The organism is Mobilitalea sibirica, assembly GCF_015999265.1.
GTDB classification, from domain to species: Bacteria; Bacillota; Clostridia; order Lachnospirales; family Lachnospiraceae; genus Mobilitalea; species Mobilitalea sibirica.
Map to the genome: position 1 here is coordinate 1 of NZ_JAEAGR010000015.1, position 115,343 is coordinate 115,343.

Annotated in this window: 99 protein-coding genes, 2 tRNA genes, 1 other RNA gene, 1 riboswitch and 1 other annotated feature (1 of these 104 running past the window's edge); of the genes, 19 read left to right on the forward strand and 83 right to left on the reverse strand. The window is 37.0% G+C overall.

Annotated elements, in window-relative coordinates:
* Nucleotides 1-151 precede the first annotated feature (151 nt).
* The 9 genes from I5677_RS13220 to I5677_RS13260 all read right to left on the reverse strand — a co-directional run bounded on the left by I5677_RS13220 (nt 152) and on the right by I5677_RS13260 (nt 10,888).
* Nucleotides 152-568 carry a protease complex subunit PrcB family protein gene (locus I5677_RS13220; protein ID WP_243456603.1) on the reverse strand — a complete coding sequence of 139 codons (417 nt, stop codon included), beginning with the start codon at nt 566-568 and terminating at the stop codon, nt 152-154.
* A gap of 184 nt (nt 569-752) precedes the next feature.
* Nucleotides 753-1,850 (reverse strand): efflux RND transporter periplasmic adaptor subunit, encoded by a 1,098-nt coding sequence (locus I5677_RS13225; RefSeq protein WP_197662111.1) that lies wholly within the window; start codon nt 1,848-1,850, stop codon nt 753-755.
* Nucleotides 1,851-1,864: 14 nt separating this feature from the next.
* Entirely contained in the window at nt 1,865-2,725 is an 861-nt protein-coding gene (locus I5677_RS13230) for a carbohydrate ABC transporter permease (protein ID WP_197662112.1), read from the reverse strand.
* A gap of 3 nt (nt 2,726-2,728) precedes the next feature.
* Entirely contained in the window at nt 2,729-3,571 is an 843-nt protein-coding gene (locus tag I5677_RS13235) for a carbohydrate ABC transporter permease (protein ID WP_197662113.1), read from the reverse strand.
* A gap of 57 nt (nt 3,572-3,628) precedes the next feature.
* Complete coding sequence (locus tag I5677_RS13240) at nt 3,629-4,993, reverse strand: ABC transporter substrate-binding protein (RefSeq protein ID WP_197662114.1); 1,365 nt, start codon at nt 4,991-4,993, stop codon at nt 3,629-3,631.
* A gap of 216 nt (nt 4,994-5,209) precedes the next feature.
* Nucleotides 5,210-7,792: an ATP-dependent chaperone ClpB gene (gene clpB / locus I5677_RS13245; RefSeq protein ID WP_197662115.1), complete on the reverse strand. Its 2,583-nt coding sequence runs from the start codon at nt 7,790-7,792 to the stop codon at nt 5,210-5,212.
* 235 nt (nt 7,793-8,027) lie between these two features.
* On the reverse strand, nt 8,028-9,311 hold the full coding sequence (locus I5677_RS13250) for a LysM peptidoglycan-binding domain-containing protein (RefSeq protein WP_197662116.1): 1,284 nt from the start codon (nt 9,309-9,311) through the stop codon (nt 8,028-8,030).
* Nucleotides 9,312-9,618: 307 nt separating this feature from the next.
* The gene (locus I5677_RS13255; protein WP_197662117.1) at nt 9,619-10,035 is read right to left on the reverse strand and encodes a CBS domain-containing protein; all 417 of its coding nucleotides are present in this window, start codon (nt 10,033-10,035) and stop codon (nt 9,619-9,621) included.
* Nucleotides 10,036-10,144: 109 nt separating this feature from the next.
* Nucleotides 10,145-10,888 (reverse strand): hypothetical protein, encoded by a 744-nt coding sequence (locus I5677_RS13260; RefSeq protein WP_197662118.1) that lies wholly within the window; start codon nt 10,886-10,888, stop codon nt 10,145-10,147.
* Between the two features lie 356 nt (nt 10,889-11,244).
* Between I5677_RS13260 and I5677_RS13265 the strand changes: the two genes are divergently transcribed.
* The 4 genes from I5677_RS13265 to I5677_RS13280 all read left to right on the forward strand — a co-directional run bounded on the left by I5677_RS13265 (nt 11,245) and on the right by I5677_RS13280 (nt 13,374).
* A complete protein-coding gene (locus tag I5677_RS13265) occupies nt 11,245-11,508 on the forward strand; it encodes a hypothetical protein (RefSeq protein ID WP_197662119.1) in 264 nt (87 codons plus the stop codon).
* Nucleotides 11,509-11,858: 350 nt separating this feature from the next.
* Nucleotides 11,859-12,275, forward strand: coding sequence for a hypothetical protein (locus tag I5677_RS13270; RefSeq protein WP_197662120.1), 417 nt, complete (start codon nt 11,859-11,861; stop codon nt 12,273-12,275).
* A gap of 68 nt (nt 12,276-12,343) precedes the next feature.
* Nucleotides 12,344-13,042 (forward strand): AzlC family ABC transporter permease, encoded by a 699-nt coding sequence (locus I5677_RS13275; protein WP_197662121.1) that lies wholly within the window; start codon nt 12,344-12,346, stop codon nt 13,040-13,042.
* A complete protein-coding gene (locus I5677_RS13280) occupies nt 13,039-13,374 on the forward strand; it encodes a branched-chain amino acid transporter permease (protein WP_197662122.1) in 336 nt (111 codons plus the stop codon). The genes I5677_RS13275 and I5677_RS13280 overlap by 4 nt, the downstream gene beginning before the upstream one ends.
* Before the next feature lie 201 nt (nt 13,375-13,575).
* On the opposite strand, the gene I5677_RS13285 is transcribed toward I5677_RS13280, so the two are convergent.
* The 5 genes from I5677_RS13285 to I5677_RS13305 form a co-directional block, all read right to left on the reverse strand.
* Nucleotides 13,576-14,649 carry an HD-GYP domain-containing protein gene (locus tag I5677_RS13285; RefSeq protein WP_197662123.1) on the reverse strand — a complete coding sequence of 358 codons (1,074 nt, stop codon included), beginning with the start codon at nt 14,647-14,649 and terminating at the stop codon, nt 13,576-13,578.
* 65 nt (nt 14,650-14,714) lie between these two features.
* Nucleotides 14,715-15,308, reverse strand: a complete 594-nt coding sequence (locus I5677_RS13290; RefSeq protein WP_197662124.1) for a cyclase family protein — start codon at nt 15,306-15,308, stop codon at nt 14,715-14,717.
* A gap of 118 nt (nt 15,309-15,426) precedes the next feature.
* Entirely contained in the window at nt 15,427-16,179 is a 753-nt protein-coding gene (locus I5677_RS13295; protein WP_197662125.1) for an exodeoxyribonuclease III, read from the reverse strand.
* Nucleotides 16,180-16,328: 149 nt separating this feature from the next.
* Nucleotides 16,329-16,979 carry an HAD family hydrolase gene (locus I5677_RS13300; RefSeq protein ID WP_197662126.1) on the reverse strand — a complete coding sequence of 217 codons (651 nt, stop codon included), beginning with the start codon at nt 16,977-16,979 and terminating at the stop codon, nt 16,329-16,331.
* A 32-nt stretch (nt 16,980-17,011) separates the two neighbouring features.
* Nucleotides 17,012-17,200 (reverse strand): DUF951 domain-containing protein, encoded by a 189-nt coding sequence (locus I5677_RS13305; protein WP_197662127.1) that lies wholly within the window; start codon nt 17,198-17,200, stop codon nt 17,012-17,014.
* Between the two features lie 375 nt (nt 17,201-17,575).
* Between I5677_RS13305 and trhA the strand changes: the two genes are divergently transcribed.
* Nucleotides 17,576-18,244 (forward strand): PAQR family membrane homeostasis protein TrhA, encoded by a 669-nt coding sequence (gene trhA / locus I5677_RS13310; protein WP_197662128.1) that lies wholly within the window; start codon nt 17,576-17,578, stop codon nt 18,242-18,244.
* A gap of 826 nt (nt 18,245-19,070) precedes the next feature.
* Here the strand turns inward: trhA and I5677_RS13315 are convergent.
* The 17 genes from I5677_RS13315 to metK all read right to left on the reverse strand — a co-directional run bounded on the left by I5677_RS13315 (nt 19,071) and on the right by metK (nt 38,514).
* Entirely contained in the window at nt 19,071-20,420 is a 1,350-nt protein-coding gene (locus tag I5677_RS13315) for a glucose-6-phosphate isomerase (protein ID WP_197662129.1), read from the reverse strand.
* A gap of 82 nt (nt 20,421-20,502) precedes the next feature.
* Nucleotides 20,503-21,633 carry a hypothetical protein gene (locus I5677_RS13320; RefSeq protein WP_197662130.1) on the reverse strand — a complete coding sequence of 377 codons (1,131 nt, stop codon included), beginning with the start codon at nt 21,631-21,633 and terminating at the stop codon, nt 20,503-20,505.
* Between the two features lie 164 nt (nt 21,634-21,797).
* Nucleotides 21,798-23,231: a PEGA domain-containing protein gene (locus tag I5677_RS13325; protein ID WP_197662131.1), complete on the reverse strand. Its 1,434-nt coding sequence runs from the start codon at nt 23,229-23,231 to the stop codon at nt 21,798-21,800.
* 144 nt (nt 23,232-23,375) lie between these two features.
* Nucleotides 23,376-24,464, reverse strand: coding sequence for a protein kinase family protein (locus I5677_RS13330; RefSeq protein ID WP_197662132.1), 1,089 nt, complete (start codon nt 24,462-24,464; stop codon nt 23,376-23,378).
* 177 nt (nt 24,465-24,641) lie between these two features.
* Nucleotides 24,642-26,015 carry a CCA tRNA nucleotidyltransferase gene (locus I5677_RS13335; RefSeq protein WP_197662133.1) on the reverse strand — a complete coding sequence of 458 codons (1,374 nt, stop codon included), beginning with the start codon at nt 26,013-26,015 and terminating at the stop codon, nt 24,642-24,644.
* A gap of 58 nt (nt 26,016-26,073) precedes the next feature.
* A complete protein-coding gene (locus I5677_RS13340; protein WP_197662134.1) occupies nt 26,074-26,574 on the reverse strand; it encodes a GNAT family N-acetyltransferase in 501 nt (166 codons plus the stop codon).
* A gap of 117 nt (nt 26,575-26,691) precedes the next feature.
* On the reverse strand, nt 26,692-28,125 hold the full coding sequence (gene proS / locus I5677_RS13345) for a proline--tRNA ligase (RefSeq protein ID WP_197662135.1): 1,434 nt from the start codon (nt 28,123-28,125) through the stop codon (nt 26,692-26,694).
* Nucleotides 28,126-28,413: 288 nt separating this feature from the next.
* Nucleotides 28,414-28,644: a binding site (T-box leader), on the reverse strand.
* Nucleotides 28,645-28,747: 103 nt separating this feature from the next.
* The gene (gene ytvI / locus I5677_RS13350; protein WP_197662136.1) at nt 28,748-29,830 is read right to left on the reverse strand and encodes a sporulation integral membrane protein YtvI; all 1,083 of its coding nucleotides are present in this window, start codon (nt 29,828-29,830) and stop codon (nt 28,748-28,750) included.
* Nucleotides 29,831-30,178: 348 nt separating this feature from the next.
* Nucleotides 30,179-30,976, reverse strand: a complete 798-nt coding sequence (locus I5677_RS13355) for a cytidylate kinase family protein (RefSeq protein ID WP_197662137.1) — start codon at nt 30,974-30,976, stop codon at nt 30,179-30,181.
* 95 nt (nt 30,977-31,071) lie between these two features.
* The gene (locus tag I5677_RS13360; protein WP_197662138.1) at nt 31,072-31,650 is read right to left on the reverse strand and encodes an ATP-binding cassette domain-containing protein; all 579 of its coding nucleotides are present in this window, start codon (nt 31,648-31,650) and stop codon (nt 31,072-31,074) included.
* Nucleotides 31,651-31,701: 51 nt separating this feature from the next.
* Nucleotides 31,702-32,487 (reverse strand): ABC transporter permease, encoded by a 786-nt coding sequence (locus I5677_RS13365; RefSeq protein ID WP_197662139.1) that lies wholly within the window; start codon nt 32,485-32,487, stop codon nt 31,702-31,704.
* A gap of 109 nt (nt 32,488-32,596) precedes the next feature.
* Complete coding sequence (locus tag I5677_RS13370) at nt 32,597-33,700, reverse strand: ABC transporter substrate-binding protein (protein WP_197662140.1); 1,104 nt, start codon at nt 33,698-33,700, stop codon at nt 32,597-32,599.
* A 27-nt stretch (nt 33,701-33,727) separates the two neighbouring features.
* On the reverse strand, nt 33,728-33,973 hold the full coding sequence (locus I5677_RS13375; RefSeq protein WP_197662141.1) for a TM1266 family iron-only hydrogenase system putative regulator: 246 nt from the start codon (nt 33,971-33,973) through the stop codon (nt 33,728-33,730).
* A gap of 610 nt (nt 33,974-34,583) precedes the next feature.
* Entirely contained in the window at nt 34,584-34,889 is a 306-nt protein-coding gene (locus I5677_RS13380) for an ArsR/SmtB family transcription factor (RefSeq protein WP_197662142.1), read from the reverse strand.
* Between the two features lie 40 nt (nt 34,890-34,929).
* Complete coding sequence (locus I5677_RS13385) at nt 34,930-35,619, reverse strand: response regulator transcription factor (RefSeq protein ID WP_197662206.1); 690 nt, start codon at nt 35,617-35,619, stop codon at nt 34,930-34,932.
* Between the two features lie 10 nt (nt 35,620-35,629).
* Entirely contained in the window at nt 35,630-37,102 is a 1,473-nt protein-coding gene (locus I5677_RS13390) for a sensor histidine kinase (RefSeq protein ID WP_197662143.1), read from the reverse strand.
* Between the two features lie 221 nt (nt 37,103-37,323).
* Nucleotides 37,324-38,514: a methionine adenosyltransferase gene (metK, locus tag I5677_RS13395; protein ID WP_197662144.1), complete on the reverse strand. Its 1,191-nt coding sequence runs from the start codon at nt 38,512-38,514 to the stop codon at nt 37,324-37,326.
* A gap of 70 nt (nt 38,515-38,584) precedes the next feature.
* Nucleotides 38,585-38,682: riboswitch (SAM riboswitch) on the reverse strand.
* 342 nt (nt 38,683-39,024) lie between these two features.
* On the opposite strand from metK, the gene I5677_RS13400 reads away from it, so the two are divergent.
* On the forward strand, nt 39,025-40,107 hold the full coding sequence (locus I5677_RS13400; protein WP_197662145.1) for an HD-GYP domain-containing protein: 1,083 nt from the start codon (nt 39,025-39,027) through the stop codon (nt 40,105-40,107).
* A 133-nt stretch (nt 40,108-40,240) separates the two neighbouring features.
* Here I5677_RS13400 and I5677_RS13405 read toward each other — a convergent pair whose 3' ends face one another.
* The gene (locus tag I5677_RS13405) at nt 40,241-41,542 is read right to left on the reverse strand and encodes a UDP-N-acetylglucosamine 1-carboxyvinyltransferase (protein ID WP_197662146.1); all 1,302 of its coding nucleotides are present in this window, start codon (nt 41,540-41,542) and stop codon (nt 40,241-40,243) included.
* A 449-nt stretch (nt 41,543-41,991) separates the two neighbouring features.
* Between I5677_RS13405 and I5677_RS13410 the strand changes: the two genes are divergently transcribed.
* On the forward strand, nt 41,992-42,333 hold the full coding sequence (locus tag I5677_RS13410) for an Ig-like domain-containing protein (RefSeq protein ID WP_197662147.1): 342 nt from the start codon (nt 41,992-41,994) through the stop codon (nt 42,331-42,333).
* Here the strand turns inward: I5677_RS13410 and I5677_RS13415 are convergent.
* From I5677_RS13415 to tadA, 5 genes are all read right to left on the reverse strand, one after another.
* Nucleotides 42,323-44,110: a hypothetical protein gene (locus I5677_RS13415; RefSeq protein ID WP_197662148.1), complete on the reverse strand. Its 1,788-nt coding sequence runs from the start codon at nt 44,108-44,110 to the stop codon at nt 42,323-42,325. The genes I5677_RS13410 and I5677_RS13415 overlap by 11 nt on opposite strands.
* 148 nt (nt 44,111-44,258) lie before the next feature.
* Nucleotides 44,259-44,981, reverse strand: a complete 723-nt coding sequence (locus tag I5677_RS13420; protein WP_197662149.1) for an ABC transporter ATP-binding protein — start codon at nt 44,979-44,981, stop codon at nt 44,259-44,261.
* Nucleotides 44,982-45,322: 341 nt separating this feature from the next.
* A complete protein-coding gene (locus I5677_RS13425; RefSeq protein WP_197662150.1) occupies nt 45,323-47,656 on the reverse strand; it encodes a cyclic nucleotide-binding domain-containing protein in 2,334 nt (777 codons plus the stop codon).
* 346 nt (nt 47,657-48,002) lie between these two features.
* Nucleotides 48,003-48,264, reverse strand: an RNA gene (gene ffs / locus I5677_RS13430) — signal recognition particle sRNA large type.
* A gap of 104 nt (nt 48,265-48,368) precedes the next feature.
* The gene (gene tadA, locus I5677_RS13435) at nt 48,369-48,842 is read right to left on the reverse strand and encodes a tRNA adenosine(34) deaminase TadA (protein WP_197662151.1); all 474 of its coding nucleotides are present in this window, start codon (nt 48,840-48,842) and stop codon (nt 48,369-48,371) included.
* 81 nt (nt 48,843-48,923) lie between these two features.
* Between tadA and I5677_RS13440 the strand changes: the two genes are divergently transcribed.
* Nucleotides 48,924-49,619: an anaerobic ribonucleoside-triphosphate reductase activating protein gene (locus I5677_RS13440; RefSeq protein ID WP_197662152.1), complete on the forward strand. Its 696-nt coding sequence runs from the start codon at nt 48,924-48,926 to the stop codon at nt 49,617-49,619.
* A 27-nt stretch (nt 49,620-49,646) separates the two neighbouring features.
* On the forward strand, nt 49,647-50,240 hold the full coding sequence (locus I5677_RS13445) for a GNAT family N-acetyltransferase (RefSeq protein ID WP_197662153.1): 594 nt from the start codon (nt 49,647-49,649) through the stop codon (nt 50,238-50,240).
* A 155-nt stretch (nt 50,241-50,395) separates the two neighbouring features.
* Here I5677_RS13445 and I5677_RS13450 read toward each other — a convergent pair whose 3' ends face one another.
* The 10 genes from I5677_RS13450 to I5677_RS13495 form a co-directional block, all read right to left on the reverse strand.
* Nucleotides 50,396-52,024 carry a DUF6128 domain-containing protein gene (locus tag I5677_RS13450; protein WP_197662154.1) on the reverse strand — a complete coding sequence of 543 codons (1,629 nt, stop codon included), beginning with the start codon at nt 52,022-52,024 and terminating at the stop codon, nt 50,396-50,398.
* 554 nt (nt 52,025-52,578) lie between these two features.
* A complete protein-coding gene (gene carB / locus I5677_RS13455; RefSeq protein ID WP_197662155.1) occupies nt 52,579-55,797 on the reverse strand; it encodes a carbamoyl-phosphate synthase large subunit in 3,219 nt (1,072 codons plus the stop codon).
* A 609-nt stretch (nt 55,798-56,406) separates the two neighbouring features.
* Nucleotides 56,407-57,273, reverse strand: coding sequence for a 16S rRNA (adenine(1518)-N(6)/adenine(1519)-N(6))-dimethyltransferase RsmA (gene rsmA, locus I5677_RS13460; protein ID WP_197662156.1), 867 nt, complete (start codon nt 57,271-57,273; stop codon nt 56,407-56,409).
* A 14-nt stretch (nt 57,274-57,287) separates the two neighbouring features.
* The gene (locus I5677_RS13465) at nt 57,288-58,052 is read right to left on the reverse strand and encodes a TatD family hydrolase (protein WP_197662157.1); all 765 of its coding nucleotides are present in this window, start codon (nt 58,050-58,052) and stop codon (nt 57,288-57,290) included.
* Nucleotides 58,053-58,291: 239 nt separating this feature from the next.
* The gene (locus I5677_RS13470; RefSeq protein WP_197662158.1) at nt 58,292-58,447 is read right to left on the reverse strand and encodes a hypothetical protein; all 156 of its coding nucleotides are present in this window, start codon (nt 58,445-58,447) and stop codon (nt 58,292-58,294) included.
* 76 nt (nt 58,448-58,523) lie between these two features.
* A complete protein-coding gene (amrS, locus tag I5677_RS13475) occupies nt 58,524-59,351 on the reverse strand; it encodes an AmmeMemoRadiSam system radical SAM enzyme (RefSeq protein WP_197662159.1) in 828 nt (275 codons plus the stop codon).
* Nucleotides 59,348-60,733, reverse strand: a complete 1,386-nt coding sequence (gene amrA, locus I5677_RS13480; protein ID WP_197662160.1) for an AmmeMemoRadiSam system protein A — start codon at nt 60,731-60,733, stop codon at nt 59,348-59,350. The genes amrS and amrA overlap by 4 nt, the downstream gene beginning before the upstream one ends.
* Before the next feature lie 194 nt (nt 60,734-60,927).
* Nucleotides 60,928-61,734 (reverse strand): FHIPEP family type III secretion protein, encoded by an 807-nt coding sequence (locus tag I5677_RS13485; protein ID WP_197662161.1) that lies wholly within the window; start codon nt 61,732-61,734, stop codon nt 60,928-60,930.
* Between the two features lie 503 nt (nt 61,735-62,237).
* Nucleotides 62,238-62,765, reverse strand: coding sequence for a spore maturation protein (locus I5677_RS13490; protein ID WP_197662162.1), 528 nt, complete (start codon nt 62,763-62,765; stop codon nt 62,238-62,240).
* Between the two features lie 46 nt (nt 62,766-62,811).
* The gene (locus I5677_RS13495; protein WP_197662163.1) at nt 62,812-63,405 is read right to left on the reverse strand and encodes a nucleoside recognition protein; all 594 of its coding nucleotides are present in this window, start codon (nt 63,403-63,405) and stop codon (nt 62,812-62,814) included.
* 359 nt (nt 63,406-63,764) lie between these two features.
* On the opposite strand from I5677_RS13495, the gene I5677_RS13500 reads away from it, so the two are divergent.
* The gene (locus I5677_RS13500) at nt 63,765-64,022 is read left to right on the forward strand and encodes an AbrB/MazE/SpoVT family DNA-binding domain-containing protein (protein ID WP_197662164.1); all 258 of its coding nucleotides are present in this window, start codon (nt 63,765-63,767) and stop codon (nt 64,020-64,022) included.
* Nucleotides 64,023-64,082: 60 nt separating this feature from the next.
* Here the strand turns inward: I5677_RS13500 and I5677_RS13505 are convergent, their stop codons facing one another.
* From I5677_RS13505 to I5677_RS13565, 13 genes are all read right to left on the reverse strand, one after another.
* Nucleotides 64,083-65,621, reverse strand: a complete 1,539-nt coding sequence (locus I5677_RS13505) for a tetratricopeptide repeat protein (protein ID WP_197662165.1) — start codon at nt 65,619-65,621, stop codon at nt 64,083-64,085.
* A gap of 26 nt (nt 65,622-65,647) precedes the next feature.
* Nucleotides 65,648-66,502, reverse strand: coding sequence for a 16S rRNA (cytidine(1402)-2'-O)-methyltransferase (gene rsmI / locus I5677_RS13510; RefSeq protein ID WP_197662207.1), 855 nt, complete (start codon nt 66,500-66,502; stop codon nt 65,648-65,650).
* A 43-nt stretch (nt 66,503-66,545) separates the two neighbouring features.
* On the reverse strand, nt 66,546-67,283 hold the full coding sequence (locus I5677_RS13515) for a tRNA1(Val) (adenine(37)-N6)-methyltransferase (RefSeq protein ID WP_197662208.1): 738 nt from the start codon (nt 67,281-67,283) through the stop codon (nt 66,546-66,548).
* Between the two features lie 10 nt (nt 67,284-67,293).
* The gene (locus tag I5677_RS13520) at nt 67,294-68,211 is read right to left on the reverse strand and encodes a PSP1 domain-containing protein (RefSeq protein ID WP_197662166.1); all 918 of its coding nucleotides are present in this window, start codon (nt 68,209-68,211) and stop codon (nt 67,294-67,296) included.
* Nucleotides 68,204-69,199, reverse strand: a complete 996-nt coding sequence (gene holB, locus I5677_RS13525; protein WP_197662167.1) for a DNA polymerase III subunit delta' — start codon at nt 69,197-69,199, stop codon at nt 68,204-68,206. The genes I5677_RS13520 and holB overlap by 8 nt, the downstream gene beginning before the upstream one ends.
* A gap of 30 nt (nt 69,200-69,229) precedes the next feature.
* Nucleotides 69,230-69,670, reverse strand: coding sequence for a YaaR family protein (locus I5677_RS13530; protein WP_197662168.1), 441 nt, complete (start codon nt 69,668-69,670; stop codon nt 69,230-69,232).
* Nucleotides 69,671-69,820: 150 nt separating this feature from the next.
* Nucleotides 69,821-70,414, reverse strand: coding sequence for a nucleoside/nucleotide kinase family protein (locus I5677_RS13535; protein WP_197662169.1), 594 nt, complete (start codon nt 70,412-70,414; stop codon nt 69,821-69,823).
* 274 nt (nt 70,415-70,688) lie between these two features.
* Nucleotides 70,689-72,110, reverse strand: coding sequence for an aminotransferase class I/II-fold pyridoxal phosphate-dependent enzyme (locus I5677_RS13540; protein WP_197662170.1), 1,422 nt, complete (start codon nt 72,108-72,110; stop codon nt 70,689-70,691).
* Nucleotides 72,111-72,129: 19 nt separating this feature from the next.
* Complete coding sequence (locus I5677_RS13545; protein ID WP_197662171.1) at nt 72,130-74,064, reverse strand: substrate-binding and GGDEF domain-containing protein; 1,935 nt, start codon at nt 74,062-74,064, stop codon at nt 72,130-72,132.
* A 384-nt stretch (nt 74,065-74,448) separates the two neighbouring features.
* A complete protein-coding gene (locus tag I5677_RS13550) occupies nt 74,449-76,362 on the reverse strand; it encodes a substrate-binding and GGDEF domain-containing protein (RefSeq protein WP_197662172.1) in 1,914 nt (637 codons plus the stop codon).
* A 185-nt stretch (nt 76,363-76,547) separates the two neighbouring features.
* Nucleotides 76,548-77,342, reverse strand: a complete 795-nt coding sequence (locus I5677_RS13555) for an ABC transporter ATP-binding protein (RefSeq protein WP_197662173.1) — start codon at nt 77,340-77,342, stop codon at nt 76,548-76,550.
* Between the two features lie 2 nt (nt 77,343-77,344).
* Entirely contained in the window at nt 77,345-78,343 is a 999-nt protein-coding gene (locus I5677_RS13560) for an ABC transporter permease (protein ID WP_197662174.1), read from the reverse strand.
* A gap of 283 nt (nt 78,344-78,626) precedes the next feature.
* A complete protein-coding gene (locus I5677_RS13565) occupies nt 78,627-79,595 on the reverse strand; it encodes an ABC transporter substrate binding protein (RefSeq protein ID WP_197662175.1) in 969 nt (322 codons plus the stop codon).
* A 270-nt stretch (nt 79,596-79,865) separates the two neighbouring features.
* Here I5677_RS13565 and I5677_RS13570 point away from each other — a divergent pair, with 270 nt between their 5' ends.
* Complete coding sequence (locus I5677_RS13570) at nt 79,866-81,317, forward strand: spore germination protein (protein WP_243456604.1); 1,452 nt, start codon at nt 79,866-79,868, stop codon at nt 81,315-81,317.
* A 281-nt stretch (nt 81,318-81,598) separates the two neighbouring features.
* Here the strand turns inward: I5677_RS13570 and murI are convergent, their stop codons facing one another.
* The 3 genes from murI to I5677_RS13585 all read right to left on the reverse strand — a co-directional run bounded on the left by murI (nt 81,599) and on the right by I5677_RS13585 (nt 84,369).
* Nucleotides 81,599-82,381 (reverse strand): glutamate racemase, encoded by a 783-nt coding sequence (gene murI, locus I5677_RS13575; protein ID WP_197662176.1) that lies wholly within the window; start codon nt 82,379-82,381, stop codon nt 81,599-81,601.
* A 374-nt stretch (nt 82,382-82,755) separates the two neighbouring features.
* Entirely contained in the window at nt 82,756-83,712 is a 957-nt protein-coding gene (locus tag I5677_RS13580) for a hypothetical protein (RefSeq protein ID WP_197662177.1), read from the reverse strand.
* A gap of 243 nt (nt 83,713-83,955) precedes the next feature.
* A complete protein-coding gene (locus tag I5677_RS13585) occupies nt 83,956-84,369 on the reverse strand; it encodes a DUF2500 domain-containing protein (RefSeq protein ID WP_243456605.1) in 414 nt (137 codons plus the stop codon).
* A gap of 359 nt (nt 84,370-84,728) precedes the next feature.
* Between I5677_RS13585 and I5677_RS13590 the strand changes: the two genes are divergently transcribed.
* Nucleotides 84,729-84,989, forward strand: a complete 261-nt coding sequence (locus tag I5677_RS13590; RefSeq protein ID WP_197662178.1) for an LbetaH domain-containing protein — start codon at nt 84,729-84,731, stop codon at nt 84,987-84,989.
* An 85-nt stretch (nt 84,990-85,074) separates the two neighbouring features.
* Complete coding sequence (locus I5677_RS17455) at nt 85,075-86,004, forward strand: potassium channel family protein (protein ID WP_197662179.1); 930 nt, start codon at nt 85,075-85,077, stop codon at nt 86,002-86,004.
* A 27-nt stretch (nt 86,005-86,031) separates the two neighbouring features.
* Here I5677_RS17455 and I5677_RS13600 read toward each other — a convergent pair whose 3' ends face one another.
* The 8 genes from I5677_RS13600 to trmB all read right to left on the reverse strand — a co-directional run bounded on the left by I5677_RS13600 (nt 86,032) and on the right by trmB (nt 94,471).
* Nucleotides 86,032-86,856, reverse strand: coding sequence for an alpha/beta fold hydrolase (locus I5677_RS13600; protein ID WP_197662180.1), 825 nt, complete (start codon nt 86,854-86,856; stop codon nt 86,032-86,034).
* Between the two features lie 338 nt (nt 86,857-87,194).
* A complete protein-coding gene (locus tag I5677_RS13605) occupies nt 87,195-89,102 on the reverse strand; it encodes a glycoside hydrolase family 3 protein (RefSeq protein ID WP_197662181.1) in 1,908 nt (635 codons plus the stop codon).
* Nucleotides 89,103-89,476: 374 nt separating this feature from the next.
* Complete coding sequence (locus I5677_RS13610; RefSeq protein ID WP_197662182.1) at nt 89,477-90,838, reverse strand: PQQ-dependent sugar dehydrogenase; 1,362 nt, start codon at nt 90,836-90,838, stop codon at nt 89,477-89,479.
* A gap of 415 nt (nt 90,839-91,253) precedes the next feature.
* Complete coding sequence (locus tag I5677_RS13615) at nt 91,254-92,549, reverse strand: methyl-accepting chemotaxis protein (protein WP_197662183.1); 1,296 nt, start codon at nt 92,547-92,549, stop codon at nt 91,254-91,256.
* Nucleotides 92,550-92,898: 349 nt separating this feature from the next.
* Nucleotides 92,899-92,971 (reverse strand) — tRNA-Lys (locus I5677_RS13620).
* Nucleotides 92,972-93,130: 159 nt separating this feature from the next.
* Nucleotides 93,131-93,448, reverse strand: a complete 318-nt coding sequence (gene trxA / locus I5677_RS13625) for a thioredoxin (protein WP_197662184.1) — start codon at nt 93,446-93,448, stop codon at nt 93,131-93,133.
* A 153-nt stretch (nt 93,449-93,601) separates the two neighbouring features.
* Nucleotides 93,602-93,748, reverse strand: coding sequence for a hypothetical protein (locus tag I5677_RS13630; protein WP_197662185.1), 147 nt, complete (start codon nt 93,746-93,748; stop codon nt 93,602-93,604).
* An 87-nt stretch (nt 93,749-93,835) separates the two neighbouring features.
* Nucleotides 93,836-94,471 carry a tRNA (guanosine(46)-N7)-methyltransferase TrmB gene (trmB, locus tag I5677_RS13635; protein WP_197662186.1) on the reverse strand — a complete coding sequence of 212 codons (636 nt, stop codon included), beginning with the start codon at nt 94,469-94,471 and terminating at the stop codon, nt 93,836-93,838.
* A 446-nt stretch (nt 94,472-94,917) separates the two neighbouring features.
* Here trmB and I5677_RS13640 point away from each other — a divergent pair, with 446 nt between their 5' ends.
* The 5 genes from I5677_RS13640 (at nt 94,918) to I5677_RS13660 (ending at nt 101,364) form a co-directional block, all read left to right on the forward strand.
* Nucleotides 94,918-95,535, forward strand: a complete 618-nt coding sequence (locus I5677_RS13640) for a flavodoxin family protein (protein WP_197662187.1) — start codon at nt 94,918-94,920, stop codon at nt 95,533-95,535.
* Nucleotides 95,536-95,940: 405 nt separating this feature from the next.
* The gene (gene araB, locus I5677_RS13645) at nt 95,941-97,608 is read left to right on the forward strand and encodes a ribulokinase (RefSeq protein ID WP_197662188.1); all 1,668 of its coding nucleotides are present in this window, start codon (nt 95,941-95,943) and stop codon (nt 97,606-97,608) included.
* A 65-nt stretch (nt 97,609-97,673) separates the two neighbouring features.
* Complete coding sequence (araA, locus tag I5677_RS13650) at nt 97,674-99,155, forward strand: L-arabinose isomerase (RefSeq protein WP_197662189.1); 1,482 nt, start codon at nt 97,674-97,676, stop codon at nt 99,153-99,155.
* Between the two features lie 21 nt (nt 99,156-99,176).
* The gene (locus tag I5677_RS13655; protein WP_197662190.1) at nt 99,177-99,905 is read left to right on the forward strand and encodes an L-ribulose-5-phosphate 4-epimerase; all 729 of its coding nucleotides are present in this window, start codon (nt 99,177-99,179) and stop codon (nt 99,903-99,905) included.
* Nucleotides 99,906-99,960: 55 nt separating this feature from the next.
* Complete coding sequence (locus tag I5677_RS13660) at nt 99,961-101,364, forward strand: D-alanyl-D-alanine carboxypeptidase family protein (protein ID WP_197662191.1); 1,404 nt, start codon at nt 99,961-99,963, stop codon at nt 101,362-101,364.
* Nucleotides 101,365-101,386: 22 nt separating this feature from the next.
* On the opposite strand, the gene I5677_RS13665 is transcribed toward I5677_RS13660, so the two are convergent.
* The 11 genes from I5677_RS13665 to I5677_RS13715 all read right to left on the reverse strand — a co-directional run bounded on the left by I5677_RS13665 (nt 101,387) and on the right by I5677_RS13715 (nt 112,123).
* Complete coding sequence (locus I5677_RS13665) at nt 101,387-102,562, reverse strand: hypothetical protein (protein WP_197662192.1); 1,176 nt, start codon at nt 102,560-102,562, stop codon at nt 101,387-101,389.
* Nucleotides 102,563-102,729: 167 nt separating this feature from the next.
* Nucleotides 102,730-104,121: a sensor histidine kinase gene (locus I5677_RS13670; RefSeq protein WP_197662193.1), complete on the reverse strand. Its 1,392-nt coding sequence runs from the start codon at nt 104,119-104,121 to the stop codon at nt 102,730-102,732.
* Nucleotide 104,122: 1 nt separating this feature from the next.
* Complete coding sequence (locus tag I5677_RS13675) at nt 104,123-104,809, reverse strand: response regulator transcription factor (protein WP_197662194.1); 687 nt, start codon at nt 104,807-104,809, stop codon at nt 104,123-104,125.
* A gap of 182 nt (nt 104,810-104,991) precedes the next feature.
* Nucleotides 104,992-105,654 carry a phosphate signaling complex protein PhoU gene (gene phoU, locus I5677_RS13680; RefSeq protein ID WP_197662195.1) on the reverse strand — a complete coding sequence of 221 codons (663 nt, stop codon included), beginning with the start codon at nt 105,652-105,654 and terminating at the stop codon, nt 104,992-104,994.
* A 58-nt stretch (nt 105,655-105,712) separates the two neighbouring features.
* Nucleotides 105,713-106,474 carry a phosphate ABC transporter ATP-binding protein PstB gene (pstB, locus tag I5677_RS13685; RefSeq protein WP_334298804.1) on the reverse strand — a complete coding sequence of 254 codons (762 nt, stop codon included), beginning with the start codon at nt 106,472-106,474 and terminating at the stop codon, nt 105,713-105,715.
* A 16-nt stretch (nt 106,475-106,490) separates the two neighbouring features.
* Nucleotides 106,491-107,378, reverse strand: coding sequence for a phosphate ABC transporter permease PstA (gene pstA, locus I5677_RS13690; RefSeq protein WP_197662197.1), 888 nt, complete (start codon nt 107,376-107,378; stop codon nt 106,491-106,493).
* Complete coding sequence (gene pstC / locus I5677_RS13695) at nt 107,365-108,303, reverse strand: phosphate ABC transporter permease subunit PstC (RefSeq protein WP_197662198.1); 939 nt, start codon at nt 108,301-108,303, stop codon at nt 107,365-107,367. Before pstC ends, pstA begins: the two co-directional genes overlap by 14 nt.
* 100 nt (nt 108,304-108,403) lie before the next feature.
* Complete coding sequence (locus I5677_RS13700; RefSeq protein WP_197662199.1) at nt 108,404-109,282, reverse strand: phosphate ABC transporter substrate-binding protein; 879 nt, start codon at nt 109,280-109,282, stop codon at nt 108,404-108,406.
* A gap of 285 nt (nt 109,283-109,567) precedes the next feature.
* Nucleotides 109,568-109,641, reverse strand: a tRNA-Arg gene (locus tag I5677_RS13705).
* Nucleotides 109,642-109,786: 145 nt separating this feature from the next.
* Nucleotides 109,787-110,680 carry a DUF3881 family protein gene (locus I5677_RS13710; RefSeq protein WP_197662200.1) on the reverse strand — a complete coding sequence of 298 codons (894 nt, stop codon included), beginning with the start codon at nt 110,678-110,680 and terminating at the stop codon, nt 109,787-109,789.
* A 378-nt stretch (nt 110,681-111,058) separates the two neighbouring features.
* Nucleotides 111,059-112,123 carry an HD-GYP domain-containing protein gene (locus tag I5677_RS13715; RefSeq protein ID WP_197662201.1) on the reverse strand — a complete coding sequence of 355 codons (1,065 nt, stop codon included), beginning with the start codon at nt 112,121-112,123 and terminating at the stop codon, nt 111,059-111,061.
* A gap of 325 nt (nt 112,124-112,448) precedes the next feature.
* Here I5677_RS13715 and adhE point away from each other — a divergent pair, with 325 nt between their 5' ends.
* The gene (adhE, locus tag I5677_RS13720) at nt 112,449-115,076 is read left to right on the forward strand and encodes a bifunctional acetaldehyde-CoA/alcohol dehydrogenase (protein WP_197662202.1); all 2,628 of its coding nucleotides are present in this window, start codon (nt 112,449-112,451) and stop codon (nt 115,074-115,076) included.
* A gap of 213 nt (nt 115,077-115,289) precedes the next feature.
* Here the strand turns inward: adhE and I5677_RS13725 are convergent, their stop codons facing one another.
* A protein-coding gene (locus I5677_RS13725) for a DUF4446 family protein (RefSeq protein WP_197662203.1) crosses the window boundary here: on the reverse strand, nt 115,290-115,343 show its 3' end. 459 nt of this gene lie beyond the right edge of the window; only the last 54 of its 513 coding nucleotides appear in the window; its start codon lies beyond the right edge, outside the window — the gene reads right to left on this strand; the stop codon is at nt 115,290-115,292.

The following is a 115,343-nucleotide window of genomic DNA, read 5'->3' on the forward strand; positions in this document are numbered from 1 at the left end:
AAAACAAACGAATTGAAAAATACAAAGAAAAATGGTGTGCATAGAAAAACGGTCACACAAATCGTGTGACCGTTCATCAGCACCTAATTTAGATATTTAACATGTCTACTTGACAGGGGGCTTATCAGCTTAACAGGTGCCTTATACTTTCCTATTCAAAAACTACACTCTTGTCTAAAAACTCCAGCTTCACCACAACGTATGGATAGGTGACTCCCTGCGTAACCATATCATCCGGTGAAGGACCGATTAAATTAGTGTCTATGTAGATTGCGTTGCTGGTCAGATAAAGATCATCCACTGAGATACTATAGCCACCGCTGTTTTGTTTGCCATATCCAACAACGATATATAAGTAATCCTTGTTGGAATAGGATAATTTAAAAGGGTTTTCTTTCTTTTCATCAATAATTTCTTTTAATTCTCCCGGCAGATCCGCATCCTCTACTACAGTAAACTCTAAATCCTTCAATCTCTTTATATCCGTATCCTCTGTTTTACAGCCTGTTATTCCAAGACCTGTAATTACTATCATAAGAAGCAGAACCAATTTTCTAAGCCTGTTCATCATAGCCTCCATAGAATTAATCACTTATTAAATTCTATGACCTGATTTTATAAAAAATTCAAAAATATATGATAATAAATTATACTGCTAATACTTCAAAACAAAAGCCTGTAATAACACCTACTAACTTCGTTTTATTACAGGCTCTGAATATGTTATTTTTTTCTTACTTTTTTCCTTTCGCTTAGTCCTCAATTCTAACCCGCTGTCCGTTCTTTAACGGGCCGTTCGCTGTATATACTATATTATACCCTGTTAATGTCTCTCCAGACACTGCCGTATAATATTCGTTAGAATCCATTACATTCACTTCCAATTTCTCCACATAATGTTCTACGTTAAACAGTCTTCTGACGGTATTTACCACATAAATATAGCTGGAACCCATCTCTCTTTGTATGCTTCCATGAGGAAGTAATCTACTATAGGTTACGGTAGGTAGCGTCATTGATACTTGTAATTGCTGCGGATCAATCCGTTCATTCTTATCGGGAGCTATGTCCGCCTTATAGGTGCAGATACCTGCCTCAATTTTTTTACTTTTAACCTCCAGCTTAAGGGCTTGATTATCCCTGACCCAATCAAGATTTTCTCCTCGTTTGTAGACAATTACTTCTACGGTAATCTTATCTCCCAGTTTGACATATTCCTCCTGAGATGCCGGACTGGTAAAGACCGCTTCCATGGTCTCCGGATCTGCTATTTCAAATAGAACATCACCGGTTGCTACCTGTCTTCCTTCCGCCAGATTTTGTATCGTAAGTTTACCGTCAACTCTTGCTATTAGTTCAAAGTTCTCATTAAAGCTTTGCTTTACTAAATCAAAATCAGCCTGAGCTTCCTCTACGGCTATCTCTTTTAATCGGATCTGAATTTCAAGGGCCCGCTTTTGATCCGGATCCGTTATCCCGGAAAAGCCCTCCTTCAGTACCTTTAATTCATTTTTCATCGTCTGCAGCGCCGATTCCATCTGTAGGATGGATTTCTCTACCTGATAGCCTTCACAGGAGGCCACAACATCGCCTTCCTTGACCAGAGTTCCCGCCGGTAGAAACACTTCATCTATTTCCAGAAAAAACGGGGCCTCGTGAACCGTCTTAACATTAAAATCAATTGCACCACTAAACGTAATATCCTCATAGAAGGTTCCCTTTTGTGAGGTTACCGTTGTTACGGTTACCAATTCGTCACCGGATAGCTGCTCTGAAAACAAGGAAAACAACACCATGATGATTAAGGCATACGCCCCAATATGTAATAATACCTTTTTCTTTCTACTCATCTTTACTACTCCTCCTACATCGTTAAATTGGTAAATCCGATACTTTCAACCAAATCCTCTTCAAATAGCAAAAACAAAATTAACGGAAACAGCATAAATACTGTACCGATTGCAAATGCCGTTCCCAGGCTTGTGAGTGAACTTGAATTTAATATGATGGAAAGCGGGAATAAGCCTTTGTTTTTTAGGAATACCAAAGGAGCCTCCACCATGTTCCAATTCTCCACGAAGGAAAGTAAAACCAGCGCAGATACCGCCCCCTTTGCAGGAGGCAATATAATTTTCAAAAAGATCTTCCATTCTCCGGCTCCGTCAATTCTGGCTGCCTCACTGATACTTGCCGGAATATCCTTCATAAACTGTGTTAACAAAAACACTCCGAAGGTTGAGAATATAGCAGGAACTGTAACCGCCAAAGCACTATCCAACCAGCCTAATTTATTTAATACATAGAAGTTCGGAACTAAGGTTACCTGTTGGGGCATTACCATAATCACAATACTTATGAAATACAGAATGTTTTTAAAACGAAAGTTAAGCTTAGCATAAGCATAAGCAGCCATAGCTGAAACGATCACCTGAAAGAATACAATGACTACCGTATACCTGACAGAATTCCAGAAAGCATAAATCGCGTCGGTCCGATACCAAAGAACTGTCTTAAACTGCTCTAAGGATGATTCTCCGGGAAACATATTAAGAGAAACAAATTCTCCGTACTTTGCTATCGCTTCCTCCCCTCCGCTCATTAGTACTGCCCCGTACATATCAAGAATAGATGTATGATCACTGAAGGAGTTCGTTATGGTAAAAATGATAGGGAACAATACGATGATGCAAAGTAATCCCAATACTATAATTCTTATGTATCTCATCGTCTACTCTCCCTTCTCTATACGGTTTCTGCGCAGATACAGAAACCCTAATATTAACATTACAAAGGTAAACGTCATTAAGGATGCAATCGATAAATTCTGATAATTAAAATTACGGAAATTATTGTTTAAATAATGCTGTAAAAGGTACAGCCTCTCCGACGGATAATCTCCTGTCAACAGATAAACCTCGCGGAAAATCTTAAATGAGTTTATGAGAGACATTATGATGACGAAAAACATGGTTGATTTAATCAACTTAAGTGTAATATAATACATACACTTTATCTTACCTGCCCCATCAATTTTGGCAGCTTCATAATATTCTTTTGGTATCGCATTGATACCGACAATGAATAGCAGCATGTTATAGCCACAATACTTCCAGACATATATAATTACCATAATAAGTAAACTGTATCTACTGTCCAGAAAATCCACGGTATTCATATTGAAAACACGAAGCACGTGATTAATAAAACCCGATTGCTCAAATAAGATCTGGAATACTATAATTGTAGCAGCTGTGGGAATGACCAGCGGCATAAAGAAAGCTGTGCGAAACACTGCATTTGATACCGTCACTCTTAATAAAAGCAATGCCAACAAAAATGATACAATTATAATAGCCGGCATTGCTAAAAGTAAAAACAATGCATTATTTTTTAAAGCCAGCTGGAAGGAATAGCTCGTAAATACATGTCCGATATTTCGAAACAGATTAAGCGGTGTTACAGAATCGTTTTCTGCCAGGGTAAAACAATAGCTTACATTAACCATAAAGGGCATTATGTAAAATATTAAGAGTCCAAGAACGGATGGTGCTATGAATAAATATGGTCTCAAATTCTTTCTCAACATTTCATATCCTTACCTTTCTTTCATTCTTATTTCGCGTACTGCTTATTCATAAATATATACTTTCAGTAAATGATTTGCCTTCTTTAAGGTTTTATCCCAATTCACAGTACCATCCATATAACCTTTAAAGGCTTCTTCCATGATAGAATTGTACCTATTATCATTCACAATGACTCTTCCGGGTTCTTTTAAATATCTGGTATAGGTATTGAGTTCCTTCTCTGTTAGTGGGATAATCGGCACGCTTGTTCCGTCAAAGTTATATTCAAAGGAAGTTTTATTGCTTAGTTCCAGCATCTCATAATCCAGTACGGTATTGCGGACCGGCAGATTGTAATTAACCCCACTTTGTTGCATAAACTTTGATAGAGCACATTTAATTAATTCAAAGGCTTCCTTCTGGTGTTTTGAGTTTTTATTGACTGCACCACATAGTCTTATGGTAGCCACACTACTGCCGGTATTAAGGTCCGACAGGGAATAGAGCCTGGCCTCCTCATCTCCGGATAAGGCTTTCAGTAAGGATAATGTGAACTTAATTCTATTATGATTTGATATATCATAGCCGTTTAGAAACACCATATCTCCTTCCAGAATAGGGCCATATCTGGAATTGGAGTATCCCTCTAAATCCGCCTCGCTTTTTATAAAATGTTTTTGAATTTCCTTATACCAATCCACATAGATCTTCAATTCGTTTTCGTCAAACTCAACTTTTTTTTCTTTAAAATCCACTACTTGTACATTATTAATTTCTAAAAAATAGGATAAACTAAAGGGGTTCGCAAAGTTAAAACGATTGTCATCGCCAAGTCCGGTAAGTATGTAATTTTCGTGGGCAGCCATAAAATCTTCCATGCTATTCATATTCTCAAAGGATATACCGTTTAGAAAACTATCTACAGCCAAGAACATTTCAACATCATAGTTAATCGGCATAAAAATACGTTTATCGTTGTAGACTCCCGCATCAATAACTTTAGAATTAAAACTACTTAAATCATATTCCGTTTCTTCAATGATTGGATTTAAATCAGCAAACATATTGTTCTTAAGCAAATTATAAGAGCTTTCAAACATTAAAGGATTAAAAAACAAAACATCGGGACCGCCTCCACCCATCATTTCTGTGGTGACCGTCTGTATCATGGTATCCACACTTTCAAACCAGGTAATCGTTACTCCTGCTGCCTTAGTCGCGAACATGTCGTATTGAAACCGTTCCAACAGTGCTGCTATATATTCATCCTCCTGTACTGCATATACATTAAGATTAACTTCTCCTTCAAATAAGGTCTCTGCTGAAAGTACACCTATCGGTTCGGCTGTCTTACTGTTTACGCAAGCTGTTAAAGCTAAGACTGCCAGTACGAAAACCGCTGCCAATCCATATCGTTTTGTCCTCATGAACATCCCCCTTTGGTTTCATAAAATGATAGCAAATATACAAATTTAGCTAATTATAACACATCGCAGATACCAAACAAATGTCTTTTCTTTTATTTAATCTGAAATGAGATAGATATACCCATATTTTAATGGAAAATGAGACAAGACCCAGCCACTTTTTGCAATATCGCCAAAACGTGACTGGGTCTTGTTAACTCTATTCCTTATTAAGATTTATAACACTTTAGCTGTTAGTCCCTGCTGACCTTCTTCAATTAGAATCGTTCCACCGGGCTTTACCTGATCGCTTAGAATAAGTCTGGCACTCAAGGTTTCTACATTCTTTTGAAGATATCTCTTTATCGGTCTTGCTCCGTATACCGGGTCATAGGCAGCAGAAGCAATATACTCCTTGGCTTCCTGCGTAAGCTTAATTTGAACCTCCCGATCTGCAAGCCTTTTATTTAAATCTACCACCATTAGTTCAATAATGCTGCTGATATCTTTCTTTGTAAGAGGTTTAAATAAGATGATTTCATCCAGACGATTTAAAAACTCGGGACGAAAATGCACGCGAAGATCATTCATGACCAAAGTCTCACAGGAACTGTTAATTCCACCGCTTTCATCCACCCCTTCTAAAAGATATCTGGAACCGATATTAGAGGTCATGATAATAATTGTATTCTTAAAATCCACGGTTCTCCCCTGTGAATCCGTAATACGTCCGTCATCCAGTACCTGCAACAGCACATTGAACACATCCGGATGTGCTTTCTCTATCTCATCAAATAATATAACTGCGTAAGGTTTTCTTCGAACTGCTTCTGTTAGCTGACCGCCTTCCTCAAAACCGACATATCCCGGAGGCGCACCGATTAGCCTTGCTACCGAATGCTTCTCCATATATTCGCTCATATCAATTCTTACCATGTTTTGCTCATTATCAAATAAGCTTTCCGCTAATGCCTTCGCCAGCTCTGTTTTACCGACACCGGTTGGCCCAAGAAACAAAAAGGATCCTATGGGCTTACTCGGGTCTTTTATTCCTGCCTTAGAGCGAAGGATAGCATCCGATACAAGATCTACCGCTTCGTTTTGTCCAACCACCCTTTTATGAAGCTGTTCGCTTAGCTGCAAGGTTTTACTTCGCTCACTTTCCGTTAGTTTTGTAACAGGTATTCCACTCCACCTGGAAATAATCTTAGCGATTTCCTCTTCGCTAACATTTTCATGAACCAAAGTATGTTCTTCCTCCTTAAGAAGCTCTTCCTCTTCCTTAAGCTGCTTTTGTAACTGTGGAAGCCTTCCGTACTTTAGCTCTGCTGCCTTATTTAGATCATAATTACGTTCTGCAAGTTCTATCTCATTATTTAACTCCTCCAATGCTTCCCTAAGTTTTTGAACTTTCTCAACAGAGGCCTTTTCATTGTCCCATCTGGCCTTTGCCAAGCCAAATTCCTCTCTTAGCTGTGAAAGCTCCTTCTGAAGTTCTGCCAATCTCTCGGCACTTAATCTGTCATGCTCCTTCTTAAGGGCAGCTTCTTCTATCTCCATCTGCATAATTCTTCGCTGCATATCATCCAGCTCTGTCGGCAAGGAATCCAGTTCTGTCTTAATCAATGCACAAGCTTCATCTACCAGGTCTATCGCTTTATCCGGAAGAAAACGGTCGGAGATATAGCGGTTTGATAATACTGCTGCACTTACCAAAGCACCATCGGTAATCTTAACTCCGTGAAATACTTCATACCGCTCCTTAAGACCTCTTAAGATGGATATGGTGTCCTCAACAGAGGGCTGAGCTACCATAACCGGCTGAAATCTTCGCTCTAAAGCTGCATCCTTTTCGACATACTGACGATATTCATTCAGAGTAGTGGCTCCGATACAGTGAAGCTCTCCTCTGGCCAGCATCGGTTTAAGCATATTACCGGCATCCATCGCTCCTTCGGTCTTACCTGCCCCGACGATAGTATGCAGCTCATCGATAAAGAGAATAACCTGTCCTTCACTTTTTTTTACTTCTTCAAGAACTGCTTTCAGTCGTTCTTCAAATTCACCTCGGTACTTAGCTCCAGCAACTAAAGCCCCCATATCCAATGCGAAGATGCGCTTATCCTTTAAAGATTGCGGGACATCTCCCTTCACAATTCTCTGTGCTAAGCCTTCTACTACTGCCGTTTTTCCTACACCGGGTTCTCCGATTAACACCGGATTGTTCTTTGTTTTACGGGAGAGAATTCGCACTACATTTCTTATCTCCCCATCTCGACCGATCACAGGATCCAGCTTCTGCTCCTTTGCCCGTTCTACCAGATCATATCCGTATTTTTCCAAAGTGTCATAGGTTGCCTCCGGATTATCACTGATTACTCTTTGATTTCCCCTGACACTTTGAAGTGCCTGTAGAAAGGCATCTCTGGTAATTCGAAACTCCTCTATCAATCCTTTTACCGCTTTCCCCGGCTGCTTAAGCATACTGAGGAACAGATGCTCCACCGATATATAGGAATCTCCCATCTGCTTGGCTTCGCTTTCCCCATAGATTAAAATTTTATTTAGATCAGTACTGATATAGTTTTGCCCACCGGAAACCTTTGGCCTCTTATTTAAAAGACCTGTAACCTGGGCTAAGAAAACCTGCGTATCAATTCCCATCTTTTCGAACAGCCTTTTAATCAGGCTTTCCTCTATAGTAAGAAGGCTATAGAGCAAATGCTCCACATCGATTTCCTGATGCCCATAGTCATATGCAAGCTTCTCACAATCCTGCACTGCCTGCAGGGACTTTTGCGTAAATTTATTGATATTCATAATGGTTCCTCCTATTTTATTCTTCTCATCTTTATAATATGAGATACGTCAAGTATATTCTAGATTATTTGTTATATCACAACTATAACACATAGAACTTGATTTATCAAGTCGGTTTTTTTAAAGATAAGTTAAATATCCATTCTTATTAGATAACCATTATAGAGTAGCCATAGCTATAAATTAGATGAACTGATACAAGATGATGCTTGAATGCACACTGTTTTAATAAAACTCAGTCTAATACCTTTTTAATTTGATATTGCGAATTAATCAAGAGCCACAATTGCGAGAAATAGTACATAACATTCCAGATTCCTATTCCATCAATACCATAGTCTTGTAAAATCTTTATTGAGGCATCTATGCTTCTTGCATCCTTAAAATACACAATATGGGGCCGATTAAAATTATCAACATACTCAAAGTATGCAGATAACGTGGTTTCATCATACTGAATAACCGCATTATTTTGTCTGGCTAAAGCTAATGCGGAATCATAATTCAGGGCATTCGCCCTTGTCCGACCTTCCACATAGGGTAACTGCCAGTCGTATCCCAATGTCGGCAGCATAATTCTAATTTTATCAAGGGGAACCTGACTTACAATATAATCGAGTAACGGGCCAGATGTCACAATCGATATTGGATTAGGCGGTCTATCAATAGATCCCAAGTCATAGGTTAAAAATAGTAATCCATCCGATTGCTCACTGAAAGCAGTATAATTAATCTTTTCAAACGTAATCTCGTCCTGATGATAGGTTAAACCGGGATTGATGGTTACATATACGGAATACCCCTGTGGATGTAAACTGTCGGTAATATTTGTTAATAAGTCTAAGTAAAGCTGTTGGTTATTTTCATTAATCAATTGCATTGATATATTTACTCCGTTATAACCCTTCGTTTCCAGAATCGTAAGTATAGTGTCAATAACCTTATCCTGAATTTGCTTATCATTTAAAATCTCAGCCACCGCTTCCAAATCAAAAACACCGGTTTGAGAAAATGCGGTTAGTACCAAGGTGGAAGGTACACCATATAACTTTGCCGTCTCAATTACATCAATATCGTTATCACCTCCGGTTATTTCACCACCAGCAGCAATACGGTGATTAAATATTAACAAAAAAGTTAAGTATGGTAATGTCATTCTTAGAATTTCATCTCTTATAAACGGGTAAGTATAACCGACTACCCATAAACTCCCTTTATCGTTATTATAACTGATAACCAAAGTTTCTCCCGGATAGATATATTGTCGGTTGGCAAGAAACGGATTATTCCTTAGTAACTGCATAACCGTAGTATTAAAAGCATCCGCGATACCTTCTAACGTATCGCCTTCTTCCACTGTATAAACCTGTGACGGATACGTAATAATAAGTGCTTGACCCACAACCAGTTGATAAGGTTCTTCTATATCGTTATCGATTATTAATCTCTCAGCAGTTATACCAAACTGACTGGCAATTGAATTAATTGTATCTCCCTGTTGTACCACATATATCTCCATAAGAATCTCTCCATTCAGCCGATGCATCATAAATTAGCTCGTTATCACAATATTTATAAAGCGTATTCATTCGTTCACAGCTCTCTTTACCTCATGGTTTATTATATGTTATATGATACGACATGTTATTGTAATTTCCTTGTAGCATATTATTTTAAAACTAAAACGGGACATTCGCCTCATTCACCCTAGCCGGAGCTCACATAATCCTACTCTCCAAATAATGTATAAATGAAACCCTATATCCCGTTAATTCTAATACCCTTATATGCAAACTAATTTTAAATTCTTCATATTCAATGTTTTATTATTTGATGCTTACTTTCGCTTGACGATCCATAAAATATTTGATAATCGTACTTCTCTTAATAATACCAATAAAAATATTCTGATCATCTACGACCGGTATAAATCCCTGAAGGATTGCTAAGGAAATGATATCTTCTATTTGTGAATTTATTGAAATCGGTTTATTATCTTTATATCTCTTTACTGTATTGATTGAGATTTTACTTGTATCTTTAAATGTTATTTCTAAGCCATTTTTAAAATACCAAAGCAAATCACCTTCCGTGATTGTGCCAATGTATTTACCGGTTTTATTTAAAATAGGGATTGCCGAATATCTGTGATGTTCCATCTTCTCCATCGTCTGCCTTACGGTAAAAGTATTCTCTACCCATACAATCTCGCTTTTCGGTGTCAAGAAAAATGCTATGTTCATTTTGGCCTCCTTTATGTATTCATACTGTTATCTTTATTATACCAGAAATACTGCATAAAAGAAATGGTATACACAGGATACACTAGATCAATACACAGGATACAACAAATTATCGTTCAGTTATTCTAAAATAAGTATATAAGGTCTTACTTTCTCTCTCATTATAGATTACTTTAAGAAACTTAGGTATTTCATCCTCGGATGCATGCTTATATTCCGGATTAATCCGGTCTATCGCAGCAAAAAAAGTCTTAACCTGCAATGGCTCGAGGGTTACTTTCATAGGTGTTCCATCCTCATTTTTTAAGATATATTCGTTTTTGGGGTTCTCAATTTCAACAAATTTAATATAAAAGTCCTGAGTTTCACGGCTACAATTTAGAAAATCAAAATTATAACCATACTCACTATCATTACCCTCTTCTTCACCTGATGCTTTTATATTATTATGAACTCTGTCGCGATCTATCACTGCATCTAATCCCGTTTGATTACTAAGGACTAAAATATGTGCTGATTTAAATCCAACATGTCCGATTAATGTTATTACAATCAGGATCAGCGGCAAAAACCGTACAATTTTATTCTTTTTGCTATAATTTTGTGCTCTTCCATACAAACTTCCAAATCGCAAGGCTGCTATTACGATGATTCCAAGACATATGAGCACATAAGGAGTAGAGTTAATAGAGTCATATAACCCGTTTTTCTCCAATATGCGATAGATTAAGAATTGATTCTCTGCGGTTTTAGCAAATGCAAAGGTAATAAGAAGCCAAAAGGATAAAAACAGGATACTCATAACATAGGCCCGTTTTTCCTTCTTAATCTTCTCCTGATTTTGTATTAACATTGTTTTATCCTCTTTTATCATAGCTATTTCCTGGGTGTCCGGCACAGGGTGATGCGAACTAAACCTTGTACATAATACCCTTTCCTTTCTTTCTATCCTTATTTTTAAATTTCATGTTATTCATCACCAATATATTAACATACTACGTTATTATTTAAAAGAAGGATTTATATCTTCTGTAAATAATATACTTTTCCGGAAGCATTATTAAGAATGATGCTTCTCTAGGAATGAATACTAGTATAAAATTCATAAAAATTGTCAAATCAAATCAGAATAGATTTTCTATATTTGAGTTATGATGTAAACATAGCCGTATTGTGTAATAATAGATTGATATGGAGGAAAAGATTCGCATGAAGGATACCAATTTTGTATGCCCCATATGCAGTAGCAAAGATCTGACACTGCAGCATGAAGCAAGTTATGTCTACTCCTATAAAATAGACTCTGATGCTCCTGGGCTTCAGAATAAGGAGGAATTTCTGTCTTATTTATATGACCGTCGTGAACAGAAGGATTCCCGTTACTATATTCAATGTAACCATTGTGGCACCCAATATCCTTACTCTATATTTAGAGAGTCTTTAAAACAGGGGGAAAACGATTTTATTATTTAGTTTAATTGGATATAGTAACGGGGATGTGCAAAATGGTTGAGTAGGGGTTCGAATTTATTGTAATACATTTTTTGACGGACATGTTATTGACATGTCCGTCAATCTGTGTGTGAGAAAAGTGTACCTGAATGCATTTTCGTCATATACCCTTCAAAATGAAATTTGAACAGTTCCTTATTTATCAAAGAAAGCTGCAACGAGCATAAATAAGAAATGAACAATTGATTCTTACTCTAATCTGTACTATAATTTATCAAAAGTTATATTCTAAAAGTATGTATAACCCAGACTATTCATGAAGCCATACCTCATATATAATCCGGGTATAAGAAAGAAGAGAGGATCACATCATGAGTAAAAAGAAAAGTAATATAGAAAAAAAGGATTCGATTAAACAATATATCGATCTTTTATACATGACACCTTCACAAGTGAGTGCGAAAGAGATTGCAGCACTTCTTTCAAATTATCATGATCTAAAGATAGAGCTTTGGGATGAGATGAACGTATTAGAACTTAACTTATCTAATAATAATAGCGTGGACTTTGAACCGTTAAATCTTCCTTTTCATAATCCTTCCGATGCAGCATTTGCTAAAAACAGAAATATCCAAACAGTTTTCGCGATCGGAGTAGAACAAAATGACCTTACGAACGTGTTACCCTATTTTGAGAAGATAATAGAGATGTATTCCGGTTTTATCTGTGCAGACAGTGAAGATTTTCAACCGGTATATGCAGGCTCTTCTGATAAGACTTTACGTTAAGTACCTCTTTTGAGTTTTGCTAAGCTAAAATATTCTATTAACTATTTACTATAAAGGAGTTTCTATTTATGAACAGTAACAAAGCGGTCCTACGGGCTGCTCTTCCGCTTACAATTCCCGTATTTACAGGTTTTATTGTCCTCGGTGCTGCCTATGGTATTTTAATGGACAGCAAGGGTTTTTCACTTTTTTGGATCCTTTTTACCAGCCTATTTATCTATGCGGGCTCCATGCAGTTTGTAGCCGTTGCTTTAATCAGTGCAGGCTTTGATCCCATTGGTGCGTTTTTTATGACTTTAATGGTAAATGCCAGACATTTATTTTATGGTATCTCAATGCTCGGTAAGTTTAAAGGCATTGGCCGTATAAAACCCTATATGATATTTTCATTAACGGATGAAACTTTTTCGCTTCTGTGCTCCGTAGAACCTCCGGAGGGTATTGATCGAAAACGATTCATGTTTTTTATATCTGTCTTCATACAAGGGTACTGGGTTACAGGTTCCTTACTGGGTGGTGTTTTAGGAAGTATGTTTAAATTTAATACAAAAGGCATCGATTTTGTCTTAACTGCTTTGTTCGTAGTTATTTTTATTAATCAATGGCAATCTACGAAGAACCATATTCCTGCTTTGATCGGTATTCTGGGAGCAATATTGTGTAGAATTATATTCGGACCGGCAGATTTTATAATTCCCTCCATGATTTTTATTTTACTTATGGTAACTATATTAAAACGGCCAATGGAGAGGAGGGGATTTAAATGACCTATTCGTCAGGACAATTGCTTCTCTTCTTTGGACTAATAGCTCTCGGAACCCTAATCACCCGGGCACTCCCTTTTCTTTTATTTCCGGAGAAAAAGGAAATACCAAAATACATAAAATATTTGGCAGATATTTTACCTTTTACCATTATAGGTTTATTGGTGGTATATTGCCTTAAGGATGTTACTCTGAATAGAACGCCCTATGCACTACCTGAATTCATAAGCATTCTGGCAATTATCGTACTTCATTTATGGAAAAAGAATACCCTCCTCAGCATAGGAGGTGGATCCCTACTATATATGCTATTGGTTCAAAATATATTTGTATGATATTCCGCCGCAAATAGAATGAATTATAGACACCAGATTGTATCGTATGTAGCAACTTGTTATGTTGTAAAAAACCCTTTCTAATAGGAATTTATATCCTATATGAAAGGGTTTTATATTATCATTATATATACCTATTATCTCTATCGTAATCTATCTTAATGTGAATTTCTGATACAGTAAACTATTTTGTAATAAGTTTTAGATTATAGCATCGATGGAGAGGCTATGTTCTTTTGATAAATCTACAAATTTGCTCCCCACACGAATTACCGGTCTTGATAAGGCTAGCTTGTTAATCATAATAACTTCACCTTCACGGCCATCACTCAGTCGAACGATATTATGCATATAAGAATTGACAATTCGCTCCATAAAGACCATCAGATATCCCGGATCATATTTTAAGAAACCGTCCCGTTCAAAGTTTTCCACTACATCAAACGGACAGATTGCTTTACGATATCTTCTATTGGAGGTCATAGCATCATAAACATCTGCGATTGCAATTATCTTAGAGAATTCTTCTATCTGATTTGCTTTAAATCCATTGGGATATCCGGAACCGTCACATCTTTCATGGTGCATTAAAGCAGCATATTTCACTCTGATATCAATTGGTTGGTCCTTTAGGACCTGATACCCTTTAATAGAATGGGTTTTTATGATTTCATATTCATCCCCAGACAGTTTGTCTGCTTTGGTTATGATTTCTTTTGGCACTAACATCTTTCCTATATCATGAAGAAGACCTGCCATTGCCAGTACTCTGGAATCCTCTTTGGACAACTTTAGCCATCCTGCAAAGATGCTACAAATTAATGATACATTCAAAGAGTGGACAAAAGTCAGATCGTCATAGTCTCGAATTCCATGAAGCATTTCGAAAATATGTGCACCGTTTCGACCTTCCCTAAGTATCCGATCGGTATCTGCCAGTAAAGTATCTACATCAAATTCGCTTGATCCGTTGATAACCTGATTAAAACTATCTTCTACATTATTCACGGTTTCAACATAAGTTCTGTTAAACTTTTTAAATTCTACGGTACTTCGTAACATTTCTATGTAGGATTCGTCTTTTTGCTCTTCCGTTTCAGAATCGCTCTTATAGACGAACAATCCATATATATTATAAAATCTCAGTCTGGTTATCATTCGTTCATCAAGTTTAGTACCCTTTGGAATAATTAACTGGTTGTTTGGTGTATACACATCCGTAGCAACTACCATACCCGATTCGGCTTGGTCCGTCCTAATTCTAATTGCCTCCATATTTTCCTTCCACCCCTATCCTGAAATCTTTCGTACCATCTCTTATTTGAGTATACAATTTTAATTTAAGAATTACAAGTAGCAGTTTCGTCAAAATCTAACAAAATTGCCCTACAGGGCGCCCCATCACACTTACCAAGTTTTATCGGTGCCGCTGATAAAAAGTAATTACCTGGTACAATTTCATCCAATACCAGCCCCTCTAACAGAACCACTTCTTTTCCTAATAATTCAAGGTGAACCGGTATGGGTGCATCTTCCGGTCCGACACTCTGTCCCTCAACGCCAACCAAGAGGATACCATAATTATTAAATAGCTTTGCATGCTCTAAAGTTACTGTGTCTTTTCCTTTTATCAATAACCTTTTATTACAGACCTTAAGTACTTTCTGAAGCTCCTCCAGTGTATAATCAGATAAGGAAATTACTGTACAGGGTCCAACACACCGAACCAGATCAATCTGCTCCACCGTTATTCCATTCTCATAAAAATGATAAGGCGCATCCAGATGGGTTGCATTATGAGCTCCCATATTAAATTTTGTTAAGTTACAGGGAGCTCCTTCTGTAATTTTTAAAATTCGCTCGTATTCAGGGGCCGGATCACCGGGATACACTCTACCATGAAACAACTCCTGAGATATATCATATAATTTCATTTTGTACTCCTATGCTATTAGTTACAGTTTATTTGACCATAGAAACTATGGTAATCATCATGAAATTTCTATCTTACATAGATATCTGTAGAACAACGGATACAAGTATCCGCGAGGATCACTGTATTATAAGTTCAACCGGACAATGATCACTGCCCATCACATCCATATGAATGATACTGTCGTTTATTTTATCCTTAATTCTATCTGATACAATAAAATAATCAATGCGCCATCCTGCGTTTTTTTCCCTTGCCTTAAACATATAGGACCACCAGGTATAAACCCCTTCTAAATCAGGATATTTATATCGAAAGGTATCTACAAAACCACTATCTAACAGCTTCGTCATTTTTTCTCTCTCTTCTATTGTAAATCCTGCATTTTTAACATTTGTTTTAGGATTTTTCAGATCGATTTCCTTGTGGGCAACATTTAAATCTCCGCAAAGTATTACAGGCTTTTTCTGATCAAGCCCAAGGATATAATCACGAAAATCCTCTTCCCATTCCATTCTGTAATCCAGCCTTGCCAGCTCTCTCTGAGAATTCGGGGTATATACGGTTACCAGATAATACTCCTCAAACTCCAATGTAATTACTCTTCCCTCATCGTTATGCTTGTCCATGCATAGATCAAAACAGACGCTAATTGGTTCTTTTTTTGTAAAAACAGCAGTACCGGAATATCCCTTCTTAACAGCCGAATTAAAATATTGATGATACCCTTCAAAGGAAATCTCTACCTGCTCCGGTTGAAGCTTAGTTTCCTGAATGCAGAATACATCGGCATCTACTTTTTTGAAAAAATCTTCAAATCCTTTATTTAAGCAAGCCCTAAGCCCGTTTACATTCCATGATACAAAATTCATTTTCTTCTTACCTCCTCTTTTCATATAATTACTTTTTAGATAATCAATCCTTCTTCGAAGCTGTATTAATATCCTTAAATTTTTGTAGATAAAATCTAGTGCGACTATTATATTGTCTTTCTGAGGATATGACTTATCATAAGCTATTTTTATAAATGAATAATCACATCATAAAGCTCGTCTACCGTTTCAGCCAACCCGTCTGCTCCTGCCACCATAAGCTCTTCCTTACTTCCAAAACCATATAATACTCCTATGGATGCTATACCCACGGCTTTAGCTCCTTCAATATCATACTTTCGGTCACCTACCATAACCACCTTGTCTAAATCAGCGATTCGGTTTCTTTCCAAAGCATAACGGATAACCTCTTCCTTCTTAGAACGGGTGTCATCTATAGCCGCTCCACAGATATCATCAAAATATACTTCTATGTGAAAATGCTCCAAAATCTTCCTTGCAAATACCTCTGGCTTTGAAGTCGCTACAATGATCATTTTTCCTGCTTCTTTTAGCTTTGATAAAAGCAACTCTATACCCTCATATACTTCATTTTCAAAGATTCCGGTTTCTTCGAAATACTCGCGGAATTTCTTTATCGCTTTCTCTGTTTCTTCTTCGTTAAAGCCATAGCTTTCCATAATCCCCTCTTTTAAGGGTGGTCCAATATGCTTGGTTAAGGTATCTAAATCATCAACTATTATATTTCTTGATTTTAGTGCATACTGCATTGATTTTGTAATTCCAAGCTTCGGATTCGTTAATGTTCCGTCTAAGTCAATTAGAATATATTCCTTCATGTTACTTCCTTCCTTTGTCCTATCCTATGAATCTATCTTTCTTCGGGTTTTCTAACCTGTTTTATACTTTTCTCCACCTGTTTTCTAGGTAGCATTACCTGGTGACCGCAGCCCAAGCATTTTAAACGAAAATCCATCCCTACGCGGAGTATTTCCCACTCGCTGCTTCCACAGGGATGTTGTTTTTTTAATTTAACAATCTCTCCGACTTTCAAATCCATACTTATCACTCCTGCCTTAAAATACTCTTTTCTTCACGGTAACTTATGTCTTATTTATGATCGAATTGGTTTCTACATGAATATTAATTGTAAGTAATTATATCGTACATAATCAAAGTATACCCTTTTTATTACATAACACTATAATAAGTTTTCATAAGGTAGTATACCACAATTTTCTATTATTTAAAATTAATATTTGCTTGCATTCTTTTATAATGTGTTGTAGTATATGTATATACCTTACATAGTTTTCATTACTACATCACATAATACTAACACGTGCCATAAAGTTTCATATACTATGTTGTGTATACAGTGCAGTATCTTAGGTAAAAATATTAATACAATATAACATTAAAGGAGCTGATTATTATGACAATAAAAAAAATGAAAGCAAAAGACCCCGGTAGCGCGATGACGCATTTCATAGGAACAATCATGGCTTTATTTGCTTCTACCCCTTTATTAATTAAGGCCGCTGCCAGCCCCGGTTATATTCACACCGTTTCTCTGGGCGTATTTATGTTAAGCATGATTTTATTATATGTGGCAAGTACTGTCTACCATACCTTAAATATATCGACAACAATTAATCGACGATTAAAAAAGTTTGATCATATGATGATTTACGTCCTAATTGCAGGAACCTATACCCCTATATGTATCATAGCTCTGGATAAAGCAGTGGGCTTACCACTTCTAGCGTTAATCTGGGGATTGGCAATTGTGGGAATCATCGTAACCGGAGTATGGGTCAATTGTCCAAAGTGGTTCTCCTCCGTTGTATATATTGCTATGGGATGGACCTGTGTTCTGGCCTTTACACAGATTATAAACTCACTTCCAAAAGCCGGCTTTTATTGGCTGTTAGCTGGAGGAATTATTTATACGATTGGTGGAGTTATCTATGCCTTAAAGCTTCCCATCTTCAATAGCAAACATAAATACTTCGGGTCCCATGAAATCTTTCACCTATTTGTAATGGGCGGTAGCTTATGCCACTTTATCCTAATGTATAACTATATCTCTGTTATGCCTTAAATCTCAAGGTAGTTAAAGTTTCAGTTTCATTATATTGCATGCTACTTAATAAATTATAGAATGATACCGGCAGAAACTTCAATCAAGTTTCTGTCGATTTTTTATTGATCTATAAGTCTACAGAACGGATGCTACATAAGTCCGGTAAACAGATTCCGTTCCTATACGAAGGTTAGTGTTCCTTAAAAAAACTAACCAGAGGCTTACATCCCTTGTAATTCATGCTTGTGTTCCTTCTTCGTAGACAGGAAGCCATGGATCGGGTTTCTATAAAGCCTTACTTTAACCTTTTTATAGGAACACTTACTGAGATTAGGAACGTTTTGTTTGTAACATGTCCATGGATGGAAATGTTAGGAGTTTGCAGCACGGATGCTGCATAAGCTCCGACAAACAGATTTCGTTCATAATCGAAGTTTAGTGTTCCTTAAAAAGATTAATCGGAAGGCTGATAGAAACCCGGTCCATGGCTTTCTGTCTCTCGAACATGTAACTTATTTGCACAACAAATTCGCCCCTTAAAAAAGGGGCGAACTGTCATATCTATGTTAAGCAGCCGAATATTTCTGGTAAGGTATCAAGGCAGTAATCTGTTCACACTCAACATGAGGTAAAAGGAAATTCGGTTGCGAATGATCAAAGATATGTATCCTATCCCGTCATGTTTTACTGCTCTCGCTACCAAAAATATCATACTATATTATACTCTCATGTTTTTCTATTGTTACACAGATTATACTTATAAACAAAAAAGTGTATTTCTCTACCACTACAAAACGCTTACTACGGCTGCTTATTTTTAAAACATCCCGGAGCTTATTAAATATTACAATCTTTTCAATAATTCCTCTCTCTGAGCTTCAAATCCGGGTTTACCAAGAAGTGCAAACATGTTTTTCTTATAGCTTTCAACGCCAGGTTGATCGAAAGGATTAACTCCAAGCATATAGCCGCTTACACCACAGGCAAATTCGAAGAAATAGAACAATTCTCCTAGATAAAACTCATTTTGCTCGGGTATCGTAACCATTAAGTTTGGAACATTACCATCCGTATGGGCCAGTAAGGTTCCTTTCATCGCGCTTTTATTGATAAAATCCACGGTTTTTCCTGCCAGATAATTCAAACCGTCCAGATCAACCTCTTCTTCTTCTATTATAATTTCCTCTGTCGATTTCTCAATGTTTATAACCGTTTCAAATAAAGTTCTCTGGCCATCTTGAATGAATTGACCCATGGAATGCAGGTCTGTTGTAAAGTCAACAGAAGCCGGATAAATACCTTTTTGGTCTTTTCCTTCGCTTTCTCCAAACAGCTGTTTCCACCATTCAGATACATAATGCAGGGAGGGTTCATAATTAACCAATATTTCAATTCCCTTGCCTTTTCTTAAAAGGATATTACGGACAGCCGCGTATAGTAGGGAACCATTCTCTTCATATCGGTTTTCAAGGCATTGCTTTCTCATACTAGCTGCGCCTTCCATAAGTTTGTCTATATCTGCGCCGCTGACTGCAATTGGAAGAAGACCTACCGCTGTTAGAACGGAATATCGGCCACCAACATCATCCGGAACCACAAAGGTTTCATACCCTTCTTCGGTCGCAAGAGTTTTTAGAGCTCCCCTTTCTTTATCCGTCGTGGCATAGATTCTTTTCGCAGCTTCTTGTTTACCATATTTCTCATTTAACAACTTTTTAAACACACGAAAAGCGATTGCAGGCTCGGTGGTTGTACCGGATTTACTGATAACATTAATTGAGAAATCCCTATCACCGATTACATCCACCAGATGCTTCATATAACTGCTGCTAATATTATTCCCTACAAAATAGATCTCCGGTGTTTTTCTAATTTCTTTTGATACACTATTATAAAATGAATGACGTAGAAATTCGATTGCTGCTCTTGCTCCCAGATAGGACCCCCCAATACCTATCACCAAAAGAACCTCTGAATCACTTTGAATTTTAGCGGCTGCCTTTTTAATGCGGACAAACTCTTCTTTGTCATATGCAGTCGGAAGATCGATCCACCCCAAAAAATCGCTTCCTTCTCCGCTCTTGTCAATCAGCTGCTCCTTAGCCGCCAACGCCGCCTTCTTCAACATTTCCACTTCAGAAGGATTAATAAATTTCTTTGTTGCAGAAAAATCAAATGTAACTCTGTCTGTCATATATATACTCCCTTTCATGTTTTTCTTTATATTCTAGCAAAGACACAAAATTTATTCAATGATTTTTCTACATTGTATAATTCTAGGCAAAAAACTCTTTCAATACATCTTCTAATATTTTCTCTTCCTGAGGAGTCATTTTACGTTGATTCACAGCTCCCCGTTCCTTTGCTAATCTATCCATCTCCTTCCTCTCTAATGGCTCTTCCTTCGAATCATTTATTATCGTATCCGCCATCTGAGAGCTTTGCGATACTGCCAATTCTTCTTCTATACTATGTAATATCTTTTCTTTCTCAAGCTTTTGTTGTTGCTTTCTTTCATTTTCTCTTTTCTTTTCTTCCGCTTTTTTGCGTATCTCAGCCTGCTTTGCTTCAAGAGCTTCTCTTTCTTCTTGAAGCTTTAAAAGTTCCTCTTCTCTACGTTTGGCTGCAAGTTTCTTTCTCTCTTCCATGCGCCTTCTTTCTTCTTCCTTACGGGCTTCTTCGATTCTTTTTTGCTCCTCCTCACGCCTTAAGGCTTGGGCTCTTCTTTCTTCTTCTTTTTTTCGTCTTGCTTCCCTTCTTCTGTTCAATTCATCTTTTGTTTCATCCTTCATCGGAGCAACAGCAGAAGTTGCACTAACCTGCTTATTGGCCTCTAAAGACTGAAAATATTCCTGGCGATACTGCTCTAGCATCTCGGGATGTAAGTTCTCATGTTCTAACCGCACCTTACAAAAGTTCTCAAAATAATCCAATAGATTTAATCGAATACTCTGTTTTTTCGCAGATAGATTAATACTTTTATCCACAAGGATTAAAACGGTTCCTGCCGATATACCCACAGCTCCTGAGTATAATAATATATCTTGTCCACATTCAAAAATCACTCCAAAAACCGTGCTAATAGGCACAACTAACAGGGTAAGAAAGAGAACTTGTCCACTAAAATTCTCCCATGTGGATAATAAGATTCCACAAAAACGATACCTTAATACATTCTTATCCACAAAAGTATCCACATTATTAACACCTATTTTTAGCTTATAACATGTCTCAAACTTCATCTTCATATGTTTGAGCGATCGGTTTTTTGTGGCTCCTACGTTATCGGATTCTTTTACTAGGTGTTTATATACCATATCTAATATGAAACGGAGCATCAAACCCAATCCGCACAAACCGGCAAAAGTATAGATTACAATGTAATTGTCAAAAAGATATTGTACCATAAAAATCCCCTCTCTTTTCCATAATTTTACATCCATTATAGCTTAGATGTACTTATTTGAAAAGAGCGGGGAATAAAAATCGGTAGACACTGATTTTAATAATACGCCATGATATGATTTATTTTTTTAAAATCTTTTGCCATTTGACAACAACCATCAAAAATTTATTCTATGTTTTCTAAATCCGGCATACTGATATAAGTATCCAATCCATCATCTGCGACTTCAATTGTATAGCTTTGTGTTACATATCCATCCTTTATAAAGGTAATGACATGGGATCCAATTATTTTGGGAAATCTTCCCGGTGATATCCCCAGAAAGTCTCCGTTTAGATAAACTGATGCGCCAATCGGATTTTGCACAAATATCGTATGTTCATCATCAATCATATAGGCTTCTTCCTCTGTGTCTGGCTGGGTTATACCTTCCTGTGGAAGATTTACGTCCCAGTCATTATATTCTACTTCCGGCTGCGTATTCGTCTGAGGTGTTTCAACAACTTTTGCCGGATCTCTGCTTTCAGCTTCCGGCAGATCGATTTTAATATTAACCCCTTCTTTATCTACAATCAATATTCCTTTATATGTGGTATATCCACCAAGGGCAACTTCAATTTTATGTTCCTTATAAGTAAGCTCGATCGGATTAGCATAAGAAGTCAGTTGACCATCGATAAACAGGTCTGCACCGAATGGTGTTATTTCAAATGTAACCCAACCTCTTTCTAGTGCTCCCGGACCAAGATCATTTAAGGACACCAATGTCTCCTTATTTCTTTCCACTGTAATGTTTTTCGTACCGCTATACTTTCCATTTTCCACTGTTAGATTAAAGTTACCTTCACGAACTGTAATAGATAAATCCTCGGTGATCTGTTGCATGGCTTCATATCCAACCGTTATATTACCACCCAAAAAAGCTTCATAATCGATCAGTCTTACCGTTCCATGACCTCTGGTAATGGTAATGGACCAAATCGTTTCACCAACTCCACGGATTGTTAGCTCATCCTGCTCTGCAATATGCGTAACCGGCACGAACTCATCTCCATCTAGTATTATAAGTTCATCCGTATATTTATATTTTGTAGATGCTATTTTCATTATCTTAGATAACGGGTCAATACTAAGATTATTCACTCCTATGTATTCCCATGCTTTGTCTGATATCTGCATTTGAATTAGTTTATAGATGTCTTTTAAATATCCCACATCTACCATGGTTCCTACCGACAACTGACCCATCGTTATGACTTGACCATATTTATCCGTTATATTACTTCCGCCACTATAGGATAACTCGGTTGTCTCCCTTGTCTCAACATTAAATAATGTTATTTCTTTTTCTAACAGATCTATCTCCTGGATGACCGCCATCATTTGCGAATCATACTGACCAAAGTCCGTAACAGTGTTTTCCTCACTGCTAGCTTCCTTTGATACTATTTTTTTTGTACGGCCTGTTGGCTTCGTATCCTTCGAGACAGAATAAAGCGTGACAATTAATATCATCGAAAAAAAGGTCAAACCGATTAATAGACTTATAATCGGCTTAAAATTGACGTTAAAATTATTCTTAGGTTTATTATTCTGCATCACAATAACTCTCCATGCTAATTCTGACAGTTCATAATACGAAAGCAGCTTTTTCACTTAGCTTTCCATTATTAAGTTTTCGGGTGTTTTGCTATGTAATAATTATAACTTACCTTAATCCTTTAATCAATCACCTAATCTTCCCTATAGGATGCTTTGGAGCCTTTTAAGAAACATCTCTTTTTTCATATTCTGCTCCCCTATACTATTGAGTTTCTGTATATTTCTGCTGGAGATCCAAGCCTTCTTACCATTGTAATAAAAGTTTGTTATCTTCCAAAACTTCTCCGGGTACAAAAGCAAAAGATATAATATTTTCATTTCCTCTTTCGAAATCGTCTTAACCTTATCATAAGCTTCAATCATATTACTTCCGTATAAAATATCCCAATCATTCTTCTCCATCACTTTTCGTATAAATTGATATAAATCAGAGATTTGAATTCCAATGTAGGCTTTTTCAAAGTTTGTTGTGGCAATCATGGAATTACAACTTGAGGCAAGATCGGTTGCCGATATTGGTTGTCTGTTAATCCATCCCGGAGGTATATAAGCCTTTGATATAGCTTCCGCCTTATTTTTGAGCATAATGATATTATGGTAGGTGTAGTTACCGTGACACACCTTTCTTTGTCTGATGGCATCTTCCATAATTAAATCATAAGAAGAATCTGCCATCTTATCAGCTGCTTCTAACCCCTGCTCATAAAATGCTTCATAATAATTCAGATAGGATATTTCAAACTCATTCTTCTGCCTCTTGTCTTTGATATAACCTTTGACGCGTTTAAGCTCTCTATTCCTTTTTTCAAACGTCTCTAGCAAATCGCTTGAGATAGAATACTCCATCTGCTCCTTAGTAAAATCTACATTATATAACGAACAATGGAGCTTCGCCAGATTAGCGGCTGCCAGCTCGATCTGTGACAGTTCTTTTAGATTACATTCTTCCCCCCAGTACCAGTTTTTCATAATATACTGACAACCGGAAGAATCCTCAGCTATAATATCATCCTGAATGGTTTTCACAAACAAGTCTGTATTATAATAGCCGTGTTGGAATAGATGCTCCTTCACCTTATGCTCAAACAATGCCCTGTTTTTTGATCCCTCGAAGCATTTATATAGCTTAAGCCCATTATCGGTCTCCAACAAAAAGGCGCCTCTGGCTCGATATATATTATAAATCTTCAGACGATATGATTTTAATGCTTCCTGACTTCTATCCTCCACAGCTAATCCCCCTAACTTATGATAATACCCGTCTTACTAATATTATGTTATGACCTTCTAATTCATGAATATAAAAAAGCTATAGAAAATATTCTCTTAAGAATTTTTTCTATAGCTTTTCTAATTCGTAGTAACGTAATGGTTTAAAAAATAACCGAACGGCTTATATATCCCGTTTCATAGGTTTCGTCCCTTTAAGTTATTAGCCATCTCTAACAAGATATCCTTCTTATTCCGCTTTGGATCTTCAATAACCGCATCCAGGAGCTTCTTTAAAACCGCTCCCATCTCTTTTCCCGGTCGAAAGCCTGCTTCGATTAGATCCTTACCGTTAATCTCTAATTCCTTTAACGTAACGCAGTCTCCTTGCTCCAATATGTTTTTATATAGTATTTTTGCTTCCTTAAGCTTATCATACTTTTCCTTGTTTTTGGCTGGATTCTTTGCAGAAGTATCTGCCCGGTTCACCTCAAATAACAGCTCCATATACTCTTTACCGATTTTAGAAACAGCCTTACGCATTCCATGAGGAGTTAATACAAACCGGTAGTCATGCCAGCGAATTAAATGAACTACGGTATCAATGGTATCATTATCAAACTTTAACTCTTTTAATATCCTTTTTGCAGTGATTGCCCCTTTTTCCTGATGCCCATAAAAATGATTTTGACCATCTTTTCCAAGGGTTATCGTACTTGGTTTTTCAATATCGTGTAAGAGCATCGTCAGCCGAAGTATAACTCTTTCCCTCATGGAAAATAAATTTTCTTCCAGCTTTCCGGCAACCGCTTCTACGGCTTTTAAGGTGTGCTCCCCAACAGAATATATATGATGTACATTTTTTTGTTCCGTCACCATCATGGCATTAAATTCAGGTAATATCAGTTTCGTAATACCGGTTTCATAAAGTATTTTAAATCGGTCCGGATGATCTGATACCAAAAGCTTTGTCAGTTCGGTTCGTATTCTCTCCGCACTGATATTTTTAAGGAGTTGCGATTTTTTCTTGACTGCCTCCATCGTTAGCTGTTCAATCTGAAAATTAAGCTGCGCAGAAAAACGTACTGCTCTTAGAATACGCAAAGCATCCTCATCAAATCGTTCCATAGCACTGCCGACACAGCGTATCAGTCCATGATTTAGATCTTCAACGCCACCAAAAAGGTCTATGATTCCCTCCTGTTCATTATATGCCATGGCATTGATAGTAAAATCCCTGCGTCTTAAATCTTCTTTGAGACTGGAAGTAAAGGATACTTCCTTAGGATGCCGATTATCCTCATACTCTCCATCCACACGATAAGTAGTTACTTCAAAATGCTCCTTATCCATTAATACCGTTACGGTTCCATGTTGGATCCCTGTATCCACGGTTCTTCGAAATATACCTTTTACCTCCTGCGGCTTCGCAGAAGTAGTAATATCCCAATCCTCCGGTTCTCTACCTAGAATCATATCCCGCACACAGCCTCCAACGATATAAGCTTCATAACCGTTTTGTATCAGAGCGTTAATAATATTATTCACTTTGCCCGGGACATCAATCTTCATTAGAAGCCTCCTGTTTTACGTTAATCTATCCAGATTATATCAGAGCAATTTTATTATTTCAAATTTTTTTCTCCATCAGTAAGAATACTCCCTTTCGGAATGTCACTTCCCCTACATAGGAATATCCCAATCCTTCATATAACTTCCTGGCAATATGGTTATTCGTAAACGTATCAAGACGAATCGCTTCATATTCCTGTTGACATATCCATTCCTCAGAACATTTCATCAATAATTTTCCTATTCCTTTCCTCTGAGCCCTCGGATGGACGCATAACCTGTGAATTATTGCAATCTTATCAGATACATATTTCCAATTCGCACTATGATAAGAAGCATCTTGATCTTCATTAATTACAACACAAGCAATAATTTTATCTTTCTCAGTCAGTACATAAAGCTCATTCTTTTCAATATCCTCTGTTAAAACCTCTTCATTGGGATATCGCTCATCCCATTGGTATATTTTACTATGAAGCATATGAGCTATGGCCTCGTTATAAAGACTTATAACTTCTTCTAGGTCATTTTTATGGGCTATTCGAAACTTTACTTCCATTTATGATACCCTCTCATTATAAAATTATCAACATTCCTCATATTAATCTAAAATCATACAGAGGTTGTAGGACTTTGCTTTTAACACAAAGTGAACAACCTCTGTTCCTATTTACTATTAATATGCTTTACCCCAATAAGCCATGGTTTTTGCCGGTTTTCCACAACATACACAGGTATCTGCAATTTTCTCTTGTTCAAATGGCATACAGCGGGAGGTTGCACCTGTTTTCTCCTTGATTTCCATCTCACAGGCTTCCTCTTCACACCACATAGCCTTGATAAATCCGGGTTTTTCCGCTATAATCTTTTCAAATTCCTCCATATTGTGAGCATAGTAGGTATGGGTATCTCTATGGGCTCTGGCTCTTTCAAGCATTTCACTCTGCATACGCTCAAGCACCTCTGCGGCTTTGGCCTCTATCTCATCTAAGGATACCACGATTTTTTCTCTGGTATCTCTTCTTACGATAACTGCCTGGTTTGCTTCAATATCCTTAGGGCCTATCTCAATACGGATTGGAATTCCTCTCATCTCCTGTTCACTAAACTTCCATCCCGGGCTCTTCTCCGAATCATCCACTTTAACCTTGAAAGCACTTAATTTATCCTTTAGCCAAGCAGCCTTCTCAAGTACACCCTCCTTATTCTGATTAATTGGTATAATCATAATTTGAGTGGGTGCTATCCTTGGAGGTAATACTAAACCGCTGTCATCTCCATGAACCATAATGATAGCTCCGATAATTCTTGTAGACATACCCCATGAGGTCTGATGAACATATTGAAGAGTATTGTTCTTATCGGTATATTGAATATCAAATGCCTTTGCAAAACCATCTCCAAAGTTATGACTGGTTCCGGACTGCAATGCTTTTCCGTCATGCATTAGCGCCTCAATCGTATAGGTTGCATGGGCTCCGGCAAATTTCTCTTTTTCTGATTTACGTCCTTTAATCATAGGAATGGCAAGCACTCTTTCGCAAAAATCAGCATATACATTCAACATCTGAATCGTTCTTTCTTCCGCTTCCTCTGCTGTTGCATGAGCCGTATGACCTTCCTGCCATAAAAATTCCATGGAACGAAGGAAGGGTCTTGTGGTTTTTTCCCAACGAACAACAGAACACCATTGGTTATATAATTTCGGAAGATCTCTATAGGACTGAATAATGTTGGAATAAAAGTCACAAAACAAAGTTTCTGAGGTAGGCCTCACACAGAGTCTTTCCTGAAGAGGCTCTAACCCTCCATGGGTTACCCATGCCACTTCAGGTGCAAACCCTTCCACATGATCCTTCTCTTTTTGTAATAGGCTCTCAGGAATAAACATCGGCATATATACATTCTCAACTCCGGTAGCTTTAAAGTCCGCATCTAACTGTCTTTGGATATTCTCCCAGATCGCATAACCGTTCGGCCTTAAGATCATACATCCTCTAATACTGGAGTATTCTATTAACTCCGCCTTTTTAACAACATCCGTATACCATTGTGCAAAATCTTCTTCCATTGAGGTAATAGCCTCAACTAATTTCTTTTCCTTTGCCATAATCATTTCTCCTTTATCATCTCTTTTATAATAAATGTTATAATATTTCTAAGCCCAACAATTAATTATCATACGTCAATTGCACAATTCTAGTTGTTGTGTTACAAACCTAGTTTCTTCCGGGTACGCTATCGCTTGGATGAAGTACGTAGCGGTACATCAGATCGTAAAGTACACGGTCTAAGTACCAACGACTGCATACAGTTGCTCACTATATTATGTTTGTATCACTCTGCAACTAATCAAAGTTTAACACCCTAACCCTATAAAAAAAGCCCTTCTGTGTCCTCAAGGGACCGAAAGACTCGGCGGTACCACCCTAATTAACTGTCTCCTATGACAGTTCTCTCATAACCGTTAACGCCGGATATACGTTGTATTTCGGGGAAGATACTACGCCTTCCTTTTCATACAATGCTCCAAGGCCGGTTCGAATACATCTGCATAAGAAGCTCTCACCAATGTGCTTCTCTCTCTGAGATGAGAACGTAATCTACTATTCCTCTTCATCGCATGTATTTTCTGTCTGCTATTTCTTAATAATATAGTTGAAAAAGCAAACAGTCCATACATATAAATTAATGTTATTAATTTTATGCCAGAATATTCTCTTTGTCAAGTATTATAAAGGCATTTCCTGCTTACACGAATTCTGATTTGTCCTATCATTCACTACTTTTACAATCGTTATTATCATGATTAAGCCTACCGGTCCGAGAATAAAGCCGGCAATTGAAAATAAATTTAATCCGATGTACATTGCGATCAAGGTAAACAGTGGTTTCACCCCAATTCGATTTCCGATTAATTTTGGTTCTAAAACTTCTCTTACTATCTGTGCAATTAGATAGATCGTGGCTAAAATAGCTGCGGCATAAATGTTCCCACTTATCAGCATAATAATAATCCAAGGAATGAATACAATGCCGCTTCCAAGGATAGGCAGTGCATCCATGAAAGCAATTCCGATACCTAACAGTAAAGCATACTCATTTTTAAGAAGCGTTAAGCCTAATACACAAATTACTGCAACAATTGACATTATAATAGCTTGTGTCCTAAGCCAGGCAATCCCAGCCTCCGACAGTTTCGATGTAATAGCATGAACATCTTTATAAAGAGCATTGCTTTCATATCGTTTATGGAAATCCGGCAGATCCTTAACAATTAAAACTGTAGCAATTAGAATGATTAATATGATACCAACAGCACTAACAAGTCCAACAGCGACAGTAATGGTTTGTTGTGTTATATCCGGCATGATACTAGTTTTCATATGGTTTAGCATACTACTCATATTATCGTCTACCATCGATCTTATGGTTCCCTTTGCTAAACCGAAGAGTTCATCACAGCCCTTGCAAAGATAATCCAGTTTTCCGGCTAAGATACCAAAATATACCGGTATGTTTTTTACAAGAGTGATCGCCTGCTTTATTAATGCATTACATAAGTAATAACATCCGGTTCCCACTAAGCCAACCAATACCAGGAGAGAAAAGGTACCACCAACAACTCTGGGCAATTTCAACCTACGATATAAAAATTCTGTGAGAGGTCGAATGATCCACGCTAAGAAATAAGCTACCAAAAACGGTAAAATAAGTGGCAAAATAAAGCGAAAGCTCAGATAGACACCTACGGTGGTTACTATTATGGTCAGAAACCATTTTAACTTCACATTATTTCCTTCTCCCGATTTCATAGTATCACCCCCTATCAAAACCAAAGAGTAGAAAACTTACTGTATCACAAAAAACAAAGATACCGTCCACTTTTTAGTTATTCCTATTATAAAAATCCTTAGGGATAAGTAATCTTTCTCTTAAACTGCAGATAGAGTACTGCTATTCGTTTAAAATTTTTTAATTCTGAATCAAAAAGAGAATTCATTGGTTATGAATCCTCTTATCAATATTGTTTGTAATATGATTTTTTATATCCTCGGGGATAAAATGAAATAAATATGCTAATATTATCATTTTAAGAACTTTTATCAAATAATATTTGATAAAAGTGTAAAGCACCATTTGTCATTAAATCCTCATAAAATTTAAATTTTAATAACATCAATCGGAATATAGGGTACATCAGCCAATAACGCCGCCTTAGCATTATCATGTCCCTCTAATATGATATAATCATCCTCTTGTTTTTTTACTTTTATTATCGTATCAATTGTATAAGGAAGCTTTTTATATTCATCAATAAGCTTACTCAGTCTGCGTTTGTCTTCTTCTTTGTTATCTTCCGGATAAATCAACCGCTTAGGCGAAACAAGCATCTTCGTACGATAGGATGGGTTGTTTTCATATTCCTTCGCTTCATTTAATATGATTTCCGCTATTTGATCCGGCAGATTATAAGTACTGTCAATCACAAGATTATAATTTGAGAAATCCATATAGTTTAAATTATAAATTTCCTTATAACGAACTCGCTCGGTAGCTGCTCTGGCGGCCAAAAGCTTAATTGCTTCCTCCAAGGAGGTATATTTTTCTTCGTCTCCCCTTTTGTCATTCATAACTCTTTCTGCAGCCACTTCAAGACTGACAGAAACAAACACCTTAAAAGAGCTCTCCACAAAATGCCAGGCAAGTCTGGAATCGAAAATAATATCCTTATCCTTATTTTCCCTAGAGATTCTTGCTGTTTCGTCATCGATCATTTTGTCATATTTTTGGTCACTTCGCATCAGCTGGTTTAATTCCAGCGTGGTCATATTCATCTGTCTGGCCAGTTCTCTCTGTACTTTACCTGTGGAATATATCTCAAAGCTGTACTTCTCACTCAGTAACCGGCATATGGTAGACTTTCCACTTCCTAAATTACCCGTAATCGTAATATGCATTTATTTATCCTTCCTTTAACTCGATCAGATTTCGCATTTCAATACCTTGATTTAATATAGTATTATAGACGATACCGATGCAAATTACAACCGGGTCATGATAAAATTGAGATTATCTTTGCATTTAAGCCCAAAGCCTCCTCTTTATCATGGGTAATTAGAATCACCGTCTTTCCCTTTGTTCTTTTCTTTACATATTGAATCATCTGTTGCTTCAATGCCTCATCCAGTCCCTTAAAGGGTTCATCCATTATAATAAGTTCACTGTCAGCCATAAGTGCCCTGACAACTGCAACCCTTCGCCTCATACCCCCGCTTAAATCCATAACCGGTTTTTTTAAGTGGTCCTTTAATCCAACTTCCTCTAAAGCGTCCTTTACTTTACTTTCGTCCATAGATTTATTACATACGAGTAAAATATTCTTTACTGCATCCCAGTGTTCTATCAGCCTGTCTTCTTGAAATACGGCAGCTATTTTTCTTTTATTCATTCCGGTAATCTCACCGGCATCCTGTTTTATAATACCCATTAGTATATTAACCAACGTCGTCTTACCTGCACCGGAGGCTCCCATGATACAGTAAATATCACCTTCCACAATGGTCATATTCACATCTTTAAGTACCTGCTTTTCATCAAATTGTTTGTTTATATGATGAAGTCTGATATCCATAGGACTTCTCCTTTCTAAATTAACATCCATTCCTTAAATTCCTTATGAACATTATTTTCGGTTTAGTTCCCGAAGCTTTTGTATATGCTCCTTATATAAGGTATGTATTATGATTAATATCGCTTTTTCGAACAATATGCTAATTAAAATAATAACCAATGACCAGGCAAACAGCTCTTTTGTCATAAGGTAGAGTTTAGCCTCATACATTCTTTGTCCAATGGAATTAGCCGGTATACCGATAACCTCAGCTGCTATCCCCGCTTTAAATCCAAGCCCCATACCAACAGATACGGCTGAAATCAAATACGGTAATATCGACGGTATGTAAATAGCTTTTATTTTTTTTAGATTATTTAAACGATATACCTTTGCCATCTGTAATAATTTTTCATCCGTAGCATTCAGTCCTTGCAGAACATTCGAGAATATAACCGGAACGACCATAAAAAATGATATTAATACAGACAGGTTCTTTGAGCTGATCCAAATTAATGCAAGGATAATGAAGGAGGCCACCGGTGTGGCTTTCACCACTTTTATAAACGGGGTCACCAGCTCATAAACCAACCTGCTTTTATAGGACAGAACGGCCCAAAAGGTACCGATACAAAGAGCCAATAAAAATCCTGTAACGATCCTTTTCGAAGAAAAGAATATGGTGACCCAAAAGTCTATCTCCCTACAAAGTTCTAGTAACGTTAATAAAACTTCTGTCGGAGATGCCAAAAGAATCTCCTGATCCACAACCCTGCTTCCAACTTCCCAAAGTAGGAACCAAAAACAGACCGCTAGGATTTTGAATCTATTATTTTTTAAGTTTATTATTTTTTTCATTCTGATCAACCTAACGGACTCCTTTCTGCTGTAATTAAAATATAGATCTATTCTCATAATCAAGTTTAGAAGCTACAATATACGATTCATATGATCTATATCTCTACGCTTACGGTAGATAATAAAAATCCTCAGCCGGAAGTTTACCGCCAATTGCTGCCGGATTTTGAGTAAATAGTGTACCTAGATAACCCTGAACTTTATCTTTCATTTCATCTCCTGTAATAAGTGTAATATTACAATAAGGAATTGCTTTCTTTGCCACAGCCGCTTTAAAGATTCCAAACTTCTCTACGAGTGCAGCAGTATCATCCATGTTCTCATTTGCAAAGGTTGTACTGCGTTCATATTCTTCCATGAAAGCGTTAAAAGCATCCGGGGTTTTTTCCAAGAATTCTTTTCTTACTACAATAACTCCGGTAATAACAGAACTCTCAGAATTCACGCCGTCCCACTCATCTGCAACACTCAAAGCAATCCTAACCTTATCATTATTCATCATTACTGTGGTGATATAGGGCTGGGGCAGCATAGCAATTGCATTATCGGATTGACTTAGCATAGCTGCAACCTCTGTAGCCTCTGTCTTATATTCTACGGTAACATCCTTCTCCGGATCAAGGCCGTAGGAGTTTAACAGATAGTTCAGTGTATATTGGGGTGTAGTTCCAAACCCGGTTGAATAGATGGTTTTACCCTTTAAATCTTCAACAGAATTAATCTCATTCCCTGTTTCTACGATATATAATACTCCCAAAGTGTTTATTCCGGCCAACTTTATTGCCCCTTCGGTTTTATTATAAAGTACAGAAGCTAAATTACTGGGAACGGCTGCTATATCGAATTCACCCTTAATTAAACCTGCACTAATTTCATCCGCAGCTCCTGCAATTGTAAAGCTGTAGTTGTTGGAGGCTTCCCCTGTTTCAGCATCCTCCATAATTTTTACCATACCTATGGCCGTTGGGCCCTTTAAAGCTGCTATATTAATATCAACCTTATCCTTCGCTGCTGTATCATTTGAAGCTTCCGGCTCTGTGTTTTGATTCTCTAATTCATTCGTTTCTTCTTCCTTGGTTCCTTTCCCTGCCTCTGCATCAACGGTTGTTTTCTCATTATTTTTTACATCATCCGCAGGATCTGCTTTTTTTGTACATCCGGCCAGTAAAGCCATACATATTAGGAACAATAAGACACTCTTTAAAACTTTCATGTTAAATCCTCCATGTTTAATCTTTTATTATTTTTTTGAATATACTGTTTTTACGTTAACCCCTTTTTGCATACCCAGTTTCCCTGCCAGGGTACTGATGATATCTGCATTGGCGTCAATCACCACACTTATAATATTAATATCCTTTTCCCTGTAGGGAATACCCATTCTGCCAATTATGTACTGCCCATACTCATGCAGAATCAAATTTAGTTTTTCAACTGCTTCTAAATCCTCGATGATTATTCCTATAAGTGCAACTCTGGTCTCCAATATATTCACCTCCGTTTGTTGTTCTATAGACAAGTCTGCGCAACCTCTTAGTTTATGCGCAACCTTTCGACACACAGTGTCGAAGGTTCGCGGGCGCGCTCGCATCCTTCCAAGCTAGCTTGTTGTTCTATCCTATACCGGCTTTATATAGTACGCGCAACCTTTCGACACACAGTGTCGAAGGTTCGCGGGCGCGCTCGCATCCTTCCAAGCTAGCTTGTCGTTCTATCCTATACCGGCTTTATAAAGTAAACTTTAAAGCCTGTATAGGATAGAACAAACTTTACGTCTGCTCGCTTTGCCTACGCGCAAAAAATCCCCATGTCAACGACATGGGGATGAAATGGTCCTATTACTGCACGCCTTTTCACTCGGGACGAACCCTCATGTCTTCAGAACGAATACTATGATTAATCCTATAATAATTCCTCTCCATCAGGCTTTCCTTTTGGATTGGATGATGACATTTTAACATTATGGATAATCCTTGTCAATATTTTAACAATAAAATATAAAACTATATTTTCTCTTATGCTACTATATTGTTATGCTATCCCTTTTAAGTTATCGGTACCTATTTATTTTTCCATATAGTTATTCAATAAACCGACTATATAGCACAATCATCTTTGGTGTCTCGTTTTTGCAAGTAGCCCTCCAGAAGTTCATTTAGCTGAATAAAAGTAGCATTATTAATAGAATAATGCATCCATTTTCCATCTTTTCTGGCACTCACCAGGTCACAGTCACACAGAATTTTCATATGGTGGGATAACGTAGGTTGTGAAATTGGAAGCTGTTCAAGTATTTTACATGCACAACGTTCCCCATCCATAAGATATTCTAAAATTAATAAACGGTTTGCATCCGCCATTGCCTTAAAGAGCATTGCTTGTTTATAAAATTTTTCCTGCATCTTAACTCCCTTTTCCCTATTATTAATTTTTATACTCCTATTAAACCTTAAATCGATATCCCACGCCCCAGATCGTTTCAATATATTGAGGTTTGGAGGTGTTATATTCGATTTTCTCTCTAATTTTTTTGATATGAACCGTAACGGTTGCTATATCTCCAATGGATTCCATATCCCAGATTTCTCGAAACAGATCCTCTTTCGTATATACATGGTTGGGGTTTTCCGCCAAGAAGGTTAAAAGGTCGAATTCTTTTGTGGTGAAAATCTTCTCCTCCCCGTTTAAAAACACTCTTCTGGCAGTTTTATCAATTTTAAGACCTCGTATTTCGATCACATCGTTTTCTTTCGTTCCGGTGCCAATCAGTCTTTCATATCTGGCAAGATGTGCTTTCACTCTGGCAACCAGTTCACTGGGACTAAAGGGCTTTGTCATATAATCATCTGCTCCAAGACCCAATCCCCGGATCTTATCAATGTCATCCTTTTTGGCAGACACCATGATAATTGGAATGTTTTTCTCTGCCCTTATTCGTTTACAGATTTCAAATCCATCAACGTTTGGAAGCATTAAATCCAGAATAATCAAGTCAAACTTTTCGGAAAGTGCCCGTACAACTCCTACGTCTCCGGTATCTTCGACCTCAACCTCAAACCCGCTCAGTTCCAGATAGTCCTTCTCCAATTCAGCTATTGCAACTTCATCTTCAATAATTAATATTCTACTCACCATAATCACCTCAACTCTTTTTTAACGTAAAACTGATTGTTGTTCCAATCCCTTCTTCACTGGTAGCCCAAATCTTGCCTGCATGGTCCTCTATCACCTTCTTTGATATTGCCAGGCCCAGGCCGCTCCCACCTTTTTTTGAATTTCTGGATGAATCCGCCCGATAAAACCGGTCAAAGATATATGGTAAATCCGGCTTCCCAATTCCGCTTCCGTTATCTTGTATGTTAACTTGTATATACTGACCGATATCTTCTATACTAATTTTTATAATTCCTTCTTTTTTATCTAAATATTTAACGGAATTTCCGATTATGTTATGAATTACCCGCTTTAACTGTTCTGCATCTGCAACAACCCGAACCAAAGAATCTGTTTCATTGTGATAGATTATCTTTATGCTTTTAACCTCTAACTCTAATCTTAGATCTTCCATACAATCATCAAAATATTCCTTTAGATTAATATCTTTAAAGGTGTATGGTACCGTGTTGCAATCAATTTTTGAATAAAAAGCCAGTTCATCCACCAGAACCGTCATATCATTAGCTTTCATGCTAATGGTTTTTAAATACTTTTCCTGCTTTTGCGGTGTATCTGCCACTCCGTCCATTAAGCCCTCCGCATAACCTTTTATAGCCGTCAAAGGAGTCTTTAAATCATGGGATATATTACTGACCAGTTCCTTCATTTCCTCTTCATATTGTAACCTGTCTTCAATTAACTTCTTAAGGCGGATACGCATCTGTTCAAAATCTTCACAAAGCTGTCCAATTTCATCTTCGGTATCGGAAACGATAGCCGTATCCAAATCTCCGTCTTTGATACGGTTTGTCGCTAATCGTAAAACATTCAGAGGCCTTAATATACTACGGTAGATCCAATAAATTAGTAAAAAGGCAGTAAAAATTATAATGATCAAAAAGGATACTACACTCTGGATCGCCACAGCTTTTAACTGTGGTACCAAAATATTAAGATCCGTTATTACAAAGATTGTTCCTTCCTCACCATCAGAAAAATAAAAATCCTGCGCCTTAACCAAAAAAGAATCCTTTCCGCCAAGATAAATTCCTCCGTCAACATCATCCACCGAAACACCAAACTTGGGTAATAACTCTTCGATCATCTCCAGTTTTACTCCACTGCCGATATAAATAAAATCTTCTTTTTTTCTCACTGCTAAAAAAGAGTATTTGTTTTTCAGCTCCTGATCCAACTCTTCATAATATTCCTCATCCTCTAACCTTTCCGGTGACTTAAGGGCATTTAACTTAATCTCATTATACACACCTCTTGTAATACGATTTAAGATCCGAATCGGATTAGATATTACCTGTATGGTATTCGCCTCAACGTCATAGGATTGATTTATAGAGTTTATTTGAAATCGTACAATGGTACTTGCAGTTATGGCGATCAACATAATTGGCATTACAATCATAACAATAAATGCGGTAATAAGTCTGCCTTTCAGCTTCAAATCTTCACCTACTCCTAGATAGAATAATAGCTATACTATTTCCATTTATTATAGCACAGCGGTCTTATCTTTGCATCTAAAGTAACTATATTATTTTTCTAAAAATTTGATGAAGGAGATTGATTGATAAATAAAAGGGACCTATATAAACCTACTTGTGCCGGTTAATAAGTCCCTTCTTTAATCCTTTATTATTTAATTAACTTGCTCTGTTAAAACATTCATTTTACATATGCTTTTAAATCGTTAACCTTGTCCAATCTTTCCCATGGAAGATCTAAATCGTTTCTTCCAAAGTGGCCGTAAGCCGCTGTTTTTTTATAAATTGGTTTTCTTAAATCCAGCATTTTAATAATCCCTGCCGGACGAAGATCAAAATATTTACGAACAATCGTCACCAGCTCCTCATCAGACAGACGGCCGGTTCCAAAGGTATCAATCATTACGGAAGTGGGTTCTGCCACACCAATAGCATAGGATAACTGGATTTCACAGCGATCAGCTAATCCTGCCGCTACGAGATTCTTTGCTACATACCTGGCTGCATAAGATGCTGAACGATCAACCTTGGTGCAATCCTTACCGGAAAATGCTCCGCCGCCGTGTCTCGCATAGCCTCCATAGGTATCAACGATAATCTTTCGCCCGGTTAATCCGCTGTCTCCATTTGGACCACCGATTACAAAACGGCCGGTCGGATTAATATAGAATTTTGTCTTCTCATCCACCAACTCTTTAGGAAGTACTTCATCTAACACATATTTTTTAATGTCCTTACGAAGCTGATCAATTGATATCTCTTCATTATGTTGCGTTGATAATACTACGGCATTCAGATGAATCGGATTACCGTTATCATCATATTCAACCGTTACCTGAGATTTTCCATCCGGTCTAAGATATTTTAAGGTACCATTCTTTCTAACCAATGTTAACTGCTGAGTCAGCTTATGAGCCAAAGAGATTGGATAGGGCATATATTCCTGCGTTTCATTTGTTGCATAACCAAACATCATTCCCTGATCTCCGGCTCCTATCGCTGACATAGCTTCATCATCAGTAGTATGTTCTTTAACTTCTAAGGATTGATCTACACCCATTGCGATATCTCTCGATTGTTCATCCAATGCAACAATGACACCACAGGTGTTGGCATCAAATCCATATTCTGATTTGTCATAACCAATCTCTCGTATCGTATCTCTGGCTATTTTCTGGATATCCACATATCCTTCGGTTGTTATCTCTCCCATTACAAGGACTAAACCTGTGGTAATGGCCGTTTCACAAGCCACCCGGCTCATAGGATCCTGCTCTAATAAAGCATCTAATACAGCATCCGATATCTGATCACAAATTTTATCCGGATGTCCCTCTGTTACCGATTCCGATGTAAATAATCTTTTTTGCATAGTTTTCCTCCAATAAATAATAGTAAAAAAAAATCCGCAATATGCGGACTTGATAATAAGTAACCAAATCCTCTTATTGTTCGATAACTCGCTCAGGTTGGCACCTTCCATACCATGGGGTTGCCGTGACTTCATAGAGCCTTTACTCTCCGTCACTCTGAATAAGAGAAAAATATGAATATGAAATTATATAAAAGTTAACTCTCTTTGATAATATAACGAATTCCATAATACGTCAAGGTAATTTTTATTTTATATAACTAGAATATATTTACTTTATTATTCGTTAAAACCGATAATTGTTTACACAATGGACATATATTTACAAAAAGATTGACTTTTATACATATTTTTCATATACTGTTTTTATATGCTAAGTTAATAACTACATTTGTACTAAATTAATGAATTATCGTGAAAGGAGTGGGGTAATAGCATAATGGATATGCTCTTTGGGTGCTATCATACACCCGAAAGCTTCCTTTGCCAACAGCCCCTTGCATGATCATTATGAAAGCGGCAAAAATTTTAACAGCTCAGGCTGTGCCCGGTATGATAGTAGCTGAGGATGTTTATACAAAAGACCATCATCTTGTCATAGCCAAGGATACCACCTTATCAGATAAAATTATTACTCGTTTAGAATTCTACTCAATCACCGATTTATCCGTTCTAACTGATACAAATATCATAGAAAAGGAAAACACTATTATTGAAACCACCTTTTATGAAGAAATCAAAAAAAGTGAGGCTTTCAGACGCTTTCATAAAGCATATATCAGTACTGTAAATGATTTTCAAAACACTTTGAATAATATTGTTACCAACGATAAGGAAATTGATACGGATCATTTATTAACAGATCTGTCAAAGATATTATATCAATGTAATACAAATATAGAGTTGTTTAACATGCTCCATTGTATGAGAGAATTTGATGATACCACTTATGTTCATAGTTTAAATGTATCCTTAATATGTAATATTATTGGAAAATGGCTGCATTTTAGTCCTGAAGATTTAGAGGTTATAACTCTTTGTGGGCTGCTCCATGATTTAGGTAAGCTTTTAATTCCTTCAGATATTATTACAAAACCGGCTAAACTTACACAGGAAGAATATACAACCATTAAGACTCATGCCCTTCGAGGATATAATCTGTTAAAGGACAAGAATATTGATTCCCGTATTAAAAATGCGGCTCTTATGCACCATGAACGATGTGATGGAAGCGGTTATCCCTATGGCCTTACAAATGAGCACATAGAGCCGTTCGCCAAGCTGGTTTCTATTGCTGATGTTTATGATGCTATGACCTGTGCACGGGTATACCGAGGTCCTCTATGCCCCTTTGAAGTAGTTAGCATTTTTGAGACTGAGGGTTATACGAAATATGACCCTAAATATATTATGACTTTCTTGGAAGGTATCGTTCAAACCTACATACATAATAATGTTCGTCTAAACGATAAGAAAGAGGGTGAGATTGTATTAATCAATCGATTTGAGTTATCACGCCCTGTAGTTAAAGTGAATGATCAATTTATTGATTTATCAAAACACCGAAATCTATATATCGAGTCCTTAATTTAATATCTAATTAATTGACTGTAGATAAATACAGATAACTTCTTTATTATGAAACTATTATTCTAAACATATAAAAGAGGCTTATTAAGGATTAAATATTCCTTAATAAGCCTCTTTTATATGTTTAGAATAACGATTAACTTACTTTTAGTTTAAATTTTCGAATTGCCTTTGTATCGTTTGAATCGATTTTGGCCATTGCAGCTCCAAGTTTCTGCATTTTACTCTCAAAATTCTCATAGCCTCGTTCAATAAATTCAACATTCTCAACTATCGTATAACCTTCTGCCATTAATCCTGCTATTACCAGTGCAGCTCCGGCACGTAAATCCGGTGCACTTACAACCGCACCCGTAAGTCGTTCTACACCCGTTATAATTGCCGTATTACTTTCTACAACCTTAATGGATGCACCCATACGGGTTAACTCATCAACAAATTTAAATCTATTTTCAAAAATACTTTCCGTAACAATACTGGTACCACTGGATATAGACAATAAGGTTGTCATCTGTGGTTGCATATCGGTTAAAAACCCTGGATATACTAATGTCTTGACATGGGTATTACCTAATCTTCCATTGGCAATCACTCTAACAGCATCATCAAACTCTTCCACTTGAGCACCTATTTCTAAAAGCTTCGCTGTAAATGCCTCTAGATGCTTAGGAATTACATTTTTAATTAAGATATCCCCTTTTGAAGCTGCTGCCGCGAACATAAAAGTTCCGGCTTCGATTTGATCGGGTATGATTGAATATTCACTGCCATGAAGTTTAGGAACTCCTTTAATACGGATTACATCCGTTCCTGCTCCTTTAATATTGGCTCCCATGCTATTTAAAAAGTTCGCTACATCCACAACATGTGGTTCTTTCGCTGCGTTTTCGATTACTGTCTGACCTTCTGCCATACATGCTGCCAGCATTGTATTAATGGTTGCTCCCACACTGGATTCATCGAAATATATATTAGCTCCGGTGAGTTGCTCTGCCTTACAACAAATCAAACCATGTTCAATCTTTACATCAGAGCCAAGAGCTTCGAATCCTTTTATATGTCTGTCAATCGGCCTGCTACCTATATTACATCCTCCGGGTAGCGCAACCTGTGCCTTTTTATATTTACCAAGCAAAGCTCCTACCAAATAAAAGAAACCTCTGATTTTTCTTACATAATCAAAATCAACATTAACAGAATTAATTTTAGCCCCGTTAATTTTGATTGTATTTTTATTAACTCTGTCTACCTTACCGCCTATATCTTCTATCGCTTGTAGCAATACATTTATATCACTAATATTAGGAACATTTTCAATTTTTACAGTTTCATCCGTCATAATAGCTGCTGCTATAATTCCAAGCGCAGCATTTTTATAGCCGCCAATTGTAACTTCTCCAATTAACGGTTTCCCGCCTTTTATTATATATTGCTCCATTGCACACCTCATATTTTATCGTACTTTTGTTTGTAAATTTTGCATATAAAATGAGTCAATAATTTGTTAAATTTTATCCACCAATTTGATTATACCATAAAGTGTGTGTTTGTAAATTGTTTTTTGTAAAAACATATGCATTTTAATACACGATAATTCTCCATATTCTACCATTTTGTTCATCTCCTTTTTCTTTTTATATTTATATTTTAAGTAGCTTGATGTTTAATATTCGTACATAGGTTTGATTCTATAGAGGTAATTATTTTACGGTTTACCATCTGTAATTTCAAATCCATTATTAATATTTATTCGATTTATTACCAGAGTATCCTATGATTTGTCGAATTGTAGTCACAAAAATTGTCATTTGTTCAAAATTGTTGAACTTTTTAGAAAACATGTTATAATTAAATTAAACAACTAGCATATAAATGGAGGTGAGTCTAATGGCATCCAAATTTATTACAATAGAATCTGTTTCAGGCGGAGAAAAAAACCGGGTAAAGCAAGATTTAAAATTTAAAACCAATAATTTTGTATGGAGAATTAAATTTACTGCTCCACTCAATCCCACTACCGTTAATAACAAAAATCTATATGTGACATCCCTAAATATGGCCCCTTTGAAAACAAATATTCGATACGACACAGTAAACAATTATATTGAAATTGAACCGTTGGAACCATATACAAAAAACGAATCTTACCTTTTACATGTAACCAACAATGTGATGTCAAAGAAAGGACAAAAGCTTCCCAATGATATTACCATACAATTTAAAGTGTGACCGGTAAATCTTCCGGATAGATCCATTGCAGATTGGCTTCACCAAGTCTACCTTCTGTTACCAGACTTGTTAACTGCTTACCCAATCTTTGATCAGAGGCTGAAATAGAAGACATTATTAGCTGTTGTATTTTATAAAGCTGTATCTCCGGTTTCATCTGATTCGTAATTTCATAAACCAGATCTCTTATTACCGTTTGTGTCTGAGGATGCAAACGGTATTCTTGTAACCGAAAGCCTGCATATACAATACGTAATAGATCTTCTTTGGTGTAACTTGGTAAATGAATTCTGTTTTTAAATAAATCCATTAATTTCGGACATTCTCTAAACAGCTTATTCATATTTTTTTTGTTTTCCTCAAAAACAACTGCAATCTCACCATCTAAATACTCAATTAATTCTAATAATTTATCAATTGCCGGTTTCTTTAACTCGCTGGCTTGTTCAATTACTACGCAGCAATCTCTTAGAGCGTCCTTCTTTTGCATGAGGTCAATCTTGTTTAAACTATCCGCAGATATTTTAGCTACTTTGGGTGATTTCAGTTTACCAATTCGGTTTAAAAAGACAGAGATATCTTTCGCAAGAGTTGTTTTTCCGGAACCAGCTGCCCCCGTTATAATCATAAGGGTTGTCTTTGTTTGTTGATCCAATATGATCTCTATACTTTTGACTAGTTGCTTTTTAATTGCCTTAACCGGAAGAAAGTTGCCAAACACTTCTTTCAGCTCAATACTTAAATCCTCGGAAAGCTTTTCCAAGAACAGATCATCCTCATCCATATTCTCTTCTTCAAGGAGACGATAAAGTTCATCCTCGACTTCCAGTTCCGCCAGTTCTTTATTCGTAACCAGACCAGTATTATACTGCTTTTCCTCCGACCTACCTTCTCCAACCATATCCTTTTGCAAATCAGAAGCCATGATATCCCTAACATCTTTTTTTATACTCTCTGGTAATATGGATTCGTTCAACTCGTTTGTATCATCTACATAAAACGAATGATCCTCATACATAAGATTTTGTTCATCTTTATCAGTTTCCTGTTCGAAAGCATTATCGCTGTCAGACCTGTTTTGATACAGCTCCTCTTCGTTCGAATTCTTATCAGAATCACCAAATTCTTGATTTTCTTCGGTTTTACTATGATGCGTCTCCTCTGAGGCTCTTTTTTTTAGCCCTTCAATGATTTCCTCTTTATCTGCTTCACCTAAGTAGTATGCTTTTAGAATTCTCGCCTTTTCTACATAGCTTCCTTCACCAAACCATAGTATTATGTCAGAACATTCCTTAATACATTCTTTCTCCATGCCTGCCTTGTAATATAGCTTAGCCAGTTCATAGGCCCACTGCTCCATATATTCAGTTTCTTTCAGAGTTTTCAGTGTTTCAATTAAAACGTCGTATGGTTTTCCCAGTAATTTATCAATTTTATAACGTAATATGTATTTATAGAAATCCTTTGGAGCAATTTTTTCATATTCCTCAAGATATCGGATGGCATCGTCCGTATTTTTTCGTTTAATACATACCCACACCAACTGATATAAAACTTTTCTAAGTTTCGATTTATGATAAATTTTAAGAAGCAGTTCATAGGCTTCCTCATATCTTTCATTATAAATAAACACTTCAGCCATAAGACTCATATCTGAGGTGTTTTTTACCTTCTTTAATTCCAATGTATCCAGAATTATCTGTGCGGATGTGTAATCCCCCTCCTGAACCCGTTTTTTTATCTCTTCTGTTTTTACAATTATTTCATAGCTTCCCATGTTTTATACCTCCATTCGTTTGTATAGAAACAAACGTAAAATAACTATGAAAGTGCCCCTTTTGTGTTTTATTTTGTTTTAACCAAAATCCTACTTTTGGTATATTCTATAAAAGTTAAGGTTTTGTATTACATACAGACTACTTATACTAGGCCTGTGAATTTTGTGTTATCTCTAAATACAGTTGTTCTAAACTTTTACTCTTATCTAATAGCTGCTTTATCTCACCGAAAAGAATACATTTTCCTCTGTCGATAATACATATCTTGTCACAGATTTTTTCCATTTCCTCCATATAGTGACCGGTATAAATTACACTGGTACCCTGTCTTTTTAATTCATTGATTGCCAATAGTATTTGATTTCGAGATTCCACATCGAGACCGACCGTTGGCTCATCCATAATAACAAGATTCGGGTTATGAAGAAGTGCTGCACCTATGTTCACCCTTCGTTTCATTCCCCCTGAATAACTATTTACTCTTTTATTTAAAATTTCATCCGTAATATTAATTGTTGTACACACTTCATGTATTCGTTGTTTTAAGTGAATACCTCTAACATGATTGGCTCTGCCCCAAAACCTTAAATTATCCCTCCCGGTTAAGGAAGGATATAAAGCTGTTTCCTGCGGCACATATCCAAGATTTTTTCTCATGATTTTAGGGTTTTTAACGATATCCTGTCCTTCATAAAAGATATTTCCGCTATCCGGTTTGCTTAGTGTAGCTATCATTGAAATTGTGGTTGATTTTCCAGCACCGTTGGCTCCAATTAAACCTAATACTTCACCTTTATCAACCCAAAAAGAGATTCCATCGACTGCTTTATTATTGTTATAATATTTTTTAACATTGATTAATTCCAGCACCCGAAGCTCCTCCAAAAAAGAACGAATTGAACTTTATTACTTAACTTCTATACTACCATCTGTATCCTGATTCTACAAGTACCATACATGTATTTTTTTGTAACAATATAGAAAATATCAAGATTTTATTATGAATAGAATGAACAGTCTTTCTTAAAAATTACTTGACATAAGAAAAGACGAAACATAGAATTCCCTACGCCCAATGGATAGACATATTACCGATTTATTTACTGATTTTATTCCCTTCTTATCAGATAAACAGATCTATGAAATATGTTCTTGCTAAGTGAATCCTATTTTCCGTCTTATTAATATCCTTTATTATAACCGTTATTTTGTTATCGGTCCAAATAATAGTTTAGCGTATCAATCAGTTCCTTCGTCAGTTCAATCTGATCTTTATTTAGCATACGGTGTCTTGCTTCAATATCCCTGATTTTTTTCTGTCTGTCTTTTATAAATCTAGCCATAGCTTCTTCAAACATTGGTTGATGTATAAGTTTATCACGGATTTCTTTAGAGAATGGGCAATAAGTTGCCATTATCTCTCTGACCGGTTTATTTAGTTTAATCGCTCCTCTTGATTCGTATTTTATCCACTGTTCATAATCAAGAACAAAAACTTCTCTACTACTGTTCCGGCCCTTTTGAATTTGCAATTTTATTTTTTCTTTCTTTTCTTCGGATAACTCTTTGTTTTTACGATAAAACTGTAGATAATCCGAGTACTCTGAAGTAAGGGATTTATGTTTAATATCATTCCACGCCGTGCCTTCAATCGTTCTGCACATCTCCCACCGAAATCTTCCAAAAATCCGAGTGAGTATTGCGGTTAATCCGTATTCACAAAAGCTCGGCAGAAGAAAACGTCCACAACTATCTCTTTTTCTGCCTGTGATATCCTGCCACATAACTCCGTTCATCCCCACGACTGGCATAAGAATAATATCCGGATATACCGTTTTTATTATATATTCTTTTACAATATTATTCTCTTTACTTGAATAAAGAACCTCTCTGTCGAATATGGAATAATCGATATTCAATAATTCATTCATTGCATTAATTACTTTAACACCGGTAACCAATATCTTTTCTAAATCGTTGGTTATCGTATCTTTATATAATATCGGTACAAAGGTACTTATTTGCCCATTAGTAGTTCTGTTGTTATATCGGAACATATTCTGGATTTCATACTCCAATTTCCGTAATCTATCTTCTGACCATTCTCTGACATCTCTTTCTGTCAATTTACCCTGTTTTTTTAAAGTCAGTAGCATATCCGGATACTCTAAGTCGAATTCATTCTTAGAGGGTTCCTTCTTACCTTCATATATCAGCGTCAACCAATCTTTTATATTATATATGTTGTAGGAAGTATCTACGCGAGTATCCTCTAAATTATATAGATTTAAAAGCTGTTCCTTCGTTAACAGGCGCTCATCCGCATAACCGTACTTTAAAAACAGGTCAACGATCTTCGGTATCTCGTTTGCACTATAGGCTTTTAAGAATACTGCTAGATATAATTCATAGTAGTTATCCGTTAACTGCTTACGAATTAATCTTGTATTATCATCAGTCGCCATCCTATCTTTTAAATTAATAAATTCACGGATGTTTGCTTCCATTTCCTTTGCTCTGTCCTGTGAAATTTCAGCAAATCCTATAATCTTTTGAAATGAATTCTCCATTTCTGATAATATCTTTGAGGAAGTATCCTCTGCTTCATTTTTATCCTCGTATCGCGAATTATTCTGACCCTTTTTATCCGTAAGTAAAATGTGATAAGCTTCTTCCATACCTTTTCTGTTCACTGACAACTTGTACCCTAGCTTACGATCATAAAGCTTTTCTACCTTATTAATCTCTTCAATCACATTATCCATGGTATCAACAATATCGCTATTGTCTCCTCCGGCATGACTCACCTCGATTGCAAGGAATGCAATTAACTGGTATATACATGTATTGCTGTCATTCACCAGGCAGTCGGCCATAATAGCTAGCTCCTTAGACAGTTCCTTTAATACGCCAATCAATTGATTTATAACATCCACCTGTTCTTCAATTTGATAAATTGTAATACTATTTCCATGAGAGTAAAACGACTTAATTACTTCCATAGGTAAGCGATGACATTCTTTATAATACTCAATTCTGTTTCTAATCAATTCTATATCATATTCCGTTTCAGATAAAGCCTCTATCATCTCTGAGGTCCGAGCCTCATAGCCCAGCTTTTTTGCATACTTCCTATAATCTGAATAATTGTCGGTGATAAATCTACAAAGATTCGTTCTGTGTTTTATCACATCCTGATATATCTGATCAAGTTCAAAAATAATCTTGTTTAATGAGGCTACCATAAACCCATTGTATTCCTTGTTTGATGAAATGATTGACTCTAAATCCTCTACCCTGTTTAGAGTAAATACAAATACAATACTATCATCCTGTGCGGTATAGGTACTTTGATATGTTCCAAAATACAAATCGTTTAACCCCAGAAATGTTCCGGAGTTTAATAAAATCTTTGCTCCGTTATTATGTAATATTACCCGTCCTTTTATTAAAAGTACAATACTGAGAACCGGATCACCTTCTTTAAAAATAACGGTTCCTTTTGCTAACTGATTCACTGTATTGGGATTAATCTTCCATTCCATATATTACCGCTCCCGTCCATTGTAATATGAGACACCAGTATAATATTTTTCGTTACAATATATTGATATTCAAATTGATATGTTAAAACAATATATTGTGTTATGAAGATACACAGCACCTTTGCTGCTCTTATTCTATTATATAACAAAAACCATATAACCAAAAGAGTTAATTGTCACCTTTTGCAGAATTAGGATAAAATTCTTAATTGAATTTGCCTAAAAAGCGGGTTATTGAGTTTCCTCAATAACCCGCTATCTCATATATTCGTTTTCTATACAACAAACTCAATCATTTAATTCAAATCAATCGTTTTACGACATCCTGCTATTTATATTATTAATTCCGTGCGTTCTGCTTTGAATGCCTACCATAAGCGTTACCTTTACAGTTAACTCGGTCCAGGCAGCCTCACGGCACACAAGAGCTTTTGCTTAGTGCTGCTTCATTCCTGACCTGACACGGTTCACAAATTCCTGTTGCGTAAGACCCAGACGTCAACATCACTTATAAAGGGCAGCCCTACAGTAAGTCACCCTGGGCAGAACATCACCCCTGCTGTAGCGGATTGCAGGTACAGGGCACCGCTATCTCCCCGGCTGCACGGAAATCTTTTGACAAAATTATACGTAGCCTTTTGCTATAATTTCAAATATATATTTAGTTTAGCAAAAAGCTGTATGCCAAGTATATAGCTTTTCGATAGGAATGTCAACCCTCAAGCTTTTCCATTTTATTACGAATTCTAAGCTCCTTAAAGAAAGTCTGAAGAATATCTGTACATTCCTTTTCCAGAACACCGGTCACCAGTTCAACCCGGTGATTAAACTCCTCCATCTGCAGTAGATTTAATATAGAGCCTGCGCAACCGGCTTTAGGATTCATTGTGCCCACAACCACCTTCTTCATTCTTGATTGAACGATTGCACCGGCACACATCTGGCAAGGCTCTAAGGTCACATACATAACACAATCCTCCAGCCTCCAGTCTCCCATCGCTTTACTCGCTTTCTCAATGGCGATTAGCTCCGCATGAGCCAAGGTTGTCTTTTTTGTATTCCTCTTATTATACCCTCTGCCTATGATTTTATCCTCATAAACGATTATACATCCAATCGGTACTTCTCCTAAACGAATCGCCTTCTTGGCCTGCTTGAGAGCTTCCTTCATATATTTTTCATTCATGCTTTCCGTATCCTTTTCATCTGGACTAGACCACCCAAATCTGATATAGTAATTGTATCATAACCCTATTGAGGTGACAATATGCAGATACATGGCTTTAACAAAACTACCCTACTGGATTATCCGAAGCATCTGGCGGCTACAATTTTTCTCGGTGGCTGCAATATGAGATGCCCTTTTTGTCATAACGCTTCCCTGGTAACCGGCGTAAGCTCCCAGCCCGTTATTCCAACCGAGGAGGTCCTATCATATCTGAAAAAGAGAAAAAACCTGTTAGAAGGCATCTGCATAACCGGTGGCGAACCAACTCTTTATAAAGATCTTCCGGCTTTTATTGCAGAAATAAAGACCATGGGCTTTAAGGTTAAATTAGATACCAATGGCACTAACCCCGACATGTTAAAACAACTTTCGAATGCAGGATTGATTGATTATGTGGCAATGGACATTAAAAATTCTAGGAAGAATTATGGTCTTTCCATCGGTATTACCGAATATAATACTGATAAAATCGATGAAAGCGTGTCCTATTTACTTAATGGAACTCTCGATTATGAGTTTCGGACAACCCTTGTCAGAGAGCATCATACCGAACAGGATGTTCTATCCATCGGACAATGGATTGAAGGCGCAAGAGCATATTATCTGCAAGCCTATAAAGATTCCCAGGACATCCTTTCTCCCGGTCTAAGTAGCCCTTCAAAGGATACCATATTACTATATGCAAAGCTTCTTAAACCGTATGTAACTAATGTCTCTATCAGAGGAATTGATTAGGAAAATGTTTAAACGGAGGCCGACTTTATGTTAATGTCTTTTGAAACACCTCGGTTATCAATCAAAATTCTGAATAAAGAAGCTGCAAATTTGGTTCTTTCTTTTTATGAAGAAAACAAAGTAATCTTTGAACCTTGGGAACCAAAAAGAAGTGAAAACTTTTATACATTATCCTATCAAAAATCATCTCTTTCCATGGAATACCACCAGATGCTGGAGGGTAAATTGTTAAGATATTGGGTATTTTTAAAGGATAATCCGGACGAAATCATAGGCTCTTTCTGTTTTCAGAATTTTCTTAGAGGACCTTACCAAAGCTGTTGCCTTGGATATAAATTCGGCCAAAAGCATCAGCACCTGGGCTATGCCTATGAAAGCATCCAAAAAGGGATTGAAGTTTTATTTGAAGAGTGTAATATACACCGGATAGAAGCTTTTATTATGCCAAACAATCATCCCTCCATAAGATTAATAGAAAAACTTCATTTTATATATGAGGGTTTCTCCTTTTCCTATGCCCAAATAAACGGTTTATGGACGGATCACCGGCGTTATTCACTCATTCATCCAAACGATCAAAATCTCGATCATTTAATCAAATATAATTCTTTCGACATATAATCCATATCAATAACCTATAAAAACAGAAATCAGGTATCAATTTCCTTAAATGCTCATAATAAGATCTCTGTTATACAGAACTTTTTATTTTTAGCTCTTAAGGCTTTTGATACCTGTATTTATTAACAACACGCGTTTTGTCAATTATTGTCTTATCACATAGGAATAGGGAGGTGCCAATAGCCGAAATCCCCTTGTCTAAGATCTCTTTTTCTTATCGACTTAAAGTTTTCAAATCCAAACATTCTTGCCATGAAACGCTCCCTGTTATGATAAATTCCCGGTACCCCAAGAATATATCTGCCGCCATAACGGTCATTTAATTTCGCAAATATTAAATGATGGTAGCAATAATAACCATGCAGTAAAAAGCTGTTATTACTAAGTGTCCATACCTCTGCCGGTAAAAATCCGATATCCTTAGGTTCTATTTTTACACAGATAGTAATTTCATTATCCTCAAAAGGATAAATCCTTGGATAAGAAGCGAATATTTTCGTTGCCACAGCATTCTCTTGGCTCTCTTCTTTCCCGGTATAGCTCTCATTACTTTCATCTCTATCGTTCAAATCATTTATTCTATCAGATCCATGGGCAACGGGTTTTATAACCGGCCTTGCAATCGGCTTAACATTAGGATTTACATTAGTTTTCATCTCCGGTTTTTCCTTCGGCTTAGCCTCTGTTGCCTCTGAATTAGTATTTTCTTTGATCTTCGCCGTTTCAACCTTAACCGGTTTTACGCTGTAATTCGGTTTTTGTACACCTTCAACGGTCTTCCATCCTCTAGGCATTTTATAAAATGGTGTTTTGAGCTCTTCTTTTGCTGATCCATGTCCACTAAAATCCGGGTACTCATCTTCTTTTTGTTTCTGCCCGGTATTATCCTTAGTAAGGGAAGCTGCCTGTTGTGTTCCGGTCTTTTTTGTTACGCTTTTTTCTACGGGATCAATGTTACTAAATACCTCTTCTGCTTGGGTGCCCTCAGCATCATTTGATTCTGCTATTTCTTCCGGTGCCTTTATTTTTCGAGAGTTATGGGTACTTTCGTGATCTTTTGCACCTTCAGGTTCTTGGACTTCCATCTCATCCGTTTCTTGGACTTTCTCAATTTCCTCTACTGCGTTGTCCTTATTATACTCTAAGTTCTCAGATTCCGCCCCGCCCTCATCTCCTTCTTTGGTTACAGATTCGAATTCTTTTTTTTCAGCAGCTCTTGAACTTTCGACCTCATCATCTTCAGGGAAGGTTGTTATAACCGGATCTTTTTTCTTTCTTTTTAAAAACATAGCTTCTGCCAAATCATCATAATCATCATAGGAATTCGTAACTGGTTGAAGGGCCTTTGATGACTTTTCTAATTCTTTTGTTTCTTCTTCCTGTGGTTTGGGCTTTAAGGCAGCCATTACCTCTTCATGCACAATCGGCATATCATCCCACTCTGTGGCATAAAATACATGTTCGTTTAGAAAGAGGAGCAGGCCACCCATATCGGATAAAGCTAATCCCGAATTCATAATATTAGTCTCCTTGGTAGTCAACTTACTATCCATAACCTGGTTTTTTAATACAGAATCCCCCAGATAAACCAGCTCCATATCATCCTTCTGTCTTTGAATTAAATAGGTTGGAAAGATACCGTCCAAAAGGCCCAGTAATTGCATATGTAACGTAATTTTACATTGTCCGTTTCGTGCCTCTACCCGGGCATATCCTACATTTTTCTTCTTAACTCCATTTTCGTACTGATACATATACGAAATCAGTCTTTTATAATCAGCCAAAAAATCACTCCCTTACTTTTACTGATACCATTTTGGATTATCACATAATTCTATTAAATATATTCCTATAAATCTCCCATTATTCCAAACCTTAACCATTCTCATATTACAGGGTATATAAATGCAATTTCACTTTTACTCTTAGGTACTGAATTCGTGATACAACCACCAGTTATTCCGAGCAGACTCTCACTTAACAGGTGCATCCTACCTGGAAGGATTTTTAATATATAGGAAATTCGGAGAAATTTCCTATATATTAAAAACAGCCCCAGGTGTTCATACCGGGACTGTTTTAGTTGATTTTAAATTGACTGGGGCTGTTGCAAAATTAATAAGTAGGGGATATGATTTACCGTAATCCACTGTTTAACGGACATGTTGTTGATTATGCATGACTAGAGCGAACAAATATGTTCGATTAAGGTTCCATAATCAATAATGTGTCCTTCAACCTGTGTGTGAGGTAAGTCATATTTCTCAGCTGATTTATTTTGCAACAATCCTTTATGATTACTTCATTGTTACGGTTATTCTATATTACTTTTTACGGTTTATTGGATTTCTTTATGGAAATCCTGAAGGGATTTTACTCCAACCGCACTATTGTTTTTAATAGCTTTAATACCGGCAATCGTAGCCTTGGCTGCTGCCATTGTGGTTACATAACTGATTTTACCCTTAATCGCTGCTTTTCTGATATAACTGTCATCATCGGCACTCTTTTTATCAATTGGTGTATTTACGATAATGTCAATCTCTTTGTTGGTAACTGCATCTATAATATTGGGTCTACCCTGATGTAGCTTATAAATCTTCTCTGCAGTTATTCCACTCGCTGTAATTAAATCGTAAGTTCCACCGGTTGCCAGTATTTTAAAGCCGCATTCTGCAAATCCCTTCGCCACCTCAACTACTTCTGCTTTATCCCGATCATTTACACTGATTAGTACCGTACCGGTTTCCGGAAGCTTGGTCTTAGTTGCTTCCTGTGCTTTGTAGAAGGCTTCACCAAAGGTCTCTGCCAAACCAAGAACTTCGCCAGTAGAGCGCATTTCCGGTCCTAATACCGGGTCAACCTCCGGGAACATATTGAACGGGAATACTGCCTCCTTCACACCATAATGGGTAAACTTGCTTTCCTTTAAGCCCTTCACCGGTGAAGGGTTACCTGTAAGCTTGCCAGTGATAATCTGAGTTGCCAGCTTAACCATCTGGATGTTGCATACCTTAGAAACCAAAGGTACCGTTCTGGACGCCCTCGGATTAGCTTCAAGAACATACACTACTCCATTCTCAATTGCATACTGCATGTTCATCAAGCCACATACATTCATTTCTTTCGCAATCTTCATGGTATATTCCTTTATAGTATTGATATTATCCTGCGTGATATTCAAGGATGGAATAACACAAGCGGAGTCTCCGGAGTGAATTCCGGCCAATTCAATGTGTTCCATAACAGCAGGAACGAAGGCATCCACACCATCACTGATTGCATCTGCTTCACACTCAAGAGCGTTACTTAAGAAGCGATCAATAAGGATTGGTCTGTCTGGGGTAACGCCAACCGCAGCATTCATATAAACCTCAAGGCTGGCATCATCATGAACGATTTCCATACCACGTCCACCCAGTACATAGGAGGGACGAACCATAACAGGATATCCTATCTTACTGGCAATTTGAAGGGCTTCCTCCACATTAACCGCCATACCGGATTCCGGCATCGGTATATTTAGTTTGTCCATCATGGCACGGAATTGATCTCTATCCTCTGCTAGGTCAATTGTCTCCGGAGTGGTACCCAAGATATTCACTCCGTTTTCTTTTAATTCAGCTGCAAGATTAAGCGGTGTCTGTCCTCCAAACTGAGCAATAACTCCAAGAGGCTTTTCTTTCTCATAGATACTTAATACATCCTCTAAGGTTAAGGGTTCAAAATAAAGTTTATCGGAGGTATCATAATCGGTTGATACGGTTTCCGGATTACAGTTTACAATAATGGTTTCAAATCCCAGATCTTTTAAAGCAAAGGCAGCATGAACGCAACAATAGTCAAATTCGATACCCTGACCAATTCTATTCGGTCCGCCGCCAAGGATCATAATTTTCTTATTGTCGGTGCAAGGGGACTGATCTTCCTTTAAATGATAGGTGGAATAATAATATTTGGCGTCCTCGGTACCGCTTACATGAACGCCTTCCCAGGCTTCCTTAATTCCGGCTTTTATTCTGCTTTCACGAATTTCTTTTTCTGGTATATTAAGAATTTTGCTTAAATACTTATCCGAAAATCCGTTTAATTTTACACTTTTTAATACATCCACCGGTGGAACGCTTCCCTTATAAGCTTTTAAAGCTTCTTCCTCTTCTACCAATTCTTTCATCTGTTCGATAAAATAAGCTTTAATCTTTGTTAATTCAAAAAGCTCCTCTACGGTTGCTCCCTTTCTTAATGCCTCATACATAATAAATTGACGTTCACTGGTAGGAAGGTGAAGCATATTAAGTAACTCTTCTTTTGATTTATCAGCAAAATCCTTTGCATACCCAAGACCGTAACGTCCTGTCTCTAAGCTTCGGATCGCTTTTTGGAAAGCTTCTTTGTAGGTCTTACCGATACTCATTACCTCTCCTACAGCTTTCATCTGTGTACCCAGCTTATCCTCGGAGCCTTTAAATTTCTCAAATGCCCAACGAGCAAACTTAATAACAACATAGTCGCCGTCCGGAACATACTTATCCAAAGTACCGTACTTACCGCAAGGTATATCACTTAAGTTTAGGCCGGATGCCAGCATTGCGGAAACTAACGCAATCGGGAAACCGGTTGCTTTAGATGCAAGGGCAGATGAACGGGAGGTTCTGGGATTAATTTCAATTACTACAATTCTACCGGTATTCGGATCATGAGCAAACTGAACGTTAGTACCACCGATTACCTGAATAGCATCTACGATTTTATATGCCTGGCGTTGAAGTTCTTTCTGTACTTCTTCCGTTATGGTAAGCATTGGTGCGGAGCAGAAAGAATCTCCTGTATGAACACCTAAGGGGTCAATATTTTCAATAAAACATACGGTAATCATTTTTCCCGTAGCATCTCTTACAACTTCCAGCTCCAACTCTTCCCATCCTAAGATAGATTCCTCTACTAAAACCTGACCTACTAAGCTGGCCTGTAAGCCTCTGGCAACAATTGTTTTTAACTCCTCTACATTATATACCAGACCGCCACCGGCACCACCCATCGTATAAGCAGGACGGATTACGACCGGATAACCAAGCTCCTCAGCAATTGCTAATGCCTCATCCACGGTATACGCAACTTCGCTTCTTGCCATCTCTATTCCAAGAGAATTCATTGCTTTTTTAAACTCAATACGGTCTTCACCTCGTTCAATGGCATCCACCTGAACTCCGATAACCTTAACATTATATTTCTTCAAAACGCCGGCTTTATCTAATTCTGAGCAAAGATTTAGACCTGACTGTCCGCCCAGATTCGGGAGCAGACCATCGGGTCTTTCCTTTTCGATAATTTGTGTCAACCTCTCCACATTCAGTGGCTCAATATAGGTCACATCAGCCGTCCCCGGATCTGTCATAATAGTTGCGGGATTCGAATTAACAAGTACGATTTCATAACCCAGCTTTTTCAATGCCTTACAAGCCTGTGTACCTGAATAATCAAATTCACATGCCTGCCCAATAATAATCGGACCTGAACCAATAATCAGTACCTTGTGAATGTCATCTCTCTTTTTCATTATAAGCCTCCCTTAGAATATATGATTTTTTAGTGTCTTGGTGGGAGGCTTTGCCTCCCTTGAAATATATGATTTTTAGTGTCTTGGTGGGAGGCTTTGCCTCCCTTAGATAATATAATTTTTAGTGTCTTGGTGGGAGGCTTTGCCTCCCTTAGATAATATAATTTTTAGTGTCTTGATGGGAGGCTTTGCCTCCCTTGGTTACTATACCTATTCTTTACACATAGGAGGCACCTTAAACCCCCTTGTTTAAGTGTGTAAAATGTTCCATGATCTAATAAAAACTGATTTATGATATAATTTTTATAAAAATGGGCAAAAAAAATTTGTGAATTTTTTCTTCTTTCTCCCTTTGGTCTTTCTCACCCGTTTTCATTTCTATATATGATAATCGAAAGTTTATAAATATGCAACCATTATTTTAAAAAATTTTCAAAACATTAATTTTGTGATAAGGTTTAATCTAGTTTATATAATATATAATAAACCATTATTAATAATTATGCAAGATTTATTTTTATTTATTAATATCTTTTTCAATATCTCATGTTTTTCCCTGTAAAACAAGCCATTCCGCCTATGAGGCAGCATGGCTTCAATGCATAAATATCAGTTTAATTCACTCAGCCGGTTAGCTAAGGAGGCAAATTGATTAAGGGATAATGCTTCTCCCCTTATTTTTTCTGAAAGGCCAAGACTATGAAGCGCTTCCATAATAACTTCTTTGTTAAATGACAAGTCAGGTGAATTATTAAGCCCATTCACCAAAGTTTTCCGTCTTTGATTAAAGGAAGCACGAATTAAGCGAAACATTAATACTTCATCTTTAACGATAATAGGAGGATCCTGATGCAACAACAGTCTGATTACCGCTGATCCCACATTCGGCCTAGGCATAAAACAATTCGGAGGAACATTGGCGGCAATATAGGGCTTAGCGTAATATTGTACTGCCAAGGACAAGGCTCCATAGTCCTTAGAGCCCGGAGATGCCTGCATTCTGTCTGCTACTTCCTTTTGAACCATAACCGTTACGTTAATTAAAGGTATCTGGCGTTCAAAAAGATCCATAATGATTGGTGTTGTAATATAATACGGTAGATTAGCTACTACCTTAATAGGATTACCGTTGTTTCTTTCTTTAATAAGCGTTTTTAAGTCTATTTTTAAGATATCTTCATTTAATACCGTTACATTTTGGTATTCTGATAACGTCTCAGACAAAATCGGTATTAAAGCCTTGTCGATTTCAACAGCGATTACCTCCCTGGCATTTTCACATAGATATTGGGTTAATGTACCTATCCCCGGTCCTATCTCTAATACAAAGTCATCCTTGGTTATTTCCGCCGCCTTAACAATTTTATCTAATACATGGGTATCGATTAAAAAATTTTGACCGAATTTTTTTTGAAAAACGAATTTGTATTTATTTAAAATCTCTATCGTATTCTTTGGATTTCCCAGCTTCGCCATCTCTTACCTCTCTGCTATAATCTATAAAATCTTTTTGCATTATCAGACGTAACTTTTACAACTGTCTCATAATCCATGTTCTTAATTCGGGCAATTTCTTTTGCTATATAAGTAAGATACAAGGAGTTATTTCTTTTTCCTCGATGAGGTACCGGAGCCAGATATGGACAGTCGGTTTCAAGAACCAGTTGTTCGAGAGGGGCATATTCCACTACCTCTTTTAACTTTCTCCCATTGGTAAAGGTGATTACTCCTCCTATTCCCAGATAAAATCCCATATTAAGATATTGCTTCGCCTGCTCTACTCCGTAACCAAAGCAATGGATGATGGCCCCCATAGCCTCTGCTTTCGCTTCCTTCATCATTCCAAAGGTATCATTCGCAGCATCTCGGCTATGAATTACTAAAGGTAGCTCCAGTTCCTTAGCCATCTCCATCTGACGAACAAACCAGTTTTTTTGTGTTTTTCTGTCCGGAGTATCCCAATAATAATCCAAACCAATTTCACCGATTGCTAAGTTTTTAGGATGCTTTGCTTTCTCCCTTAACCAGTGAAATCGCTCCTCATCTAAATCCATGGAGGAACCTGGGTGTATTCCTATTGCACCGTAGATATAAGAATACTTATCCATAAGCTGGGTAATCTTATCCACCGTTTCAATACCGGAGCTTACATTAACCACATATTCAATTCCTTCTTTGGGTAATCGATCCAATAACTCCTCTCGATCTATATCAAATGCTTCGTCTTCGTAATGTGCATGTGTTTCAAATATCATTTATCCAACCTCATTTTCTTATCAAATATAACGGCGTACTTATTTCACCGATAATATAATTACCCATTATACACCAGCAATCGTCTTATTACAACCCGATTACATAATCAATTACCCCTATGAATAAGAGCGACGTAAAATGGGATTAACCATTCTCGACGCTCTTAGTGAGGGATTGTTATGATAGAACGAGACTTTTACCAAACCATTTAAGTTATTGCCTGCTGTTGTCCTTTTCTTTACTTAAATCTGTATTTATGATCCTGTCTTCCAACTCCTTCTTTTCTCACATTGTGGTCTTGATTTTGATTTTCCGGTTTTACAGAGTTGGTTATGCTATTGAACTTTTCATTGAATTTTTTCTGCCTGTTTTTTTCTCGTTTCTCCTGATTCATTCTTATCACCTCAAAAAATAGTATGCTGATCTCTGCTTGAATTTATGTAAATTCAAGAAAGAAAAACCGCCTATGATCAACAATTTCCTTCATATACATGTTTTAAATGCTTTCTGGCTACTTTGGCCAGATGGTATATGGTTTTTATCGGTGTCGACTCCTTATCCTGCATCTTCCACCTCGGAAAAAAACGAGAGATATGAAGAGGTATTTCAGGATGAAGGCCGGCTATCCATCGTGAAAGTGCTTCCATCTCCTCTTCACTGTCATTTTTATCCGGTATAACTAGAGTAGTAACTTCTACGTGACAGTTCTTCGCTGCCATTTCAATCGACCTCTTAACCGTTTCTAAATCCCCTCTAAGTTCCCGATAAAAAGCATCGGTAAAACCCTTCAAATCAATGTTAAGAGCATCAATATGTGGAAGCAGCTTACGAAATGGCTCCTCATTGATATATCCATTAGTAACTACGATGTTTTTAAGGCCTTTTTGCTTTGCAAGGACAGAACAGTCATATACGTATTCATAACCAATCAACGGCTCATTATAGGTATAAGCAATCCCAATATTATTCCTGCTTTGAAGTTCCAGCGCCTTATTAACCAGCTCCCCCGGACTTACAATATCCCCGGGATATTCATCTCCTCCGGACATAGAGATGTCACAGTTTTGGCAAAACGGACAGTTTAAATTGCATCCATAGCTACCTACAGATAAAATCCTGCTGCCGGGATAAAAGTGGTATATAGGTTTCTTCTCTATTGGATCTAACGCAATTGCCGTTATCTTGCCATAATTTTCACTTACCACTTTTCCGTTTTTATTTATTCTGCCATGGCATATACCTATTTGTCCCTCGTTTAACTTGCAATGATGGGGACATATCTCACATTCTAATTTCATTTATGTCTCACCACCTCAAAGCGCTCCAGTCTTACTTCTTCATTCTCATAAATACCGGCTTTTTTCTTAGCTATTGATACCTGTTGCTCTACCGTATCCACTCCCTCCAGATTAGGAAGAAGTAGTCCTCTCCTACGACCGGCCGATACAATCACCCCATAACGCTCTACATCCAGTTCCTCCATGGAGGAGATTGGTTCCGGCTCTGCCAGGACATCAACGCTGTAAACCAGTTCCGATAACTCATGTTCACCGACCGGTGCAAATCGGGGATCCTCTACGGCAGCACTTACGGCATTTCGTAAAATCTCCTCCCCCACACTGTTCGTAACCGGAGCTATAGTTCCAATGCAGCCTCGTAAGCTCCCGTGCTTTTTCAATGAAACAAATACTCCTGCCCTCTTTTTCACCATTTCCTCCGGCAAATCATCGGGAAGTTTTGCATATTTTCCTGTCTTTATATAAGTCTCCAAGGATAAACGGGCAAGTTTCACATACGTATCCTCGTATTTTTGCATTTCTCTGGCATAGGCCTTCTGTTTCTCTTCAAATATTTTATCAAAATTTCTCTCCTTATCTTCCCCTGTAAGTTCGAAGGAACATACACTGTAGCCAACTCCAAATGTCCCTTCATAAGACATAAACTTCGCTTTTACAGCTTTCGAATTTAAAGCTCCTGCCATAATGATAAAGGAACGTAAACCACATTCTGCTGCTGCTTCACAAAAGTCCGGTGTAAACTCCATAAATTTAAGAAAATCTCCCTGTTTCATAGCTTCTGTTACTTCACGGTCAAACTGTGCTCCCTCCGGTGCTATTCCATAAGGCCCGTCCTCCTTCAGTTTATGGGATAGATCTCCGCTGGCAACAAATACAATCTTTCTATCCAGTTTTTCCGCTGTTGCAGTTATACATCTTCCCAGGCGATAATGGTCCGTAACGGAAAGTCCGGATAAACCAATCCGAACCAACTTATAATCCTTCAGATACCTATTAATAAAATACAAGGGTACCATGGTTCCATGATCCAGAGCTCGATCTTTTTCTCCCAAGGTACCGGCCTCTATGCCTTCTCTTTCTGCCGCCGCTTCCAATGCTTCTACAAAAAGCTCGTCATATGCAACCTGAAATTTAACATTACCTGCCCCAAATCTTTTCATATCCCCCTTAGCACCCTGTCCGGGAGAAATATGAAAATAGTCCGAATACATAATCGAATGGGGCGTGGTTAGAATAATTGTATCCGGCTTAAGTTCCGCGATCTGTTTTGCCACCTTATGATAGCTTTCAATCGTCTTACTTACCATTTTTTCCTCACCCTTTCCCACCTCAGGTATAATTAAAGGCGGATGGGGTACGATAAATGCTCCTAATAAAGACATAACATCACCTACTTACTATTCATACTTATATACACATAACTATTTAGCTCTAGTCCTATATCTCGTATTTACAATACCCGTTTTTTCTATATAACCTCTGACCATATAGATTCTACCTCTTTTCTCCCAATTATGCAATAAACCCAAATATCCTTTTATAAACCGGACTATTCGGGTTTTAAGCTTATTCTTTCTTATATTTTCTCAGCTACAGCCATGATTAATTGCTCCTCGTCCTTCCTGTTTTGAACCTCTTCCTCCATAATCTCAATGATCTTAATCAGATTTCGTATGGATATCTTCCGTTCTACTAAAGTTGCTATAACTTTTTGAAGTAAGGCTAGAGGTATTTTATCAGGTATGACACCTTTAATTACAGCGGGGTATTTATCTATCATATTGTCAACAAGAGTCTGTACCATCTGTCGGTTTAGTATCTTACTATAGTTTTCTATACATACCTTCTCCAATCGAGAACAAATAGACTCAAAGGTGAAATCTTCCTTAGCTACTATCTCCTCTGAATAAATCACCTTGTCATAGGCTAATATTCGGTACTCTAAGAATCCTAACTCTTCATTATCCCGTATGCGAACTATGGGAACTAAAACCCCATATAACAAGGCCATTTTTTCTCTTAATACCCGAATTGTATTAAACTCGCTTTTACTCTCTTCCATAAAAATATCTACCAGTCCCTGACCCATTTCTATGACTAAAGGTTCTGCCAGTATTTTATCAAGAAGCTGTATCTTCTGTTTCACATCGTTACTTTCCGTTATCTTTTCTCCCTGCGTTTCTCTATGCAAAAGATAATCGATAGAGCAATTTAATATTTCTCCGATATAACATAGAAGTTCAATATCGGGGTAACCATTACCCCGTTCCCATTTTGAAACCGCCTGGGGCGTCACTCCTAATCTTGTTGCTAAATCTTCTTGCGTGTACCCTTTTTCTTTTCTTGCGATGGCAAGCCTTTCATCAAAACCAATCAACCCCATATCCCTCAGCCCTTTCGTATATAATACCATGATATTATCATACTAGGCCTTTAAAGTAAAACAACGCTATGTTGAGGTCCCTCTAAACCAATATCATACTTACAGCCGTTTCTAGCATATCTATATCTGAATAAATTATCTATTTATAAAATGATTTTCGAAACACTCTTCCTATATCCTTAAACCCACCTGATATGGCAAACCATAATCCATTTACTTAGTTTATTATATTATTTTCCATCTAGAATCACAGGTACCCTGGCAAGGGAGCTAGATTGATTGACTTTATTATTTTTTAGTAGTACTTACTGAGGCTTTGAACGATTATGTCTGGAAAATGTCCATGGAGGGACATTTTAGGTGTATGCGGCACGGATGCCGCTATACACCGACAGACAGTCCTAAGTTCAAAGCCGAGGTTTAGTACTACTTAAAAATGATAATCGGAAAACCAATCTAGCCCCTTGCCAGGGTACCGTCCCTAGAATTGACCACCTACCCTTTTAAAACACCAGCTTTGTAATAATTACACTTCCTACGACTCCCGCCAAGGTTGCAACCAAAGCACCGGCCAGAGTATATCGCATCTTCTTAACCCCTGCTGCCACAAAATAAACAGCCATGGTATAGAATATGGTTTCTGTACTACTTAAAATAACGGAAACTAGCCTCCCCAGATAGGAATCCGGACCATACTCCTTAAAGATATCTAATAAAAGACCGGTTGCAGCAGATGAGGAAAACATCTTAACCAAAACCAAAGGAACCAGTTCCGACGGAAAGTGTAGTATATCCGTTAAGGGTTTAATTAATTCCGATAGGATTACTAGGGCTCCTGACGCCCTTAAAACGCTCACAGCGATCATTAAACCGATCAAGGTAGGCATGATATCTAAAACAACCTTAAAACCTTCCTTTGCGCCTTTAACGAATTCTTCATAGAGATTTGTCTTGGAAAGCAGTCCTAATCCTATAATATAAAAAAACACAAAAGGAATCATATAATCCGACAAATATATTAAAAATCTCACGCTAATCCTCCCCTTTATAATACATTATGAATGCTTATCATAAATCCTATCGATACCCCTGTTTGTTACTTCTTTTTCTTGCTATGGTTGAAAAGATAACCCCTGCCAAAGTAGATACAAACGTGGCAACGATACCGGCTCCAAGTATCTCTGCCGGATTTACAGAACCATATTGGCTTCGATAAGCTAAAATATTAACTGATATTAATTGAAGAGAGGAAATATTAATAATTAATAATGTACACATATCACAACTAGCCACTTCAGAGTCGTGATTTAACTTTTTCAGCTCTTTCATGGCCATTAGACCCATCGGTGTTGCTGCCCACCCTAGGCCCAGAATATTCGCGATCATATTGGAAGCTATGTACTCATTAACAATATGACCCTTTGGAATATCCGGAAAAAGAAAATGTATGACCGGCTGAAGCGCTTTGGTAAAGGAAGCTACTAACCCACACTTTTTAGCAATTTGCATCATACCTGTCCACATTGCCATAATTCCCAGCATCGTGATACATAGTGCAACCGCTTCCTTAGACGAATTTATTGTAGCATTACTGATTTCTGCAATATTACCCTTCAAAACTCCGACAACAATTCCAATTATTATCATAAATCCCCAGAGATAACTTAACATTAACACAACCCGCCTTTCACATAATGATATTATTTATTAACGTACAACATGTTTTTATTCTAATAAAGATACTCAAATAATCATTTGTACGCTTTCTTTAATAAACTATATTCTGAAAGTGGTATAAAATGTACTTTTTTCGTGGTTTTTATGGTAATACTTGCTTCCCTTTTACATTTATTGTTTAAAATGTGCTATGTTTTGACAAATATTTCAGTTGACTTTAAAATAACCCTATGATATATTATATAAATGCTACATACAAAAAATGTAAGATGAGGTGTATTCTCAATACAAACGTTTTCGTATTTAGCAAAACTATTTTATTCCCCAATACACTTGAGAAAAGGAGGCCATTTATGAAAAGTACAGGTATTGTAAGAAGGCTGGATGAGCTGGGTAGAATTACTCTTCCCATCGAGCTTAGAAGAACACTGGATGTTGGTGAAAGAGATCCTTTGGAAATTTTTGTCGATGAAGGCAGAATTATCCTTCAGAAGTATGAGCCTGCTGATATTTTTAACGGCAGCAAAGATAACTTAATTGATTATCACAACAAGAAAATTTCTAAGGATACCATCATTGAGCTTGCAAAATTAGCAGGCATTATTGAATAGTATACATATTATTATGTATTTAAAGAATAAGAAAGCGAAAGAGCATGCTCTTTCGCTTTCTTATTTTATCAGGTACGATTCAACACTCCACATCGTACCGAATTCCACATTATAATAATCACCTGTTGGCTTGTTCTCCCGGTATAGGATGCCAATGGCATACTGATTATTTTCATAGTCAATTATCTGCCTTCCATCCTCATCTGTAAAAGGTATAGGTACACCATCTAGTGATGTATACATAACATTGCCCCATTTTTCACCGTTTCTAAAAAAATGTTTATTCATTTGTCCATTTTCTCTACCACCAAAAAAATTACCTTCTGTAATAACGGTACTCTTATCTGTTTCTCCATCTATATTAACATATACCATTACCTCTTCTGTTTTCCCAATTCCATTGGGCACATCATAATTCCAATCTCCTTGAAAATAAAAATATCCCAAATCCTCAGCATTCCCGTTAAGTAGAGTAAAATAAATACCCATTCCCTTTTTCTTACCGTCTTTTAATCCACCAAGATAAACATTTTGATGATCATATATAATCAACCCGTAACCATTTGTTATATTTCCATCTCCCATAGGATTATAAAAGATTGGTTCGCCCGATGCTACTTTTTCAATAAAAAACGGCTTTTTCATAATCTCCTGTATTTTATTAATATCTAACCCATTCACAGCCAAATAAAGTTCTGATTTCGTAAGTTCTATTTTATCATGCTCTTCCTTTAGCAGTGAAGCCTTATCCAACCACTCTTTCAGTAAATCACTGTGGATTTTACTTAGGGCATCTTGCAAAAGTCTGATTGCATCCTCATATCTTTCCTGTTTTATATAGACATCCGCCAAACCGGCATAGGCACTATCTTCCTCCGGCAAAAGCATCCTAGCCGTATCATAACTTTTCATGGCATCCTCATAGTTTTCCTGATATATGTATTCAGAAGCCTCCAGTATTATTTCGTTGTATTGTTTCTTTTTAATATAATTGTTAACTTTATTCAAGAGCTTATTTAATTCATCACTCTGGGTCAGTATCAGCCCATTCAAGATCTCTTCTTTGGCCAGTTCATACTCTTCTTTAGCAATATAAGCCTCCGCTATACGTTGATAAGATAATACTTCTTTGCTTTTAATTTTTTTTGCTTTTTCATACTCATCAATGGCTCTATCATATTCTCCGGTGGCGTAATACTTATCTGCATGAGAAATACTCTGAAAAAAATCATAATCAGTTTTTTCAGCAGTTACTTCTTCAATCTTTTCTTTCAAGGACAAACCACCGGTCTTTTCATAACAGTCACGAAGAACCGCTAGGGCCTTATCATATTCATTAATACCTACATAAGCCTCAGACAATCCAATTGTTAAGGATTCCTCATTACTGTTATTCATGGACATGGCTTTTAGATATGCCCTAACAGCTTCTTTGAAGTCACCCTTCATAAGGAATTCCTCTGCCATTACCGCCTGCTCTTTATAGCGCTTGTCCTTATTATAGTTTATATAAGTAAATACTCCGGATATTAAAATAACGAATGCCAAAAGCAATACAATTATTTTTCTCTCTTTCGTTCGAAACACCCCAGATAACATAAGTACACCTCCAAAAGACAGATACTTTACTTATTAGGCTCTTCTTTCATAAGCATCTGATAAATATCACGCTTGCTTATTCCCCTATCTTTTGCGACTGCCTTCATAGCTTCCTTTTTTTCAAGACCCTGTTCTAGGTATCTCTTCATGTGATCATCAACCGTAATCTCTTCCCACTGTGCTTTCTTCTCCAGTTCAATGTCTTCTATAGATCGACCTTCAATTAATATAACATATTCCCCTTTTACTTCCTTTTCCTCGTAAGCAGTAACCGCATCAAGTAGTGTTGTTTGCCACACTGTCTCATACTTTTTTGTCAGTTCCTTAACTATAGATAGCCTCCGGTTTCCTAAAACTTGAAGAAGTTCGTTCAAAGTTTTTTTCAACCTGTGGGGAGCTTCATATAAAATCAGAGTTCTTGTATCAGATTTTAATTCTTGCAATACCCTCTGTTTTTCTTTCTTGTCACTGGGCAGAAAAGCCTCAAAGCAGAATCTTCTGGTACTAAGACCTGATAAGGTTAATCCCGTTATTAGTGCACAGGCACCCGGAAGGGAAGTCACTTCTATGCCTTCCTCATATGCGATCTTAACCAGCTCTTCACCGGGATCAGAAATACCAGGAGTTCCGGCATCTGTGATTAAAGCAATGTTAACGCCGGATTTTAATTGTTCCACCAGGTATTTGGCCTTCTCCACCTTATTATGTTCATGATAGCTTGTCATGGGTGTCTTTATTTCAAAATGATTCAATAGTTTAATACTGTGCCTCGTATCCTCAGCCGCAATTAAATCTACTTCATTCAAAGTCTTTATTACCCGTAGGGTAATATCCTCCAGATTCCCTATAGGTGTTGCACACAGATATAATTTACCGGACATAATATCATAACCTTTCCAGACACAAATAATTAAATGACTAAAACTAGTACCCATAAATATCATAAATTTCATCCGTATACACACCGGGTTCTTTGTATACCACTAAGGGAGCTTCCACGATCAAGTTTGATCTGCCACCCTTAACACACTCAATTAAAACCATGTTTGGTTCCTTATTAACATATGGATGGACTAATTTCATTCTTTTTGCTTCCAGCTTATATAAGCTTAGAATATTGACAATTTCGATTAAGCGGAAGGGTCTGTGGACCAGATAAAATCTTCCGTTCGGCTTTAGAACTCTCGCGGCTTCCCGTATAACGTCCTCCAGTGAGCATAGTATTTCATGCCTTGCAATGGCTTTCGCTGCGGCGGGATTCACAATTCCATGACTATGGTTCATATATGGTGGATTGCTGGTAACAACATCAAAGGAAGCCAATCCAAAAATCTTAGAGGCCTCCTTGATATCTCCGACTACAATATCAATTTTATCTTCCAGTTCATTGATGGATACGCTCCGTTTCGCCATATCCGCGCTTTCTTCCTGTATTTCCAGACCGGTAAAATGTTTTCCCTCGGTCTTTGCTTCCAGTAAAATCGGTATAATCCCGGTGCCGGTACCTAGATCAAGTACGACCTCCCGTTCAAATACCCTGACAAATCCGGAGAGTAGCACGGCGTCCATTCCAAAACAGAATTTTTCTGTGTTTTGTATGATCTGATAGTTGTTTCTGTGAAGGTCGTCCACCCTTTCTCCGGCTTTTAATAAGACCTCCATGTTATCTTTTTTATTCATCATCCAGCAGAGATTTTCCTTCCTTCTTCTCCAAAAGCTCCAATACCTTTAATTCTTCATCATCTATCGGTGATGCGTTCTTTTCTTTTCTTCTCTTAGGTTTAAATCTTAAATCTTCAACCTTATATTCACGGACTTCCTTTTCGTCATTCTCAAGGGTAACAATAACCTTAACCAGCTGTTTTAATACGCTAACGCTCGCCACTTCTCCCCTTAAGTTATCCTTTGTTGTAACATAATCCCCTACGTTAGGAAGCTTACTATTTAGCTCCTCATAGGCTTCTTCTTCATTTTTAAGGCAACACATTAATCTGCCGCATACACCGGATATCTTCGTAGGATTAAGGGAAAGGTTTTGTTCTTTTGCCATTTTAATTGATACCGGCGCAAACTCAGAAAGATGGGTATGGCAACAGAGTGGTCTTCCGCAGATGCCTATCCCACCCACTATTTTCGTCTCATCTCGAACGCCAATCTGTCTTAATTCAATTCTGGTTTTAAATACGGATGCCAGATCCTTAACCAGCTCTCTGAAATCAATTCTTCCATCTGCCGTAAAATAAAACAAAACTTTATTATTATCAAAGGTATACTCCGAATCAATCAGCTTCATCTCAAGCCCATGCTTTTTAATCTTTTCTAAGCAAATTGCAAAGGCTTCCTTTTCTTTCTCTTTATTTTTCTTTTCAATCGCATCATCTTCTTCGGTTGCCTGGCGAATTACAGGCTTTAACGGTTGAATTATTTTATCCTCCGTAACATCTCTGGGTCCTAAAACCACGGAACCATATTCAATTCCTCTGGCCGTTTCCACGATTACGTTGTCACCTTGTTTAATATCGTAACCGGCCGGATCAAAGAAGTATACTTTGCCAGCCTTGCGAAATCTTACACCTATTACATTAACCATTACTGTTCTCCTTTATTGTTAATAACATAAGTTCGATTGCAATATCAACATTAACATTGGCCTTTAGCCGAACTTTGGCTTTCTCCATAGCTTTTATTATTGTTTCCAAACCTTCATAGCTTATGATATTTGCCTGTTTTTTTATATACTGATATTCATTTTTATAAAGTAAGAGGTCAGGATCATTCGTTGCTTTCAGCATTAATACATCCCGATACCACAAAATCATTAAGTCAATATTATCTTCAATACTTCCTTTGTTCCCTGTGATGGTCTTTAATCCGGATACCACCTCATGTAATTCCATTGCGTCAATATATTTTAAAATATGAAGAACATCCTCCTTTAAGCGTTCAAAGTCTTCGGAGAATGCATATTTCATAGCCTTTCCTACATTACCGCCGGAAAAATCCGCTGCCATATCGGCCATATAATCCGGCACTTTGTGTTCAGTCATAAGAAATTCTTTCAGCTTTGGCTTGTCCACCGGTTTTAAATTAAGAACCACGCAGCGTGATAATATCGTCTGAAGTAAAGAATTAATATTATTAACCAGAAGTAGAAGTATCGCATATTCCGGTGGCTCTTCCATGGTTTTTAGTAAAGCATTCTGCGCACTTTCCGTCAACTTCTCGGCATCATCAATCATATAAATCTTATATGGACTGCGATAGGGCTTTACATAAATATCCCCATTAACCTGAAGTCTTATATCATCAACACCGATGCTTACCTTTTCATGGGTTACCCTTATAATATCCGGATGATTCTCCGTATTAAACTGCATACATGAGGTGCACTGGTTACAGGGTATAATACCCCTCTCTTCACATTGCAGAGTTTTTGCAAATGCACCGGCTAACAGTTTTTTACCCATACCTTCTTCACCATGAAAAATATAAGCATGGGAAATTTTATTCATCTGAATCGCATTTTGAAGATGTTCTATAATGCTTTCATGCCCGATTATATTAGGTAAGCCTTGCATTCTACCACCTCAATCCGTAATGTAATCAATCTACGTTAAAATATCTAATAGTAACCCCCGGATTTCATCAATCTTATTCAGAATCGCCAAATGATCCTTTTCATCTTTTATTAACTCCATGGCCAATTCATCCAAATTCTTATCAACCAGTTTAATCATAGCATAAACTCTGTGTCTTCCCTTTTTATCCAGAAAATTCTCTCTGGAGAATTTATGAGAACGATTGACGATTTCATTCATAAATTCCTTAATCAATTCTCGGTAATGCTTCATATCCTTAACATCCATATGTTTAAGAAGCTTTTTACCCTGAGATGTAATCTGCTCCAGCATGGCATTCAATCTTCCCTGAAGCTCCTGTTCTTCTATATGGGAGATTAAAGTGAATTTAAAAGAACCATCTGCTTCCGGTACCGGAGCTTTTTTATTGGTTTGATTAATCGCTTGCATCTGGTTAACCTTAATATCCATATGCTCCCTCCATCTTTATACCCAACGAAAACCTTGTTATGCTTCTCTTGTTATGCACAAATTGAAACTCAATGCATTCGTTTTCCTGTCACTGCCTGCTATTGCATAATCTGCTTTATTGTGAACAGTATACCACATTTTTATTATTGTTTACAGTAATTTTTTGATGTCCTTTGTAATCTTATATAGACAGGTATTCATATCCTTGTTCTGATATCTTCTTATAATACCCAGCTTGCTTAAGTTTTGGTCAGAGAAATCCTCTTCATCCGCCAGATATCTTCTACACAGTTCTGCATATTTCGGTTGTACCTGCTTTTGCTCTCTCCGAAATGCCCGAAGTAGTCTAATTCCATCCTCAACCTCAAGATAAATGGGAACCACTCGGTCTTTTCCATAATACTCTTTTATCTGCTGATAGGTTTCAAGGGTTCCTATCATTAGATAATTATTATGTTCCTGCTCAAGATCAATTTGACCGTCATTCACGGTAAAATAGTGCCATTTCCCATGGATCGTATTATAGGATCGATGCTCTATCACTTTGTTTTGTTGCTGTAATTCCTTTAATCTGTTCTCATCCACAAAATGATACTCAACTCCTTCAGTCTCAGCTTTGCGAATTGGCCGTGTGGTATACATAACAACCTTTTTCAAATGAAGCTCCTCAGATTCCAGAAGTTTTTTATAGATAGTATCCTTTCCGGTTGCACTTTTCCCCATGACGATAAATATTCTAGCCATCCTCTTAATCCTTTCCCTTTTTTCATAAATTAAGCATTCTTAGATATAACCGTAATCTCTATACTGCACCAGTTTCTTTTCTTTGGTTATATTGCAATACCTTACTTATGATAATATCCTATAAAGTCTTATAACAAGACCTGATGTTGTTATGTTTATGTATGAAAGGGGTTGTTTCAAAATGAAGCTTATGCAATGACTCTTCTCACATATCCCTAGCTTATCCATTCTGAACAGCCCCCAATTCGTATTTATTATGTTAACGATTCAATGTTTATATTATAACCCTAATAAAATTTTTGTTATTACCTGCCAGCCCTGTAAGCGAGCCCCCCGACTGCTTTGCCTTAAGAATATGAGATAAAATCCTATCATCGATGATCTCACCAGGAATTAATAAGGGATTTCCCGGCGGAAATAAACTAACCATTGTGGCACATATTCTACCACAACACTTTTCAGTTAATTCAATTTCCTCTGCAGGTTGCTCCATAGCCTCAGAAGGCGTCATCACCTGCTTTGGTTGTACATTTGTATACTTTATATGATTTGGCTTGTCATCAACATGTATATTCGCCTTATCTATCTCCAGAAGCGCTTTCTTTAACCGATGAAATCCTTCCTTTGTATCACAGATGCTTGTCATTCCAAGGGCATACTCCTCCGATGCCATTTCCATAACAATCCGATACTTATCTTGCAAAAGGTTTGCAAGCTTATACCCCGTTAGATCCGTAGTTTTCATCATAATCGTTAACTTTGACGGATCCAGATCATAGACATCCTTCTTTCCAATAATCGATTTGTTTAATAACTGAAATCTCTCAAGAGATTTTGTAAAATCATAAAATTTTATCAGATTTTCTTTATAAGCTTCAAACAAGGCGGGTCCCTGCTCTCTCAACAATTCTAGGCACCGGTCAATTCCTGCCATCAAAACATAGGACGGACTGCTGCTTTGATAAATCGCAAGATATTTTTCTATCTTATCATAATAATCTTCCCTATTACAATGCAATATAGAAGATTGCGTAAATGCTGGTAGGGTTTTATGAAGACTTTGAACAATGATATCAGCACCGGAGGTTATTGCACTTTTTGGAAAATACTCATGAAGTCCAAAATGTGCTCCATGGGCTTCATCAACCATAAGAAGAGCCCCATACTGATGGACCACCCTACTTATACCGGTGATATCGGAGACAACTCCTTCATAAGTTGGCGAAGTTATAATAACCAACTTGATATCTTGATGTTTTATCAACATCTCCTCGGTTTTTAAGGCAGAAATTCCACCAAAGACCTGTGTATCTTCCACCGTTTCCGGGTAAAGATAATAGGGTTTCAGATCATTTAGGATAACTGCGTTATAGACAGATTTATGTGCATTTCGGCTCAGTAAAATCTTATCTCCACGTTTGGTAACAGCCGATATTCCTGCCAAAATCCCGGCTGTACTTCCGTTAACCAAGGGGTATGATCTTTTCGCTCTATATACATCCTCCAAAGAAGAGGAAAGTTTCTTTAGAATACCCTCCGCCTGATGAAGATTGTCAAAACCATCAACCTCCGTAATATCGATGGAATAAGGATCTACCATGGAGAGCAGCCCCGTATTTCGTTTATGTCCCGGCATATGCATAGGATAATAGCCTTCTTTACTGTATTGAACCAATTTATGATAGAGCGTATCCACTTAAAATCCCAAGCCTTTCCTAATGTCTTTCATTGTTATTATTCGCTTCATCCTGTTGTTTTAACCGTATTGCTGCTTTCTCGTATTTCTGCTGATACATCTTGGTATCCGCAATTCCTAAACAATCTTCAAATTGTGTATATTCATTTGGCATTAACAGGCTATAACCATAACTTACTTTTACAGTAAAACCATAATTTTGTTCCTGATTAAATCTATGGATATGATTTTCAATATTATTTATAAAATAATTTATTTTATCCTCATCATACTCCAAACCAATCACTGCAAATTCATCGCCTCCCATACGAATGCAGATTTCATCGTCATCTGCTGCGAAAAGTAAAGCATCCGCCACTTCTTTGATGGCAATATCTCCGCTGGCATGTCCAAAATTATCATTGATATATTTTAGATTATCCATATCGGCACTAAAAATCATGAATTTACACTTCTTTTCTTTGCATTGATCCAGATATTTCTGTCCAAATATTTGTAACCCTCTTCGATTATAAAGACCCGTCAATTCATCCTTTACATACATATCCTCCAGGGTATAAAGAAGCCGGTTCATCTCACCATGTATTCTTACATTTTCAAGTGCATTACTTACGTTAATTACCCATCCCTGATATGACGATTTATAGGTATAATTATGATAAAAACTAATTGCCGTATAGCCAAAGCACTTTTCTTGATGATGCAACATATTAAAATAAAAGAATTGAGGTGTTTGATCCATATATGCCGGAGGAAGCAAATCTCTTTTTTCAAATTCTACTTTTTGTAACCATTCTCCGTCTTTAATACCGACCTCCATAACAATCTTATCCGTATCCTCTTCTTCCACTTCATGAAAACCCTGGTACACATCCCAATTTTTATACAGGCACATATAAAAAGCAGAAAATCCTTCATTTAAGTAAGTATAAGATGATAGTTTATTATAAAGCACATCCTGTTTGGTAACTCCGGTCAAATCAATTGACATATATGCGTTATTGGTAATAGCCTTATCCTTAGCCTCAATCTCTTCTATAATTCGATTTCGCCTTAGCTCTACCGATCTATTGTTTTTCATATACTCACAGCCACAGGATTCCCGAAAATAGGTAACACTTTTCAGATAAGAAATCGGATCTTGTGTAATCCCTTGATTAAAGCGGTATATTTTATCAACAGCTTCAACCCCCATCTCATAGATTGGCATTCCAACCGTTGTAATCGTCGGTGTAAAATCCTCGGCAAGCTCTATATTATCGCAGCCTGATACAGCAATATCATAAGGAACTGTAAGTCCCTTGTCTGCTAAAGCATTACATACCGTAATCGCCATATAATCGTTGGCACAGATAATAGCTTCCGGCCATTTTTTTGAATCCTCCAGCCAATAATTTACGGCATCATAACCGGAGAATTTCCAGAAGTCTCCGTAATAAATCTGCTCCTCTTCATAGGTAAGGCCATGCTCCTGCATAATGCGACGGTAAGATTCCAGGCGCTCTAAGGATACCGGGTTATCTTTTGGCCCTGTTAAAAAATTAATCCTTTTATACTGATGATCTACAATAAAATGACGAATGATATCATCCAGTGCCTTATAATCCTCCAGCAAAACATTATAATACTCATCAATTTTTTGTCTGACACTAACAACCGGACATTTCGCATATTTTTTTATGTTCTCCCGGATACGTTTTTCAAATCCATGTACATACATGGTATCCGGCACAATTATAATTCCATCCAAATCCTCATAGCTTGGAAGATCTGCCATATCTTTTTCTCCGGCTTCATATAGAAACTCCCCATATCCTAAGAAGTTGGAAAAAAAGGCAACATTATAATCCCGTTCCTTTGCCTGCTTACAGATACCTTTACTTAATGTTTCTTGAAACTCCTGATGAACTTGTGTAACAAAAACTCCTATCGTTTTCTTACCGTTACTATACATACCTATCCCCTACCTTAATCTATACATCCCCTTTATGTCGTTCTAAAAAGCTACAATTCATTCTATTTTACCATTATTTAGTACAATATTACTATATAACACTTTTGTTGGAAAAACAAGTTTGGTTCATAATATTTTACATATTATTTTACTTATAAAACACTCCATAAAAATGCTATAACAGATATTGTTTATTACTATATATTCAAGAGAGCATTCCTCCTGTCTTAAACTTACTTCTTTAGATTACACCGCTTGACTATCCTATGACAGGGGGTGCTAATAAAGTAGTATTGTTTATTAGACAGGAACAATGCTCCCATAAACGTTAAATTTAGTTTTCGACACTCTCTCAAAGTTTTATTTCTAGTTTTATTATCATTCTTATCTTACCAAGTTTGCTCTAAGTCTTAGGGCTTCTTTTTCGTACTTTTGCTGATACATCTTTGAATCTGCTACAATCAGACAATCTTCAATCGTTGTATTTATATCCGGTGTAAGTAAGCTCCAGCCGTAACTAACATATACACTAAAGTCATGCTGGCCGCTCTGATTGAACTTATCCAAAAACTCAACAAACTTTTTAACAAAGCGATTTATTTTACTCTCATCGTATTCCAAACCAATTACCGTGAATTCATCTCCTCCCATACGCATACAGATTTCATCATCATCTGCTGCATAAAGAAGAGCATCAGCAATCGCTTGAATTGCTATATCACCGCTTACATGGCCATAATTATCGTTAATCGACTTTAATTTATCCATATCCGCCGTGAATATCATCATTTTTATATGCTCATCTTTGGCTTGCTTTAGATACTTCTCTCCAAGAATCTCAAGTCCTCTTCTGTTATACAATCCGGTTAGCTCATCCCTGATATACATATCCTCCAGCTTATATACCAAACGATTTAACTCGCTGTGTACTCTAACATTCTCAAGGGCGTTACTAACATTAATAAGCCATGCCTGAAATGTCATCATATAAGTCTGAATTTGTTCAAAACTAATCGCTATGTACCCAAATTCTACACCCTGATGGTGAAGCATCGCAAAAAAATATATCATTGGTTTGTCATCCGCAAATTCCGGTGGAATTAAATCTTTTTTTAAGAACTTGATTTTACTGTAATCAACCCTGTTCTTAATTCCGACCTCCATAAGCATCTCGTCACTGTTATATCGATCTTCATGATTGTTATCCTCATTATAGGTCTGCCAATCGTTATGTAAGCACATATAAAAATCAGTAAACCCAACATTCTCATAGACATAAAAACGTAATCGGTCATTGACTTCTTCCAGCTTAGTAAGTCCAGTTAAATCTGCTGACATATAAGCATTACGGCTTACTTCCCTTACCATAGAATCGATCGTGGAAATATAGTATCTTTTTCGCTTTTTATCTTCTTCTGCTCTGCTGATCATGCATCCACAGGATTCTCTATAGATTGAAACAGTTTTCAAATAAGAATTATGATCCTGAGGAATTCCTTCCATATGATTGAATATCTTGTTAACCGCCTCTATTCCCATCTCAAGAATGGGCATTCTGGCTGTGGTGATGGCAGGACTGTATTCCGCTGCATCTTCGATATCATCACAGCCGGATACAGCGATATCACCGGGTACCGAAATCCCTCTTTGTTCCAAAGCATTACATACGGTTACTGCCATGTAATCATTGGCACAGATGATTGCCTGTGGCCTTTCCAGAGGACTTGATAACCATTTATCCACGGCCCTATATCCTTCTCTCTTCCAGAAATCACCGTAATGCAATCTTTCTTCTTCAAAGGGTATTCCGTAGCTTGCTAGAACTTTTTTAAAAGATTCCAATCGTTTATCCGAGTCAGGAAACCCCTTCGGACCGGCAAGAAAGTTAAACCTCGTAAATCCATGGACATTAATAAAATGATGTATAATATCTTCAATTACCGTATTATCGTCAATCAGAACATTATAATACTCGTCGATTTTTCTCCGAACGCTTACTACCGGGCAAGAGCAACTCTCCTTAATGTGTTTTCTGATACGGGCTTCTAAACCGTCGATTGCCAATGTATCTGGAGTTATGATAATTCCATCCAAGTCCTCATAGGAGGGTAGGTCGGCAATTCTGCTTTCTCCGATATCATAAACCGGCTGACCATAGCCACCATAGTTTGTAAAATATGCAACATTATAATTTAACTCTTGTGCACGGGTTGATATTCCTCGGCATAAGATTCCCTGAAAATCTGAAACTACTTGTGATATAAAAACACCAATCGTTTTTCTTCCATTGTTAAACATTGCACATTCTCCTAACCTTCGATAAGCATCACAAAAAACCAATTTATAACTAGTTCTTATAAATAATATAATTTAATTTAAATATATACCATTATTAGTGAAAAAACAACAAAAATATGTCAATATATAATATACTACATAAGCAAATAAATAATATACAATTCAAAGATTTATATTCATGATTATTAGGATAATATCATTCTGTCATTGGCGAATTCTCCGCCGCTGACACTTTCGAATTTTGCTAATAAATCACTGACATGCAGGTTCTTTTTTTCCTCTCCTGCCACATCAAAAATGATTTTACCTTCATACATCATGATCAGTCTGTTTCCATATTGTATTGCATTTTTCATATTATGGGTAACCATCAGCGCCGTAAGGGCGTTTGTCGTAACAATCTGATCTGTCAGCGCAAGTACTTTATTTGCTGTCTTAGGGTCTAAGGCAGCCGTATGTTCATCCAGCAGTAAGAGTTTAGGCTGTTGTAACGTAGCCATTAACAGCGTTAATGCCTGTCTTTGTCCACCGGATAGCAGTCCTACTTTTGTGGAAAGCCTTGTTTCTAATCCCAAGTCTAAGGTTCTAAGTTTTTCAACATAAAAGTGTTTTTCTTCCTTTGTTATACCCCAACTAAGGCCTCGCTTTTTTCCTCTTCGGAAAGCAAGCGCCAGATTTTCCTGTATTTCCATATTCGCAGCCGTCCCCATCATCGGATCTTGGAATACCCTTCCTAAATATTTTGCTCTTTTATATTCAGGTAGATTCGTGATATTAATATCATCAAGTAGGACAGAACCTTTATCCGGCATATGTACTCCGGCTATCATATTTAACATCGTTGATTTTCCTGCACCATTGCCGCCGATTACAGTTACAAAATCACCCTCGTTTAAGTCTAAGGAGAGCCCGTTAAGAACTAATTTTTCATTCACGGTATTTGCATTAAAAGTTTTATATATATTTGTCATTTTCAACATAATTACTTGCCCTCCTTTCTAACAAAAACTCTGGATTTAATCCAAAGAGCTAGCTTGCTAATAAATCGAATTATGTTAATAAAAACTTTATTTTTGCTTATTACAGGAACAGACAAGGCAATCGCTACGACAATCGCAGTTAAAAGCTTCATATCATTGGTATCCATACCCATCTGTAAAACCACCGCTATAATAATTCGATATACGATGGATCCAATCACGATGGCCAGCAGTTTACGGGCAAAGTTTTTCGCTTTTCGATATAAAACCTCTCCGATTACGATAGATGCCAGACCGATTACGATGGATCCAATTCCCATACCGACATCTGCATATCCCTGACTTTGCGTAACCAAAGCACCGGATAAGGCAATGAATCCGTTACTAATAACAAGACCCAGAATCGTCATTTTATCTGTATTAACTCCCTGTGCCCGAACCATGGCAGGGTTATTACCGGTTGCCCTAATACAAGAACCGGTCTCTGTACCAAAATACCAGTAAAGTATAATAATAACTACTAACGTAAATACCAAGCCAACCACCAGTGATACGCCGGTTTGTAGGGTAGAGTCTTTTATTCCAAGTTGTTCTGCTTCCGGTAAAAATCCTTTAATGATGGAAATTATTGTACTTTGTCCAATGAGTGAGGTGTTGGCCTTACCCATAATTCTTAAATTTACAGAATATAAGCCGATCATAGTTAATATACCGGATAAAATCGCCGGAATTTTAAGCTTCGTATGTAAAAATCCTGTCACAGACCCTGCTATCATACCAGCGGCCGTAGCAACAATTAAGCTTAAAAATGGGTTCCATTGCAAGCTGACTACTAATATAGCACTGATACTTCCTCCCAGAGCAAACGTACCCTCACAGGATAAATCAGCAAAATTAAGGATTCTAAAAGTGATATATACACCCAGAGCGAGTATTGCCCAAGCTAATCCTTGGGAGGTGGCTCCGAATATCGCCATAAATAATTCTATTAAATAATCCATTCTTCTTCCCTCTCTTAACAATCTTTCTTTTATCTATTTACTTACTAATAAATAACTACTTATTAAAACTGCTGTTTTATAATATGTGAACTATGCTATTCATTTATAGGACATATTGCTTATTTATCATACCATAAAATGTCTGTTTGGGGAACAAAAAAAGATTTTGCAGGGCAAAATCTTTTTTTGTTTTCATTTCAACGACTATTTCTATCTCATTCGCTGTTTAAATCATACGTTGCTATTATATTATAATGAAGCTTAAGTTCTTCTCTGAATCGACTTATTTCGATACTAACTCTTCCGGAATTTCAATTCCAATCTGTTCTGCTACTTCATTATTAATTTTTAATTCATATTCTTCATCCGCTAAGTATTCTATCGGCATTTGATCCGTGGTAGCCTCGCCTTTGATAATCTTAACAGCCTGCTGTCCTGTTAAGTATCCAAGCTTATAGTAGTTAATACCATAGGTTGCAAGTCCGCCTGCATCAACCATACCTTCTTCACCGCAGATGACAGGAAGATTGTTTTGATTCGCTATCATAGCAACGGTAGGCATACCAGAGGCAATTGTATTATCGGTAGGAGCGTAAATCGCATCTACTTTACCAACTAAAGATTGTACCACCTGTTGAATATCATTGGAGTTGGCAACCGTAGCAGCTTCTGCTTCTAAGCCAAGCTCTGTAGCAGCATACATTGCCAGTTCTGCCTGGATTACGGAATTACTTTCACTGGAGCTGTATAAAACAGCAATCTTTTTCGCGTCCGGAACTAGTTTGGTAATCAGTTCTATCTGTTGCTTTACTGGAGTAAGATCGGAGGTTCCTGATACATTGCCCTTCGGATCTTCATTGGATTCTACTAAGCCGGAGCCTGCCGGATCTGTAACCGCTGTAATAAGAATCGGTATATCCTTGGTCGCATTGGCAACTGCCTGTGCGGATGGTGTAGCAATCGCTAAGATTAAATCATTATTACCATTCACCAGCTTAGTCGCTATAGTGTTGGCTGTAGGTTGATCGCCCTGCGCATTTTGAAAATCAATTTTGATGTTCTCGCCATCTATGTATCCTGCTTCCTTTAATGCATCCACAAATCCTTCATAGCTGGCATCCAGTGCAGCATGTGTAACGAATTGATTTACACCTATTTTAAAAACTTCTTTTTCTTTTGTTCCGCAACCGACTAACATGGTTCCAGCCAAAGCAGTTATTAACAAACCTGCTAATACTCTTTTCATTTTCATAAAACTCCTCCTTACGATTGGCTTCTGCGCCACTTTAAAGCTTTAAAGCATTAATGCTTTTAATGGGTAAAGTATACAATCAAAATAGGAATTAGTCAATACCTTTTTCAAAAAACAGCATAACTAATAAATGGAAGGTATGAAATCCACCTTAACGGTAAATCCTATTAAAAGTTGACAGGAATAAAATGCCTAGTTTGTGTCTTAACTTTAGTTTAACTGTGCAGAATGTTTTTTGTTAATTTAATATATAGTAGGAGTAGTGGTTTTATGATGGATGATATGCAGACGATAAAGCTTACAAAAGATCTAAAGCAAAACAAAGAACGAATTAAAGGTAGGTTGCCTATTAAGAAAAGCTTTGATGTCATCGGAAGAGAATTGGTTCTGGGACAGAAATTAGACGCCTATCTGATATTTATCGATGGATTTGCAAAAGATGATATCATGCTATGGATTTTAAAGGTGCTTCAGTCCTTATCTCCCGAAGAGCTTTCTGTTAATGTAATCTCTTCTTTAATGAAACAAAAAATCGGGTATATAGAAGTGGAAAGCTTCTCTGATATAAAGCAAATGGAATCCATGGTTCTTGCCGGAGCGGTTGCATTAATCATTGACGGTCAGGAACAAGGGCTCTTAATCGACGCCAGAGAGTACCCGGTTCGAAGTCCGGAAGAACCGGAACTGGAAAAGGTCAGCAGAGGTTCTAGAGATGGGTTGGTAGAAACCGTTATATTTAATACCGCTCTTATTCGGAGAAGGTTAAGGGATCCTAATCTGATTTTTGAGATAAAAAGTGTGGGTAAGCGTTCCAAGTCCGACGTAGTTATCGCTTATCTTAGGGACCTGGCAGATGAAAAGCTCTTAAAAGAAGTCCAGGATAAAATAGATCAAATCGATGTAGGTTCTCTGGTAATGGCAGAAAAAACTTTGGAGGAGTTACTAATTAAAAAGCATTGGTATAACCCTCTTCCAACCGTAAGGTTTACGGAACGGCCGGATGTAGTAGCTGCCCATCTGATGGAGGGACACATTGCAATCATCGTCGATACCTCCCCTAGTGTCATGCTGCTCCCGGTTACTATATTCCACTTTACACAGCATGCCGAAGATTACTATCAGAATATATCTGTTGGAACTTACATTCGATGGATTCGGTTTCTGGGAATGTTAGCTGCTTTATACCTTCCTCCCCTATGGCTTCTGCTAGTGAATAACAAAGAGCTCCTACCTGAATTTCTTCAGTTTCTGGGTCCGAAGGAGCCCGGTATTATCCCTCTGTTTCTACAGCTGATTATCCTGGAATTTGGACTTGACCTGCTGCGCATATCTTCCATCCATACGCCCAGTGCATTAACGACTTCCCTAGGAATCATCGGTGGTTTATTGTTAAGCGAACTGGCAATTACCGTTGGTTTATTCGTACCCGAAACCGTCCTATACATGGCTGCGGCCGGTATCGGTACCTTTGCCACCCCCAATATGGAATTTGCTATGGCAATCCGGATTTTTCGGTTACTGTTTCTAATATTAACCGGATTTTTAGATTTGTGGGGCTTTATCGGAGCCTTCCTGATTATGTTTATTATAACCATTACAACAAAATCATTTAAAAACGGAAAAGCCTACACCTGGCCGCTAATTCCATTTAATGCAAAGGCTTTGGCGCATATTCTTTTTCGTATGCCGATACCTAAAATTGGTGGACAAAACAAGAAATAAAAACAGGTTTTTTTCCGTTTTTGAAATACGACTGTGCTGTTCACAATCATATGCGGATCGGATGACGAAAGTGCACTAGGTGCGCTTTCTCACACACAGGTTGAAGATCATACCAGGCATGTCGTTGTGAATAGCTCTTTTGTCTATCTAACTATATGTATAGCGTTCCGATTCCTTCGTTACAGAGACCTGGTCATAACAACATGGACCGAGATATCCTGCTAATATAACGCACCGGAGATGCCGTAGTATAACCACTCTCCCATAATCAAATCATAAAATTATAAAAACCTTGACATTTCATCCGCCCTTTTAAGGTATCCGGTTAGATTCCTTCGTTCAATTTCATCTTTTACCTCGCGTCCTGATTTAAAATATTGTATCAAGGGTATCCCTTCTTTTGATACACCGTTAATCCCAAGCACATTTTTCAGGTGATTAATTGTCCCCTGAATTCCATCAATGAATACGATATCCTCAGGCAATACCTTCCTTAATGTATCCTTAAAATAATTAAAGTGCGTGCATCCCAAAACCAGCGTTGAATAGTCATCTAAGTTAAACCGAGATAACTCCTCCACAAGATATCTCTCCACTTCCTCCGTGTTAAATTGACCTTCCTCGGCAAATAAAACAAGCTTTGGTAAAGGAAGTAAATCCACCTTACGTTCCTCATCTACCTGTTTTAATAGATTATGAAGCTTCTCCTCTCTCACGGTAAGTGGTGTTGCTATAATCATAATTCTTTTATTCGATGCGTTTTTGACCGCTACCTTAACGGCGGGTTCCATCCCAAGTATAGGGATTCTATATTTACTTCGCATAGTATCAATAGCAGCACTTGTTGCTGTATTACACGCAATAACGATAGCCGCTACCTCCTGGCAAACCAAAAAATTCACAGCGGAATCTACATATGCAATTATCTCCTCCCGTGATTTTGTTCCATATGGTACGTGATCCGTATCTGCATAATAGATAAATTCATCTGCAGGTACTTCCGATAATGCTTGGTGAAGAACAGTCAATCCACCAATTCCTGAATCAAAAAATCCTATCTTCAACGTTATTTCTCCTATCCTCTTTTGTCTATCGATTTATTCATAAATTAATAACTCACCTCTTAGGCCAACCATTTATATATCCCCTAAGAGATGGCATGTTTTTACCGAGTAATTTACAGATCTATAACTAGGTTTTCAATCTTTTCTATTATGTTTTATTTATAATGAAATATACCCTAACTAATATTAAATTTTAACATGGAACAAAAGAAAAAGATAGTATTTATATGATCCTTAAAAAGAGGTTACTGCTCTATGTAAATAATAAAAATGAATGGGGCTGCTCTAAATGAAGCTTTTGACATAGGTCTTACCTTCCTATTCCTAGCTTAATCATTCATAAACAGCCCTATTGTACCCACAATCTACTTCTCCTAATATTCCAACTGAATGGTATCTGTTGTAGCTATAGTATCCCAGGTTATCGTATCGAATATCTCCAAAGTGAATTCTGCTTGTGTTATTTCATCAATTTGATTTTCTTCCAAATCAAAAAAAGTGATTCCTTCATTTGCTTTTTTACCAGGAGACACATCGGCGGAAAAGGCCGGCTCTACCATAAAACCATTCACCGATACATCCCTTGCCTGAACCGTAACACCTGTATTTGAATTATTTTCAATATAAAGTTTGATGACCGGTCCAAAAAAATCATCTGTCATAAGCCCCTTCTCAACAATCTTAATATCGTTACCTTCATATATAACCTCACCTGTATCATCATACTCTTGTACATACGTCTCTGACTCGGAAGTATGAATGATAATGGGATCGGATTCAATAATGGTATCCCAGGTCTCTGTATTAAATATATCCAGTATAAATTCGATGTTAGCGATTGTCTCAATCTCATTTATCTTAAGGTCGTCTGATAAGAAGGTAATACCTTCCTTAGCCTTTTTACCGGCTGCCACATTACTGGAAAAGGCCGGTTCTATCATTAAATCATTAATAGAGGTCTCTTTGGCCTGAACTGTAATGTTTGTATCGGACGAATTTTCTATGAGGAGTCTTATCTCCGGACCAAGAAACGTATCTTCGATGTTTAACGCGGTTATTTTAAACCCTTCCTGATCAAAGATGACTTGTTCCTCAATTTCTATGCCGACTTCGATATTTGTATTATCCTCCTGTTCTGCTAAATCTTCTACACCTTCCGTATCCTCTGTTGTGTCTTGTACGTCATTATTCTCCCCTGTTACATTATCCTGTGTGTTATTTGCATTATTGCTTCCGTTATTATCCGGAGAAGCCGCTTCGTCTTTACCACACCCTGATAAGCCTAAGGTTAGAATAAGTATACATAATACCGTTGTTAATATTTTTTTCATCTGAATTCCTCCATATGATATTACGTTTTACTTATTATAACCAATTAAGATAACTTCTATTTTCTCATAGTTCTATCTTTGCTTGTTTTATTAAAGGGTTAATAGAAGTGTTATTAACATTCTTCATACAAAAGAGGCTGCTGCATAATGAATTTTTTGGAATATGACTACCAAGATATCCATAATGCAACAGCCTCGCCTAATTATATTATCTATTTATCGCTATGTTTTATCTATTCGTAATTAATATGCTCTTTCAAATCCCTTAAATCTGGTGCCTTGAAATGTCAGTCTTCCTTCGTCACCTTCAACCAGCATACCATATTCACTATTCGGTACATGCAGTTCCATACGGTCCCCGCTCTCCACCTGGAAGGTTACATAATAGGTTGTAGATGAGGATGTATGATGCATCCCTGTGGAATCCGTATTGTGATGGGTATGATGGGAGACATCTGCTCTTTTTGCTACTACTTTTGCCTCGACCGTCAGCACAGGAGAATTATTATTTTTGTTCCATTGGGTTAGACCTTTAACGATTACTACGACAAATACTCCTATGATAAGAAAAAATATAATTCCAAAGATAATTGGAAAAAAGTTAAACATCGTATCGACATTGTTATGAAACCCGCTTTCAAAATTATTATTAAACATACTTTACCTCATTCCTCTTTATTCCCTTTTTTATTATTCATTTACTATCAATAAATAAAGCTGTCCTTCTCTTCGAAATACTTCCTATATAAGAAACCTTACTTCATACATTATTCTTTCCTTTGAATGATTTTCTATATAAAAATTCCAATCCCTATAAAATATAATCTAATCATATCTCATATGTGAATTCTATTCAATATCTTTTTCTCCGGTACACTTCAATTTTTATTTAGTCCGGATTATTCATAGAACAATGCCTTAGGTAACATATGAGAATCCATTCTATATGGTTTCTAGTCCGATAACTCCCTCAATTCCTTATTCTTATTACCCAAACATTCCTCCAACCGACATGAATGATCTGTTTTCCAGCATCTTCCGGAGCTGTTGTAATGAACGGAGTAACCATATCTTCCGGAAGGTTTGTTCCGCCGGGAGCATCCATTGATAATCAAGAAAAAGCAGATCTGCTAAATCACGTTCCTTCTGATCAGGAAGCCTTTACTAAAGAGGTCCCCAGGGTAAATGAACAATTCCCCTCCTCGTACTCTTTATTACTTGGAATACCCGTTACTCCTGCGGGCTTTGTTGTGATGGAAACTAAGAGGATGATGTAATAATTAAATTAAGCATTTCATTCATGATTCGTGCAGTAGTGTTAATATAATAATTTATACTTAAAAGTGATTAAGCGAGGAATATGTGCGAAGTATATTGCTTTATTTCATTAACTTCATAAAAAAACATAAGGCTATTGGATGTCTGATGGTTTATCTTGCAGTCTGGTTCTTCTTTGGTATTGTGTACTATGTGCTGGCTAATATCTATCAGGGGGAGATGTTTTACTTTCAAAATGATATTCTTACTAAATCAAAGGTGGTATCTTTTCAAAAGGAGTTAGATATAAAGGTTGATTATGATATTGCAAAAGCTTTATTTAAAGAAGATAACGATGTAACTCTGCTAAAAATGAGTGAGGGAGATTATCCTTTACTAACCTATAAATTATCCGGTGTGGGTTTAAACCCAATCGGTATGAACTGGGTAAAATTTTATTATTCACAGTGGAAGCAGAAAAAATATAATTTCTTTAGATTAGATCTTATAAAAGAGCACCGGCAAATCACCGGTGCTACACACTATAATATTCTGAAACTGACGGTATGTCATATCCCTGATTCTACATTTCTAAGATCAAGACCCGGCCAGTATATTACATTACCGAAAGAATATATGAATTATATAAAGAAACAGCAAACCTACTATATTACCTTGGATGATGATTTTCTGGGAAATTTTAATTATGACCGATACTTACCTTTAAATCATGATCTATATATTATCTCAAACTCCGTCAATCTATTGGATCAGGAATTTAACAAAGCCTTCGAAGTAATTTACCAGTATCAGAATAATCATGATTTCACATATCCTTTGCCTGACTTTTTGTATTTTAGCTCCGTTGCAATTAGTACTTTGGGGTATGGTGATATATTACCTAATTCAATGTTAATTCGTATGCTTGTCATGGTTGAAACCTTACTTGGTACCATCATTTTGGCTGTTTTTATAGCCTTTTACTTAGATTATCTTAAAATGAAAAACACAAACCATAAGAAATCACCATTATAAAACAGTGCCGATATATATTATCAAATTCTAAGCGCAATCTAGACCTTCTATAAAATTACTAAGTACTTTGTTGAAATGATCTTTCTGATCATAAAAACTACCATGTCCGCTGAGCTCAAAGGGTATGAGTATAGAGTTCTTAATCATCTTATTCTGAATTTCACTCAGTTCAAACGGAACCACCTGATCCTGAATACCATGAATAATTAAGGTAGGAATTTGAACTGATTCCAAATCAGTAAAAAGAACCTCATTGATCCATGTCATAGCAATAAATGCCGTTGCCCAACCGGCAGCCTGTAACCCAATTTGAAAGAACCAATCAGAAAAAGCCTGTGAAGTATGCTGAAAGAAAAACCTGTCTCCAAATCCACGAAGCATCTGTGGACGATCTTTGTAGGTGTTTTCAATAATTTGATCCACCACTACTTTGTCTATTCCATAAGGAAATCTTGGACGTTTTATCAGACTAGGGGCTGCTGCTGCACAAAGGACCAGCTTAGAGATCCCATAACCATGATGCCTTCCCATATATCTGCATGCAATTGCTCCTCCTGTTGAATGTCCTAACAGTGTAATATTGTATAAACTCATTTTCTCTATGATATATCTTACATCATCCGCTAATGTATCATAGTCATAACAGCAAAATGGCTTGTCAGAATTACCAAAGCCTCTTGTATCAATCCCTATACATCGATAACCCATGCTCGGAAGATGATCAAACTGATATTCAAACAACTTGTGACTTCCAGGCCATCCATGCAGGAAAAGAATTGTCTTATTCCCTTTTGGATTAATATCTTCTACATAATATCTTACTCCATCTTCTACTTCAATAAAAAATCCCATATACAACCTCTATAAATAAATTATAATTATTATATTCTGTACATGGTAAAATGTGCAAACTACTGGAATCACAGCAAATCCCTCCATATTAAGTCGAAGAGAGATTTTTTGTGTAAACTCATATTTTGCCTCGATGGTTATTATTGCTTTATTTTATGTTTCATTTTCAGATTAATTTCATGTATCATAGATTTATTTAATACCTAGCCATAGCATACATAATAGGTCATACCATGCACCTAATAATTTAAGTTAAAACACATAAAACGAAACCCGACTTCATATGTTTGAATACAAAACCGGGTTTTATGATCATTGAGTTCTTAATATTTCATATGCTATTTTATATGGGTATAAGATAAGCCATATCCAAATTCAAAGAGTAAATTCGCATCCTTCTTACCAATATCCTCGGCACTTCTGTAATACGGCATAGGAAGTTTTCCGGTAAAAGCAGTCTCTCCGGATAAAACGGATGCCACACCTTCTCCTTCGGAACCGGGAAGATAACACATAACAATACCGTCCCAAGCCTCCATATACTGGGTAATTAAAACATTTCTTCCGACAACTAATAAAGTAACCACCGGTTTATCCAAACTATTCGCCAGTTCGATCGCTTTAGCATTGTCTTTATGTGCTGTTACACCGGTAATAGACAAATCTTCGGTATCCCCCATGTACTCCGCATAGGGTATTTCACCTATGACTAATAGAACTAAGTCTGCTTCTTCGGCACGATCCTTATCGGTTATAATCTCATACCCATATATTTCACCGTATTCCTTCAGTCCTTCTAAGATTGTCGTTCCTTCTGTAACCTTGGCGCCTCCTCTATCCATAAGTCCCTGCCAGGTCAGGCCCCAACCTCCACATTGAAGGCCCATATCATTCATGGCAGGACCGGTAACGAATATCTTCTGCCCTTCTTTCAGCGGTAGGATATCATTTTCATTCTTTAACAACACCAGAGATTTTTCTACCAGTTGTTTCGCAAGACTTCGGTACTTCTCGCTTCCTAACTCTGTAACCTCATGGCTTACGTTCTCCATATAAGGGTCTTCAAAAAGACCTAGGTCAATCTTTACAGTAAGAATTCGACTGACTGCATCGTCAATCCTTTCCTCTGTAATCTTACCACTTTTCACCGCCTTAATAAGGATCGAATGAGCCTGGGAATAACTATTCGGTTCCATTAACATATCAATTCCGGCATTTACAGCCAATATGATATTTTCCTCATAACTGTCACCACTGAGTCCTGATACTGCCTCCCAGTCTGATACAATAAATCCTTGAAAACCAAATTCCTTTTTCAGAATCTCCTTTAACAGGTATTCATTTTCATGCATTTTAACCCCATTCCAGGAGCTAAAGGAGGCCATGATTATCTTAATTCCGGAATCCACCATATCCTTATAGGGCTTTAAATGTATCCTCCTCAGTTCTTTCTCAGTCAACCTTGCATCGCCGCGGTCAATTAAAAAATCACCTTCTCCTGTGCCAAACACAACACCGCCGTCTGCTACGTAGTGCTTAGCCGTTGCTTCAACCCCGTGATCTGACTGCCCCTTGGCATATGCCTTGGCCAATTCTGTCACTATAGTTGGGTCACTGGAAAAACATTCATAGGTCCTTCCCCATCTGGGATCCGTATTGATTGCCACGCAGGGGGAGAAATTCCAAGGTACCCTAATTAACTTCATCTCCTCAGCGACTGCTGCACCCATCTGATACATGAGCTCTGTATCATTCGCTGCCCCAAGACCGATATTTTGAGGAAATACCACTGCATCTTTAACCAATGCCAGACCGTGGACTGCATCCACTCCATATATAATAGGAATCTGCTTATCTGTCTTTAAGGCAGCATCCTGATAATCACTTATCATACGCTCCCAGTCATCCAGTCTGTTTCTTCCCGGAAACGAACCTCCTCCGCTAAGAACAGAGCCAAGACCCAGATTCTTAACATCTTGATTCGTTACTCTATCTCTCATCCCCTGCAGCATCTGTCCCACCTTCTCCTCAAGGGTCATCTTGTTAAGTAACGCTTCTACCTTTTCCTGTGTCGTATCTCCCGGGAGAGCTTCCGGCATAACCTTATTGTCCTTTTTGTTAGCGGTCTGACCGATACGTTGTTCAGACGGTGCATCTGCTTCGCCAGCCGGTTGATCCTTACCAAAACATCCGGCAAACACCAGAACAACCACCGATAGCAAGGCAATTAATTTTACCCTCTTCATACTTATAACCTCCCTCATCATGAAAAACTCATATACTTCTTATATCATAAGACTAATCGCTTTACAATCTTTGGTAAGTGTAAGAAGTATATAAAAAATAGAAAAAGTTATATAATATGTCTGTTGATACTATTTTACAGCTATGATTTACTCTATCTTATTTTTCTTTCATGGTATAATTACTTTTAAAAATTACCAGCGCATATTGACTTTCTGACTATATCTTCCGGGATGGTACTATGACTTTAAAGGATATCTATTAAACTCTATTCCTAAGATAGGTTATACGAAACAAGCGGAAGAGACATCATCTAATAAGACATCAGCTCTTCCAACCAGTTAATATATAATCATAATATTTTTAATACGTATAGTTATATTCTAGATACCCTCCAAATGACGCCTGTATTAGGATAGTAAGAGTAAAAATCTTCTTCCGTTGTCATAGAAAAATCCGAAATATACATTTCACCGTCCGGTCCGAATTTAACATCTGTTGGTCTACCAAGCCCTCCCTCCTCTCTAGTTGCTGCTAAACCTGATTTATTATAAACAAATGTAAATAATTGACCATTATCCATATCTACCTTTATTATACTATGCCCAACTCCCGGACGAGTTGTAATTACTTCCGGAAGGTTAGATCTAACAATACCAAATGTAGCGATATATATATCCCCTAATTCACCAAAACTACTGTTAATATTAAAATCAAATCCCATAATGTTAGAATTAGGCGGGAAGACTGCAAAGGGTCTTGGAGGAACCGACGGATGATTTGTAAATAACAGTTCTGGATCTGGCCCATTGGCAGGTGCATATTTTGGTAAAGTAACTAGTTCTCCAGCCGAATAGTCTGGCCAGCCATACCATGTTTCAGGAATAAGTATATGCAACTCATCCGGTGCATTTGTAATCGGTCTGCTACCTCGATTATCATATCCCTGGTTTGATATGAACCCTCTACCAAATGTATCGAATTGTATGTTAAATGGATTACGAAAACCCCATGTTACTTGTTCTAATTCTGTGCCATCAGGATTAGCTCTTAATATACTGCCTGAAGCTCTAATCGCTCTTTTTATCAACTCAAATCTCTGTAAGTTAGCAACTGCATACGCAGAAAAGGCTCCTGTATAGGCAATATCGGTTCCCACTGGGATTAACATATTTTGTGTTTCGAAATTTTGTCCATTTAACATTACATATGAACCCGGTCTGTCACTAAAGAAATGGTGTTCAAATACCCATTCGTTATCTAAACCTACCACTCCGGAATTTGTAGCTGTTCCTTGACCAAAATACATTTTTTCATCCGGACCAAAGGAAACTTTATTATTTGAAAAATCTCCTTGACTTGGAAGTCCATATATAATATTCTGTATTGAACCATCTAACTGTACAATCGATATTACACCTCTATGAGCCACATAGATAGATCCATTTCTATATGTAATTCCTGTGATTGGGACATTAAATCCCTCTGCTAAAGTGGAGAATTGACCGTTACTTAACAGTAAAACTTTGGGATTGCCTGAAAGTATCCCTGAATCTGCAATAAGAAGATCTCCACGTTCAGTAAAGTCAATACCGATTGGCGTATCTATTCCTTGTGCAAAAACCTCAATCTGATATCCAATAGGAACAGCGATATCATCTGGATTTACATATCTTTCTATATTTAATGTTTGTTGCATATTTAATATATCCATCCAATAAGGTTTTGATAAATTCATTATTGCACCTTGTTTTATTTCTTAGAATATTATATTCATAAAAATATTTGATATTCTATGCTCTTGTTAATAGGTATGGTATATACTTTCGCTTTTTTAGAATAGCCCACACCACGACTTCAGAGGTTCAAACCCTGAACACTCTGATTATGAGGACTTAGACCCACATGAAATGAAAATCCCAGCCTAGGTAGATTCTCTTACCCAGCTGGGATTTCAAACATGTGATTAAAGGGTCATAGCAACCATTTAGGCGACCACGTTCTTTCTCTTATATTTATTTCTTACTTAGCCAATACATCAAGGATGATAGTATTATTTTTGATTTAAGTATAATTTAATATGGTTATGGTTTTATTGCCTTAAAATTCTAAATGGCTTCCTGATTTAATTAACAAATTATTACTATGTATATTTAAACCTTAAACTTGCTTACTACATTTAACATCTCTTTAGCTATATTCATTAAACTTTCACTAGAAGTTGCAACTTCTTCCATAGTTGACGCTTGCTCCTGTATTGAAGCAGATGCTTCTTCCGTACTTGCCGCTGTCTCTTCTGAAACAGATGCTAAATTACGTATAATTTCTAATATACCATCTTTATGTTTACTCATGTTTTTTCCCGAGGTATTTAACTCCTCTAATACCTCTTTCATTTTATCAATAGCTCTAGCTATATTCTCGAATTTAATATTTGTATCTTCAACACTTTCCTTTTGATACCCAATTAAATTTTTTACATTATCCATATTGCTTACTGTTTGCCCAGATTTATCTATTAATTCTTCAATTAAAATTGCAATTTCTTCCGTAAAACGTTTTGATTGCTCTGCTAATTTTCTTGTTTCCTCAGCAACTACAGCAAATCCTTTTCCATGTTCACCTGCTCTTGCAGCTTCAATAGATGCATTTAACGCTAATAGATTGGTCTGCTTTGTAATATTGCTAATCATCTCACTTGCCGTTTTTATTTTTTCAACGCTTATACTCATATCTTTAACGATTTTATTTACATCCAAGGTGACTTCATAACTATGAATTGTTTTTTCAATAAGGGAATTCATTGTACTTATTCCCTCATTTTTTAATAAGTTTATATTCTCAGTAGACTGATTTAATAAGTTTAACTGTTCCTGATCTTCATTAATTAGTTGCCCTAAATTATTTGCATAGTTAAATGCATCTTCTGTATCTTTCGCTTGATTGTTAGCACCTAATGCAATCTCACTAATAGCTTTTCCAATCTCGTCAGCCATTAAAACTGATTGTTTACTAACACTACTTAACTGTTCTGAGGATATTGACACTTGATTGCTAGCCACTTTCACTTCTTTTACAGTCAGGCGAATTGTATTTAAAAAAGCATTTAGATAATTTGCTAATTCTCCGATTTCATCCTTAGATTTAATATTTAATTCTGTTTTTAAATCTAATGTACGTGTTACTTTAATTATTTTACTTAAAGGCTTTAATACTATAAACTGTAGCTGAAACATGATAATTAAGGATACTACTAATAGATTAATAATAGTTGATATGTAAACAGATATATTACCTGTAATAAAATCTAATTTTTGTACCAAATTATTTATGAATACGGAAATGGTTGGACTAATAATTAACGCTAGGATTATACTTATTAACATTTTAGTTTTTATACTAGTTTTAACGTTTCTAAAAGTTCTATGAAACTGATTTACTTTCTTCATTGTAGTCTCCTTTATTTGGATAAATTTTGGAATAAATATGTATTTTATGCATATAATACCATAATCTGATATTTTTCGTCAATTTGATTATTTTCATATTTGAAAGTTTTTTACGATATCCACGCCTCAAACCCATACCTACTAACATGAGACCTGCACCGTAACCTCAAGACCTTCGGTCTTTTCGGTCACGTAGGCTTCGCCTATACAAGAATGAAGTATGACAACTCCCGGTGAACATGCTCACGGAGTTGTCATACTTCATTCTTTGTGCAGGTCTCAGTTCATTAACGTGAAAAAAGTCCCAACCCACAGCTCCTACGTCTGCAAATCAGAACCTTTTATAAAGTGCGCCTCCAGGGGCTCGAACCCTGGACACCCTGATTAAGAGTCAGGTGCTCTACCAACTGAGCTAGAGGCGCGTATTTTCGAACGCAAAAATCATTATATATGATACTTGGCCATATTGCAAGTATTTTTTTAATTTTTTTAATAAAACCAATAATTTAGACATGAGGGTAAAGAAAATCCTATTTTTCTACATTCCTTTACCCTCATATATCTATTTTTTAAAGCTTAAATTATTTATGAGCTTCTAGCTTATCCTTTAAGGCTTGTTTTGATAAAGCTCCTACCATAGTCTCCACCGGTTTACCATCTTTAAAAATTATCATAGTAGGAATAGACATAACCCGATAAGCGCCTGCCGTTTCAGAATTGTCATCTACATTTAGTTTTCCTATTTTAAATACACCCTGATATTCATCAGCTAATTCAGCTATGATAGGTGCAACCATTTTACAAGGACCACACCAGTCTGCATAGAAATCAACTAATACAGGGATGTCCGATTCTAAAGCTTCATTTTTAAAATTTGCATCTGTAAATTGAAAAGCCATATTTTTTCCTCCATTCTTGATATTTGAGCTATATTCCTCGTTTTAATATATATAAAAAACCGCTCAAAAACACAATGTTATTGTATAGTATCTCTTTATTCCTACTATATTATGTGATATTACACCCTTAAGAAAAGAATTACAAGTCTTTTCCTATTTTTTTTTCTGATTCTTATTCATCGATTTTTTTAGTATTCCTTCTACTTCGTCCCATGATTTTTTTATCTGCAAGGCCTTTTTGTTTAGTTTATAATTACTACCGGTTGCTTTCGCCACCTTATCCTTCCAGGTCTTTCTCATGCTTTAACCGCCTTTATCCTGTTTTTACTATTTTATGAATATAGGGTTGTTTTAGCACCAATCAAAGGTAATAAACGTATCATACTCCTAACGATATGCTATCATTTGATGAATGGGATTTCCCATAGCTGAAAACTTCTCTTCATACTCTGTCATTACATTTCCTTCTACGAATTCACTGTTATGAAGATCGTAGGTTACATTTCTTAACTTCCACCCTGTTTCCTTTGCTTCTTCAACAGAGAAATCAAATAACATTCGGTTATCGGTTTTAAATATAACCTCACCCTCCTGTTTTAAACAGAGGTTGTATTTACTCAGGAATTCTCTTGAGGTTAATCTTCTTTTCGCATGTCTGTCCTTCGGCCAGGGATCAGAAAAATTAAGATAAATCCTGGAGATTTCCTCTGTATCAAAGATATTATTAAGATATTCTGCATCAAAGCGGATAAAGAATAGATTATTAAGTTCAACTTCCCTTCTTTTTTCTAATGCTCTTAATAATACACTGGAATACTTCTCTATACCTATATAATTAATATTCGGATTCCTCTGTGCCAACTGCATGATAAATTTTCCTTTTCCCATACCGATTTCCACATGGATAGGGTTATTATTCTGAAATAAATTATTCCACTTTCCTTTATATTGTTCCGGCTCCTGTATTACATGTTCATCCTGTGCAACAATTTCTCTTGAACCACTGATATTTCTAAGTCTCATATCTGATCTCCTTGTATCATTTTTTTAGTCTTTTATCGCTTTGTTTCTAACAATCGGTTTATTAACCCCATGTTATAATTGCGTAGGTGTCGTCGATTAAATCATTTCTTTATTTTATTCATTTTTTATGATCCTTTATCTCATCTGTTATTATAAATACAAACCTTTAGTACGTCAATTCTTGCTTTTATCGTATCTATCAGTCCATTTCTTTATACAGTTTGTCCGATTCTGGCAGAGTGGTTGGTAAATTTCGTTAGAATCAACCTATTTATATAGAATAACTTCTGTAGTATACTAAAAGAAATCATGATGCTAATTGCTAGTATATTTATGTAGCTACCATTGCTTTAACTGTTAGCAATCATCACCTATCAATATTATCAAGGTGAAGCTGTCAAGGTTTTGATTTTATATGTAAAAGAAGATTAAAAGGGAGAACAACTATGAAAGTAATCGCGATTAACGGAAGCCCTAAGCCACGGGGGAATACATATTATGCTTTAAAGACTGTTTGTGATGTTCTGAATCAGGAAAATATTCAAACCGAGATTATAACGGTTGGAAACATGGATATTAAGGGGTGTATGGCTTGCGGACGCTGCGCAGATGGTCATTGTATATTCTCAGATGAGAATTTTAAGGAACTTGTTGAAAAGGTTTATGAGGCTGATGCTCTCCTTCTTGGAAGCCCGGTTTATTATGCTGGAATTGCAGGAACAATGAAGAGTTTTTTAGACCGGTTATTCTTTGCCAGCCGTGGCCGAATGCGACACAAAGTAGGTGCTTCGGTTGCTATTCCCAGACGCTCCGGCGGTATGAATACGTTTGATCAATTAAATAATTACTTCTTAATCTCTGAGATGCTAATTGCCCCCTCTTATTATTGGAATGTAATCCATGGAGGTGCTCCGAGGGAGGTTTTGGAGGATGCCGAGGGAATGTCCGTGTTACATAACCTGGCTCAAAATATAACCTGGATGTTAAAAATTAAGGAATATAGTAAAACTTCTCATCCGGCCCCGAAGCCTTACCCCCGTGCATGGACGAATTTTATAAGATAACTATCCTTACGAATTGCCTATACCGATATATATCAAAAGATACACGATTAATGAATTGATTTATCGTTCGAACAAAGTCAAAACTAATTAGTTTTTGTTTACACAGGATTACCGATATAGTACAATAAACAAGATAAATCACATATCAATAGCAGAATACTTCTCCCATAGATACGATATCTTTTTATCTTTTATCTTTAATATTATGGTAATAATTTTTATATAGTAATTATAAAGTAACTATTATTAATCATTTATATATTATTATGAATCATCTATCTATTGGAAACAATAAAAATATAGCAGTTAATAATCCTTTTTTAATCCTCTGGGATACCCGTATGAAGGGGACCAACTTCCTTCTTCGAATGAATAGATTGTAACTGCTTATTATAGGAGGACATTATGGCTAAATATACGATTGGTGTGGATTTCGGAACCTTATCCGGACGCGCTTTATTAGTAAATGTAGAAACAGGTGAGGAGCTGGCAACGGCAGTTTATAATTATCCCCATGGGGTTATGGATGAAACACTTCCAAACGGTAGACAACTCCCTCCGGATTGGGCTCTACAGCATCCTCAGGATTATTTGGATGTATTGGCTCACACTATCCCTGAGGTATTAAAAGAATCCGGTATTAGCGCAGAAGATATAATCGGAGTAGGCATTGATTTTACTGCCTGTACCCTGTTACCGGTGAAAGCAGATGGTACTCCCTTATGTTTCTTGGATAAATATAGGAACGAACCCCATTCTTATATTAAACTATGGAAGCACCATGCTGCACAGGATAAAGCGAATAGATTAAATGAAATTGCAGAGAAAACAAAGCAAAAATGGCTTCCTCGATATGGCGGTAAGATTTCCTCTGAGTGGGCCTTTCCAAAGATCTGGCAGACCTTGGAAGAAGCACCGGACATCTATGAGGAAGCGGATTTCTTTATTGAGGCTGCTGACTGGGTTATCTGGCAATTAACCGGTGTACAGACCAGAAACTCCTGTACTGCGGGTTATAAGGCAATCTGGCATAAGAAGGATGGCTATCCGGATAAGGAATTTTTTAAATCCCTTGATCCGAGACTTGAGAATGTCGTTGATGATAAATTAAACTGGCCTATCACCCCTCTTGGAGTAAAAGCAGGTGAAATTACGGGAAATGCCGCTAACCTAACCGGTTTAAACCCCGGTACCGCAGTTGCGGTTGCTAATGTGGATGCTCATGTTACCGTTCCTGCTGTTAAGATTGACGGTCCGGGGAAAATGCTTGCTATCATGGGTACCTCAACCTGTCATATACTCCTTGGCGAGAAAGAACAAACTGTTCCCGGTATGTGTGGTGTAGTAGAAGACGGTGTATGTCCCGGATATTTTGGATATGAAGCAGGACAGTCCTGTGTAGGAGATCATTTCGCCTGGTTTGTCGATAACTGTGTTAGCTCGCAGTATATAGAAGCTGCTCAGGCAGAAGGTCTGAATATACATGAGTATTTAACAAAAAAGGCAGAAAACATGAAAGTAGGTCAGAGTGGTTTGATTGCCCTTGACTGGTGGAACGGAAATCGCTCTGTCTTAGTTGATGTGGACTTGACCGGTTTAATCATTGGTATGACGCTTCATACAAAGCCGGAAGAGATTTACCGTGCCTTAATCGAGGCCACCGCATATGGTACAAGAAAGATTATCGAAACCTTCCGTGAAAGCGGTGTTCCTGTCGATGAATTTTATGCCTCCGGAGGTATCTCACAGAAGAATCCTATGGCAATGCAGATTTATGCCGATATTATTAAAGTACCGATAAAGATCGGAGGCACTTCCCAAGGTCCTGCCCTCGGTAGTGCTATCTTTGGAGCAGTGGCCGCTGGCAAAGCTAAGGGCGGATATGATAATGTATTTGAAGCCGGTCAGATTATGGGTAAATTACGGGATACCGTATATTATCCGATACCGGAAAATGCAGCAGTTTATGATAAGTTATACAATGAATATTCTATCCTACATGATTATTTTGGCCGTGGGGCTAATGATGTTATGAAGCGCCTCAAGGAAATAAAAAAAGAACAGAGCAAATAGGCTTATCTTGATATACAAATATAATAGTCGTTAAGTTATACGTAAACATTGAAGGAGGTTAATCCATGATAGGATTAAAGCGTTACGAATTTTGGTTTATTACCGGTTCCCAGCATTTATATGGACCGGATACTTTAATTAAGGTAGCAGAGCATTCGAAAGTGATCGCGCAATCTTTGAATGATTCTTCTCACATACCATGCTCCGTCTTATTTAAGCCTATTGTAACCACACCCGATGAAATTACTACTATAATTAAAGAGGCAAACCATGATAATAATTGTGCAGGTATTATTACCTGGATGCACACCTTTTCTCCTTCTAAAATGTGGATTACCGGGCTGTCCTTATTAGAAAAACCATACTGCCATCTTCATACACAATATAATCGCTGTATACCCAATGAAGATATTGATATGAATTTCATGAATTTAAATCAATCTGCCCATGGGGATCGGGAGCATGGATTTATCGGAGCCAGGTTAAGAATTCCAAGAAAAGTAATTGCAGGTTACTGGCAGGATGAGGATGTCCAACTACGAATTGGCGGATGGATGAGATCTGCAATCGGTGCACTTGTCAGCAAAAGCTTAAAAGTTATGCGATTTGGCGATAATATGCGCCAGGTTGCCGTAACAGAGGGTGATAAGGTTGAAGCTCAGATAAAACTGGGTTGGCAGGTTAATACCTACGCCGTAGGTGATCTGGTAAATCAGATGAATACTGTATCAAATATACAAATCGATCAGTTAATGAATGAATATCGGGAAAAATACACTTTTGCAACGGATAATATACCGGCTATCCGATATCAAGCAAAAGAAGAGCTTGCTCTTAGAAAAATGATGGATGATACCGGATGCAATGCTTTTACCAATACCTTCGAGGATCTCCACGGCATGGAACAGCTGCCTGGACTTGCAACCCAGAGATTGATGGAAGCAGGCTATGGCTATGGTGGTGAAGGTGATTGGAAAGTATCCGCTTTGACTCATATCATGAAACAGATGTCCGAGGGCTTATCCGGAGGTACCTCTTTTATGGAGGACTACACCTACGACCTTACTAAGGGTGAGGAATTATCTCTTGGTGCCCATATGCTGGAGGTATGTCCTACCATAGCTGCGGACAAACCCAGAATTGAGGTTCATCCCTTAAGTATTGGGGGTAAATCCGCTCCTGCCCGCTTGGTTTTTGAGGGTCGGCCGGGTAAGGCTATCGTAGCTTCCATAATTGACATGGGAGGGCGATTCCGCTTGATTATTCAAGACGTTGAGGCCGTAAAGCCTATTTATGAGATGCCTAATCTTCCGGTAGCAAGAGTCATGTGGAAGGCTATGCCTGATTTTAAAACTGGATCTGAAGCCTGGATATTGGCAGGAGGTGCCCATCATACTGTATTGTCGTACTCCCTATGTGCTGAACACATGATTGATTGGGCTGAAATTATGGGAATTGAAGTAATATATATTAATAAAGCTACAACCATTACAGAGATAAAACAGCAGTTATTCCTTCAGGACATTGCCTGGAAATTAAGTAAGTAATGGGAAAGGGGATATATCTATATGCTTGAGCGTCTAAAAAAGGAAGTATATGAAGCCAATATGTTGCTTCCTAAGTATAATCTTGTCACTTTTACCTGGGGCAATGTATCCGGAATTGATAGGGAACAAGGACTAATTGTTATTAAGCCCTCCGGTGTGGAATATAACGCTATGAAGCCGGAGGACATGGTGGTGTTGGATTTAAAGGGTAATAAGGTGGAAGGACGACTAAATCCCTCCTCTGATACTGCAACTCATATAGAACTTTACAATGCATTTCCATCCATTCAGGGTGTGGTTCATACTCACTCCCGTTGGGCGACAATCTTCTCACAGATGGGTATGGGAATTCCTGCCCTTGGAACAACCCATGCAGATTATTTCCATGGTGAGATACCCTGTACTAGAAAATTAAGGGCATATGAAATCCGAGGAGATTATGAGCGGGAAACCGGAACAGTTATCGTTGAAAGATTTCGTAAAGGTAAGCTGTCAGAGGATGAAATGCCTGCTGTCCTAGTATGTAACCATGGCCCTTTTACCTGGGGTACGGGACCAAAGGATGCGGTTCATAATGCTGTGGTTTTAGAGGAAGTCGCTTTTATGGCTTGGCATTGCATGGCTCTTCCTGATAAATATCTTGTTCCCATGCAAAAGGACCTTTTGGAACGTCACTATACAAGAAAACACGGAAAAAATGCTTATTATGGGCAGAATAATGTGACAGACAGCACCCATAAGAATGCTTAATAAACTATCTGCAAGAATTTTATAAATGTATTGTTTAAAATCTTAGGAGGTTTTTATGTTGAAACCAAAACAAAGGATTTCATTCATTTGTTTATTGATTTTTTTATCTTCCTATATCGTCAAACCTGTTTCGGCTAGTAATATTACTAATGAGGTTGTATGGCCAAACGGTCCGAATGTATATGCTGAGGCGGCTATTGTAATGGAGGCATCAACCGGCTTAATATTGTATGAGAAGAACATTCACCAGACTTATTATCCTGCAAGTATAACAAAGATTATGACCGCTTTAATCGCTCTTGAGAATTCTTCTTTGGGAGAGGTTGTTACATTTTCTAGAGATGCCATCTTTGAAGTTGAGTTAGATAGCAGTAGGATTGGTATCGACGTGGGAGAACAATTAACAATGCAGCAATGTCTGTATGCCATTCTATTGGCATCTGCCAACGAGGTTACTTATGCGATAGCAGAACATGTAGCAGGAAGTATCCCTGCTTTCGCTGAAATGATGAATGAGAAGGCAGAAAGCCTTGGCTGTAAAAACACAAATTTTACGAACCCCCATGGACTTCCGGATAGTGAACATATAACAACTGCCTACGATATGGCTTTGATTACCAGAGAGGCCATGAAAAATGAGACCTTTCGCAAAATAACAGGAACACGAACATATCAGATTCCTCCAACGAATATACAGCCGGAGACCAGATATTTAAGAAATCACCACCGATTTATATTAAAGCAGGATTATACCTACGACGGAGCTATCGGTGGGAAAACAGGTTACACAAGTAAAGCAAGATATACCTTGGCTTCCGTAGCCAAACGAGGTGATTTAGAACTAATCACCGTGGTTTTAAAGGATGACAGCTTTGCCCATCAGTATACGGATACCCAGAAGCTTTTTGATTATGGCTTTGACAACTTTTCCATCTATTCTATTGCTGATTTGGAAAATACAAATGTAGTACATGAATCACCTTTTTTTACCCGGTATAATCATCTTCTAAATAAGTCGGATGATACTATTTCAACCGATGAAAAGGGTTATCTCATATTACCAAACACTGCTTCCTTTGAGGATGCCAAAAAAGAAGTATCCTTTTATCCGGCAGCAAAAGAGCGGGAAAACGATACTATCATTGGTACGATCTCCTATAGCTATCACAATAAATATGTAGGAGGCGCGGATATTATTTTAAAGAATAAAGAATTTCCTTCCCTGTTCCATAGAACCCCGAATCCCGGGATAGCTCCCATCGTACCGGAGGATCCAAAAGAAAAACCAGGCGGTTCTATGCGCCCGGTTATCATTGGAATTATCGTCGGAATATTCGTTTTAACTATAGGTTTGTATTTTGTATTAGTGGAACGACCCCGTCTGAAACGTCGCAGTGCTTATTATAAAAAACGGGCGAATCGTAAGCTATACAGGGATAATGATTATCTTGATTTATAATGTTAATAGCTATCCTACGATATTATTTACCGTAGGAGGCGAATAAAGCTGCAATCTCATCTGCTGAAAGTGCTTTATTCGGATCATCATAAAGTGGAACTATGACAGACTCTTCCTCTTCTGAGGATGCCTTGGATTCAGTTTCCGAATCAGTGATATCTAAACTTTCTGTTTCGGTTTCTGAAGCCATAGAGTCTGTTATTTTTGTCTCCGTCTCAGAATTATCAACAATATCTTCATTCGCTAGTAAGTCATTAATGATATCCTCGTGCTCAGCCGTTTCATCGTTTTCATCGTTTTCATCAGCTTTATCTGAAGTTTCACTAGACTCCAATAAATTCATAAGATCATCTATTTCTTCTTCTGAAGCATTTTCTTCCTGGTAATCGTCCTCTCCAGAGAAATCCTTCGTTTCGTTTAGAATCGCTTTCTCTTCTATATTAGAACTATCTTTTTCTTCATCCTCCATAAGTATTTGATTAATCTCATCGTCCATATTAGAAGAATCGTTCATATCTTCTTCTATCTCAGCTTTTACTGCGCTTGCATTTAATTTAACATTTTCTGTAGCCTTATCCTCTAGGGATTGCTTCCTATCAGAGATATCAGATGTTTTAACTAGATTATCCTGAAGGAGAGCATGATTTTTCTCCAGTTGACTTAAGATGAGTGAAATCTGATCTATATAATCTAATCGTTCACTTTCTTCCTTTAGGACTTTGATCAGTTGCTTCGTGTTTTCTTTATTATAATTAACCTGAAGATTTAAAGCGTTTTTCTGGCCTTCCATGGCTTTTTTTTGAAGTTCAATTAATTTTTGAATTGCATGAACGTTATTTTTCTCAATTGAGTTTAGTTGAAATTTTATATCCTCCAATTTGTCTTCCAGCATAGCCTGACTTTTCTTAGCAGTAACATAAGATGCTTTTTGAATATTAAGTACCTCCGAAAATCTTTCTTCCCATTTTTCGGTTTCTTCCTTATATAGTTTCTCTAAGAAAAATAATGTCTTTTTTTTACTGTCCGTCCACTGGCTTTTGATACTCTCAAGCAGGAGATATCCTGTAATTATTACAACCACACTCATACCTGTGACACTAAAAGGATCACTTCCAAATTCATATATACTAAATATTAATAATAATAATGCTACCAGAAAACATATACTGAAAAAAGTTAAGTTTAGTTTTTTATTCATACCGGCTCCTATCTGCTCTTTGATATACAAAACTAATAATAATGCATTTTCAGTATATATCGACAAAACCCACGCATATATTTACCTTTTTATTAGGATTTTGTCACTGAACATATAGGAAAGATAATTAATCTTAAGTAAAATCTAAAATTCCTTCTTAGATCCTGTTATTGGATGGGTAATCTTATTATAAATTTAGAACCTTCGTTTACCTTACTTAAGAGTTCTATGGATCCGTTATAATAATTTACGATATGTTTTACTATGGACAACCCCAAACCGGTTCCGCCCATTTTCTTACTTCTTCCTTTGTCCACCCGGTAAAAGCGTTCAAACACCCGCTGCTTTGCATCCTCCGGAATTCCAACACCGGTATCTTCTACTGTTAAGACAAGTTCTTTGGCTTCAGAAGTAACCGTAACTTTAACCTTACCGTTTGGCTTGTTATATTTTATGGCATTCGTAATCAGATTACTGATAAGTTCTCTAAGTTGTTGCGCATTGGCATGCATGACTATTGGTTTGCAGCTTAATTCGATTGTGACTTTGCAATCCTTAGCTAAGGGTTCTAAAGAGGTACATACTTCCTTTAACAGAGGACATATTCGTACATCTGTAAGGGTAACCTCTATTTCTTTTGTTTCCAGACGGGATATCATCAATATATCATTTATAAGGTTCGTCATATTTGAAGTTTCCTTTTTAATTCTGGAATAGAAGTCCTTTTTCATCTTCTCATCCGTAAACAATCCGTTTTCTAATAACTCAATATAACCCTGGATGGATGTAATCGGTGTTTTTAATTCGTGAGAAGCATTCGAGAAAAATTCTTGCCTTATCATCTTTTCAAATTCAATCCGATTTCTCGATTCCTTAACCGAATTAGCCATTTGCAGAACGGTTTGTGCTATCACATTCATTTCGTCGTACTGATATTGATCAAAATGAAATTCCGGATTTTCATCATTTAGTTTTAACATCTCTTCGGTTATTTCATTTAAGGGTTTTGTCATTGATCTTGAGAATTGTCTTGCTATTAATGCGGATATGGCCAATGTAATCCCTATACTGATTAAAATTGCCGGTAATAGCAGCCCGGTATATTCAAGGATACCGGAAAAAGGGTGCGCCATACGCAGAATATATTCACCGTTATTTGATAGAATGGCTACATAAAGCATAGATAGCTTTAAGGTATCGGAGGTTCGTCTTCCATATCCTACTCCCTCTTCCAAAGCTTCTTTAAACTCTTTCCTGTCCCCATGATTCTCCATGCTCCAGTAATCATCCACATCGCTATCCGCATGTACATTCCCTTTAAAATCCATGATGGTAAAACGGGAGGATTTATTACCTTGAATATTCTTATAATGGCCCACCTGATCTTGTAAATCACCTTCATAATTCAGTGAGTGATCTACAATTCTTAAGGTATATAACATATCTTCCCTTGTTTTATCGAGAATGATACTGCTGATTGTTACACCAAAAATACTGCCGCTGAGTACCAGCGCCAGTGCTAAAATAGTAATAAATCTTTGAAAAATTGCCCTCTTCACTTTATTCCCCTGTTCTTACAAAGCGATAACCTACGCTTCGTATCGTCTTAATGCATTCCGTGCCAATTCTTCCCAGTTTTTGCCGCAGTGTTCGAATATGGATGTCAAGGGTTCTGGATTCTCCGTCATATTCATAACCCCAGATTTGATTGAGTAGTTCATCTCTGGATACGACTCTGGCACTGTTTTCTATTAAGTATATTAATAATTCATATTCCTTAAACGTAAGCTCAATTTCCCTACCACCGTTTATTACCTCTCGTGTACTGGGGTTAATGGTTAAGGTTCCTATGGTATATAAATCATCATTTTCTTTTTTGACGGAACGTCTAAGCAGGGAGCGTATTCTTGCAGTCAGCTCAAGAACACCAAAAGGTTTTGTAATATAATCATCGGCTCCAACGTCTAAGCCGATTACCTTATCCAGTTCTTTATCCTTAGCAGTTAGACATATGATAGGTATGTTCTTTAATTTTGAGTCTTGTCTAATGTTTTTAATTGCAGTTAATCCATCCATTCCCGGTAGCATAATATCAAAGATAGCCATATCCGGCTTCTCTGTCTTCATGTTTTCAAGGGCAGGCTCCGCTGCTTCATAGGCCATTATTTTATATCCAAAGCCTTCTAAAGCTACTTTAAGCAAATCTCTTATATTCTCATCATCCTCTATTACATAGATTCGTTCCATATGATTATCCTCCCAATTATTAATAACGGGTATAGATCTTTTGAATAAATAAAACTTAACGATAACTTCTTTATATTCTTTATTCTTTCTTATACCTATACGAAAACGGATATTATCATCATTGCCTGGAATGCATAATTATTTAATATCCGTTTTTTAAGGCTTTTTCTTTTTTAAATATTTTATAATATTCTAATATTATTTACAGATCCAGTTTCACGAAATTCTGTCCACTCACATATGTTAACCGCATGATCTCCAATCCGCTCAAAATACTTAGCAATCATTAATATATCAACACATTGGTCAACATGCTCTGAGGAAGATCTAAGTAAGGATGCAACCTCTTCCTTTACTTTATCAAATAGATCATCTACCACATCATCCCGCTTAATAATCTCCTTAGCATCCTCCATATTTAAGCTAGTAAATGCCTGAACAGCATCATGAACCATCTCTTTTGCCACTCTTCCCATCTCAGGAATGTGCTTAGCAAGATTGTATATGGGTTGCCTTTTTTCTCGGATAATTAATTCTGCTATGTCCGCTGCATGATCTCCAATTCGCTCCATATCTGTTACCACCTTAAGTGCAGTTGTAACGATTCGAAGATCTCTGGCTACCGGTTGTTGTTTTAAAATAAGAGAAAGGCATCTGGATTCAATTGTCTTTTCAATATCATTAATGGTTCTGTCTCCCTGAATAATATCTTTCGAGAGCACCTCATCCTGGGTTTCAAACGCTTTTAAAGTTTTTTCAATCGCAGCTTCGATAAGTTGCCCCATTTCCTTGAGATTTTCCTTTAATACATTTAGTTCATATTCAAAGCTGAGTCTAGCCGTCATAATAACGCCTCCTTTAATCAAATTATAGTGGATATGGTAATCCATGTCAAATAACAGATCAACCAAATCTACCCGTTATATAATCCTCTGTTCTTTTATCCACCGGTCTGGTAAATAAGGTGTCCGTAGCCGCAAATTCTACGACTTCTCCCACTAGGAAAAATGCAGTATAGTCTGATATGCGCGCAGCTTGCTGCATATTATGTGTTACAATAGCAACCGTATATTTATCTTTTAATTCAGACATTAAGTCCTCGATTTTTAAAGTAGAAATAGGATCTAAGGCAGAGGTAGGCTCATCCATAAGCAGTACCTCTGGTTCAACCGCTAAGGCTCTGGCAATACATAACCTTTGCTGTTGTCCTCCGGACAATCCTAAGGCTGATTTTTTCAGTCTGTCCTTAACCTCATCAAATAAAGCTGCTCCTATTAAACTTTGCTCAACGATTTCATCTAATTTTGCCTTAGATTTAATTCCGTGAATTCTAGGACCGTATGCCACATTATCGTAGATTGACATAGGAAACGGATTCGGCTGTTGAAACACCATTCCGATCTTCTTACGTAAAAGCGTTGTATCCACTCTTGGATCATAAATGTTTTCTCCATCCAAAATCACAGACCCCTCAATCACCACTCCGGGTACCAGATCATTCATCCGGTTCAATGTTTTTAAAAAGGTAGACTTACCACAGCCGGAGGGACCGATAAACGCCGTAATTGCCTTCTCCTTTATACTCATATCAACATCTTTTAATGCATGATTTGTACCGTAGTGCAGGTTCAAACCCTTAGTAATTATCTTATCTTTTATCATAATATCCTCCATCTATGTGCTATGACTGTCTATTCACGTCAAACTTACGTGATAAGAATTTCGTTAACAGATTGATACCTAATACAATTGACAATAATACGAATGCTATACCAAATGCCACGTCGTACTGTGCCTTTTCCATACTAAGATACAACTCTATAGTTAAAGTCCCTCCAGGTTGTAATACTTTTTGGAATAATCCTTCTCCATACTCACCAACCTTTGGAAGTAAACGACCGCTTCCTGCGGTAAATAATAGTGCCGCTGACTCTCCTACAATCCGCCCGATGGAAAGGATAATACCGGTTATAATTCCCGGCATCGCAGAAGGAAGCAAGATGGTTCTTATCATGTACCATTTTGTAGCGCCTATCCCCAAAGCACCGCTACGATAACTGGAGGGAACTGTTTTTAAAGCCTCCTGGGTATTTCTCGTAATTAATGGTAATACCATAAGTACTAAGGTTAGAGAACCAGTCAATATGGAATATCCCAGATTTAGAGTAATACCGAAAAAAACATAACCAAACAAACCAAAGACAATGGAAGGAATTCCGGCTAAGGTCTCTGTCGTAAATTCTATCAGCTGAACCATTTTACCCGGTTTTGCATACTCATTCAGATAAATGGCGGCTCCTACACCAAATGGAACTGCAATCAAAAGAGTTATTATAATAATATATAAGGTATTCACAATATTACCGGCTATACCGAAGGTTCCCTTCAATGCACTGGGTACCGTTGTAAGGAAAGACCAATTAATCGAAGAAAGACCGCGATATGCTACATAACTTACGATTCCGGCCAGAAGGAATATGGATACCGAGGCGAATAAATAAATTACTATATGAGCAATTGCATCCAAAGGTCTTACTTTCTTATTAAATATACTATTACTTGTCGGCATTCTTCTTTCCTCCCTTCATGACTCTATTTAATACCAGATTGATTATCATAATGAAAGCAAACAATACCAATCCGATGGTAAACAACACTCTTTTATGGGTATCCGCTGCATAGGACATCTCGCTAACAACTGCAGTGGTTAAAAAGCGTACCGAATTAAACGGTAACGGAAAGTTAGCACCATTGCCCGCTACTAAGCTGATTGCCATAGCTTCCCCAATAGCACGACCTACGCCTAGTACAACTGCTGTAACGATACCGGATTTCGCAGCCGGAATAATTACTTTAAAAATCGTCTGAATATGGGAAGCACCCATTGCCAGAGAAGCAAATTTATAATGCTTTGGAACTGCTTTTAGTGCTGCCTCACTAATATTAATCACGGTAGGAAGTATCATAATTGCCAATACCAGTACCGCTGAAATCAAATTGGAACCACCGGTGTATTGATGATTTGGTGAATCCGCATATACTGCCATTTCGATTTTATACATAAAAGGATTTAATATTAAGATACCTAGTAAACCATAGATAACCGAAGGGATACCCGCTAAAAGCTCAACCGCCGGCTTTACAATTGCTGCAAGACGTTTTGGTGCAGTCTCAGCTAAGAATACAGCAGTCATAACACCAATCGGTACACCAATTAAAATTGCTAAAAAAGTGCCTACGATGGATGTTAAGATAACATAAAGAATTCCATAGCTGGGATCTGCCGCATTTGGTTTCCATACAGTACCAAACAATATATCTCTGAGACCCACTTCAAAAATTGCAGGTGTACCACTGATAATCATATATAAAGTTATTGAAAAAACCGCCAAAACAGCAAAAAATGCACAGGCTGTAAATATAAAACCTGCGGCTCTCTCAACTGAGTTTTTCGTTTTATAACTTCCTATAATTGAAAATTTTCTGTCACTCATAAGAACTCCTTATCCTCAAATTCTAATTCAATTATCAAATGTAGGAAGAACCTCCCTAAAGAGTATTCTTCCTGCATTTGTAACATTTGCGTTCTATTACTTACTCAACAGTAATCAATCCAACCTCTTTTACAAGGTTCTGACCTTCTTCTGAATATATAAACTCGAAGAATGCCTGTACTAAGTCGCTTTGCTCAGAGATCTCTCCAACCGTTGCCATTACAAATGGACGGCTAAGGAAGTAACTTCCTGCTTTAATATTAGCTTCTGTAGGTTCTACACCATCAAGATTTACAGCGATAACTGTATCATCTAATATATCTAAGGATACATATCCGATAGCACCCGGAGTGGAGGCTACCTTAGCCATTACGCCGCCGGTACTGTTAATTTCATTAGAATATGCACACTGATCCTCTACCTCGAGCATTTCTTCAAATGCACCTCTGGTACCAGATCCGGATTCTCTTCCCACTACTACGATCGGTTGATCTGATCCACCTACCTCGCTCCAGTTCTTAATGGTTCCTTTATAAATGTCTGTTAACTGATCCTTTGTTATATCTGTTACTGTATTATTTTTATCAACGATTACTGCAATACCATCAATTGCAACAATATTTTCAACTGCACCTTCCGCTTTTTCAGTTTCCTTTAAATTTCTGGATGCATTACCGATATCTACCGTTTTCGCCAATACTGCTTCAACGCCGGCACTGGATCCGATAAACTCTGCTTGTACTAAAACATTCGGATATTTGTTCATAAATGCTTCTGATGCTACATTCGCTAATTTTTCCATTGAAGTGGATCCTGCTAAGGTAAGGTTACCTTTCAAATCCGCAGTATCATTTTGCTCTGTGCCCTTATTTGTATTATTATCTGCCTTTTCACTACCCTCTTTTGCACAAGCACTCAATCCTCCTGCTACTACTAAGCAAGTAATTATTAATATTGCAATCCCTCTAAATTTCTTCATCACTAATTCTCCTTTAATCAAATATTTATTTTCTTGTCTGTTTTCTACGATATTAAGATAACATTAATTTTATTACCTAGATATCATGATTGTGTATAGCTTTTGTAAAATCTACGTAAAGTTGCATTTTTTTAAGGATTTTATGAATATTGTTCCTTTCTTTGCAAAATATATACTGTTTATGGATATTAAGGTTATGTTTTATATTCATATCTTCAGTTAAAAAAAACGATGCTATAAACCTCCAACTTTTCATTGGAGATTTACAGCATCGTTTAACTGTAACGTGCCTGGCGGGATTCGAACCCACGGCCTTCCGCTTAGGAGGCGGACGCTCTATCCTGCTGAGCTACAAGCACACACACGCAACGTGTTTATTTTACTATTTTACGAAATGTAAGTCAATATCTTTATTGCTCGTTCTGTTATACTATGATTATTATTCTTTCTATGTCCACCTAGGATAAGACACTGTTTTTTGATACTTGAATATAGCAATGAACTCTAGTCCTTTGCCAAGTCTGAGAAAGCTATATTACCCTGCATCCAGATATTTCCCTTAAATCTTCTGCCCACCAAAGGTTCTCCCAGTAAGTCCTGCTTGTTAATGCAAAGACGAAAGGTTATATCATTACATACCAGCTGCAGATCATATATCTCCTCTTTTGTAATAGAATTCACAACTAAATTGCTTTCTAATATGGTAGCCATAATACTATAATTATCTGATTCAGACCCAAAGGGTATAAAACAGGTATCTACAATAGAGTAGATATCCTCTTTTTTTGCTCTTCTTGATACAAGAGCATAGGTATCAATATCATCAATTGTTAAACTGTCAATGGCATCCTGATTCCCTTTTTTTGCTTCCGCTATTAAATTGTTACGATATTTTGTTTCTGCACTGATATTACGAACCTGAATTTCATCCTTTTCGATTGGAAGTAACACTCTTCCTTCCAGGGATAATGCTGCTAAATTAATAGCAAAAGGAGTATTCATTGGCATATTTTGATTTTTCTTTTCCAAATACTCAATGACATTTTGCAAATAAAAGATAAGAGATACACCCAATCGGTAGTCATCACACATTCCGGTATAAGCTTCCGTATCCACTCTTTTATTAATACTGATTTCTTCTCTTGTACTTATTATCTGGCCGGTTACATAAGGAAAATAATGCTCCATATGAAACACTTGCTTCGTGTCATATTCCCCTCTTAAGGTAATACCCATTCCATCTGCAAATTCAGCCGAAATCTCTGCTAGCCCTTCTAAGCTGTTTGGTTGTATTGTTCTTTTTTTTGTATTATGATCTTTCATTTTATCAAAAAGTTGGTCTAATTCGATTCTATTTTTAATATTACTAAATCCTATTGCTCTTAAATAACTATGCATATATCTCACCTGCCTAACTTGTTAGTTTATTAAAATTCGGTTTATTTCCTATTTTTTAAGTTCAGCTCTATATTTATTATATATTACGCTTATCAAATCATTTCATGTGATAATTATTTATATCATATTTTAATGTTACTGACAAGTGTTCTCAAAAATTCGCCAGTGTTTACCGGTACTCCTTATCCCGATTTAGATTATTCCCATCTTACAACTATATTTTCATATGTCATCTGAGTTCTATCCTATATTAAATTTGATTTTATACTGTTAAAACATATCCTATACTAATTAAAAAGCTATAAGATATGATTATTTCCAACAACTCCTTCCACTATAGCATCAGCGAATCAATGTTTTATCCACAATTTATATGTATTAATCCAAAATGGTATCGGTAATAAATAAGGTCAGTTCTTTCGTTAAATCTTTCTCAATCCATTCGGTTGGCTTTTTTCCATCCCTGGTTTTTATGATTCGAATTACTGGTCTGGTTGGACATTTAGTGTTTTGTCGAAGTACTATCCCTACCTCGTCCAGATTAGTCATTACGAGGGCTCCTGTAGGATAAGCAGCAACTGAGTCCATTAACGCCTTAACTACATGAAAATCAAATTTAATTCCTGCCTGACTGACAATATAATCAATCGCATCATGCACCTTCATCTTACTTGTCAGATTGCCGTATACTTTACTATCAAATTCATCACATACCGCTGCAATTTTACTCCATAATTTAATTTTTGCTTCTTTTAGATGAAAAGGGTATCCAGATCCATCCAATCTCTCATGATGACTAATTATAATATCCTTTGCTATCGGAGACAGCCATTGCATTTTCTCAACAGCAGAATAGCCGTATATGATATGTTTTTTAATTTCTTTCAGTTCAACTTCTGAACAAGTTTCAACTGTTAAGTTAATATAATCCATTGTAATATAGGTAAAGCCTATGTCATGCAATAAGCATCCAATTGCAATCTCCCTTACTTTTTGAATAGGTTGCTTTAGTTTAATAGCTAAAATAACTGATAAAGCACACACATTTAAAGAATGAGAATAGGTACTTTCACTTTTATTTCTAATACTGGATAAATTATATATAACCTCGGGTTCTCTTATTATATCATTTATTATTTCATCAGCAATAACCTTGATCTCTTGTAATTCATTTATATTATGATACGTATATTTAAGAAGTATTTCACGAATTGCCTCTTGGCATTGTTCTTTAATTTGGATTTCAAGGCTGTCTATAAGATTAACACCCTGTGCTATCTCATCTTCAACATATATATAATCTATATTTAAGTCTTTTAGTCTTTTAACATACTCTTTTTTAACAACTGTACCTGCAGCCATTAAAACAGAATCACTTGTGTTTAATATATCTTTCGCAAGTAATTCATTGCCTTTAACGGAATCAACTGAGATTATCCTCATAGTAACTCCTTTCTTATCTATAGACCATTTCCATCTATATACTCCTCTATCCACTACGGGTTTTCAATCGTACAATAGAACTATTTGTCGATATTCAACAAAAAGATTATTATAACTTTTTATTTATTGTTATTATGACTATTTGTTTTCTATATTCTATCACATGTAAATTACATTTGTACATATCATACATTTTTTCATATAAATTTCACAATTTTTTATTGTTATTTTTTTAACAATATCATTTGACAAATGAGTAAACCGATGGTATATTTAAAGCGTAGTAACAATGTTAATATTTTAACAATTAAAAGGAGGCAATATTATGGCTGATAAATTACAACCCACCCCTAGGGAACATGTTGATGTATTAGTTAACAATGCTTTAAAAGCTTTAGATGAATTTCTACTTCTGGATCAGGAGACCATAGATAATATTGTTCATGAAATGGCATTGGCCGGTTTAGAGAATCAACAGCTTCTTGCTAAAATGGCTGTTGAAGAAACCGGCAGAGGTATTTATGAAGATAAAATAACTAAGAATATATTTGCTACGGAGTATGTATGGTACTCCATTAAGTATCAAAAAACGGTAGGAATTATTGAAGATAATGAAGAAGAAGATTATATGATCGTTGCAGAACCGGTAGGTGTCGTTGCAGGTGTTACTCCGGTTACCAACCCGACCTCTACTACGATGTTCAAATGCTTAACCTGTATTAAAACAAGAAACCCTATTATCTTTGGATTTCACCCCAGTGCACAAAAGTGCTCAAGGGAAGCTGCAAAACTATTACTGGATGCTGCTGTAAAAGCAGGCGCTCCAAAGGGCTGTATTCAATGGATTGAGTACCCTTCTATTGATGCTACCAGAGAATTAATGAATCATCCGGGCGTATCTATGATTTTAGCAACCGGCGGTTCCGGAATGGTAAAACAGGCATACTCTGCCGGAAAACCTGCCCTAGGCGTTGGACCCGGTAACGTACCTTGCTTTATTGAAAAAACAGCAAACTTAAAACGTGCCGTAAATGATCTTGTTTTATCGAAATCCTTTGATCATGGTATGATCTGTGCTTCTGAACAAGCTGCCATTATCGAAGCACCTGTTTATAAAGAAACTGTAAAGCTGATGGAAAAAGCGGGTTGTTATTTTGCCACAAAAGAAGAAATTAAACTTCTTGAGCCGGTCGTAATCAATCCGACTACCAATGCTGTAAATCCTGCTATCGTAGGTCAGTCTCCGACGGCAATCGCTGCTATGGCTGGTATTACCATTCCTCCCAATACAAAAATTTTATGTACAGAACTAGACGGTGTAGGCCCGGAATATCCATTATCCAAAGAAAAATTGTCACCGGTTCTGGCTGTTATAAAAGCAGACAATGTTGAAAAGGGTATTCAGTTATGTGAAAAGATGGTTGAGTTGGGTGGTCTTGGACACTCTTCTGTTGTTCACTCTAATGATGATCAAGTTATAAAGGCCTTTTCATCCCGTATGCGTACCGGTCGAATTATTGTTAATTCCCCTTCGACCCATGGTGCAATCGGTGATCTCTATAATACGAATATGCCTTCCCTTACTCTTGGCTGTGGATCTTACGGCGGTAATTCCACAACACACAATGTATCGGCTGTAGATTTAGTTAACTATAAAAGAGTTGCAAAAAGGAGGGTTAATATGCAATGGTTTAAGATACCGGGAAAAATATATTTTGAATCTGGTTCAACCTCATATCTTACTAAGATGCCGGGAATAACAAAAGCGTTTATTGTAACAGACCCCTCCATGACGGAACTTGGTTATGTAAGTAAAGTATTATACCAATTGCGTAAACGTAAGGACTACGTACATTGTGAAATATTCGACCAAGTCGAACCCGATCCAAGCATTGATACCATAATGAAAGGTGTCGAAGCTATGAATCAGTTTAAACCCGATGTGATTATCGCTCTTGGTGGTGGCTCTGCAATCGATGCAGCTAAGGGTATGTGGCTTTTCTATGAGCAGCCGGATGCTGATTTCAAGAACATGTCATTAAAATTCTTAGATATTAGAAAGAGAACTTATAAATTCCCTGTCCTTGGTAAAAAAGCTCAGTTTGTTGCCATACCTACCACATCAGGTACCGGATCGGAAGTAACTTCCTTTGCCGTAATCTCTGACAAAAAGGAAAATAAAAAATATCCATTAGCTGATTATGAATTGACCCCTGACGTTGCAATTATTGATCCGGACTTTGTTATGAGTGTTCCTAAGAAGTCGACTGCCTGGACAGGAATGGACGTTTTAACCCATGCGATTGAGGCCTATGTATCCATCATAGCTTCTGATTATACTGACGCTTTGTCAATCCATGCAATTGATATGGTATTTAAATATCTGAAAGAGTCTTACGATAAAGGTTCTGAGAGTCCGATTGCAAGAGAAAAGATGCATAATGCCTCTACCATTGCCGGAATGGCCTTTACCAATGCTTTCTTAGGAATTAACCACTCCCTGGCACATAAATTAGGTGGTGAATACCATATTCCTCATGGATGTGCCAATGCTATTCTTCTCCCTCATGTAATCCGTTACAATGGAGTTGAATGCCCTACTAAATTCACTTCCTGGCCAAAATATGAGAGTTATATTGTTGGTGACAAGATATTTGAACTTATGAAAAAGCTAGGTAAAAATCCTAAGTCTAATGATGATGCAGTAGAAATGCTTGCTTCTGATGTAGAAGAATTAAACCGTCATTTAGGAATACCTGCTACTTTAAAAGAATACGGAATTGATGAAAAAGATTTCCTTCATAAGCTTCCTGAATTAGCAGATTTGGCATTTGGAGATCAATGTACCACTGCTAACCCCAGATTACCTCTTGTATCTGAACTGGAAGAGTTATATCGATTGGCATATTACGGTAAAGGTTACTCTGAAAAAGCTAGTAAAAAAAATAAATAATTGCTAATTGTTAATGGTCTATACTGTTTCAAACTAAAATAGATTAACGAAATAATAAAGATTTAAGTAACAGATATAACTTAAGACGGATATAGGAGTTTGCATTTTGCGAAAACCCTATATCCGTCTTATTTTAAAGCTTTTCTTTATGTCAATTTTTATAATTCTTCTTTTACTGATCTATTTTATGCTATCTATTATATCCTATTGTTTTTACTCCATATAATTATTCTTCATCAGCGCCTGATTCAAAGCAGACTTCTCATC

What these genes read in the sequence shown, in the direction of transcription:
- pstC (WP_197662198.1), bottom strand. Translation starts at nt 108,303, where the DNA reads ATGAGTGACAGAAAATTTTCAATTATAGGAAGTTATAAAACGAAAAAC.
- I5677_RS13365 (WP_197662139.1), bottom strand. Translation starts at nt 32,487, where the DNA reads ATGAAAAAAATAATAAACTTAAAAAATAATAGATTCAAAATCCTAGCG.
- I5677_RS13505 (WP_197662165.1), bottom strand. Translation starts at nt 65,621, where the DNA reads ATGTTATCTGGGGTGTTTCGAACGAAAGAGAGAAAAATAATTGTATTG.
- I5677_RS13520 (WP_197662166.1), bottom strand. Translation starts at nt 68,211, where the DNA reads ATGGTTAATGTAATAGGTGTAAGATTTCGCAAGGCTGGCAAAGTATAC.
- araA (WP_197662189.1), top strand. Translation starts at nt 97,674, where the DNA reads ATGATAGGATTAAAGCGTTACGAATTTTGGTTTATTACCGGTTCCCAG.
- I5677_RS13640 (WP_197662187.1), top strand. Translation starts at nt 94,918, where the DNA reads ATGAAAGTAATCGCGATTAACGGAAGCCCTAAGCCACGGGGGAATACA.
- I5677_RS13565 (WP_197662175.1), bottom strand. Translation starts at nt 79,595, where the DNA reads ATGAAAATGAAAAGAGTATTAGCAGGTTTGTTAATAACTGCTTTGGCT.
- I5677_RS13655 (WP_197662190.1), top strand. Translation starts at nt 99,177, where the DNA reads ATGCTTGAGCGTCTAAAAAAGGAAGTATATGAAGCCAATATGTTGCTT.
- I5677_RS13255 (WP_197662117.1), bottom strand. Translation starts at nt 10,035, where the DNA reads ATGAACATAGCATTTTTCTTGACACCGAAAAGCGAGATTGTATGGGTA.
- tadA (WP_197662151.1), bottom strand. Translation starts at nt 48,842, where the DNA reads ATGAATGAAAAATATATGAAGGAAGCTCTCAAGCAGGCCAAGAAGGCG.
- I5677_RS13335 (WP_197662133.1), bottom strand. Translation starts at nt 26,015, where the DNA reads ATGAAGATTGATGTCCCGGGCAAAGTGAATAATATTATTAACGCTCTG.
- I5677_RS13355 (WP_197662137.1), bottom strand. Translation starts at nt 30,976, where the DNA reads ATGCATATTACGATTACGGGTAATTTAGGAAGTGGAAAGTCTACCATA.
- I5677_RS13220 (WP_243456603.1), bottom strand. Translation starts at nt 568, where the DNA reads ATGAACAGGCTTAGAAAATTGGTTCTGCTTCTTATGATAGTAATTACA.
- I5677_RS13440 (WP_197662152.1), top strand. Translation starts at nt 48,924, where the DNA reads ATGCAGATACATGGCTTTAACAAAACTACCCTACTGGATTATCCGAAG.
- I5677_RS13360 (WP_197662138.1), bottom strand. Translation starts at nt 31,650, where the DNA reads ATGGATATCAGACTTCATCATATAAACAAACAATTTGATGAAAAGCAG.
- I5677_RS13675 (WP_197662194.1), bottom strand. Translation starts at nt 104,809, where the DNA reads ATGGAACGAATCTATGTAATAGAGGATGATGAGAATATAAGAGATTTG.
- rsmA (WP_197662156.1), bottom strand. Translation starts at nt 57,273, where the DNA reads ATGGCGAAGCTGGGAAATCCAAAGAATACGATAGAGATTTTAAATAAA.
- I5677_RS13265 (WP_197662119.1), top strand. Translation starts at nt 11,245, where the DNA reads ATGAAGGATACCAATTTTGTATGCCCCATATGCAGTAGCAAAGATCTG.
- I5677_RS13545 (WP_197662171.1), bottom strand. Translation starts at nt 74,064, where the DNA reads ATGTATAGTAACGGTAAGAAAACGATAGGAGTTTTTGTTACACAAGTT.
- amrA (WP_197662160.1), bottom strand. Translation starts at nt 60,733, where the DNA reads ATGTCTTTATTAGGAGCATTTATCGTACCCCATCCGCCTTTAATTATA.
- I5677_RS13230 (WP_197662112.1), bottom strand. Translation starts at nt 2,725, where the DNA reads ATGAGATACATAAGAATTATAGTATTGGGATTACTTTGCATCATCGTA.
- clpB (WP_197662115.1), bottom strand. Translation starts at nt 7,792, where the DNA reads ATGAATATCAATAAATTTACGCAAAAGTCCCTGCAGGCAGTGCAGGAT.
- I5677_RS13600 (WP_197662180.1), bottom strand. Translation starts at nt 86,856, where the DNA reads ATGGGATTTTTTATTGAAGTAGAAGATGGAGTAAGATATTATGTAGAA.
- I5677_RS13465 (WP_197662157.1), bottom strand. Translation starts at nt 58,052, where the DNA reads ATGATATTTGAAACACATGCACATTACGAAGACGAAGCATTTGATATA.
- I5677_RS13410 (WP_197662147.1), top strand. Translation starts at nt 41,992, where the DNA reads ATGGCATCCAAATTTATTACAATAGAATCTGTTTCAGGCGGAGAAAAA.
- I5677_RS13320 (WP_197662130.1), bottom strand. Translation starts at nt 21,633, where the DNA reads ATGGTACAATATCTTTTTGACAATTACATTGTAATCTATACTTTTGCC.
- araB (WP_197662188.1), top strand. Translation starts at nt 95,941, where the DNA reads ATGGCTAAATATACGATTGGTGTGGATTTCGGAACCTTATCCGGACGC.
- phoU (WP_197662195.1), bottom strand. Translation starts at nt 105,654, where the DNA reads ATGACGGCTAGACTCAGCTTTGAATATGAACTAAATGTATTAAAGGAA.
- I5677_RS13590 (WP_197662178.1), top strand. Translation starts at nt 84,729, where the DNA reads ATGATCTGTTTTCCAGCATCTTCCGGAGCTGTTGTAATGAACGGAGTA.
- I5677_RS13305 (WP_197662127.1), bottom strand. Translation starts at nt 17,200, where the DNA reads ATGGATTTGAAAGTCGGAGAGATTGTTAAATTAAAAAAACAACATCCC.
- I5677_RS13610 (WP_197662182.1), bottom strand. Translation starts at nt 90,838, where the DNA reads ATGAATTTATCAAAACCTTATTGGATGGATATATTAAATATGCAACAA.
- I5677_RS13240 (WP_197662114.1), bottom strand. Translation starts at nt 4,993, where the DNA reads ATGAGGACAAAACGATATGGATTGGCAGCGGTTTTCGTACTGGCAGTC.
- metK (WP_197662144.1), bottom strand. Translation starts at nt 38,514, where the DNA reads ATGCAAAAAAGATTATTTACATCGGAATCGGTAACAGAGGGACATCCG.
- I5677_RS13380 (WP_197662142.1), bottom strand. Translation starts at nt 34,889, where the DNA reads ATGCAGGAAAAATTTTATAAACAAGCAATGCTCTTTAAGGCAATGGCG.
- I5677_RS13370 (WP_197662140.1), bottom strand. Translation starts at nt 33,700, where the DNA reads ATGAAAGTTTTAAAGAGTGTCTTATTGTTCCTAATATGTATGGCTTTA.
- I5677_RS13710 (WP_197662200.1), bottom strand. Translation starts at nt 110,680, where the DNA reads ATGCATAGTTATTTAAGAGCAATAGGATTTAGTAATATTAAAAATAGA.
- adhE (WP_197662202.1), top strand. Translation starts at nt 112,449, where the DNA reads ATGGCTGATAAATTACAACCCACCCCTAGGGAACATGTTGATGTATTA.
- I5677_RS13660 (WP_197662191.1), top strand. Translation starts at nt 99,961, where the DNA reads ATGTTGAAACCAAAACAAAGGATTTCATTCATTTGTTTATTGATTTTT.
- I5677_RS13225 (WP_197662111.1), bottom strand. Translation starts at nt 1,850, where the DNA reads ATGAGTAGAAAGAAAAAGGTATTATTACATATTGGGGCGTATGCCTTA.
- I5677_RS13295 (WP_197662125.1), bottom strand. Translation starts at nt 16,179, where the DNA reads ATGAATTTTGTATCATGGAATGTAAACGGGCTTAGGGCTTGCTTAAAT.
- I5677_RS13485 (WP_197662161.1), bottom strand. Translation starts at nt 61,734, where the DNA reads ATGGGGTTGATTGGTTTTGATGAAAGGCTTGCCATCGCAAGAAAAGAA.
- I5677_RS13555 (WP_197662173.1), bottom strand. Translation starts at nt 77,342, where the DNA reads ATGTTGAAAATGACAAATATATATAAAACTTTTAATGCAAATACCGTG.
- I5677_RS13445 (WP_197662153.1), top strand. Translation starts at nt 49,647, where the DNA reads ATGTTAATGTCTTTTGAAACACCTCGGTTATCAATCAAAATTCTGAAT.
- I5677_RS13270 (WP_197662120.1), top strand. Translation starts at nt 11,859, where the DNA reads ATGAGTAAAAAGAAAAGTAATATAGAAAAAAAGGATTCGATTAAACAA.
- I5677_RS13285 (WP_197662123.1), bottom strand. Translation starts at nt 14,649, where the DNA reads ATGGAGGCAATTAGAATTAGGACGGACCAAGCCGAATCGGGTATGGTA.
- I5677_RS13550 (WP_197662172.1), bottom strand. Translation starts at nt 76,362, where the DNA reads ATGTTTAACAATGGAAGAAAAACGATTGGTGTTTTTATATCACAAGTA.
- proS (WP_197662135.1), bottom strand. Translation starts at nt 28,125, where the DNA reads ATGGCAAAGGAAAAGAAATTAGTTGAGGCTATTACCTCAATGGAAGAA.
- I5677_RS13415 (WP_197662148.1), bottom strand. Translation starts at nt 44,110, where the DNA reads ATGGGAAGCTATGAAATAATTGTAAAAACAGAAGAGATAAAAAAACGG.
- I5677_RS13500 (WP_197662164.1), top strand. Translation starts at nt 63,765, where the DNA reads ATGAAAAGTACAGGTATTGTAAGAAGGCTGGATGAGCTGGGTAGAATT.
- I5677_RS13585 (WP_243456605.1), bottom strand. Translation starts at nt 84,369, where the DNA reads ATGTTTAATAATAATTTTGAAAGCGGGTTTCATAACAATGTCGATACG.
- I5677_RS13340 (WP_197662134.1), bottom strand. Translation starts at nt 26,574, where the DNA reads ATGGAAGTAAAGTTTCGAATAGCCCATAAAAATGACCTAGAAGAAGTT.
- I5677_RS13400 (WP_197662145.1), top strand. Translation starts at nt 39,025, where the DNA reads ATGAAAGCGGCAAAAATTTTAACAGCTCAGGCTGTGCCCGGTATGATA.
- ytvI (WP_197662136.1), bottom strand. Translation starts at nt 29,830, where the DNA reads ATGAAATCGGGAGAAGGAAATAATGTGAAGTTAAAATGGTTTCTGACC.
- I5677_RS13425 (WP_197662150.1), bottom strand. Translation starts at nt 47,656, where the DNA reads ATGGAATGGAAGATTAATCCCAATACAGTGAATCAGTTAGCAAAAGGA.
- trmB (WP_197662186.1), bottom strand. Translation starts at nt 94,471, where the DNA reads ATGAGACTTAGAAATATCAGTGGTTCAAGAGAAATTGTTGCACAGGAT.
- I5677_RS13700 (WP_197662199.1), bottom strand. Translation starts at nt 109,282, where the DNA reads ATGAAGAAATTTAGAGGGATTGCAATATTAATAATTACTTGCTTAGTA.
- I5677_RS13665 (WP_197662192.1), bottom strand. Translation starts at nt 102,562, where the DNA reads ATGAATAAAAAACTAAACTTAACTTTTTTCAGTATATGTTTTCTGGTA.
- I5677_RS13530 (WP_197662168.1), bottom strand. Translation starts at nt 69,670, where the DNA reads ATGGATATTAAGGTTAACCAGATGCAAGCGATTAATCAAACCAATAAA.
- I5677_RS13470 (WP_197662158.1), bottom strand. Translation starts at nt 58,447, where the DNA reads ATGAATCAGGAGAAACGAGAAAAAAACAGGCAGAAAAAATTCAATGAA.
- I5677_RS13405 (WP_197662146.1), bottom strand. Translation starts at nt 41,542, where the DNA reads ATGGAGCAATATATAATAAAAGGCGGGAAACCGTTAATTGGAGAAGTT.
- I5677_RS13290 (WP_197662124.1), bottom strand. Translation starts at nt 15,308, where the DNA reads ATGAAATTATATGATATATCTCAGGAGTTGTTTCATGGTAGAGTGTAT.
- I5677_RS13515 (WP_197662208.1), bottom strand. Translation starts at nt 67,283, where the DNA reads ATGGAGGTCTTATTAAAAGCCGGAGAAAGGGTGGACGACCTTCACAGA.
- I5677_RS13495 (WP_197662163.1), bottom strand. Translation starts at nt 63,405, where the DNA reads ATGTTAAGTTATCTCTGGGGATTTATGATAATAATTGGAATTGTTGTC.
- I5677_RS13605 (WP_197662181.1), bottom strand. Translation starts at nt 89,102, where the DNA reads ATGAAGAGGGTAAAATTAATTGCCTTGCTATCGGTGGTTGTTCTGGTG.
- I5677_RS13715 (WP_197662201.1), bottom strand. Translation starts at nt 112,123, where the DNA reads ATGAGGATAATCTCAGTTGATTCCGTTAAAGGCAATGAATTACTTGCG.
- I5677_RS13560 (WP_197662174.1), bottom strand. Translation starts at nt 78,343, where the DNA reads ATGGATTATTTAATAGAATTATTTATGGCGATATTCGGAGCCACCTCC.
- I5677_RS13580 (WP_197662177.1), bottom strand. Translation starts at nt 83,712, where the DNA reads ATGAAAAAAATATTAACAACGGTATTATGTATACTTATTCTAACCTTA.
- rsmI (WP_197662207.1), bottom strand. Translation starts at nt 66,502, where the DNA reads ATGTCCGGTAAATTATATCTGTGTGCAACACCTATAGGGAATCTGGAG.
- I5677_RS13280 (WP_197662122.1), top strand. Translation starts at nt 13,039, where the DNA reads ATGACCTATTCGTCAGGACAATTGCTTCTCTTCTTTGGACTAATAGCT.
- I5677_RS13300 (WP_197662126.1), bottom strand. Translation starts at nt 16,979, where the DNA reads ATGAAGGAATATATTCTAATTGACTTAGACGGAACATTAACGAATCCG.
- amrS (WP_197662159.1), bottom strand. Translation starts at nt 59,351, where the DNA reads ATGAAATTAGAATGTGAGATATGTCCCCATCATTGCAAGTTAAACGAG.
- holB (WP_197662167.1), bottom strand. Translation starts at nt 69,199, where the DNA reads ATGCAAGGCTTACCTAATATAATCGGGCATGAAAGCATTATAGAACAT.
- I5677_RS13250 (WP_197662116.1), bottom strand. Translation starts at nt 9,311, where the DNA reads ATGGAGATATATGTGGTACAACAGGGAGATACAATTAATTCAATTGCC.
- I5677_RS13275 (WP_197662121.1), top strand. Translation starts at nt 12,344, where the DNA reads ATGAACAGTAACAAAGCGGTCCTACGGGCTGCTCTTCCGCTTACAATT.
- I5677_RS13325 (WP_197662131.1), bottom strand. Translation starts at nt 23,231, where the DNA reads ATGCAGAATAATAAACCTAAGAATAATTTTAACGTCAATTTTAAGCCG.
- I5677_RS13570 (WP_243456604.1), top strand. Translation starts at nt 79,866, where the DNA reads ATGATGGATGATATGCAGACGATAAAGCTTACAAAAGATCTAAAGCAA.
- pstA (WP_197662197.1), bottom strand. Translation starts at nt 107,378, where the DNA reads ATGCCGACAAGTAATAGTATATTTAATAAGAAAGTAAGACCTTTGGAT.
- I5677_RS13630 (WP_197662185.1), bottom strand. Translation starts at nt 93,748, where the DNA reads ATGAGAAAGACCTGGAAGGATAAGGTGGCGAAAGCAACCGGTAGTAAT.
- trxA (WP_197662184.1), bottom strand. Translation starts at nt 93,448, where the DNA reads ATGGCTTTTCAATTTACAGATGCAAATTTTAAAAATGAAGCTTTAGAA.
- I5677_RS13615 (WP_197662183.1), bottom strand. Translation starts at nt 92,549, where the DNA reads ATGAAGAAAGTAAATCAGTTTCATAGAACTTTTAGAAACGTTAAAACT.
- I5677_RS13260 (WP_197662118.1), bottom strand. Translation starts at nt 10,888, where the DNA reads ATGTTAATACAAAATCAGGAGAAGATTAAGAAGGAAAAACGGGCCTAT.
- trhA (WP_197662128.1), top strand. Translation starts at nt 17,576, where the DNA reads ATGACAATAAAAAAAATGAAAGCAAAAGACCCCGGTAGCGCGATGACG.
- I5677_RS13315 (WP_197662129.1), bottom strand. Translation starts at nt 20,420, where the DNA reads ATGACAGACAGAGTTACATTTGATTTTTCTGCAACAAAGAAATTTATT.
- I5677_RS13535 (WP_197662169.1), bottom strand. Translation starts at nt 70,414, where the DNA reads ATGGCTAGAATATTTATCGTCATGGGGAAAAGTGCAACCGGAAAGGAT.
- carB (WP_197662155.1), bottom strand. Translation starts at nt 55,797, where the DNA reads ATGAAAAAGAGAGATGACATTCACAAGGTACTGATTATTGGTTCAGGT.